Annotated in this window: 94 protein-coding genes, 21 pseudogenes and 1 other annotated feature (2 of these 116 cut by a window edge); of the genes and pseudogenes, 58 read left to right on the top strand and 57 right to left on the bottom strand. The window is 64.2% G+C overall.

Going from position 1 to position 115,343, the window contains the following annotated elements:
- A protein-coding gene (locus tag CBI38_RS36440; RefSeq protein ID WP_109336259.1) for a M56 family metallopeptidase crosses the window boundary here: on the top strand, window positions 1-648 show its 3' portion. The gene continues 300 nt to the left of window position 1, outside the view; the window shows 648 of its 948 coding nt (coding positions 301-948); its start codon lies off the left edge, out of view; the stop codon is at window positions 646-648.
- A 43-nt stretch (window positions 649-691) separates the two neighbouring features.
- Here the strand turns inward: CBI38_RS36440 and CBI38_RS38235 are convergent, their stop codons facing one another.
- On the bottom strand, window positions 692-835 hold the full coding sequence (locus CBI38_RS38235) for a hypothetical protein (protein WP_162603421.1): 144 nt from the start codon (window positions 833-835) through the stop codon (window positions 692-694).
- 378 nt (window positions 836-1,213) lie between these two features.
- Between CBI38_RS38235 and CBI38_RS36435 the strand changes: the two genes are divergently transcribed.
- Entirely contained in the window at window positions 1,214-1,603 is a 390-nt protein-coding gene (locus tag CBI38_RS36435; RefSeq protein ID WP_230990448.1) for a rhodanese-like domain-containing protein, read from the top strand.
- Between the two features lie 421 nt (window positions 1,604-2,024).
- Here the strand turns inward: CBI38_RS36435 and CBI38_RS36430 are convergent.
- Window positions 2,025-3,455: pseudogene (locus CBI38_RS36430) on the bottom strand (NADH-quinone oxidoreductase subunit N).
- Between the two features lie 164 nt (window positions 3,456-3,619).
- Here CBI38_RS36430 and CBI38_RS36425 point away from each other — a divergent pair.
- The 4 genes and pseudogenes from CBI38_RS36425 to CBI38_RS36410 form a co-directional block, all read left to right on the top strand.
- A pseudogene (locus tag CBI38_RS36425) lies at window positions 3,620-3,910 on the top strand (transposase); the annotation flags it as partial.
- 165 nt (window positions 3,911-4,075) lie between these two features.
- Window positions 4,076-5,278: a site-specific integrase gene (locus tag CBI38_RS36420; RefSeq protein WP_109336257.1), complete on the top strand. Its 1,203-nt coding sequence runs from the start codon at window positions 4,076-4,078 to the stop codon at window positions 5,276-5,278.
- Window positions 5,275-6,204, top strand: a complete 930-nt coding sequence (locus CBI38_RS36415) for a tyrosine-type recombinase/integrase (protein ID WP_109336256.1) — start codon at window positions 5,275-5,277, stop codon at window positions 6,202-6,204. Before CBI38_RS36420 ends, CBI38_RS36415 begins: the two co-directional genes overlap by 4 nt.
- Entirely contained in the window at window positions 6,201-6,965 is a 765-nt protein-coding gene (locus CBI38_RS36410; RefSeq protein ID WP_109336255.1) for a tyrosine-type recombinase/integrase, read from the top strand. The genes CBI38_RS36415 and CBI38_RS36410 overlap by 4 nt, the downstream gene beginning before the upstream one ends.
- Before the next feature lie 59 nt (window positions 6,966-7,024).
- Here the strand turns inward: CBI38_RS36410 and istB are convergent.
- Both istB and CBI38_RS36400 read right to left on the bottom strand, forming a co-directional pair.
- A pseudogene (istB, locus tag CBI38_RS36405) lies at window positions 7,025-7,866 on the bottom strand (IS21-like element helper ATPase IstB).
- Window positions 7,863-9,226: pseudogene (locus tag CBI38_RS36400) on the bottom strand (IS21/IS408/IS1162 family transposase). Before CBI38_RS36400 ends, istB begins: the two co-directional pseudogenes overlap by 4 nt.
- Window positions 9,227-9,368: 142 nt before the next feature.
- Between CBI38_RS36400 and CBI38_RS36395 the strand changes: the two are divergent.
- Window positions 9,369-9,599, top strand: a pseudogene (locus CBI38_RS36395) (tyrosine-type recombinase/integrase); the annotation flags it as partial.
- Window positions 9,600-9,699: 100 nt separating this feature from the next.
- On the opposite strand, the pseudogene CBI38_RS36390 reads toward CBI38_RS36395, so the two are convergent.
- The 5 genes and pseudogenes from CBI38_RS36390 to CBI38_RS36365 form a co-directional block, all read right to left on the bottom strand.
- Window positions 9,700-9,990, bottom strand: a pseudogene (locus CBI38_RS36390) (transposase); the annotation flags it as partial.
- A gap of 246 nt (window positions 9,991-10,236) precedes the next feature.
- The gene (locus CBI38_RS38230; protein ID WP_204165060.1) at window positions 10,237-10,401 is read right to left on the bottom strand and encodes a hypothetical protein; all 165 of its coding nucleotides are present in this window, start codon (window positions 10,399-10,401) and stop codon (window positions 10,237-10,239) included.
- Entirely contained in the window at window positions 10,394-11,617 is a 1,224-nt protein-coding gene (locus CBI38_RS36385; protein ID WP_162603419.1) for a hypothetical protein, read from the bottom strand. The genes CBI38_RS38230 and CBI38_RS36385 overlap by 8 nt, the downstream gene beginning before the upstream one ends.
- Window positions 11,608-11,955: an NADH-quinone oxidoreductase subunit A gene (locus tag CBI38_RS36380; RefSeq protein ID WP_109336253.1), complete on the bottom strand. Its 348-nt coding sequence runs from the start codon at window positions 11,953-11,955 to the stop codon at window positions 11,608-11,610. Before CBI38_RS36380 ends, CBI38_RS36385 begins: the two co-directional genes overlap by 10 nt.
- 902 nt (window positions 11,956-12,857) lie before the next feature.
- Window positions 12,858-13,136, bottom strand: coding sequence for a hypothetical protein (locus CBI38_RS36365; protein WP_109336368.1), 279 nt, complete (start codon window positions 13,134-13,136; stop codon window positions 12,858-12,860).
- A gap of 591 nt (window positions 13,137-13,727) precedes the next feature.
- On the opposite strand from CBI38_RS36365, the gene CBI38_RS36360 reads away from it, so the two are divergent.
- The 4 genes and pseudogenes from CBI38_RS36360 to CBI38_RS36345 all read left to right on the top strand — a co-directional run bounded on the left by CBI38_RS36360 (window position 13,728) and on the right by CBI38_RS36345 (window position 17,540).
- The gene (locus CBI38_RS36360; RefSeq protein WP_109336250.1) at window positions 13,728-14,108 is read left to right on the top strand and encodes a BlaI/MecI/CopY family transcriptional regulator; all 381 of its coding nucleotides are present in this window, start codon (window positions 13,728-13,730) and stop codon (window positions 14,106-14,108) included.
- Entirely contained in the window at window positions 14,105-15,064 is a 960-nt protein-coding gene (locus tag CBI38_RS36355) for a M56 family metallopeptidase (protein WP_109336249.1), read from the top strand. Before CBI38_RS36360 ends, CBI38_RS36355 begins: the two co-directional genes overlap by 4 nt.
- A gap of 396 nt (window positions 15,065-15,460) precedes the next feature.
- Window positions 15,461-16,288 (top strand): annotated as a pseudogene (locus CBI38_RS36350) (hypothetical protein); the annotation flags it as partial.
- Between the two features lie 605 nt (window positions 16,289-16,893).
- Window positions 16,894-17,540 (top strand): annotated as a pseudogene (locus CBI38_RS36345) (DUF3105 domain-containing protein).
- A gap of 288 nt (window positions 17,541-17,828) precedes the next feature.
- Here the strand turns inward: CBI38_RS36345 and ctaD (CBI38_RS36340) are convergent.
- Entirely contained in the window at window positions 17,829-19,595 is a 1,767-nt protein-coding gene (gene ctaD / locus CBI38_RS36340) for an aa3-type cytochrome oxidase subunit I (RefSeq protein WP_109336247.1), read from the bottom strand.
- Between the two features lie 1,008 nt (window positions 19,596-20,603).
- Here ctaD (CBI38_RS36340) and CBI38_RS36335 point away from each other — a divergent pair.
- The 9 genes from CBI38_RS36335 (at window position 20,604) to CBI38_RS36295 (ending at window position 32,555) form a co-directional block, all read left to right on the top strand.
- Window positions 20,604-22,322, top strand: coding sequence for a VanW family protein (locus tag CBI38_RS36335; protein WP_109336246.1), 1,719 nt, complete (start codon window positions 20,604-20,606; stop codon window positions 22,320-22,322).
- Between the two features lie 271 nt (window positions 22,323-22,593).
- Entirely contained in the window at window positions 22,594-23,391 is a 798-nt protein-coding gene (locus CBI38_RS36330; RefSeq protein WP_109336245.1) for a GNAT family N-acetyltransferase, read from the top strand.
- On the top strand, window positions 23,388-24,407 hold the full coding sequence (locus CBI38_RS36325) for a hypothetical protein (protein WP_230990480.1): 1,020 nt from the start codon (window positions 23,388-23,390) through the stop codon (window positions 24,405-24,407). The genes CBI38_RS36330 and CBI38_RS36325 overlap by 4 nt, the downstream gene beginning before the upstream one ends.
- 167 nt (window positions 24,408-24,574) lie before the next feature.
- Window positions 24,575-24,763 (top strand): hypothetical protein, encoded by a 189-nt coding sequence (locus tag CBI38_RS36320; RefSeq protein ID WP_109336243.1) that lies wholly within the window; start codon window positions 24,575-24,577, stop codon window positions 24,761-24,763.
- Between the two features lie 399 nt (window positions 24,764-25,162).
- Window positions 25,163-26,101, top strand: coding sequence for a HAMP domain-containing protein (locus tag CBI38_RS36315; protein WP_109336242.1), 939 nt, complete (start codon window positions 25,163-25,165; stop codon window positions 26,099-26,101).
- Window positions 26,102-26,912: 811 nt separating this feature from the next.
- On the top strand, window positions 26,913-27,284 hold the full coding sequence (locus CBI38_RS39930; RefSeq protein ID WP_230990479.1) for a BlaI/MecI/CopY family transcriptional regulator: 372 nt from the start codon (window positions 26,913-26,915) through the stop codon (window positions 27,282-27,284).
- Window positions 27,281-28,195: a M56 family metallopeptidase gene (locus tag CBI38_RS36305; protein WP_109336240.1), complete on the top strand. Its 915-nt coding sequence runs from the start codon at window positions 27,281-27,283 to the stop codon at window positions 28,193-28,195. Before CBI38_RS39930 ends, CBI38_RS36305 begins: the two co-directional genes overlap by 4 nt.
- A 166-nt stretch (window positions 28,196-28,361) precedes the next feature.
- Window positions 28,362-29,549, top strand: a complete 1,188-nt coding sequence (locus CBI38_RS36300) for a TerC family protein (protein ID WP_109336239.1) — start codon at window positions 28,362-28,364, stop codon at window positions 29,547-29,549.
- A gap of 693 nt (window positions 29,550-30,242) precedes the next feature.
- On the top strand, window positions 30,243-32,555 hold the full coding sequence (locus CBI38_RS36295) for a SulP family inorganic anion transporter (RefSeq protein ID WP_109336238.1): 2,313 nt from the start codon (window positions 30,243-30,245) through the stop codon (window positions 32,553-32,555).
- A 488-nt stretch (window positions 32,556-33,043) separates the two neighbouring features.
- Here CBI38_RS36295 and CBI38_RS36290 read toward each other — a convergent pair.
- From CBI38_RS36290 to serA, 4 genes and pseudogenes are all read right to left on the bottom strand, one after another.
- Window positions 33,044-34,074 (bottom strand): annotated as a pseudogene (locus tag CBI38_RS36290) (3-oxoacyl-ACP synthase III family protein).
- Window positions 34,071-34,712: an SRPBCC family protein gene (locus CBI38_RS36285; protein ID WP_109336237.1), complete on the bottom strand. Its 642-nt coding sequence runs from the start codon at window positions 34,710-34,712 to the stop codon at window positions 34,071-34,073. The pseudogene CBI38_RS36290 and the gene CBI38_RS36285 overlap by 4 nt, the downstream one beginning before the upstream one ends.
- Window positions 34,709-36,370: a thiamine pyrophosphate-binding protein gene (locus CBI38_RS36280; protein WP_204165068.1), complete on the bottom strand. Its 1,662-nt coding sequence runs from the start codon at window positions 36,368-36,370 to the stop codon at window positions 34,709-34,711. The genes CBI38_RS36285 and CBI38_RS36280 overlap by 4 nt, the downstream gene beginning before the upstream one ends.
- Before the next feature lie 404 nt (window positions 36,371-36,774).
- Window positions 36,775-38,370 (bottom strand): phosphoglycerate dehydrogenase, encoded by a 1,596-nt coding sequence (gene serA, locus CBI38_RS36275; RefSeq protein ID WP_109336235.1) that lies wholly within the window; start codon window positions 38,368-38,370, stop codon window positions 36,775-36,777.
- A 164-nt stretch (window positions 38,371-38,534) separates the two neighbouring features.
- On the opposite strand from serA, the gene CBI38_RS40900 reads away from it, so the two are divergent.
- Window positions 38,535-39,092, top strand: coding sequence for a class I SAM-dependent methyltransferase (locus tag CBI38_RS40900; protein WP_109336234.1), 558 nt, complete (start codon window positions 38,535-38,537; stop codon window positions 39,090-39,092).
- Window positions 39,093-39,351: 259 nt separating this feature from the next.
- Here CBI38_RS40900 and CBI38_RS36265 read toward each other — a convergent pair.
- Window positions 39,352-39,696, bottom strand: a pseudogene (locus CBI38_RS36265) (transposase); the annotation flags it as partial.
- A gap of 50 nt (window positions 39,697-39,746) precedes the next feature.
- Here CBI38_RS36265 and CBI38_RS36260 point away from each other — a divergent pair.
- Window positions 39,747-41,019, top strand: a pseudogene (locus CBI38_RS36260) (IS3 family transposase).
- Window positions 40,019-40,150 (top strand) — a sequence feature (AL1L pseudoknot). Its footprint overlaps the pseudogene before it by 132 nt.
- A 34-nt stretch (window positions 41,020-41,053) precedes the next feature.
- Here the strand turns inward: CBI38_RS36260 and CBI38_RS41015 are convergent.
- Window positions 41,054-41,739, bottom strand: a pseudogene (locus CBI38_RS41015) (IS110 family transposase); the annotation flags it as partial.
- Between the two features lie 1,084 nt (window positions 41,740-42,823).
- Between CBI38_RS41015 and ctaD (CBI38_RS36245) the strand changes: the two are divergent.
- Entirely contained in the window at window positions 42,824-44,584 is a 1,761-nt protein-coding gene (gene ctaD / locus CBI38_RS36245; RefSeq protein ID WP_230990477.1) for an aa3-type cytochrome oxidase subunit I, read from the top strand.
- Window positions 44,585-44,965: 381 nt separating this feature from the next.
- Window positions 44,966-45,193 (top strand): hypothetical protein, encoded by a 228-nt coding sequence (locus CBI38_RS38225; RefSeq protein ID WP_162603417.1) that lies wholly within the window; start codon window positions 44,966-44,968, stop codon window positions 45,191-45,193.
- 638 nt (window positions 45,194-45,831) lie between these two features.
- Here the strand turns inward: CBI38_RS38225 and CBI38_RS36235 are convergent.
- Both CBI38_RS36235 and CBI38_RS38220 read right to left on the bottom strand, forming a co-directional pair.
- Window positions 45,832-46,485, bottom strand: coding sequence for an adenylate/guanylate cyclase domain-containing protein (locus CBI38_RS36235; RefSeq protein WP_162603416.1), 654 nt, complete (start codon window positions 46,483-46,485; stop codon window positions 45,832-45,834).
- Between the two features lie 71 nt (window positions 46,486-46,556).
- Complete coding sequence (locus CBI38_RS38220; RefSeq protein ID WP_162603415.1) at window positions 46,557-47,708, bottom strand: hypothetical protein; 1,152 nt, start codon at window positions 47,706-47,708, stop codon at window positions 46,557-46,559.
- 227 nt (window positions 47,709-47,935) lie between these two features.
- Here CBI38_RS38220 and CBI38_RS36230 point away from each other — a divergent pair, with 227 nt between their 5' ends.
- The 5 genes from CBI38_RS36230 (at window position 47,936) to CBI38_RS36210 (ending at window position 52,981) form a co-directional block, all read left to right on the top strand.
- A complete protein-coding gene (locus CBI38_RS36230; protein ID WP_335743657.1) occupies window positions 47,936-48,193 on the top strand; it encodes an SHOCT domain-containing protein in 258 nt (85 codons plus the stop codon).
- A 33-nt stretch (window positions 48,194-48,226) separates the two neighbouring features.
- Window positions 48,227-48,934 (top strand): response regulator transcription factor, encoded by a 708-nt coding sequence (locus CBI38_RS36225; protein ID WP_109336230.1) that lies wholly within the window; start codon window positions 48,227-48,229, stop codon window positions 48,932-48,934.
- Window positions 48,931-50,031 (top strand): HAMP domain-containing sensor histidine kinase, encoded by a 1,101-nt coding sequence (locus CBI38_RS36220; protein WP_109336229.1) that lies wholly within the window; start codon window positions 48,931-48,933, stop codon window positions 50,029-50,031. The genes CBI38_RS36225 and CBI38_RS36220 overlap by 4 nt, the downstream gene beginning before the upstream one ends.
- A 125-nt stretch (window positions 50,032-50,156) precedes the next feature.
- Entirely contained in the window at window positions 50,157-51,749 is a 1,593-nt protein-coding gene (locus CBI38_RS36215; protein WP_109336228.1) for a multicopper oxidase family protein, read from the top strand.
- 1,013 nt (window positions 51,750-52,762) lie between these two features.
- Window positions 52,763-52,981 (top strand): cation transporter, encoded by a 219-nt coding sequence (locus CBI38_RS36210; RefSeq protein WP_109336227.1) that lies wholly within the window; start codon window positions 52,763-52,765, stop codon window positions 52,979-52,981.
- Window positions 52,982-53,279: 298 nt separating this feature from the next.
- On the opposite strand, the gene CBI38_RS36205 is transcribed toward CBI38_RS36210, so the two are convergent.
- The 5 genes from CBI38_RS36205 to CBI38_RS36190 all read right to left on the bottom strand — a co-directional run bounded on the left by CBI38_RS36205 (window position 53,280) and on the right by CBI38_RS36190 (window position 56,008).
- Window positions 53,280-53,660: a DUF1707 SHOCT-like domain-containing protein gene (locus CBI38_RS36205; RefSeq protein WP_162603414.1), complete on the bottom strand. Its 381-nt coding sequence runs from the start codon at window positions 53,658-53,660 to the stop codon at window positions 53,280-53,282.
- A 252-nt stretch (window positions 53,661-53,912) separates the two neighbouring features.
- The gene (locus tag CBI38_RS36200; RefSeq protein WP_109336225.1) at window positions 53,913-54,101 is read right to left on the bottom strand and encodes a hypothetical protein; all 189 of its coding nucleotides are present in this window, start codon (window positions 54,099-54,101) and stop codon (window positions 53,913-53,915) included.
- A 399-nt stretch (window positions 54,102-54,500) separates the two neighbouring features.
- The gene (locus CBI38_RS36195; protein WP_109336224.1) at window positions 54,501-54,833 is read right to left on the bottom strand and encodes a hypothetical protein; all 333 of its coding nucleotides are present in this window, start codon (window positions 54,831-54,833) and stop codon (window positions 54,501-54,503) included.
- The gene (locus CBI38_RS38215) at window positions 54,775-55,035 is read right to left on the bottom strand and encodes a hypothetical protein (RefSeq protein ID WP_162603413.1); all 261 of its coding nucleotides are present in this window, start codon (window positions 55,033-55,035) and stop codon (window positions 54,775-54,777) included. The genes CBI38_RS36195 and CBI38_RS38215 overlap by 59 nt, the downstream gene beginning before the upstream one ends.
- 52 nt (window positions 55,036-55,087) lie before the next feature.
- Window positions 55,088-56,008, bottom strand: a complete 921-nt coding sequence (locus CBI38_RS36190; RefSeq protein ID WP_162603412.1) for a WD40/YVTN/BNR-like repeat-containing protein — start codon at window positions 56,006-56,008, stop codon at window positions 55,088-55,090.
- 245 nt (window positions 56,009-56,253) lie between these two features.
- Here CBI38_RS36190 and CBI38_RS36185 point away from each other — a divergent pair, with 245 nt between their 5' ends.
- The 4 genes from CBI38_RS36185 to CBI38_RS36170 all read left to right on the top strand — a co-directional run bounded on the left by CBI38_RS36185 (window position 56,254) and on the right by CBI38_RS36170 (window position 59,621).
- Complete coding sequence (locus tag CBI38_RS36185; RefSeq protein ID WP_109336222.1) at window positions 56,254-56,544, top strand: metal-sensitive transcriptional regulator; 291 nt, start codon at window positions 56,254-56,256, stop codon at window positions 56,542-56,544.
- 150 nt (window positions 56,545-56,694) lie between these two features.
- Window positions 56,695-56,925, top strand: coding sequence for a heavy-metal-associated domain-containing protein (locus CBI38_RS36180; protein ID WP_109336366.1), 231 nt, complete (start codon window positions 56,695-56,697; stop codon window positions 56,923-56,925).
- A 50-nt stretch (window positions 56,926-56,975) separates the two neighbouring features.
- The gene (locus CBI38_RS36175) at window positions 56,976-59,282 is read left to right on the top strand and encodes a heavy metal translocating P-type ATPase (protein ID WP_109336221.1); all 2,307 of its coding nucleotides are present in this window, start codon (window positions 56,976-56,978) and stop codon (window positions 59,280-59,282) included.
- A gap of 123 nt (window positions 59,283-59,405) precedes the next feature.
- On the top strand, window positions 59,406-59,621 hold the full coding sequence (locus tag CBI38_RS36170) for a multicopper oxidase domain-containing protein (protein WP_109336220.1): 216 nt from the start codon (window positions 59,406-59,408) through the stop codon (window positions 59,619-59,621).
- A gap of 559 nt (window positions 59,622-60,180) precedes the next feature.
- Here the strand turns inward: CBI38_RS36170 and CBI38_RS36165 are convergent.
- Window positions 60,181-60,678 (bottom strand): hypothetical protein, encoded by a 498-nt coding sequence (locus CBI38_RS36165; protein ID WP_230990476.1) that lies wholly within the window; start codon window positions 60,676-60,678, stop codon window positions 60,181-60,183.
- Window positions 60,679-60,889: 211 nt separating this feature from the next.
- Between CBI38_RS36165 and CBI38_RS36160 the strand changes: the two genes are divergently transcribed.
- A complete protein-coding gene (locus CBI38_RS36160; protein ID WP_204165067.1) occupies window positions 60,890-61,258 on the top strand; it encodes a DUF2752 domain-containing protein in 369 nt (122 codons plus the stop codon).
- Window positions 61,259-61,309: 51 nt separating this feature from the next.
- Here the strand turns inward: CBI38_RS36160 and CBI38_RS36155 are convergent, their stop codons facing one another.
- Entirely contained in the window at window positions 61,310-63,301 is a 1,992-nt protein-coding gene (locus CBI38_RS36155; protein ID WP_109336219.1) for an N-acetylmuramoyl-L-alanine amidase, read from the bottom strand.
- A gap of 216 nt (window positions 63,302-63,517) precedes the next feature.
- Window positions 63,518-65,689, bottom strand: coding sequence for an MMPL family transporter (locus CBI38_RS36150; protein WP_109336218.1), 2,172 nt, complete (start codon window positions 65,687-65,689; stop codon window positions 63,518-63,520).
- Between the two features lie 431 nt (window positions 65,690-66,120).
- Here CBI38_RS36150 and lnt point away from each other — a divergent pair, with 431 nt between their 5' ends.
- The 7 genes from lnt (at window position 66,121) to ccsB (ending at window position 74,205) form a co-directional block, all read left to right on the top strand.
- Window positions 66,121-67,683, top strand: a complete 1,563-nt coding sequence (lnt, locus tag CBI38_RS36145) for an apolipoprotein N-acyltransferase (RefSeq protein WP_109336364.1) — start codon at window positions 66,121-66,123, stop codon at window positions 67,681-67,683.
- A gap of 252 nt (window positions 67,684-67,935) precedes the next feature.
- Window positions 67,936-68,625, top strand: a complete 690-nt coding sequence (locus CBI38_RS36140; protein WP_109336217.1) for a M23 family metallopeptidase — start codon at window positions 67,936-67,938, stop codon at window positions 68,623-68,625.
- Window positions 68,626-68,860: 235 nt separating this feature from the next.
- Window positions 68,861-69,499 carry a TlpA family protein disulfide reductase gene (locus CBI38_RS36135; protein ID WP_109336216.1) on the top strand — a complete coding sequence of 213 codons (639 nt, stop codon included), beginning with the start codon at window positions 68,861-68,863 and terminating at the stop codon, window positions 69,497-69,499.
- A gap of 639 nt (window positions 69,500-70,138) precedes the next feature.
- Entirely contained in the window at window positions 70,139-70,780 is a 642-nt protein-coding gene (locus CBI38_RS36125; RefSeq protein ID WP_109336215.1) for a TlpA disulfide reductase family protein, read from the top strand.
- Window positions 70,777-71,586, top strand: coding sequence for a cytochrome c biogenesis CcdA family protein (locus tag CBI38_RS36120; protein ID WP_109336214.1), 810 nt, complete (start codon window positions 70,777-70,779; stop codon window positions 71,584-71,586). The genes CBI38_RS36125 and CBI38_RS36120 overlap by 4 nt, the downstream gene beginning before the upstream one ends.
- Window positions 71,583-73,208: a cytochrome c biogenesis protein ResB gene (gene resB, locus CBI38_RS36115; RefSeq protein ID WP_204165070.1), complete on the top strand. Its 1,626-nt coding sequence runs from the start codon at window positions 71,583-71,585 to the stop codon at window positions 73,206-73,208. The genes CBI38_RS36120 and resB overlap by 4 nt, the downstream gene beginning before the upstream one ends.
- Before the next feature lie 10 nt (window positions 73,209-73,218).
- The gene (gene ccsB, locus CBI38_RS36110) at window positions 73,219-74,205 is read left to right on the top strand and encodes a c-type cytochrome biogenesis protein CcsB (protein WP_109336212.1); all 987 of its coding nucleotides are present in this window, start codon (window positions 73,219-73,221) and stop codon (window positions 74,203-74,205) included.
- A gap of 41 nt (window positions 74,206-74,246) precedes the next feature.
- On the opposite strand, the gene CBI38_RS36105 is transcribed toward ccsB, so the two are convergent.
- The 6 genes and pseudogenes from CBI38_RS36105 to CBI38_RS39910 all read right to left on the bottom strand — a co-directional run.
- The gene (locus CBI38_RS36105; protein ID WP_109336211.1) at window positions 74,247-74,999 is read right to left on the bottom strand and encodes a CbtA family protein; all 753 of its coding nucleotides are present in this window, start codon (window positions 74,997-74,999) and stop codon (window positions 74,247-74,249) included.
- A 14-nt stretch (window positions 75,000-75,013) separates the two neighbouring features.
- The gene (locus CBI38_RS36100; RefSeq protein WP_109336210.1) at window positions 75,014-75,229 is read right to left on the bottom strand and encodes a CbtB domain-containing protein; all 216 of its coding nucleotides are present in this window, start codon (window positions 75,227-75,229) and stop codon (window positions 75,014-75,016) included.
- A 481-nt stretch (window positions 75,230-75,710) separates the two neighbouring features.
- On the bottom strand, window positions 75,711-76,628 hold the full coding sequence (gene lgt, locus CBI38_RS36095; protein ID WP_109336209.1) for a prolipoprotein diacylglyceryl transferase: 918 nt from the start codon (window positions 76,626-76,628) through the stop codon (window positions 75,711-75,713).
- A gap of 265 nt (window positions 76,629-76,893) precedes the next feature.
- Window positions 76,894-77,739: a GNAT family N-acetyltransferase gene (locus CBI38_RS36090; protein ID WP_109336208.1), complete on the bottom strand. Its 846-nt coding sequence runs from the start codon at window positions 77,737-77,739 to the stop codon at window positions 76,894-76,896.
- Window positions 77,740-77,805: 66 nt separating this feature from the next.
- Window positions 77,806-78,567, bottom strand: a complete 762-nt coding sequence (locus CBI38_RS36085) for a prolipoprotein diacylglyceryl transferase family protein (RefSeq protein ID WP_109336207.1) — start codon at window positions 78,565-78,567, stop codon at window positions 77,806-77,808.
- Window positions 78,568-79,245: 678 nt separating this feature from the next.
- Window positions 79,246-79,717, bottom strand: a pseudogene (locus CBI38_RS39910) (MFS transporter); the annotation flags it as partial.
- Here CBI38_RS39910 and CBI38_RS40895 point away from each other — a divergent pair.
- Window positions 79,603-80,244 (top strand): DUF6153 family protein, encoded by a 642-nt coding sequence (locus CBI38_RS40895; RefSeq protein WP_418328378.1) that lies wholly within the window; start codon window positions 79,603-79,605, stop codon window positions 80,242-80,244. The pseudogene CBI38_RS39910 and the gene CBI38_RS40895 overlap by 115 nt on opposite strands.
- Before the next feature lie 87 nt (window positions 80,245-80,331).
- Window positions 80,332-80,943 carry a DUF305 domain-containing protein gene (locus CBI38_RS36070; protein ID WP_109336204.1) on the top strand — a complete coding sequence of 204 codons (612 nt, stop codon included), beginning with the start codon at window positions 80,332-80,334 and terminating at the stop codon, window positions 80,941-80,943.
- A gap of 189 nt (window positions 80,944-81,132) precedes the next feature.
- On the opposite strand, the gene CBI38_RS36065 is transcribed toward CBI38_RS36070, so the two are convergent.
- The 6 genes and pseudogenes from CBI38_RS36065 to CBI38_RS36045 form a co-directional block, all read right to left on the bottom strand.
- Complete coding sequence (locus CBI38_RS36065) at window positions 81,133-82,083, bottom strand: M56 family metallopeptidase (RefSeq protein WP_109336203.1); 951 nt, start codon at window positions 82,081-82,083, stop codon at window positions 81,133-81,135.
- Window positions 82,080-82,436, bottom strand: coding sequence for a BlaI/MecI/CopY family transcriptional regulator (locus CBI38_RS36060; protein ID WP_109336202.1), 357 nt, complete (start codon window positions 82,434-82,436; stop codon window positions 82,080-82,082). Before CBI38_RS36060 ends, CBI38_RS36065 begins: the two co-directional genes overlap by 4 nt.
- Before the next feature lie 730 nt (window positions 82,437-83,166).
- The gene (locus tag CBI38_RS40465) at window positions 83,167-83,544 is read right to left on the bottom strand and encodes a WD40/YVTN/BNR-like repeat-containing protein (protein WP_335743656.1); all 378 of its coding nucleotides are present in this window, start codon (window positions 83,542-83,544) and stop codon (window positions 83,167-83,169) included.
- Window positions 83,545-84,325: 781 nt separating this feature from the next.
- Window positions 84,326-84,982 carry a DUF305 domain-containing protein gene (locus CBI38_RS36050; RefSeq protein ID WP_109336201.1) on the bottom strand — a complete coding sequence of 219 codons (657 nt, stop codon included), beginning with the start codon at window positions 84,980-84,982 and terminating at the stop codon, window positions 84,326-84,328.
- A 15-nt stretch (window positions 84,983-84,997) separates the two neighbouring features.
- On the bottom strand, window positions 84,998-85,267 hold the full coding sequence (locus CBI38_RS41010) for a four-helix bundle copper-binding protein (protein ID WP_472515508.1): 270 nt from the start codon (window positions 85,265-85,267) through the stop codon (window positions 84,998-85,000).
- Window positions 85,204-85,509 (bottom strand): annotated as a pseudogene (locus CBI38_RS36045) (four-helix bundle copper-binding protein); the annotation flags it as partial. The pseudogene CBI38_RS36045 and the gene CBI38_RS41010, both read right to left, overlap by 64 nt.
- 128 nt (window positions 85,510-85,637) lie before the next feature.
- Here CBI38_RS36045 and CBI38_RS36040 point away from each other — a divergent pair.
- Entirely contained in the window at window positions 85,638-86,024 is a 387-nt protein-coding gene (locus tag CBI38_RS36040) for an ArsR/SmtB family transcription factor (RefSeq protein ID WP_230990472.1), read from the top strand.
- Window positions 86,025-86,052: 28 nt separating this feature from the next.
- Here the strand turns inward: CBI38_RS36040 and CBI38_RS36035 are convergent, their stop codons facing one another.
- Window positions 86,053-86,394, bottom strand: a complete 342-nt coding sequence (locus CBI38_RS36035) for a metal-sensitive transcriptional regulator (protein WP_109336362.1) — start codon at window positions 86,392-86,394, stop codon at window positions 86,053-86,055.
- Between the two features lie 240 nt (window positions 86,395-86,634).
- Here CBI38_RS36035 and CBI38_RS36030 point away from each other — a divergent pair.
- Window positions 86,635-87,102: pseudogene (locus CBI38_RS36030) on the top strand (HAD-IC family P-type ATPase); the annotation flags it as partial.
- Between the two features lie 43 nt (window positions 87,103-87,145).
- Here the strand turns inward: CBI38_RS36030 and CBI38_RS36025 are convergent.
- The 3 genes and pseudogenes from CBI38_RS36025 to CBI38_RS36015 all read right to left on the bottom strand — a co-directional run.
- Window positions 87,146-88,399: pseudogene (locus tag CBI38_RS36025) on the bottom strand (heavy metal translocating P-type ATPase); the annotation flags it as partial.
- Between the two features lie 28 nt (window positions 88,400-88,427).
- The gene (locus CBI38_RS36020; protein WP_109336200.1) at window positions 88,428-88,610 is read right to left on the bottom strand and encodes a hypothetical protein; all 183 of its coding nucleotides are present in this window, start codon (window positions 88,608-88,610) and stop codon (window positions 88,428-88,430) included.
- 31 nt (window positions 88,611-88,641) lie between these two features.
- Window positions 88,642-88,848: a heavy-metal-associated domain-containing protein gene (locus CBI38_RS36015; protein WP_109336199.1), complete on the bottom strand. Its 207-nt coding sequence runs from the start codon at window positions 88,846-88,848 to the stop codon at window positions 88,642-88,644.
- Window positions 88,849-89,941: 1,093 nt separating this feature from the next.
- Here CBI38_RS36015 and CBI38_RS36005 point away from each other — a divergent pair.
- Both CBI38_RS36005 and nicT read left to right on the top strand, forming a co-directional pair.
- Window positions 89,942-92,017 (top strand): transglycosylase domain-containing protein, encoded by a 2,076-nt coding sequence (locus tag CBI38_RS36005; RefSeq protein ID WP_109336197.1) that lies wholly within the window; start codon window positions 89,942-89,944, stop codon window positions 92,015-92,017.
- Window positions 92,018-92,218: 201 nt separating this feature from the next.
- Window positions 92,219-93,346: a Nickel transporter NicT gene (gene nicT / locus CBI38_RS36000; RefSeq protein WP_418328376.1), complete on the top strand. Its 1,128-nt coding sequence runs from the start codon at window positions 92,219-92,221 to the stop codon at window positions 93,344-93,346.
- A 103-nt stretch (window positions 93,347-93,449) separates the two neighbouring features.
- Here the strand turns inward: nicT and CBI38_RS35995 are convergent, their stop codons facing one another.
- Window positions 93,450-93,869, bottom strand: coding sequence for a helix-turn-helix domain-containing protein (locus tag CBI38_RS35995; RefSeq protein ID WP_109336196.1), 420 nt, complete (start codon window positions 93,867-93,869; stop codon window positions 93,450-93,452).
- A 28-nt stretch (window positions 93,870-93,897) separates the two neighbouring features.
- Here CBI38_RS35995 and CBI38_RS35990 point away from each other — a divergent pair, with 28 nt between their 5' ends.
- Entirely contained in the window at window positions 93,898-94,668 is a 771-nt protein-coding gene (locus CBI38_RS35990) for a methyltransferase domain-containing protein (RefSeq protein WP_109336195.1), read from the top strand.
- 175 nt (window positions 94,669-94,843) lie between these two features.
- Here CBI38_RS35990 and CBI38_RS35985 read toward each other — a convergent pair whose 3' ends face one another.
- The 4 genes from CBI38_RS35985 to CBI38_RS35965 all read right to left on the bottom strand — a co-directional run bounded on the left by CBI38_RS35985 (window position 94,844) and on the right by CBI38_RS35965 (window position 99,007).
- The gene (locus tag CBI38_RS35985; protein WP_109336194.1) at window positions 94,844-95,773 is read right to left on the bottom strand and encodes a metal ABC transporter solute-binding protein, Zn/Mn family; all 930 of its coding nucleotides are present in this window, start codon (window positions 95,771-95,773) and stop codon (window positions 94,844-94,846) included.
- 587 nt (window positions 95,774-96,360) lie between these two features.
- Entirely contained in the window at window positions 96,361-97,512 is a 1,152-nt protein-coding gene (locus CBI38_RS35975; RefSeq protein WP_109336360.1) for an MFS transporter, read from the bottom strand.
- A 14-nt stretch (window positions 97,513-97,526) separates the two neighbouring features.
- Entirely contained in the window at window positions 97,527-98,123 is a 597-nt protein-coding gene (locus CBI38_RS35970) for a Chromate resistance protein ChrB (RefSeq protein WP_109336193.1), read from the bottom strand.
- A 305-nt stretch (window positions 98,124-98,428) separates the two neighbouring features.
- Window positions 98,429-99,007, bottom strand: a complete 579-nt coding sequence (locus CBI38_RS35965; RefSeq protein WP_109336359.1) for a TetR/AcrR family transcriptional regulator — start codon at window positions 99,005-99,007, stop codon at window positions 98,429-98,431.
- A 102-nt stretch (window positions 99,008-99,109) separates the two neighbouring features.
- Between CBI38_RS35965 and CBI38_RS35960 the strand changes: the two genes are divergently transcribed.
- From CBI38_RS35960 to CBI38_RS35950, 3 genes are all read left to right on the top strand, one after another.
- Complete coding sequence (locus CBI38_RS35960; RefSeq protein ID WP_109336192.1) at window positions 99,110-99,565, top strand: DinB family protein; 456 nt, start codon at window positions 99,110-99,112, stop codon at window positions 99,563-99,565.
- 104 nt (window positions 99,566-99,669) lie between these two features.
- Entirely contained in the window at window positions 99,670-100,020 is a 351-nt protein-coding gene (locus tag CBI38_RS35955; protein ID WP_109336191.1) for a hypothetical protein, read from the top strand.
- Entirely contained in the window at window positions 100,017-100,907 is an 891-nt protein-coding gene (locus CBI38_RS35950) for an alpha/beta fold hydrolase (protein WP_109336190.1), read from the top strand. The genes CBI38_RS35955 and CBI38_RS35950 overlap by 4 nt, the downstream gene beginning before the upstream one ends.
- Before the next feature lie 52 nt (window positions 100,908-100,959).
- Here the strand turns inward: CBI38_RS35950 and CBI38_RS35945 are convergent.
- Window positions 100,960-101,265 (bottom strand): annotated as a pseudogene (locus CBI38_RS35945) (M23 family metallopeptidase); the annotation flags it as partial.
- A 211-nt stretch (window positions 101,266-101,476) separates the two neighbouring features.
- Here CBI38_RS35945 and CBI38_RS35940 point away from each other — a divergent pair.
- Entirely contained in the window at window positions 101,477-102,109 is a 633-nt protein-coding gene (locus tag CBI38_RS35940; protein ID WP_109336189.1) for a class I SAM-dependent methyltransferase, read from the top strand.
- Window positions 102,110-102,194: 85 nt separating this feature from the next.
- Here CBI38_RS35940 and CBI38_RS35935 read toward each other — a convergent pair.
- Window positions 102,195-102,815: pseudogene (locus CBI38_RS35935) on the bottom strand (radical SAM protein); the annotation flags it as partial.
- A gap of 2 nt (window positions 102,816-102,817) precedes the next feature.
- Window positions 102,818-103,465, bottom strand: a pseudogene (locus CBI38_RS35930) (transposase); the annotation flags it as partial.
- A gap of 237 nt (window positions 103,466-103,702) precedes the next feature.
- Here CBI38_RS35930 and CBI38_RS35925 point away from each other — a divergent pair.
- Window positions 103,703-103,945, top strand: a pseudogene (locus tag CBI38_RS35925) (IS110 family transposase); the annotation flags it as partial.
- Window positions 103,946-104,078: 133 nt separating this feature from the next.
- On the opposite strand, the gene CBI38_RS35920 reads toward CBI38_RS35925, so the two are convergent.
- Window positions 104,079-104,885, bottom strand: coding sequence for a VOC family protein (locus CBI38_RS35920; RefSeq protein ID WP_109336187.1), 807 nt, complete (start codon window positions 104,883-104,885; stop codon window positions 104,079-104,081).
- Window positions 104,886-105,335: 450 nt separating this feature from the next.
- On the opposite strand from CBI38_RS35920, the pseudogene CBI38_RS35915 reads away from it, so the two are divergent.
- The 3 genes and pseudogenes from CBI38_RS35915 to CBI38_RS38205 all read left to right on the top strand — a co-directional run.
- Window positions 105,336-105,611, top strand: a pseudogene (locus CBI38_RS35915) (MFS transporter); the annotation flags it as partial.
- A gap of 68 nt (window positions 105,612-105,679) precedes the next feature.
- Window positions 105,680-105,907: an ArsR/SmtB family transcription factor gene (locus CBI38_RS35910; RefSeq protein WP_109336186.1), complete on the top strand. Its 228-nt coding sequence runs from the start codon at window positions 105,680-105,682 to the stop codon at window positions 105,905-105,907.
- Between the two features lie 3 nt (window positions 105,908-105,910).
- Window positions 105,911-106,087, top strand: a complete 177-nt coding sequence (locus CBI38_RS38205) for a hypothetical protein (protein WP_162603408.1) — start codon at window positions 105,911-105,913, stop codon at window positions 106,085-106,087.
- Window positions 106,088-106,365: 278 nt separating this feature from the next.
- Here the strand turns inward: CBI38_RS38205 and CBI38_RS35905 are convergent, their stop codons facing one another.
- The 4 genes from CBI38_RS35905 to CBI38_RS35890 form a co-directional block, all read right to left on the bottom strand.
- Window positions 106,366-106,653, bottom strand: coding sequence for a hypothetical protein (locus CBI38_RS35905; protein ID WP_109336185.1), 288 nt, complete (start codon window positions 106,651-106,653; stop codon window positions 106,366-106,368).
- 791 nt (window positions 106,654-107,444) lie between these two features.
- Window positions 107,445-108,626, bottom strand: a complete 1,182-nt coding sequence (locus CBI38_RS35900) for a ZIP family metal transporter (protein ID WP_109336184.1) — start codon at window positions 108,624-108,626, stop codon at window positions 107,445-107,447.
- On the bottom strand, window positions 108,627-109,676 hold the full coding sequence (locus tag CBI38_RS35895) for a multicopper oxidase domain-containing protein (RefSeq protein WP_109336183.1): 1,050 nt from the start codon (window positions 109,674-109,676) through the stop codon (window positions 108,627-108,629).
- Window positions 109,676-110,374 carry a metal-dependent transcriptional regulator gene (locus tag CBI38_RS35890; protein ID WP_230990470.1) on the bottom strand — a complete coding sequence of 233 codons (699 nt, stop codon included), beginning with the start codon at window positions 110,372-110,374 and terminating at the stop codon, window positions 109,676-109,678. The genes CBI38_RS35895 and CBI38_RS35890 overlap by 1 nt, the downstream gene beginning before the upstream one ends.
- Before the next feature lie 835 nt (window positions 110,375-111,209).
- Between CBI38_RS35890 and CBI38_RS39900 the strand changes: the two genes are divergently transcribed.
- Window positions 111,210-111,419 carry a hypothetical protein gene (locus tag CBI38_RS39900; protein ID WP_230990469.1) on the top strand — a complete coding sequence of 70 codons (210 nt, stop codon included), beginning with the start codon at window positions 111,210-111,212 and terminating at the stop codon, window positions 111,417-111,419.
- Between the two features lie 242 nt (window positions 111,420-111,661).
- Here the strand turns inward: CBI38_RS39900 and ctaE are convergent, their stop codons facing one another.
- Both ctaE and CBI38_RS40890 read right to left on the bottom strand, forming a co-directional pair.
- Window positions 111,662-112,273, bottom strand: a complete 612-nt coding sequence (gene ctaE, locus CBI38_RS35875; protein WP_109336182.1) for an aa3-type cytochrome oxidase subunit III — start codon at window positions 112,271-112,273, stop codon at window positions 111,662-111,664.
- Between the two features lie 154 nt (window positions 112,274-112,427).
- A complete protein-coding gene (locus CBI38_RS40890; RefSeq protein WP_162603407.1) occupies window positions 112,428-112,769 on the bottom strand; it encodes a GNAT family N-acetyltransferase in 342 nt (113 codons plus the stop codon).
- Between the two features lie 1,439 nt (window positions 112,770-114,208).
- Between CBI38_RS40890 and CBI38_RS35865 the strand changes: the two genes are divergently transcribed.
- On the top strand, window positions 114,209-115,343 hold the start of the coding sequence (locus tag CBI38_RS35865) for an FtsW/RodA/SpoVE family cell cycle protein (protein ID WP_109336180.1). Its footprint extends 1,691 nt past the window's final position; only the first 1,135 of its 2,826 coding nucleotides appear in the window; it begins with the start codon at window positions 114,209-114,211; its stop codon lies off the right edge, out of view.

Raw genomic sequence — 115,343 nt, 5'->3', positions numbered from 1 at the left:
ACCGCAGCTGGGCGGTGGACAATTCATCTCACACGATCGTTACGTGAGCGTCGTGTACTCCATGAAACACATATCGCCCTTGTTCGTATCCTCGACGGCACGGCGGCGACGGCTTCGACGCTGTGGTTACCGTTTGACAAACCGCTTGCCTACAGCGTGGCAGGGCGGCCGCCGCTTGTGGTGGTGAGCACTGGATTGCGGTCGCATCTGGATCCCGCTGCTGTGGCCGCGGTACTGGCCCATGAGCATGCGCACATCCGTGGCCGGCACCATCTGCTTGTGGGTTTCGCCGAGTCCATGGCCTTTGCCTTGCCGTGGTTGCCGATCATGCGGACTTCGCCGGCGCTGGTTCGTCTACTCGTAGAGATCGAGGCGGATGCATCCGCGGCTAGTTCACATGGCCGGGATTCGGTGTGCCGAGCACTCAGAAACCTGCAGTCGCATTCGGTTCCGGCGCAAGCGTTGGGGATGGCCTGCGACGGGACGGAATTGCGTCTCGACCGACTCTCGTGCCACCCGTACCGTCACGGCGCCCCGGTCCGCCTGGTACGGGCTCTGCTGGCGAGCGGCACCGCGATCGCCCTGCCAGCTGTGCCCGTTGCCGGTCTTCTCGGAGCTATGGCCTGGATTTCGTGCTTGCTGCTGTAGCTGTGCGGGTATCGCTTCCGGAGGCTGGGGCGATGCTTCGTGTTCAGGTCGTGCGGGTCCTGATCATGGCGAAGCCGGCGAACGACACTGCAGCTGCCATGGGGTAGCCCAGCGCGACGTCTTCCCAGCCGGTAGTCGAAAGGAATTCCAGACGACCCCGGTGGGCGATGAGGTGGGCCGACCCCATCAGAATTCCGGCCCCTAGGGTCAGCCATCCCCAGGTTCGGAGGCGCCGCGCCCGACGATCAGCATCTGTGTATGGCGCTTCCCCGCGACTTCCTAGATGCGCGCTATCTGCCACAACATATCCTCCTCGTACCACGATACCCAACTACTATGTTGCATAGTATGTGGGGAGGATGTGCGAAAAGCTCAATCCGGTATGGCCGTATCCACAACAACACGGATGCGCCCCACCTGACGCGCCGAAGGAGGCGATTGGGACATGCGGTCGTCGGTGCCCTTACTGGGACTGCCACCACCCGGCTCTGCGCGCACGCCCTGTCGGTCCGGCAGGGGGATGCTCCCGATCGATGTGGGCGCTTCCTTTGTGACGCTGCTGATCATGGTATTGCTGGTTGTCGTCGGCTGCGGGTCCGAGCCCCCGACCGGCGCGACGGCTGACCAAGGGCCGGCCGTCCGACAAGTTGGAGTTTCCGAGTTCGCCGACGCAGTCGCAGCTGCCGACGTGTTCGTCATCAATGTCCACACCCCGGACGAGGGATCGATCGCTGGCACGGATGTGTGGATACCTTTTGACCAGCTCAGCCAGCGCGCCACCGAACTGCCCAATGATCGGAGTACACCGATCGCCATCTACTGCATGACCGGACGCATGAGCGCAGTCGCAGCCGGAACCCTCACGTCGACGGGGTACTCGAACCTTATCGAGTTGAGCGGCGGGATGAAGGCATGGACAGCCGCCGGACGTGCACTGCAACCTCCGGGTTCCTAGGAAACGGTGTCCGGCCATCCGTCCCCCCGCGCATCTTGTGTCTCCCGCGCCGCGACTGTGGAGCGGCGCGGGACTAAGCGGACTTCCCTGGCAAGACCGCGGACGGTGCACCCAACTACTAACGGTCTTAGTAGGCGCTGGTAGAGTGCCCGCGGAATGAGTGGAAACTCTTCCCAAGGATGGCCGATCGGAGGAGGCGGATCTGTTGACTCAGACACCTATCTACGACAAACTCATGCACACTCTGCGTGTGGGTCATCCAGTGTTCGATCTAGACCTGCGGGATTCTCTTATCGACGCGGACTCGGAGCCGGGTCGATCGACGAACCGACCGAGCGTCTTGCAGCAGAACCGTAGGACTAGTGCTTCGGTGCCGAGGCACGCCCGGAAGGACAGTCGAAGATAGGCGCCGTGTAGAGGGTCAGCGTGCGGCCAGCGGCCCACCGAATACGGCGAGAATTGGTCCCGAGAGAACTCCGAGTAACACCGATACCGCGGCAAGGGCGCAGACCGCCGTACGCTGCGGTCGGCCGGGTGTTTCGGAGATATCCGGGCCGCCTCCCAGCGCGGGCACGATCCACCTCAGGTAGTAGAACGAACTTGCCACTGTGTTTACCGCGGCCAGTACCACCAGCCAGCCGAGACCAGCGTCGAAGGCAGCAGTGAAGACCGTGAGCTTCCCTGCGAATAGCCCCGTGGGGGGAGTGCCGACAAGCCCCCGAGCAGGCACACCACCAGGCTGACGGCGAGCCAGGGGTATCGACGTAGTAGACCCCGGTAGTCGCTCAGTATCTTCAGTTGCGGCAGGGCGCAGACCACCGCGAACGCGCCGAGGTTCGTGACCGCATAGGCCGCAAGGTAGAGCAAGACGCTGGGCAAGGCGAGGTCGCTGCGCCCCTCGGCCGCCACCGCGATGAGAGTAGATAGCCGACCTGACTAATTGTCGAGTAAGCGAGCAGTCGCCTGACGTTCGTCTGGAAGAACGCCGCGAGATTGCCGAGAGTCATCGTGGCGGCCGCGATCACGGCGATCAGCAGAGGCTAATTCAACTCTGTCCCATCGAGGAGTGTGGCCGCTAGCCGGTAGGTCGCTACCACCGCACCGACCTTGGGCACTGTGGTGACGAACGCAGCGACGGCTGGGCGCGCACCCTCTGTCACGTCGAGCACCCAGAAATGGGTTGGTACCGCGCCGGCCTTGAACAGTAGACCGGCCAGTAGCGCGACTGCCCCGATCGCAAATGCGCCTCGCGGCGCAGCGGACGCAGTCTCCGCGAGGGCGTGGTACGCGGTGGCGCCGCCGATCCCGAACACGATGGTTGCGCCGAACAGCATCGTGGGCCGAACAGCATCGTGGGCCGAACAGTGCACCGAGGAGGTAATAATTCATGGCCGCTTCGGTCCCGGCGGGATCTTTTGCGAAGCCGGTGAGCGCGTACAACGGAACACTGGCAAGCAGATATGCGCCGACGAGGAGCATCAGGTCGCTGGTCCCGGAAAGCAGGACAGCGCCGAGACCCCCAAGTAGGAGTAGGACCACGAACTCGGATTCCCGTGTGTTGTTTCGGGTCTCGGGGGGCCGAGAGCGCGAGGACCACCAGCGCGGATACCGTGACGATGATGCGCGTCGCATTGGTCGCCGAGTCGATGGCGTAGCTGGCGTCGAACACCGTCGTCGGATCCTTGCCCCAGGCCGTCAAGGTGGCCACCAACGCGGAGAGGACACCAACGGCGGCGAACGTTCGGACAACCCATTGGAGGTTTCGAGGCAGGAATGAGCCGAGGAGTAAACCCGCGACTGCGAACGCCGCGAGAAGCGCTTCGGGCAGCAAGAGGAGGAGTTCTGTGCCCATCCCTCCGGTCATCTCGCCCATGTCAGCGATCCAGCAGAAGGAGAAGGGCGCGGGAGGACGGTTCAATCACATCGAGTAGGAAGCGCGGGAAGAGGCCGATGATTACCGACGCAACGATTAGTACTGCAACGGCACTTGCTTGACAGGTAGTCGATAATGGTTGGGTGGTTGTCGATCTGGTTGCTGCCGAGTTGGAAGCGTTGCACGAGCGGATTTCTGGTCGGTTCATCCGGTCGGAGCCACGGTCTCGGGTCCAGGAGTATGTCGCGGGTTTGGTTGCGGGTCTGGAACGCAAGAACGGGTGGACACTGGCCGAGCGGGCCGGCGAGATGAGCCCGGACGGGATGCAACGGTTGCTGCGGCGGGCGGACTGGGACGTCGACGGGGTCCGTGACGACGTCCGCGATTACGTGGTCGAACGCCTCGGTGATTCGGCCGGGGTGTTGATCGTCGACCTATGCCGAGTCGGTAACTATGCCGAGGTGCGGCTGGGGTGATGTGATCCGCCGTGCCGGGAGTGGCGGTCTGGATGATGAACGCTCGAACGGGTCGGCATAGTCTCGTCGGCGGGTTGACGCTTCTTTTGTCGGAGCACGGCGCTCCGGGAATGGAGGCGGGTCATGACCCGCACGAGCACGAGAAGGAAGCCTGGCCGGATGGGGCCCTTTATCGAGGGCTATCGGACGTGGCTGTTGGGGCTGGGATACACGCGGGGCTCGGTTGTGAACATGCTGGCCATCGCGGGCGATCTCGGCCGGTGGATGGATGTGCGAGATCTCGCTCCAGAGGGCCTCGACCGGGTCGTGGTGGCAGAGTTCCGCAGTGCGTGCCGCGACGCCGGAATGCATTGCGCGCCGGGGCCGCGTGGGTTGGATCCCCTACTGAATTATCTGGAACACGTGGGTGTGCTGGTCGGGGCCGCCGCGCCGGTCACACCGGTCGAGGAGCTGGTGGCGCACTATCGTAGTTGGCTCGTCGCCGATCGGAGATTGGCGGATGCGACGGTTGTGCGTTACGCGAAATTGGCGCGCTCGTTCTTGTCGCAGCGGGTAACCGAGGACAGTGGCTGGGTCGGAAGCCTCACCGGGGCAGACGTTGTGGCGTTTCTGTTGCGGGAAAGCGGCCGCCTCAGCGTCGGCTCGACCAAGGGGCGTGTGGCGGAGCTGCGGTCGCTGCTGAAGTTTCTGTATCTGGCCGGCCTGACGCCACAGCCGCTTGCCACGGCCTTGCCGCCGGTCGCCGGCTGGCACGACACGGGCGTTCCCAAGGCAATCGCTGCTGCGGACGTGCAGCGGCTACTCGACACCTGCGACCGGACCGACCCCACGGGCATCCGAGACTTCGCAATACTCACGCTGGTCGCCCGACTGGGCTTGCGGTCAGTGGAAGTGGCGCGACTGGAGCTGAGCGACATCGACTGGCGAACCGGGCAAATCGTACTGAGGGGAAAGGCATCTCGCGAGGACGGCATGCCTTTGCCACGCGACGTCGGCGAGGCGTTGGCCGCGTACTTGGCGCAGGCCCGTCCGGAGGTGAGACTCCACCAGATCTTCGTGACATGCAAGGCGCCGAGGCGTGCGATCACACCGGGCCTGGTCAGCGACGTCACCCATCGCGCCTGTGATCGCGCCGGCCTGCCCCGTGTGGGCGCGCACCGGCTACGGCATTCGCTGGCAACGGAGATGTTGCGGCGGGGAGCCACACTCGTCGAGGTGAGCCAGGTGTTGCGGCATCGCGACCTTGCCACGACGGCCATCTACGCGAAGGTCGACTTCGACACCTTGCGGACGATCGCTGCACCTTGGCCCGGAGGTGCGCGATGAGCGCCCTGGCCGACGCTGCCGAAGACTACCTACGGCTGCGTAACAGTCTGGGCCACGACCTGGCTGCATACCACCGCCAGCTGCCGCGGTTCGTCGCCTACCTCGATGCCACTGGCACCCCCACGATCACCGTCGCAGCGGCCCTCGCCTGGGCGCAGGGGCCCGACGTCGACCCGAACACCACTGTCGGGCCAAGGCGGATGACCGTCGCCCGCAGCTTCGCCCGCTACATGGCCGGAATCGACACCCGCACCGAGGTGCCGCCACCGGGGCTCCTTTCGAATCGGCGACGGTGGCGGCCGCCGTACATTTACAGCCCGACCGACATCGACACTTTGATGGCCGGGGCGCGGCGTTTGCACTGGCCGCTGCCCGCGGCCACCCACGAAACGTTGATCGGGCTGCTGGTGGCAACCGGAATGCGGGTAGGGGAAGCGATCCGGCTCGGTCGCGGCGATATCGACTGGGCCGATGCGGTATTGACGATCCGCCAGTCGAAGTTTGGAAAAACCAGACTGGTTCCCGTGCACGCGTCCACCCTCACCGCGCTCGACCGATACACCCGGACCCGCGATTGGATCTGCCCGCAGACCACCGCCCAGAGCTTCTTCGTCTCGATGGCAGGCACCAGAATGATCTACCAGCACGTCCAGCTGACCTTCCGGCGGCTCTGCGACGATGCCGGAATCGGCACCGGAGCCGAACATCCACCACGAATTCACGACCTACGTCACACATTCGCGGTGCGCACCCTACTCGAGTGGTATCGAGCGGGCGTGGACGTCGAAGCCCAATTGCAGACCCTGTCGACCTACCTGGGGCATCGAGATCCGCGGTCGACCTACTGGTATTTCTCCGCACAGCCTGAACTACTCGCATTGGCCGCCGCTCGGCTCGAGCTGTCGCGGGAGGTGATGGGCCGATGAGTCCAATCGCCCCCACCCTGCAGAGCTTCTTCACCGACCGCCTGGCCAGACAACGCCGGGTCAGCCCGCGCACGATCGCCTCCTATCGGGATTCGCTCAAGCTGCTGTTCGTGTTCGTGCAAGAGACATCCGGCACGAAGCCCAGCGACCTGTGTTGGGACGACCTCGACGCCGAGACGATCGGCGCGTTTCTCGATCACCTCGAAACCGACCGTAACAACAGCCCGAGAACGCGCAACCTGCGACTGACCGCGATCCGATCGCTGTTCACCTACGCGGCACTGCGACACCCTGAGCACGCCGAGCTGATCCAGCGAGTCCTTGCCATCCCCGCCAAGCGGTTCGACAAGCAGCTCGTATCGTTCCTCACCGCTGCAGAGATCGACGCCTTGGTCGCCGCACCCGACCGGACCCGATGGGAAGGTCGCCGCGATCGCGCGCTGCTGCTGGTGGCACTCCAGACTGGTCTTCGTCTCTCCGAGCTGACCGCCCTGGTCTGCGCAGATATCACTCTCGGTGCCGGCGCGAATGTCCGATGCGTCGGCAAAGGCCGCAAGCACCGGGCCGTTCCGTTGACCACCGCTACCCAATCCGTTGTTCGCGTGTGGATGGCCGAGCGCGCCGGCCAACCCGACCAGCCGCTATTTCCTACCCGCACGGGACGGCGCCTGAGCGCCGACGCCGTTCAACGCCTCGTCCACGAACACGCCGTCACCGCCGCCCAACAATGCCCATCGATCCGCGCGGACAAGCTGTGCTGATGACGCTCGGCGAAAGTGCTCAGACATGCTCGGTGAAAGTGCCCACCTGTGAGCGGTGATTACTGTAGCGGTTGGCGGGGTGTGGTGGTGGCTTTGCGAAGGTTTTCGGAGCGGGCGTGATGATCACGAAGGCGGTAGGAGTCCCCGTCCAGATTGAGCACCACGGACCGGTGCAGTAGCCGGTCGAGCATGGCCGCGGCGACCGTGGTGTCACCGAGGACCTGACCCCACTCGCCGACACTGCGGTTTGTCGTCATGATGATCGATGTCTTCAAATACCGTTGCGTGACAACCTGAAACAACGCCGACGCCGCCTCGCCTGGCAATGGGAGATAGCCCAGTTCATCGACGACCAGCAGGGTGGGCCGGCGAAGAACCGCATCGTCGTCGCCCACCGGCCCTCGATCGCGGCCCGATGACAGCGGGCGGCGAGGTCCGCGGCAGTGGTGAAGTAGGTGCGGTAGCCGGCGTGCACCGCGGCCCGCGCCAGCCCGACCGCCAGGTGTGTCTTGCCGACCCCAGGCGGGCCGATAAGCAGCAGGTTCGTCGCGGTTTCGAGATAGCGGCAGGTCTCGAGCTCGGCGATCAGCCTCCGGTCGAGGCCCGCGGCGGCGTCGAAGTCGAAGTCCTCGAGCGACGCCGGTGTCGGCAGGCACGCAAACCGCAATCGCCCGGCGAGTCGGCGGGCCTCGGTCGCCTCGACCTCGATCGAGAGCAACTCCTCCAGGGTGGCGGTCATCGACAGGTTGTTCTGTTGGGCGCGGTCGAGGACCGCGGGCAGGGCTTGGGCGGCGTCGTGGAGTTTGAGCACGGCCAGATGGCCGCGCAGGCGTTGGTAGAGGCTGGCCGCCTCGGCGGTGCTCGGCGCCGGCACCGCATCAGGTTTCGGGGTGGTGGTCATGCGAGGGTGTTCCTTCCGCGGGCGGCCCGCTCGTAGGTGGACAGGTCGATGACCGTCGAGGCCGTTGCAGCCGAGGGTTCGACCGCACTGGTGGTTCCGGTGGTGTTGCGGCGCAACATGTCCGCGGCCTCGAGCGCGGCGGTCCGGGTGGGATCCGTTCCTTCCGGCGGTGCGGGCGACCGGCGGAGCCGGCGGCCGCCATGGCCACTTGCTCGAGCGCGTAGACATGGCCGTGGTCGCGGACCGTGACTCCGGCGCCGTCCGGGGCGAGGCGGTGGCGGGCGATGGTGATCTGCGCAGTGGTGACGATGTCGATCACCTCCGATCCGAGGACTTGGGTGACGGTGACCTGCGCCGACGCCAGCTCCGGGGGCACCGAGTACCGGTTGCCGCGGTAGGACACCAGCGCCTGCCGCGATGCGGTCCGGGGTTCGGTGAGGATCGCCGGATACGGCGTAGCCGGCAGCGCGGTCAACGGTTCGGCGGCCGCCACCGTCGCCACCGACGCCTTGCCGTTGGCGGTGGCCCGCATCCGAGTGTCACCCCGCAGTCGGCAGAACTCGTCCACGCGTTGTTGGGCCTGCTCGACGGTGACGTCGTCCGGCAGGGTGCGCCACCATCGTTGCGCGGCGGTATGATTCGCCTTCTCGACCACACCTTTGCGGTTCCCGGCTTTAGGTGGGCAGATCGCCACCGAGACGCCGTAGTGCTTCGCGACGCCGGCGAAGCTCGCGGTCACCCGGCCCGACTCGGGATGGCAGACGGTGGCCATCCGATCGAACCGCCACACCCGCGTCACGCCGCCGAGCCGGCGGCTGACCCGGTCGAGGCCGTCGACCAGGTGCGGTTGGGTCATCGCCGGTGCCAGGATCCCGCGCCAGCGCCCCGAATGCGCCAGGGAGCCGACCAGCAGGTGCGCCATCCCGCCCCATCCCCAGGAGGCGGGTGGATTCGGCAGATCGACCCAGTCCCACTGAGTTTCCTCGCCGGGCGGATGGTCGATCATCGCGTTCACCCGGTCGGTGGCGTTCGCGCAGGCCCCGCACACCGGGCGGAGTTTGCGGTCGCGGATCTGCCGGGTCAGCGTCGGATACGACAGCCGGTACCCGAGCTCTTCGAGCTCGTCGCACAGGGTGCGGGCCCACAGGTGCGGGTCCTCGGCCAGACGGCAGGTGACGTACTCGATGAACGGCTCGAACGGGTCTTCACGTGCGGGTTTACGGACACCTGGCGTGGTGACGCCGTTGATGTAGTTGCGGATGGTGCGGCGGTTGCGTCCGGTGTGTCGGGCGATCGCCGAGATCGTCCAGCCCTGTTTGTGCAGTGCGTGTACTTCCACGTCTTCCTCCCATGTCAGCATGAGATTGCGGGTCTCCTTCGAATCGCTGGTGCGTGGTCAGAGACCACCAGCATCGAAGGAGACCCGCCCTCATCGGCGGAGCCACACGGGTGTGCACTTTCGGTAAGCAGAACTGAGCATTTTCAGCGAGCGCCATCAGTGCCCCCACGTTCTGCGCCACAGCTGCGCCATGTCGCTACTCCACGCCGGCGTGGATACTGCGGTCATCGCGCTCTGGCTGGGCCACAACGACATCCGCTCGACGAGCGTCTATCTCCACGCCGACATGACCATCAAACAGCGGGCGCTAGAACTCACCGCCCCAACAGCCACGCCCCCTGGGCGCTACCGCCCCAACGACGCCCTGCTGGCATTCCTGGAAGGCCTGCAATAATGCCGACCCGCAGACCTCGCACGTCAGCCAGAAGCCCACCACGGGACGGTAGTTCACATCACCCCAGCTGCACCTCGGCATAGTTACCGACTCGGCATAGGTCGACGATCAACACCCCGGCCGAATCACCGAGGCGTTCGACCACGTAATCGCGGACGTCGTCACGGACCCCGTCGACGTCCCAGTCCGCCCGCCGCAGCAACCGTTGCATCCCGTCCGGGCTCATCTCGCCGGCCCGCTCGGCCAGTGTCCACCCGTTCTTGCGTTCCAGACCCGCAACCAAACCCGCGACATACTCCCGGACCCGAGACCGTGGCTCCGACCGGATGAACCGACCAGAAATCCGCTCGTGCAACGCTTCCAACTCGGCAGCAACCAGATCGACAACCACCCAACCATTATCGACTACCTGTCAAGCAAGTGCCGTTGCAGTATTAGGCCCCCACCCGGTAAGCCAGACAGCGGCCCAAGCGAGGATTTCCATGGCGTTGAACCACACCACACCGACGGAGAAGTCGGCGACAACCCCGACCCAAGGGCGTGACGATCGATGCCAACACACCGGCGAGCAGCAACGTAATGCCACCTGCGCGCCACAAGATGAGATCAGCGGCAACGGTATGACGACGTTGCTGAATCAGTAGTCCCGCAACCGAACGAAGTGGGTATCCCAGTGCATACCCAACGGTGACCCGTCGACCCGGGCCCTCCCCACTGCGTCGACGGTGACGGCCACAACAACATAGATCCCGACGATAACCGGCAACAGCGCCGCGCCCCACCAGGGCACCACCTCAACCATGATGCCGACCGATGGCCAACGCCTCGACGTCAGGATCCAAGCTCGCCACAATCAATCTCGTTTCTGCTAACTCTGTTCCCAACAACAAGTTCGGGAGAGAGTCCAGGATCCACTCCACGTCGGATCTCTGCTCAGCCGCGAATCCGTATGAGATTAACGGCGCCGCGTCGTCCAGATGCGGGAGAGCATCCAATATCTCGGTGAGCATCGTGCGTAGCCGGTCTAATGCATCGCCCGCCAGTCTCGTCGGTGTCGTCGGGTCAGCGCGAATCGCACCCAGCCCGGAAAGAGACCAGCGAAGCACTCGCGAGTGCATCACGCGATTAGTCCAGCGGCGAAGCCGACTTATATCACCGCTCGCCAACGGGCCGGAAAGTATGTTGTCTCTGAGCCGGCTTGCGGTGATCGATGCGTAGTCCCACCCGACAACCGACAAGAGAGTCGCACACGAATCCAGACGGTACGCGATCAGTCGTCTGGTCGCGTACGAGATGCTAATCGGATCGCCAGCCAGGGCCTTCACCCAGGGCTGAAGCCAGAATGCATCGTCCGGACGGTCCGGCGCTAGGGCTGACACGTCCGCTTTCTGAATGACGTCGCCTTGCAGCTTCGTTTGAATCAGAAGGCCCGTAGGCCAGTGTGGCGTCGCCGGACCAAAGGGGACAGTCAGGACATCGAGTTTCAGCCCGTCGCGGTCCTCTGCACGATCGGCCATGGGAATGCCTCCCGGCATTTCCATGGACGCCATATTGTGGCCGTGATGCGTGTGGTCTGGGGCGTCTCTGTCCTCCATGTCCATATTGTGGCCGTGATGAGGATTGTGCGGATCGCGCTCCCCGTCCGGCTGCCCGGCGGGCGCGTCGACGCCGTTGTCGTTCGTGCCAGAGGGCGTATGGTTCGCCGTCTGGTGGACACCCGAGCGGAGCCGGGCCGCGGCATCCGCGAGATCGCTGATGGAAGAGGTGAGGTCCGATATGTCCACACGAATTCGTGGCTCCGGCATGGACTTCCACAGCACCCGTACATAAGATTCGACAGTGTCATGTTCCAGCCCTGCTACGACGAGAATGTTCGCCTCGGCGCCGCTGGCAGCCAAGCGCCAGCCGTATTCCCGGATGGAACGTTCTATCGACAAGCGGACGGCGGTGCCGCCGGGCGCGGTAACGAGCAGAGGGCATACTTCTAGCTTGGCCAGGATCCTGGCGTTCATATCCACCGCAAGGCACCCTCCCGCCACGCGTACGTAACGCCGGCAATGAGGATGGCAAGGAAAACGAACATCTCAACGACAGCGGATGCACCCATCCGTCCGACGACGAGTGCCCACGGGTACATGAACACCATCTCCATGTCGAACGCGAGGAAGATCATCGTGATCGCATACCAGCGGACGTGGTAGCGCGATACTGCGTGCACGGTTGGCACCGAACCGGAGAGAAATGGCGGAGCGTCGCGGAGTGTGTCGGGTGTGTGCAGTAGGAACGCGGTGGCGTACACCACCGCGGCTCCTGCGGCTACCACCGCGACGACGACTGCGAGATTCCAGACAATCACTGTGCAGCATCCCTCCTGCGGTCCGCTTCAACGGTCTGTCAACTATGCATCACCGTCGTACGACATCTCCGGAATATCGAGCACGCCCCGTGCACGAGCGGACTGTGCGACCTTTAACGGCCACGTCGTTGGAGCCCGGCCGTTCTTGGCCTCATTCAGACTCATGAAAGGTGTACCTGCCGCAGTCCTGGCCTGTCCGATCGGCACGGGCCTGATGATGTGGATGATGATGCGCGGACAGCGCAACGGAGCCGACGACTCAAGCGAACAACAACAGGTCAGACAACTGCGTGCGGAGATCGACCAACTCGAGGCCGAGTCGGCTATACGGCATGTCTCACGGTCGTTCTGATGTCCCACCTGGGTCGCCGTGGTCACTGCGGCCGCCGCGGTGAGCATCGCTTATTTCTCGTGTGTCCGGCCGATGCGCCGTGGCCGGTGCGCACGGGTCACGGATCCGGTATTGGTAAGCCGTCAGGTCACTGAACTCCGAGAGGAAGCACGAATTCTCCGGGCGCAGGATTCTTTGGGAAACGGTACGGCGGGCACCGCGACGTCGACACCACCCCGGGGCGATTTCGGTCCCACCTCCTGGAAGAGATGGGACCGACAGATGAGCCGTGGATGCGGGCTCCGATGCCGACCGTATGTGCATCGCGCTCCAGTTGCACCGTGAGGTCGGCACCGGGCGATTGACACTCGACGAATACTCCAAACCGGGACGCTGCGCACTCTCGGAGACCTTGCGGCCGACCAAGGTTCTCCCGCAGTGTGTTGTGCCGCCCAACCGCCGTCCCTCGCGAATCAGCATGTCGTGTCGCCGCTGCGCGTTGTACTGGCATTGCTTCTGGCCGCCGACCTGACCGCGCTGGCGGATCCCCGCCAGCAGCAGCGATGACGGCTCAGCCGTTATCGGAGTAAACGAATCGCCGGGTCACCAGATGTTTGGTGTCGGTCAGCGTTTCCTCTCTGATCCGCCCCTGATCGTCCAGGGTCAGTAGGACGTTCATTGACGTAGCCGGATGCCCGAGCGCCAGCCGAACCGGCCCGTCACCTTGTGAGATCCGGACTGCAACCGGAGCGGTACCGGCAGCATACGGCGGCTCCTGCGCCAGGAAGAATGCAGCGGAAAGATCCAACCGCTGAGGATCGGAGGTGCCGACGGACGTATCACTCGTCACCGCCTCATACTCGGTGATGTCGCCCGCTGCGCGCAGTAACTCCACCGCGCGAGCGAGATCATCCCCACCGGGTTTCGTCGGCCACGGAAGCAGCTCACTGACCGTTTCGCCGTCCCAGCCCGGCGCGTCAACTCGGAGGTGGGTACATTGTCACCATCGCCCGCGGCGCAGCACGCACACCGGCCGAGAGTTTCTCCGGTTCCGGGGCCGCCCAGGAGAGTGAGGCTTTCTCCGCTACCTTCGGCCCGCCCCCATCTGGGTAGCGAGGTGGCCCGACCGTCGCATTCGTCCTCACTTCCCGGGATATACGGGCGGTCCCGCTCGGAACGTTAGCCCGGCATCATCGTCGCGCACATCTCGCACATTTGTCCGATCATCATCATCTGACAATCTACCCAGGCCTGTATGTTCGCCAGCATGTCCATAATGTCCTCCTTCGAGCGTGCGTCTCCGACGCGTTCGCGTTCGGCTAATCTACTATTTACGTACGTAGATAGTAGAAGTCAAGTTGGACAGCGCCTCGTTGGCTCTGCCAGGGATTGTTGATCAGCAGAGAAGTAACCTGTGAGGCGAGTGCAGCGGGAGGCAGCGATGGGTGTGCGTGGATTCGGGGAGCTCGAGGCGGTTGTGATGGACCGGCTGTGGAGTCGTGAAGGAACAACGACGACGGTTCGCGAGATTTTCGATGAGCTCGCCGAACATCGTGAGATCGCCTATACCACTGTGATGTCGACGATGGACAACCTGCAACGCAAGGGTTGGTTAGCACGGGAGCGTACCGGAAAGGCGTTCCGCTATTGGCCCACACTCACGCGGGAAGAGCACAGCGCTCGGCTGATGCGTGATGCCTTCGCCGCCGGCGGCAAGTCCGACGTCGTGCTGGCCCGCTTCGTCGAGCAGATGAGCGACGAGGAGTCCGCCAGTCTGCGCTTGGTCCTGCGGCGATTGGCCGAAGCCGAGGATGCGGGATGAGCGTAGCGACGTGCCTGATGCTGTACAGCGTCGCCGTGGCGGTGTTCGGCTCGCCGTTACTGATGCGGACTACCCATGGGGGTATAGCCCCGCGACTGGGAGTTACGGCTTGGGTGGCGGCGATCGCCAGTGTGGTGCTCTCGTGGACTGCGGCTGCGGTGTTTCTCCTCTTCGAACTCGTGCGCACCTGGAACCAGCCGGGCTGGTCGGTGATCGGGTCGTGTTTCTCCGGTTTACGTGATCTCGTCACTGGCCAGGCCGGTATGGCAGTACAGGTCGGCCTGCTAGTGCTGTCGGTATTGGCCGTGCTCGCCGTATCGGTGGTGGTCTGGCGTCTTGGGCGCCGGGTGCTTCGCATGCGCAGCCGCACCCACGGTCATGCGCAGATGGCCCGGATCATTGGTCGCCGCGTCGCCGGACTGGATGCACTGATCGTCGAGGCCCCGGAACGGGCGGCGTACTGCGTTGCGGGCCGACCTCACGCCATCGTGGTGACCAGTGCAGCCATGGAGGCACTTGATGGACCACAACTCGAGGCGGTTCTCGCCCACGAACGCGCACATCTGACGGGCCGGCACCACCAGCTGCTCGCCGTCCTGCGTGCTCTCGCAGCAAGTCTCCCGCGGGTGGCGTTGTTCACGATCGGCGCCGCCGAAGTCGCTCGGCTGTTGGAGATGTGCGCGGACGACGATGCCGTGCGTGCGCATGGCTCTCGGTCCCTGCTCGAGGGGCTGATCGCCCTGTCGGGAGCAGGTCCGATTCCGGGCGGCGCTCTGGCGGCCACCAGCATCGCCGTGCTGGACCGAGCCGGACGACTCGCTTCGCCGCCTCGGCCCGGCGAGCTTGCGCGTATGCGGATATTTATCACAGCAGTAATCGTGCTCATCGCTGTAGGACCTGTGGTCACCGGGATGCTTGCCGCCACGGGGATGGTGATGTGCGGCCTGCCAGGGTGATCGTGCCCGGGTGTCACGGCTGAACCCGGCGGTCGCTGGATTCACCCACGGCGTTGATTTGCGCTACCCGACAGCCCGGATTCGTGAGGTGCAGCCGCAGTTGGTCAACCGCGTTATGAAACTCAATCCGCCCTTGGAAGTCACCTGCGCAAAGCTATATGCACGCATCGTGCAGATATGAGCAGATGACGAAGCCACGCCCGAGGTCGGAAGCTGCTGCTGGAAGCGCTGCATAACTGAGAACATCGTCACCAAGGGCGCACAGACGGTGAGTGAAACGGTGGCGGTTACTCGTGGGCCGCCGCACGGATGTGAGCTGTGCAGTTGTTACCGCTGCCCGCTGCTGTTCTTTGGGGCCGGGCGCTTGGAGCTGATTGACCAGACTCACTCCTATGCGTCATGCCGCCGTTCAACACCGCGATCGTGAAGGGATACAACGCGCTGACCGGTGGCAGAGTCAAGCTCGGCAAGTGGGACGAGTACATGTCCATGCGAGCCGGGGTGCTGGCCATCAACACCGCGTTCAGGGACCTGTTGTCCAACGACCTCGGCGCCGTGGCGGGGATGCTGTTCGATATCGGCACCGGCCGCTTTCCCGCCCCTCCATTACCAGGCGAGGACACGGCAGACGCCCGGTCGGTGTGGCACGCAGAACTCGCCCGGGCCCGCGACAACATCAAGGTGGACAAAGCCCAGGCCGCCGCCGATCAGCAGGACGTCACCCATACCCAGGTACAGGGGTGGCTGCGAGATCTCGGCCTGGCGCTCGGGTTCGACGTGTGGATCGCGAGCAACGATCGGGGTAGGCCCTACGGCGACGGCCGCCTCGCCGACGGGTGTCTGGCGGTACTCCCACCGCCGATCGCCGGCGGTCCGGCCAGTGACGCCATCAGACTGATCGACGTACTGTGGCTGGAGTCGAATGGGTGCGTAACGGCGGCGTTCGAGGTCGAGCACAGCACATCGATCTACTCCGGTATCGTTCGGATGCTCGACCTCGCCCTCTCCGGCGAGCCTGGCGCTATTCGCGGTCTATACCTGGTGGCGCCCGACTCTCGTGAGGAGGAGGTACGTGCGCAACTGCGCCGCCCCGCGTTCAGCCGGGTCTCCGACCTTCACGTGCGGTACCTCCCCTATGGCGAGCTCGACAGCAACCGGGAAGCCATCGCACGGTTCGGCCGCGGCCTCCACCCCATCGAACAGCTCGCCCGCAACTTGAACTGACGGCATCCCAAGTGCAGTAGTGCTGGCCGGTCTCGCCACGCTGGTGACCGGTGAACCGGCCCAGTGGCCTCGTCGGTGCTGGGGCAGTACCCGTGGTCCGCACGCGACCCTCCCAGCCGCGGTGTCGCGCGCCACACGGTCGCCAGCACCGATTGCTGGCAGGTGTTGATCGCCGTGGTGCCGGTGGAGTCACGAGCCGGGGTGCCACGGGCGGCCATACTTCGTCGGGCGTGAGCCCCAGCCAAGCCGGTGTGCGCATCTGCGAAACGCAGCGCCCAAACTCTTGCTGCACCGTGAAACTGAAACGTGAATGCCTCGTCCGCCGCACCCGATCACCCCACGATCGTCAAGGTGGCAGCATGGCGAGTGCGGTTCGGCAGCGGTGTATTACTCTCACGCCATTGTTGTTCCTTCGGTGGAAACTATCGGGGGGACAGCAGGTTCCGTTTCGCGTAGGACCTAACTCCTATTATGCATAGTAGTTAGGTGGGGTTCCGGGGAACCGGGGAGAAAGAAACAGGTCTGTAGGTGACGAGAAAACGAAGTAAAGGAACCCGACCTCGGTCGAATGCCGGGGCTCGGGGATCCGGAGCATCCCGGGGCTGATGATCGGCGCAGGGGTAGTCATTGTGGGGTCGGTCGGAGCCATCGCTTACAACGTGGTGCCCAAGGCGCTCGAGAAGAGGCGTAACAGTATTCACCGAGCGCGGACAACCCGGTCCCTTCCTCGGAAATCGGCGGGGTGACAAAAATCGAATACCCGGCTGGCAATCACATTCAGGCACCGCAACGGGTGGCCTATGACAAGAGTCCCCGGTTCGGCGGCGCACACGATCAGTACTGGGCCACCTGCACCGGGATCGTCTATCCCGAACCGATCCGCACCGCGAACGCTGTACCGTCCCTCGGGTACGGTGCCGTCTGGATGTCCTACAACCCGGACAGAATGAGGGGCGACGACATCGCCGTGCTTGCATCCAACCTCGATGGCGAACCGTACACCCTGATGTCGCCGTATCCCGGCCTCGATTCATCAGTGTCTCTCCAATCATGGGGGCACCAACTCAAACTCGACGATGTGAGAGATCAGCGGATATCGCAGTTTGTTGCGGCTTGAGCCAGAACACGAATGCGTACCCGGGGCCGGGGGCGGAATGCTCGACCGTGCCGGGAGGCTTCGACCCGGCCAACCCGCCACCATTCAATCCTTCCCGCGCCCGGCTCGGATGCGGTACCAGCTACCGACAAATAGTCGCAGTCGGGCCAACAGGACGAGGCTACTGGCCCGCTGCCGAGTACACCGGCCGCGCCCGGTGAAGTACCAATGGCTGGTGGCGTCACGGATTGAGATGTAACCCGAGACCGGCGCAGGACAACGCACGCTTACGGCTCTGCGGGCAGGACATTGGGATCGGTATGGGTTCTCGTCCTGCTTGTGTCGTCCCCGGTTGGGTGTGGTTGGGTTCGGTGCACCCTCCTCACTTGACGGCGAGCGGCTCGTAAAGTTCTTGTACGAGTGATGACGCTGGTGCCGCCGTACCTAACAGGTGGTGGGGCCACCGGGTTCGGCGGAGCGGGTTGCGGTGTCCTCGACTTCGGTCACCGTCTGTCGGTGGCCGCCCGGACCAATGTGGGCTTCCGCACGCATCCGATCCACCATGTGCGGGTAGTGCAGCTCGAACGCGGGGCGTTCGGAGCGGATGCGGGGCAGTTCGGTGAAGTTGTGCCGCGGTGGCGGGCAGCTGGTGGCCCACTCGAGGGAGTTGCCGTATCCCCACGGGTCGTCGACGGTCACGACTTCACCGTACCGGTAGCTCTTGAAGACGTTCCAGATGAACGGCAGCACCGAGGCGCCCAGTACGAAGGACCCGATCGTGGAGATTGAATTGAGGACCGTGAAGCCGTCCGAGGGGAGGTAGTCGGCGTAGCGACGCGGCATGCCTTCGGCCCCGAGCCAGTGCTGGACGAGGAAGGTGCCGTGGAAACCGGTGAACGTGGTCCAGAAGTGCCACTTGCCGAGGCGCTCGTCGAGCATGCGTCCGGTCATCTTCGGGAACCAGAAGTAGATGCCGGCGTAGGTGGCGAATACGACGGTGCCGAAGACCACGTAGTGGAAGTGGGCGACCACGAAGTAGCTGTCGGTGACCTGGAAGTCGAGCGGCGGGCTCGCGAGGATGACGCCGGACAGGCCACCGAAGAGGAAGGTGATGAGGAAGCCGATGGAGAACAGCATGGGGGTCTCGAACGTCAACTGTCCCTTCCACATGGTGCCGATCCAGTTGAAAATCTTCACCCCAGTCGGGACGGCGATCAGGAATGTCATGAAGGAGAAGAACGGCAGTAGGACCGCGCCGGTGGCGTACATGTGATGCGCCCACACCGCGATCGACAGGGCCGCGATGGCCATGGTTGCGAACACCAGCCCGTTGTAGCCGAAGATCGGTTTCCGGCTGAAGACGGGGAATATCTCGGTGACGATGCCGAAGAACGGTAGCGCGATGATGTATACCTCGGGGTGGCCGAAGAACCAGAACAGGTGTTGCCACAACAACACTCCGCCGGTGGCCGGGTCGAAGATGTGGGCACCGAGGTGGCGGTCGGCGAACAGACCCATCAGCGCGGCGGTCAGCAGCGGGAACGCCAGCAGAATCAGGATGCTGGTGATGAAGATGTTCCACGTGAAGATCGGCATGCGGAACATGGTCATGCCGGGGGCCCGCAGGCAGATGACGGTGGTGATCATGTTGACACCACCGAGGATGGTGCCGAGGCCGGCGACCGCGAGGCCCATGATCCACAGGTCGGCTCCGACGCCGGGTGAGTGCAGCGCACTCGTCAGGGGAGTGTAGGCGGTCCAGCCGAAGTCGGCGGCACCGCCGGGGGTGATGAAGCCGGCGGTGGTGATGATCGCGCCGAATAGGTACAGCCAGTAGCTGAACGCGTTGAGGCGGGGGAACGCGACGTCGGGGGCGCCGATCTGCAGCGGCAGGATGTAGTTGGCGAACCCGAATACGATCGGCGTCGCATACAGCAGCAGCATGATCGTGCCGTGCATCGTGAACAGCTGGTTGTACTGCTCGTTCGACAGGAACTGCATGCCCGGGACGGCGAGTTCGGCGCGGATGAGCATCGCCATCAGTCCACCGACCATGAAGAAACCGAACGAGGTCGTCAAGTACATGATCCCGAGCATCTTCGGGTCGGTGGTCGTCACCATTTTGAAGAGGAACGAGCCCTTCCGTCCCCGCCGCGACGGATAGGGGCGGGTGGCAGCTATTTCGGTCGGTTTGGGTACTGCAGTAGGCATCGCTCCTCCGGACCTCACGTTCAGACGAGTCTTCTTTACGGGCACGTGTATGAAAATGTGCGAGTTGCCGCTTCACCTCAAAAGCGGAACTACTAAGATGCATAGTAGTTTGGACGGTACGCCGTCGAACACCGAATTGCTACGGTTTCGAGGTTGCAACCGCCGTCAGCCGCGGCTGGGCGGTGCCGAGTGTTCGGTCCTAGTGGCCGGGCATTGAGTGATGGCTCCGGATTGAAAATGCTCCTACCGCTATCGAGTATCTCGCCGGACTCTGGGCGACTGGTGTGCTTGCATTACCTGACTGTCGGGCGAGTTCATCGCGCGATCTCGTCGGTGTGCGGGCCTTCATCGGGCCTACGCGTGTTTTTCGAGGAACACGTGCACGCCATCGACCAAAGGATACGACGGGGGCTTCGGGCGGCGATGCGAGATGATCACCGCTGCTGAATGACTCACCCGTCGTGTCACGACCCCCTCTGCAGGAGGGACGCTTTGGTGTGAATCTGTCACGCTGCTCTGTGTAGCAACCCATTCTCATGGGTGCCGATGCGGCTTGGCGTCGAGCTGATCGGCTGACGCTCTGAGTCGAGGCCCCGGCCGGGGAAGTGCCCCCCGGCCGGGGTTGGTTGTGCGGGGAAGAAACTTAGAGGGGAACTTCCTACTCGCTAGTAGGCGAGGGCACGCATGAACTGTAGGTGAACGTCCAGTGAAGGCGCAGTGACGCCGGTCACTTTCTCTGTATTTCTCAGGTTGCATTAAGGAACAGGGTGGTGGTTACGGGCGTGTGTCGATGTCATGGGGGATGTGGCCGGGCGTCACACGGCAAGTCGTCGGCCGAATCCTCCTCTCGCACTGCGAGCCCCGTCGGAGCCCTGCGCCCGGGGTGATTGCGGTGGATGGTCGAGGGGTACGAGCGCTGGGATTGAAGCTGACATTTCATTCGGGCGGCGGCATGCTTGGTGCGGGCCCTCTGTCTAAGACGGTGCACTGCAGAACGAAGGAAGTGGCATGCCGAGTGCGGCGATACCCGATGGAGAGATGCCTGGCGGACAGCAGGCAGCGGCCACTCGTCGACGGGTTCCCGGTTTCTGGTTGGCGGTTGCGGGTTTAGCGGCGGTGGGCGCAGCTGCGTACGGGATCGATGTTCTCACCTCGGTCGGTAAGCTGCCCCGCGGTGTAGTGGTTGCCGGTATAGACGTCGCTGGACTGCGCCGGGACGAGGCGTCGACGCGGCTCCGCATCGAACTCGCCGAACGCGCGGAGCGACCGATACGGATACACGCGGGTGATGTGAGTGCTGAGATCGTGCCAGAACGGGCTGGTTTGAGCATCGACTGGGAGGCCACATTGGATCGCGCCGCCGCGACGGCGCTGAACCCGTGGACCCGTCTGACGTCGTTCTGGTCCTTCCGCGACGTCGGGGTGACCACGCGTGTCGATGAGAGTCAGCTCACCGGTGCGGTCGAGGCGTTGCGACCCGGCGTCGACCGAGCGCCGATCGAGGGCGACATCGTGTTCGAGGGAGGGGATCCGGTCGCCGTATGGCCGGTATCGGGTCGCACCCTCGTAGTCGATGCGGCCAAGCAGATTCTGCGTGATTCGTGGGCCGAATCGGAGGTTCTCACGCTCCCCGTCGACACCACTGCGACTGCGGTGAGCGAGGATGGCGTCCGCCGGGCCCTGGCCGAAGTCGCTGTCCTGGCAGATGTGCGGGTGATCGGCAGGAATCGCGTGGTCGCGACGATAGGCAGCGAGCGGATCGGCCAGGTCTTGTCTTTCACCCCCGACGGCAGGGGCGGGCTTGTGAGGCAAGTCGACATCGAGGCCGCCATCGGCATTCTGGGACCGCAGCTGGCGTCTACTGAAGTCCGACCGCGGGACGCGACCGTGCGGTTGTCCGGTGGCCGGCCGGAGGTCGTACCCGCGAGCGAGGGAGAAGTTGTGGACTGGATCAAGACGCTCGAGTCCCTGTCCGTGGCCGACACGGTACCGGGTCCGCGCAGCGTCAACGCGATCTACGTGCCTGCCACCGCGGACTTCACCACTGAGCAGGCGGAGAGCCTCGGCATCGAGGAGGTGATCGGCGAATTCACCACCGCCGGCTTCAGCGCAGCGTCCGGGGAGAATATCCGCAGGATCGCGGAAGAAATCAACGGTGCGGTGATCAAACCCGGAGACACATTCTCCCTCAACAACTTCACCGGACCGCGGGGCGAGGACCAAGGGTACGTCGAATCCGGAATCATCAACAACGGGCGTCCGGACAGGGCGGTCGGCGGCGGAATCAGTCAGTTCGCCACCACGCTCTACAACGCGACCTATTTCGCCGGACTCGACGACGTCGAGCACACCGAGCACAGCTACTACATTTCCAGATATCCCCCTGCCCGCGAGGCGACGGTGTTCGAGGGCGCGATCGACCTGAAGTTCCGGAACCCTGCCGACACCGGGATTCTGATCGAGACCATCGGTACCGGATCAAACATCACGGTGCGTGTCTGGGGCACCCATACCGTCGATGTCGTATCGATCACCGGTGATCGATACGACTACACCCCTCCGCAGCAATTGACACTGTCCGGGGACTCCTGCACCCCGTCGACCGGCTCGCAGGGGTTCACCACCAGTGACACCCGGGTGATCGCCGATCACACCACCGGCAGAGAGATCTCACGGACGACGCGGACTGTCACATACGACCCATCGCCGATAGTGACTTGCGCGTAGCCACTCGATTCGTGCTGCGGACGGTGTTCGTCCGTGGACCGAGGAGCTCCGGAGTCACGTGGCGCGTCGGCGCTCGTAGCACCACCACAGAATGAGGATGACCGCCAAAACCTACAGGAGGGGACTCCGCTTCCCGGGACGCCGACAGTGGCAGAGGATCCGAATGACTACTATGCTTCTTAGTAGTTACGGATCCTGTCGCCGGTGGACCGATGATGGGCCACCCGGTGATCCCAGAGGCGAGCCCACGGGCATCTGAGCGGAGCAGTCAATGGCCGAGACCGTGCCCGATCCACCCGATCGAGGAAAGGAACCCGTCGGTTGGCACTTACCCGTTCGACTTCCGTTCAGTACTCCCGACCACGCTGAATCCGTTGTTCTGCTCATACGCCAATTGAGCCCGGAGGATCTGCCCGAATCCGCACGGGCACATCGTGAGTTGCTGCCGCAGGGCCTGTTTCCCGCATTGGGAGATCGGTTTCTCCGTCAGTGGCACGCATGCGTCCTCGGCGAATCCCACGCGATCGCGCTCGTCGTCGAGGACGTAAGCGGCCCCGACCATCGGATCGTCGGATTCCTGCTGGGAGCCACCGATCAATCCGCGCATATCAACGGGATCTTGATGCATCGCCGTGCGCTGGGCAAGCTGATCGGTGTCGGTGTCCTTGCCCTGATCCGGAGACCGAAGATCGCGATTCGCTTCGCGCGTACACGAGCAGGGCCCTGGACGCGTCGCCTGCTCCGGTCGGTCCCGACACCACGGGCAACCGCCCAGGAGCATGTTCCGGCGAACCGGACCGCCGTTCTGTCCGCCGTCGCCCTCTATCCGGAGGTGCGCGGAACGGGAACAGGCACTGCCCTCGTCGAACGATTCCTCGTGGAATCACGGGCGGCCGGAGCCGAGACCGCGACCCTGGTCACCAAGAGGACGGCCGAAGCAGCAGCACGATTCTACGAACGACTCGGATGGCACGCTGTACAGGAGGGCGCGACCCGCGACGGCGCTCCCCTCCGCGTATACCGCATTCCCCTCAACGAGACAGTCCACCACCGTAAGGAATCCACGTGAGTGATCTGCCCCGCCGGAGGGCCTTAGCGCTGATGGTCTCACTCCCGGCAGCGGCCCTCGCTTCCTGTGCACTGAATCGGACCAACCCGCGGGCAGACACGCATCCTCTCGATCCGAAAGCTCCCGCCGCTGCCGATGGCGCGCCAGCGCCCGGCGCTCAGCCCGCGCAGCTCTCCCCCCAGACAAGCGGATGGAAGGCCGGGCCAGGTGAGGTGTTGCCGGAAGTCAAACAGACCGCGACGGCGTTCATCGAGTCGGCTGGAACTTGGCGCACGGCTCGAGGTGTGCAGGCCTCTTCGGAGGGATCCGGCGCCGTACCGCAGGCGCCCCTGACCGCATCGATCCTCGAGGTCCCCGGAGCAGAATCGAGTTCTGTGCAGGTGGTTTACCCGCAGTACGGGGGCATAACCACCGATACCGCAGCGGTGATCGTGTTGTTCGATCAGCAGCTCCGCGGACCTGGCGGTATCACCAGCCGGCAGCTGGCTCTCGACGTGCGGCTACTTCGCCGTGCTGGAGGAATGTGGGAGGTTGATCGAATCAATCCACCGACCTCCCTCGGGTCGGCTGTGCCTTTGAGTGCCGCCGCCACCGAGGTGCTGACCGATCGTCGCATCAGGCTGTCCTCGCCGGCACAGACGGATGTCAACACCGGTCGGGTCGACGAACAGATATTGCAGATTCTGCTGGGTCTGGCCGAGGACTACGAGCTCGGGATCCAGGTGATCCACACCGGACACATCCAAACCGTCTTTCCCACTTCACGCGTGTCCAACCATGCGGTGGGGCGAGCGGTCGACATCCGGGAGATCGATGGGAAGACGGTAATCGATCCGACGATGTCGCCCAGCGTCCTCGCGCGTTTCATGCAACGCGCATCCGAACTCGGCGCCACCGAGGTGGGCGGCCCCTTCGACCTCAATGCGGAGCGCAAGGGTTTCTTCACCGATGATGTCCACCAGGATCACATACACATCGGCGTCACTCCCGGCGACCCCCTGGCGCATCTACGGTGAGCGCACCGGCTACGAGCGTGACCATCGCTGCTGCGAGGGCCTGTCTGCCGGCCGTCTCCATACTCTGGTGAGAGAAGGCGTCGACAATAGCCCATCTACTATCTTAGATAGTAGATCGCAGGCCTGGCCGGCGGAGGAAGATCCGACGGCACGACAAAGGAGAACTCATGGGATTGATGCCATTCGCTGTCGTCATTCTGGCCTGCCCAATTGGGATGGCCGCAATGATCTGGCTGATGTCGCGGGGCAAGAACAAGGATCACGGTACGAGCAGTGCAGAGCGACAAATGGCGCGGCTGCGTTCAGAGATCCACCGACTCAATGCCGAGCACGCCGCGCAGCCGAGAAACCGGTAAACTGCCGATCTTCGCGGCCGCCAACCGTCAGCCGCCCGATCGAAACCCGCAATTCTGTTCAACTGCGTTCGGGAACACGCGACAAGGCCGACATCAGCCCAGATGGCATCGAATCATGACGTATACCGCCGAAACCGTTTCACGCACATCTGTCGCATGGCCCCGCCAAGCGCAAACAGAACGCCAACGCACGTCGCACCTACCCAAGCCGCCGGATGAGTTATGCACTCGGCATCGACGCCACCAGAGCCTGAGGGAGGCGGCCGAGGGCGTCTGCTCTCAGAGGGCACGCACATCACTGCAAAGTTGTCCGACACCGATACGGCGCTCTCCCGCAGGCGTGATCGCAACCCTCGCCCGTCCCGTCGCTAACGCTCCTCATCAACCGCTGACCGACGCATGATCACACCGACGATGGGGACGAGAGTTCCACGTATTTCGCTGCGCAGCAGGGTCAACCTGCTGACCGCAGCCCTGGCCGCGGTCGCTGTCTTTGTCTCCGTCGTGGCGATCTATTTCGTCACCGAATATTCTCTGCGCGCACAGATCAACGATCGGCTCAATCGCGAAGCCGACGTCATAATCGCCAGCGCCCACTCGGGTGCACCCCTGGAGTTCTTCGGGCTCGGGACGACAAAGACCCTCGAAGTCGCGTTGATCACCCAATCTGGGGATGTGGTTGCCGCACCCAGCCCCCTCTTCCGCGACGAATCCGTCCTTCGCGACGGTCCCGAAATTGCGGTGGCGCAGGGGCTTGAGCCCGTCTCCATCCGTGAACTCGCAGGTTATCAGGTACTCGCGAAAAAGATGCCGACCGGCGAGACCCTGGTTGTCGCCGAATCGTTGAAACCAACCCGGGTAATACTGGGCAAGCTACTTCTCGCGCTGACTTCACTCGGCGGATTCTTGATCGTCTTGTCGATCTTCGCCGGATCCGCCGCGATCAACACCGGACTCCGGCCGGTCCGCCGACTCGTGCTCTCCACGCGGCGTGTCGCAGAAACGCAGGATCTTCAACCGATCCTCGTCCGCGGACACGACGAAGTTGCCCAATACGCAGCCAGTTTCAACATGATGCTCGAAGCCCTGAGCCGGTCTCGCGATCACCAGCGAGCACTGATCGTAGACGCCGGACGAGAACTACTCACTCCTCTGACCGCACTGCGCACCAACCTCGAGTTGCTCATCATGGCCAGCAACGACAACGTGCTACAACTGAGCGACGCCGAGCGAGACGCTTTGTCCTCAGACGTGATCGCGCAGATCGACGAACTCTCTCGCAGGGTGGGGGAGTTGGTCGACCGTGCTCGAGAGAGTCACACATCCGAGACAAGCTGACGCAGCTATTTCTCGTTGGGAACGGCCAACTCCGGGGTTGCGCCCTGCGTGGCCCTTCGACGCTGGGGCATTGCTATCCTGGACCAATTATCGATGCCGGTGGAGGGGTGCCGCGCGACCAGGCATCTTGCGGTGTCCTCGAGAATGTGTCCCGCAGGGATTCTCACGGGGAAACCGTCTCCGGACCGCTAACCGCGATTGACGTCAACCTCGATCCTCGACCGCGTGAACTGAACGGCTATGGATGCCCCTGGGATTCACAGCCGGAGCTCAGGGACTCACGCTACGGTAGCTTTCGCGGGCGCCGTCGAATCCGGGGCCGAGGTTTGCAGAAGACTGCAACCACAGAGCCTGGGTCTCCGGACGCGGCGCCCGTCCAACCGTGACCTCAAGAGTGCCGCTGTCGGAGTAACAGGCGGGATCGTTAGCCACCGCTCCCGAACCGGCCGCTCAATGTTCTTGGCACAGTCCGCCCCGAATTTGGAGGAGCCGGTGTCGGTGGTGGCATCGAAGACAGCGTGCAGATCCGGAAGCTATGTGTGATGTCACCGATCCCGACAGGGTTCAAATCCACCGGCACGGGTGCCTGCCGCGGCGGCGCAGTCGACATGCTCATCCTACGATTCCGCTGACCTCGGTAACCTTGGATAGCGGTACATGGGCGTGCCTGGTCTTTTTCCGCGCGGCTGGGTACGCGCTTCGGCGTTCTACAATCGGTGGTAGACAGTACTCGGTCACGGACGCTTTCGGCGTCCCCACCAGTGATCGCCACACCACATTTTCACACCGTCTTCGAAGGTCAGGAGGTGACGTGCGCCGATTCAGCGAATTGGAGGCGGCGGTGATGGAGTCGCTGTGGAGTCGGACAGACAGCGTTTCGGGTGCTCAAGTGTTCGATGAATTGGGTGCCGAGCGCCAGATTGCGTATACGACGGTGATGCGCACGCTCGATACCCTTCATCGTATGGGTTGGTTGACTCGGCAGCGCAGCGGCCGGGCCTTCGTGTACAGGCCTACCCTCACGCGCGCGCAATACAGCGCCCGTGTCATGCGGCATGCGCTAGGAAAGGGTGGTCAGCCGGAACTTGTCCTGACGCATTTCCTCGAGCAGATGACCGAGGACGATACGGCCGCCCTGCACGCCGCCCTACGACGTCTCGCATCCGGCAGGGAATCCGAATGACCGCGGCCGCGTGTCTGCTGCTCTACAGCTATGTAGTTGCGGTGGTAGCGCCTCGTGTGCTTCCCGCCGTGACCCGCACCGGTTCGGTTCCCCGACTCGCTGTCGCGGTGTGGTTGCTGACAATCAGTACCGTCGTTGCGTCGTGGGTGGCTTCCTCAACGATTCTTCTGTTCGAAGTGCTGTCTCAGCGCAGCCATTTCGGACGGGCTGTCGTAGACGCGCACGTGTCCGCTGTCCATGACCTGGTCACCGGACACGTGGGACTGTCCCTCGGACTCCTGATCTTCTCCACGGGAGCACTGCTCCTGTTGACCGCGCGGGTGTGCCGGAGCGTGGCACGCAGCAGGAAGCACACCCGCCGACACGCACATTTGGTCCGAGGTCTCGGACGCACCGTGGGTGAATGGGATGCAGTACTTGTCGACGCGCCGGAGCGGGTCGCCTACTGTGTCGCCGGTCGACGGTCGACGATCGTGATCAGCAGCGGCGCTGTTGCTGTTCTGGACGAGCGTCATCTGAACGCCGTGCTGGCGCATGAGCGCGCGCACTTGGCGGGTCGGCACCACGCGATCCTCGAGGTGACCCGGGCCATCAGTCAGGTGCTGCCACGGGTGCGGCTGTTCGCCACCGCGAATGCCGATCTCGCGCGCTTGTTGGAGATGTGCGCCGACGATGGCGCTGCGCGGGTTCACGGGTCCGGGTGCGTGCTCGGCGCTCTCGTCGCGTTGACCGGTCCTTCGCCGGCACCTGCGCATGCGCTCGGCGCGTCGTCGGTCGGCGTCCTTGCCCGCGCCCAACGGCTCGCTTCACCGGCGAGCGCCGCGCAACGAGTTCGCGACCGGGTGACGTTGGCTGTGGTGACGGGCGGGGTGATCGCCGCCCCACTGACTGTCGTGCATCTTCAGGCGTGACGAGATCGTCCGAACATCCACGCTCGCAGCGGCGCGCCGCGGCCTGACATCCGGTCTCGCGGACGGTGTTCGGAGGCACCGTGGCGAAATAGCGTGCATGAACGCAGACTGAAACTTGCGGACCTGATCCGGTCCCGGCCGATTCGACTCGCCGAAAGCAGGAACAATGCAAGTTTCTCCGCTCGTCTGGGGTGTGACGATCCTGGTGATTCTCGGTCTGCTCGCGTTCGACTTCTTCGTCCATGTTCGTAAGGCGCACACCCCGACATTGCGGGAAGCAGCTATCTGGTCTTCACTGTACGTCGGGGTCGCGGTCCTCTTCGGCGTTGTGGTTTGGGTCTTCGGCGGCACCGAGATGGGATCGGAGTACTTCGCCGGTTATGTGACGGAGAAGGCCCTCTCGGTGGACAACCTGTTCGTGTTTCTGATCATCATGTCCAGTTTCCGGGTCCCGCGCGAGGATCAGCAGAAGGTGTTGTTGTTCGGCATCGTCTTCTCGCTTGTTGCCCGGACCGGGTTCATATTTCTGGGTTCGGCACTGATCAACTCGTTCGCATGGGTGTTCTACCTGTTCGGCCTGATCTTGTTGATTACCGCGGGGAACCTGCTCAAACCCGAAGGGGAGGAGTCGCATTCCGCCGATAACTTCATCATCCGTCTGGCTAGAAAGTTGTTCCACACCACCGACTATTACGACGGCGACAAGCTGTTCACCCTTGACAAGGGCAAACGGGCCATGACCCCGATGCTGCTGGTCATGGTGGCGATCGGCGGCACAGACCTCCTCTTCGCACTGGACTCCATCCCGGCAATATTCGGGCTGACACAGAACGTCTACATTGTGTTCACCGCGACGGTCTTCTCGTTGTTGGGTCTGCGTCAGCTGTATTTCCTACTCGACGGACTCCTGGATCGTCTGGTCTACCTCTCCTACGGGTTGGCGGCCATTCTGGGATTCATCGGCGTCAAGCTGATCCTGCATGCGCTTCACGAGAACAACGTGCCGTTCGTCAACGATGGCAACCCGGTGCCCGTCGTGGTCATCAGCACGGGCCTGTCCCTGGGGGTGATTGTCGGGGTCCTGATTGTCACGGTCGTGGCATCGGTCCGCAGCCCCCGAGGAAAGGCGCAGTCCGCGATCTCGGGTGCGCGCCGTCACGCCACCGCCTATCTGGATCTCGGGTACACCGCCGATCTCGCCGAACGGGACAGGATCTACAACAAGCTACTTGCCGAGGAACAACAACTTCGGGAGCTGACACCGAAATACCGTCAATTGGTCAGGGAAGAGCAACAGTTGATGGACCTCGTCCAACGCGCCCACACTGAGCACGACGATTTTCTCTCGAGGTGAGGTGTCACCTGCCGCACCCCCGAGGAAGTTGTCGTCATTTTGCCTCCCGTGCCTTGGCGGACAGGTTCACGAGGTGGTGTGAAGTGCGTTCGTCGGTGTGGGCGTCGACGAACCCGATGCCCGTCGTGCTTTGCGTAAACCCCCCGAACAGGATTGCGGCGGTGACGAGCAGAGTCTTCCGCCGAGTGTGGTGCGTGATCCGTCCGGTGGGTCTTGGCGGCGGCCCCGTACAGCGATCTCGTTGCCCTCTTGGCTCGTCGTCTCGTCCGTTGAAGCAAGGCCTCGGGCGTGTCGCCGTCAGCATCTCTGAATCGGCGTAGACGAAGAACCGTCGGGGATTGGGAGTCCGGTGTCGTTTCCGGTTCTTACGTGGCCTTCCGTAGGTCGGGAAGCATGTCTCGTCGAACAGCATCAGGTAGACCACGCTTTCTCGCTGAACTCCCCCAAGCTCGGCGTCATCAATCCTTGACCCTGACGGCAGTGACCTAGGTCATGCACTCGGCGTTTCTCAGCTTTCTGTAAGTCTTGGCTCGTAGGTTGGTCGGGACACAGCGGCCCGAAGCCGAAACATGCTCATCCATCGCACAGCCAAGGCGACACGCCATTTACCTTGAGCACCAAACTGGTCCCTGTGACGGGCGTTCCTACGAGTTGCCTCTGTTCATGCATTCTGATCGTGGTCGAGGAGAAGAGATGACGACATCCATTGAGGCTCCGCCCGCAGGGAGCGCCGTTTCCGACAACCCTCAAGGTCGCTGGCTCGCCACCCTACTGCGATACGACGTTCCCGCCTCGTTGGTGGTCTTTCTCGTAGCGCTGCCGCTGTCGTTGGGAATCGCCATCGCATCAGGGGCGCCGATCATGGCCGGACTGATCGCCGCGGTTGTCGGTGGTGTGGTAGCAGGCCTGCTGGGCGGATCGCCGTTGCAGGTCAGTGGTCCGGCTGCGGGTCTGACTGTGGTTGTCGCTGAACTGGTCAATACGTTCGGGTGGAAGGTGACGTGCGCGATCACGGTGGGTGCGGGGGTCTTGCAGATTCTCTTCGGTCTCAGCCGGATCGCGCGTGCCGCTCTGGCGATCTCGCCGATGGTGGTGCACGCCATGCTCGCCGGAATCGGGATCACCATCGCCCTTCAGCAGGTGCATGTCCTGCTCGGTGGCAGCTCGCAAAGCTCCGCATGGAACAACCTGATTGCGCTGCCGAGTCAGATCGGAACTGCCCATCTCGACGACATCTATGTCGGCGCAGCAGTCATCGCAATCCTGGTGTCGTGGAAATTCGTGCCCGACAGGCTGCGAAGGGTGCCCGGCCCGCTGGTGGCGGTCGTCGCCGCGACCGTGTTGTCGCTGGTGTTGCCGATCAATGCCGATCGCATTGCCCTCGACGGAAGCCTTTTCGACGCCCTCGGCCTCCCGTCTCTGCCCGACGGACAGTGGCTCGGTATCGCCACGGGCGTGCTCACCGTTGCCTTGATCGCCAGCGTCGAAAGCCTGCTCTCGGCCGTCTCGGTGGACAAGATGCACACCGGCCCGCGTTCTGACCTCAACCGCGAGCTGATCGGCCAGGGCGCCGCGAACATCGCCTCCGGCATGCTCGGCGGCCTGCCCATCACCGGCGTCATCGTCCGCAGCTCCACCAACGTCACCGCTGGAGCGCGCACGCGGGCCTCCACCATCCTGCACGGGGTGTGGATTTTGGTGTTCTCCGCACTGCTCGCGAGCCTTGTCCAGCAAATCCCGAAATCCGTTCTCGCCGGCCTGCTGATTGTGATCGGTATCCAGCTCATCAAACTCGCACACCTGCGGATTGCCCACCGCACCGGTGATCTGTGGGTATACGGCGTCACCGCAGCCGCAGTCGTGTTCCTCAACCTGCTCGAGGGTGTGCTCATCGGACTGATCCTCGCGATCGCACTGGTTGTGTGGCGCGTGGTCCGCGCCTCCATCCACGCCGAACCCGTAGGCACACCGGAATCGCGCCAATGGCGGGTAGTGGTCGAAGGCTCGTGCAGTTTCCTGGCACTGCCACGGCTCACCAGCGTGCTTGCGTCCGTACCACCGGGAAGCCATGTCACAGTCGAGCTCACCGTCGACTTCCTCGACCACGCCGCCTATGAAGTGATCGAAGAATGGTCACGTCAACACGAAAGCACCGGCGGGACCGTCCTCGTCGACGAGAGAGGAACTGCGGACATGGCCGCCGCAGTGGCCGGCCCTCCGACACGCACCACCGATGGCACGGCGCAGCTCAGCAAACGAGGTGGCTTCGCCCCTTGGCGGGCATGGCAGAAGTACCTGCCCCATCACCATCACGACGGTAACGACGCCCACCTTCCCAGTCCCCGGGCCATGCGATCGGTGCTGGCCGGAATCTCCGACTACCACCGCACCCATGCGCCGCACCTTCGCCCCCACATGGACGACCTGCACGACGGACAAAACCCTGACTCGCTCTTCCTGACGTGCTCCGATTCTCGCATCGTCCCGAACATCATCACCAGCAGTGGCCCCGGGGACCTCTTTACCGTCCGCAACATCGGCAACCTCGTCCCCGCCGGTCAGCGCGATACCTCCATCGAGGCGGCATTGGCATTCGCCCTCGACGAACTCGGTGTCAGCTCGGTGATCGTGTGTGGCCACTCGGGCTGCGGTGCCATGAAAGCACTCCTCGCCGATCCTGACCGCCCGCACCCGCAGTCGTCCGGGAGCATCGCCGTCCAGGAATGGCTCGAACACGCCCAACCCAGCAAGAGGGCATACCAATCTGGACATCCTGTCGCTCGCTCCGCCGCCGACACCGGCTTCGACGCCGTTGATCAACTGGCCATGGTGAACGTCGCCCTCCAACTACAAACCCTGCAGCGGCACCCGATGATAGGGGCTGCGATGTCGGACGGATGTATTCACGTCGCCGGCCTCTTCTTCGATATCCGTACCGCACGTGTACTCGCGATTTCGACCACCACCGTCACCGAACTCGACCCCGACAGAGTGCCCGCAACTTGATCACGATTCTTGCCGGCTACCAAGACCCGACGCAGTCGCGGACTCCAACAGGAAGGACGGAGGCGTAGTTGAGCGACGATCACCAATGAGAACGACAGAGATCGATAACCGTACTCACTGCGGTGAGGATTTCGGACTCGATCGGTGCCGGACTACCCATCTCCCAACCAGGAGAACGAGACAAGAGCGCGTTCCGCGCATGCACAACATGCGGAAAGCGCATTGTGTTCCAGATCTTCCGATTGAAATATTCCGGCCCTGGGATCGTGGGTCGAATTCTTCGGAACTCTGCAGCAGCAATTCGACACGACATCGTTGATCCATAGGCGAAGCCAGAAGTCAAAATTGAACCGTTTCCCGCCCGTAAGGGCGGTCCCTACCGCGACTCGCTGGCGCTGCGGCTGCACACAACAACGTTGGCCGTCGCACCGACGCTATGGCCCGAAGGGGTTCTCGTTCAGCATGAGGGCGAACCGGCGGACCCTCGCTCAAGACTGGCCGCCGCACCAGTGCACCGCCGCGGCGCCGGCGAAGTCGCCCGCATGGGCGAACCCGGCGAACATCACCACCGATCCCGGCGTGACGTCTCCGGCTCGGACGGCGCGGTCGAACGTCACCGGGATGCCGGCGCCGAAAAGATTTCCGCACTCGTCGAAGGTATCCGGATGCCGCTCCTTCGGAAGCATCAGAGCATCACGCCAATTGCGGAGGAACAGCCGGTTCGGCTGATTGGTCACCAACAAGTCGAGTTCGTTGGGCGCGACTCCGATCCGTTGGCACACTTCGGCCGCAACCTCCGGAACGAGTTTGTTTCCGCGAGCAAACACCTTCGCGATCTTCGACTCTGTAAAGCCAAGGTGCATTTGCCCGGTGCCCGCCTCCCAGTACTTGCGGGGGGATCTGCCAAGACGGTCATCTGCCCGGCGTATCGAGGAGCATGCCGGCATTCGATGTCGAGAATCGGCGAATCGCCCGACTTGGTCAGCAGGCCCACTCCGGCGCCGTCGCCCGGGATCGCGGCCTGCGGCAACGCGCGCACCTGTTCCTGGGTGAAGATCTGTCCAGCACTGTTCTGGGTGGTGGCGATCAGCGCCGAGCGGGCATCCGTGCTCTGCAGGATCTGCCGCGCGATCTTCATCATGTAGACGAAGGAAGCGCATCCACCGTTGTGCAGATCGATCAACCACTCCGGCACGATTCCGAGCCGGTGGGCGATCTCACCGCCGCTGCCGACAATGCCGAGGTCAGGAAGCTGGGTGTGTGTAATCAGGACGTCGATCTCGCCGAGCATGTCGCTGCCCTGACGCTCGAGCAGCGGCCCGATGGCCTGCTCGATCATGTCCGGGGGTGACTCGTCGGGCGCGACGTGGTGTCGGAACGCCGGCGCCTTGAACATCACGTTGGATGCCAGATCGTCCGATTTCGCGTCCTGCCCAAAATAGTCCGCGCTCACCGTGTTCTTGGGAAGATAGCTGGATACGTCGGAGAGGCTGACCATGGTCCTGGCGTGTGTGCTCATCTCATCCACTCCGGTGTGATCGGCTGGCCGTGGGCATACCGGTGCTCGCAAATCGCTTTCAAGTTGCGCAGCTCCATCAGGTGCCCGGCGTAGAACAGCTCCCAGAAGTCGCCGACCCACGGCTCACGGTCCGACGGCGCAGTCTCGGGGTATGGGTTCTCGTCGTAGAACGGGTGGTGGCAGTTGGTCCAGAGCACCACCGAGCCGGGCTTGTTCAGCACCACCTGCGCGTCGATCACCCGCATCAGATAGATCATCCACAGGTGCTTGTCCTGGTCCCACGCACAGTGGTAGTCGACGGTGCGGGCGTCGGGGGACGAGACGGTGCGAGTGTAGATCTTGGTGTTGTCGCCGATTCGGTCGTCGGAGATCCACAGTCCTGCTTCCTCGGTCTCCTCGAATCCGCGCATGCTGTATGTCCACTCCTCCAGGCTGCGGGGGTCCGAGAGGTACTCGAACACCTCGTCCGGCGGCGCGTCGATGAAGTCCTGCACGGTGCAGTACTGCCCGTACACGTCATCGTGCGGGTAGACGGCCCGGGTCATGTCCAAGATCATCGGCATGCCCTCCTTGACGCTGATGTTCTCTATTCGGTACACGCCTGGAATGTTGAGGTCGGGGACGGCGGGGGTTGTCATGAGGTGAACTCCTCCAGAAATGGTGCAAATGGTGGGATTTCCTCGGGATCACATTCGAGCGAGATGAACACGGGTCCCGACGCTGCGGCGGTTTCCGCGAGTGCGAGTTCGACCTCCGCGATGGTGGATGCGGCACGCGCGGTGATGCCGGGAAATAGCGCAGCGATCGACTCGCCGATGTGCGCCCGGCTGAACGTGTTGAAGGTGTATTTCCCCGAGTAGTAGAGCTGCTCGCGGGTGAGGCACATGCCATGTGCGTTGTTGTTGAACACGATGAAGGTGACGGGGATCTGGTACTCGACCGCAGTGTGAACCTCGAGGCCGTGCATGAAGAACGACCCGTCGCCGGCGATCACGAAGGTCCGTCGACTTCGCCCGAGCGCGCTGCCGATGCCCGCACCGAACGAGTACCCCATTCCGCCCATGCCGAGGGCCACCACGAAGCGGCCGTCGTCCGGAACTAGTAAGTGGTGAACGACCGCGGCCCCGGTGTTCCCGGCGTCGGCGAACACGTCGGTACCCGGCGGCAGCTGCGCGGAGATCGCGGCGATGGCCTCGCTGTACCGAACGCCCGGACCGGTGGCCGGGGGCACTCTCAGCGGGAGAGGGCGACCGGGCCCATCCGGGTGAATCGGGCCACGCCGATCGACGACGCCGGCCAGAGCGACGAGGTTCTTGCCGATCGGGCCAGCGACGCTGATTTCGGCCTCGAGAAACGGCGGCTGGGAGCCGAGGTGCACAATGCGCGACGTCGCGAACGCCGCGTCGAGCCCGCCGCGGGCGGTTTGCGGCAGCGGGGTACCGACGACGACGATCAGCGACGCGTCGGCGATCAGTTCCGCCACACCCAAATGACCCATGATGCCGGTCACTCCAGCGAACAACGGATGGCTGTTGCGGAAGACGTCTTTCGCGTCCGGCGCCACAGCCACCCGGGCACCGAGTGCTACGGCGAAGGACTCGAGCTCGGCCCGGGCGTCGGCCCGGGCAACCTCCGGTCCAGCGATGACAACGACAGCGCCGTCGACCGATGCGATCAGGGCTTCAGCGCGGTCCAGGCCGACGGACGGCTCCGGCTCCGGTGCGGTGGCCGACGGCATCGATGTGGCTAGGTCGCAGATTCCGGATCGCTGAATATCCTTCGTCAGCAACAATACTGCCGGGCCACCCTGGGATGCCGACGTGAGCGCCCGTTCCAGCAGCTCGGGCACCTGCGCGCCGGAGGTGGGTTTTGCGCAGAATCTGGACACCTGCGCGAACAGGATCTCGGCATCGATCGTTCCTGCGCGACCGCTGGTGTCCTGAAATGCCCCGCGTCCCTCCGACACCTTCGTAGGCTGACCGACCAGAGCCAGTACAGGCACCCTCGAGTCGAAAGACTCGCCAAGGGCGGCAATCAAGTTCAGCGCACCACCGCCCGACGTCGCTGCCACGACGCCTAGCCGGTTCGTGTTGCGGGAGTATCCATCGGCCATGGCCGCGGCCGCGAACTCATGCTTGGCGACAATGCCGGTCATCTCCTCGCCGAACCGGTTGATGGCGTCGTACACATCCTCGATGTTCGCCCCACCCACGCCGAAGATATGACTGCTGCCGTGGTCGGCGATACGCGCGATGACGTAGTCGGCGACGGTCGACGCCGGAATGATTGGCGTCACAACGGCGATCCCTCTTCAGCCTGGCTACAGCGTGTGCGTTTCATCGCGCCACTGTAAGTGGGTGCTGTGTCGACCGCAATGGGTAGCGATGCGCCTAGCGCGTGAACTTCACCGAGCCGAGACCTGACGTGCACAGTGTCCAGCGCGACGTGATCCCGGACTGCACAAGGGGGATTTCGATAACCAAAGCGGTTGATCGACTGAAAGAAAACTAGCTGAAACTATCTGCACTGCAACAATAAGAATCCAGGACGGCCGCTTCGCTTCTGCCTGAAGCTTCTCGTCTCATAGGCCACCTCGACAGGTGTGCAGTGATGCGGCATATGATGCCGCTCGTGCTGTCCGTGGCGAACGGATTCCTATCCGCCATTAGCCGTTTGCCAACGGAGGCCACTGCAGGGCGACTATACCAGGTTGACGAGCTCGATCTTGGTGGCGCCGACGGCGGTGGAGATCGCGTCCCGCACCTCCGTCGGCACCTCCCGGTCGACGCGGAGGAGGATGGTCGCACCCTCGCCCTCGGCGTCCTGGCTGAGCTGAGCGGCCTGGATGTCGATGCCGGCGTTGCCCAGCTGGGTGCCGATCTTACCGAGCGCACCCGGCTGGTCGGTGTAGTTGATCACCAGGTTCAGGCCTTCGGCGCGCAGTTCGAAGTTGCGTCCGTTGATGTTGACGATCTTCTCGACCTGCTGAGGACCGGTCAGGGTACCCGATACGTTGATGACGCTGCCGTCACCGAAGACGCCGCGAAGGTCGACGACGCTACGGTGGTTGGGGCTCTCGGCGGCCTTGGTGACCTCGGCCGTCACGCCACGCTCTTCCGCGAGGGCAGGAGCGTTGACGAACGTCACGGCGTCCTCGATCACCGCCGAGAACACGCCACGCAGAGCCGACAGTGCCAGCACCTCGACGTCCTCGGAGGCGAGCTCGCCGCGCACATCGACGGACAGATTGACGGGGACCTCGCCCGACAGCGCCCCGAGGAGCGCACCCTGTTTGCGCACGATTTCGAGCCACGGGGCGACTTCCTCACCCACGGCGCCACCGGACACGTTGACGGCGTCGGGAACGAAATCGCCGGCAAGAGCGAGCAGTACGGACTTCGCGACATCGGTGCCGGCACGGTCCTGAGCCTCAGTCGTGGAGGCGCCGAGGTGCGGCGTCACGACGACTTCGGGAAGGTCGAACAACGGGCTGTCCGTGCAGGGCTCGGTTTCGAACACGTCGAGGCCCGCAGCACGCACGTGACCCGACTTGATGGCCTGGGCCAGCGCCGCCTCGTCGATCAGGCCACCGCGGGCGGCGTTGACGATGACGACACCCTTCTTGGTCTTGGCCAGGTTCTCCGTACCGAGCAGTCCCTTGGTCTCAGGAGTCTTCGGGAGGTGCACCGAGATCAGGTCGGCGCGCTCCAGCAACTCGTCGAGCGAAACCAGCTCGATGCCCAACTGGGCGGCACGGGCAGCCGACACATAGGGGTCGTAGGCGATGACGTGCGTCTCGAACGCTGCAAGACGCTGAGCGAAGAGCTGACCGATCCGGCCGAGCCCGACGACGCCGACGGTCTTGCCGAAGATCTCGACACCGTTGAACTTGCTGCGCTTCCACTCACGGTCACGCAGGGTGGAATCGGCGGCGGGAATCTGCCGGGTCGCGGCGAGCATCAGCGCGACAGCGTGCTCGGCTGCAGTATGAATATTGGACGTCGGGGCGTTGACCACCATGACACCGCGCTCGGTCGCAGCCGGGACGTCGACATTGTCGAGGCCGACGCCGGCGCGGGCGACGATCTTCAGCTTGGTACCGGCGGCGAGAACCTCGGCGTCGACGGTGGTGGCGGAACGGACGAGGATCGCATCGGCCTCGGGCACCGCCGCGAGCAGGGCCGGGCGATCAGGTCCATCGACCCAACGCACCTCCACACCGTCGCCCAATGCCTCGACGGTGGACGGCGCGAGCTTGTCGGCGATCAGAACAACAGGACGGCCTGGCTGGCTCACGTGCAAACTCCCTGAATAGTGGGTGGGTGGGGGTATGTGACCCCCAAACAAACTGACGGTTCAGTACCTCGTCGTGTACGGACCGACCGGGTGCGGCAGCCGAGTAACGGCGATGTACTACTATGTAGCATAGTAGATGTTCCGATACGGGTGATCCAAAACCGGTGATCGATGTCAGCGCTTCGCCGGTCCCGGACTGCGCTTCTGGGTGTGTTGGGAGGATCTCACGCCCCGCACCGCACCGCACCGCACTGGACGTCGGCTGCGGACACGGAACCGACGTCATCTGGCTCGCCTACGGCGGCTGGCGAGTGAGGGCGGTGGACATCGCCACCACTGGCTGCGCTACGCACGAGAGTACGCCGAAACCCCTCGACGCCGACATCACCAGCCGGATCGACTGGGTCCAAAGCTGCTTCGCCATAGAGACACTCGCCGAGGAGCACTCTGACCTGACCTCCATCCACTACGTGCATCCGGCAGGGTCGCGCGAGGTGCTGTTCCGTCGACTCGCGGCATCGGTCGCCCCGGGTGGCCCACTGCTCATCGTAGGCCACCACCCGTGTCCAACGGCTTCTGCACCCTCGGAACTTGTCATCCCTGAAGGGGCGGCCTGTCAAGGGTGCTGTTCAAGCCGTTCCGGCCTCCATGTGGACGGCGCCGGGCAAGGGCCATCGGTCAAGATGCAGCGCCCGCAGCGCAGCGAGGACGAACGATCTTGACGGTGGCCCGGAACGGCGCACACTGATGCGAGAGTCCGGGGGCGATGTGTAGTTGTTGTGCGGCAACGTCTCCAGTGTGATGCGTATGGGTTTGGGGCAGGGCCAAATTCCTCCGGCTGCCGGTCATCCCTTCGTCCGGCGATGGGGCGGACATGGAGCGGTGCGGTGGCAACACGCGGGGTCAATCAAGCGGCACGACCACGCCGCGATGCGGGGGTCAGACAAATTAGCGGCCGCGCGCGTGCTGCGTCCGGGGTGCTCACGCCGCCGTCCTCTTGTAGGCCAGTGCGCGGATGTGCTCGTCGCGCAGCCCGTAGTAGACGAGGGTGAGCAGCTTGCGGGCCGCGGCGATCTTCCCGATGTTCTTGCCGCGGCGGGCCTCGATGCGTGCACGATCGACGGAGATCTTCGTGGCGGCGGGTTGGTGCTGGATGGCCTCGACCGCCGCCCATCGGACCAGTTTGCTGCCCTGCTTGGTGATGTGCCCACGATGGACGACGGTGTCCGACTCGTGGTGACGCGGGGTCAGTCCCGCCCACGAACACAACCCGTCCGGTCCCGCAAACCGTTGAGCGTCTCCGATTTCGGCGACGAATACCGCACTGAATCGTCCCGAGTTTGATGCACACCTTCTTTCTTGGGAAGGTGATCCTTATGCCGAATGTCTATCCAGCCGAGGTGCGGGAGAAGGCCGTGCGCCTGGTCCTCGAACACCGTGACGAGTACGCCTCGGAGTACGAGGCGATCCGTACGATCGCCGAGCGGATGTCCCTGAAGACGGAGACGGTGCGGGTGTGGGTCCGCAAGGCCGAGGCGGCGGGTGGCGGCACCCCGGCTGCGTCGGCATCGGAGGCTGAGGCCGAACTGCGGGCTTTGCGGCGGAAGAACGCCGAGCTCGAGAAGACCATCGAAATATTGAAGGCTGCAACGTCTTTCTTCGCGCGGGAGTGCGACCCGCCACGCAAGTGATCTGCCGGTTCATCGCCGAACACCGCGATCAGTTCGGGGTCGTACCGATCTGCCGGGTGCTCACCGAGCACGGGTGCACGATCGCCCCGAGAACCTTCTACGCCTGGCGCAGCCGGCCGTTGTCGAAACGGGCATTGTGGGACGCCACCATCACCGCGGTGCTGGCCTCCTACTACGTCGAGCGGGACGAGCACGGTCGACGCAGGCCGGAGTCGCTGTACGGCTCGTTGAAGATGTGGCCCACCTGCGCCGTCAGGGCATCGAGGTGGCCCGCTGCACCGTCGAACGGCTCATGCGCGTCAACGGGTGGCGCGGTGCCAGCAGGGCGAAGAGGGTCCGCACCACCGTGCCGGAGCCGTCGGCGCCGCGGCCGCCGGATCTGGTCGACCGGAACTTCCGGGTCGATCGGCCCGACGCGCTCTATGTCGCGGACTTCACGTACGTCCGGATGGTGTCCGGCTTCGCGTACACGGCGTTCGTCATCGATGCGTTCGCCGGCACGATCGTCGGTTGGGAGGTGTCGACGTCGAAGGAGACCGCGTTCGTGCAGCGGGCGGTGAACCAGGCCTGCACCTTGCGGACGATGCAAGGTAACCCATTGCGCGGAAACACTATTCACCACAGCGACGCGGGGTCGCAATATACGGCTCTGCGCTTCGGGGAGACCTTGTTCCTGCAGGGACTGCTGCCGTCGATCGGGTCGGTGGCCGACGCCTTCGACAACGCCCTCGCCGAGACGACGGTCGGGCTCTACAAGGCCGAGTGCATCGCCGACGACTCCCCGTTCCGCATCGGGCCGCTACGCACCGTCAGCGACGTCGAGGAGGCCACCTCGGCGTGGGTGCACTGGTACAACACCGACCGGCTGATGCACCGCCTTGGGCGGATCCCACCCACCGAGTACGAGGCCAGGTACTACGCTGCAGAACGTGCCGATCAACCGGTCGCACACAAATAACAGTGTGTGCATCGGACCCGGGATGGTTCACACCGAGGACCGGGCCGACGCCGGGCAGCTGCTGAATGACGCGGTAGCCGGGATGGTTCCGCAGCTGGCCGGCGATCGCGGTGGTGAAGCGTGCCTCGTGGCTGTCGAGGACGTCGATCACCTCGAGCAGTGAGATAACCCGCTGCGCGTACGCCGCGCCGAGTGGGATCTTCGCCAGCCGTCGGCGGCCGTCGACGCCGAACAGGTCCGAAACGGGGATCAACTGGCCTTCCTTGGCGAGCACTGCGTGTACCTGAGCCTTGAGGCCTGAACGGATCGCGACCAGCTTTGCCCGGTAGCGCACCAACTCGCGCAGCTTCCGCACCGGAGGAGGCGCGATCCAGGCCTCGGGTAGACGGTTCATCCGCAGCAGATCCGCCAGATCAGACGCGTCGCGGACATCGTTCTTCACACGACGGTAGCGGAATCCTTTGACACCCAACGGTGTGCCAGATGTACGCGTGCACCGGCGGCCTGCAGTGCGTCGACCGCCCAGTACCAGCCGTAGGTGGCTTCGAGTACCACCTCCGGGTGTTCTCCGGCTTTCTCGAGCTGCATGACCAACGAGGCCGGGTCGTTGATGATCCGCACGGTGGAGAGTTGCTCTCCCGTGTCGGACTGTCGGACGATCACCGAGCGTTGCCGGTGCAGGTCGATCCGGACGAACTGTTTTCCGTCATACTCGCTCATAGGGGCCTCCTCCGTCGTGTGTAGATGTGACACCCCCAGCATTCGCCGGGAACCACGGGAGCGGGAGGCCCCGCCCCTTCATCGCATCAAGGTGCGTGAGTCCGATGGGTGTTATGCGGCGGGCTGATCCTCGCCGGTTTCGGCCTCCTCGAATGCTGTGGCGCTGTGCCGCTCGGTTCGCAGGCATCGTGTCGACTGACAGCGAAGTCGACACGAACCGCCGCGCTTCCCGGAAGCTGTCGAATGTCGGGTGGCGTCCTGGCGAGTAGGTTCATGCAGACGGGCTCTGGAACTTTCGCCTGTAAGACCGAATGCTGTGGGGATTGATCCTGCGCCAGTCGTCAACCTGACGTGGATGCAGGAGAGATTATCGGCTTGACGACCTGCCGGACAGGTTTGGATAGCGATCCGTGTAACCGAGACCAGTTCGGGTATTTGTCATGTGAATGAAAACGTCCAGCGCGTGATGCTCGGGGATGGTAGGCGCCAACCCGAGGCCACGCGCGGGCATCAGCAGGGTCCCACCCTTGGGGTCTCAGAGGGGTTTGATCGCAAAGATCGTTGCCCAGTGTGCGGCCGAATCGGGTCCAACGTACGGAAGAAGCGCATCAAAGAGACGAGAGGATATTGCGGGGTGCTCCGGTTTCATGATTGCCCACAGCGACCTGACAAAGGACAGGTTATCCGTTGCGCCACCCGTGCTCCCAGACGCTGCAAAATATGCACAGCGGGTGGTGGACCTCGTCTGATTGACCACCACGTCACCCGTGGTGGTAGCCCCTTGCGTGCCTCGTGGCAGTCGAAATGCTGCCCGGATATAGGAGGTCGTAGCGCGAAGGGCGATGTCAGCGATTCTGATCTACGCAACCGATTTTCTGTGGGAGAGAGGAGCCGTAGCGTGCCGCCGAATCCTACCGTCACGGAACGTAATTGGTAGTACGTCTGCCGGTCTGAGTGTGGTACCTCAGTGGGAACGGGTACTCGCTGCGAACCTCCCGAAGTCACCCAACTACTATGGTGCATAGTAGGTGATCTAAGCTGCAGAACGTCTCATCACTTGTGTCTCGACAGGAAGCGGGAACATATGACCGCCATCGCCCCTACACCGGTCCCCTCGCGACCGTATCCTCCGCGTAAGGCAGCTAAGGGGTCGTTCATCGTCAAGATGATCACTACGACGGACCCGAAGGTGCTGGGGATCATGTATTTGGTGACCTCATTTGTCTTCTTCCTGATCGGCGGCTTGATGGCGCTGATCATGCGTAGTGAGCTCGCGGTGCCGGGTATGCAGTTCTTGTCGAATGAGCAGTACAACCAGCTGTTCACGATGCACGGCACGATCATGCTGCTGCTGTACGCGACTCCTGTCGTGTTCGGATTTGCCAACTTCATCCTGCCGCTGCAGATCGGCGCCCCCGACGTGGCGTTCCCGCGACTCAACGCGTTCAGCTACTGGCTGTACCTGTTCGGCGCGATCATCACCACGGCCGGCTTCATCACCCCCGGTGGTGCCGCGGACTTCGGCTGGACTGCTTACACGCCACTCAGTTCTGCAGTCAGCTCGCCGGGAATGGGCGCTGACTTCTGGATTGTGGGGCTGATGCTCTCCGGATTGGGCACGATCCTCGGTGGCGTCAACATGATCACCACGATTGTGTGCCTGCGGGCCCCCGGTATGACGATGTTTCGGATGCCGATCTTCACCTGGAACATCTTCGTCACCTCCATCTTGATCCTTATCGCTTTCCCACTCCTGACCGCGGCGTTGGCGGCTCTGTTGGTTGATCGTAGGTTGGGCGGTCACATCTTCGACCCGGCCAATGGCGGAGTATTGTTGTGGCAGAATCTGTTCTGGTTCTTCGGTCACCCCGAGGTGTACATCATCGCACTGCCGTTCTTCGGTATCGTCTCGGAAATCTTCCCGGTTTTTTCCCGCAAACCGATCTTCGGCTACACCGGTCTGGTCTACGCGACCCTCGCCATCGCGGCCCTGTCGATCGCGGTGTGGGCGCATCACATGTACGCCACCGGCGCGGTCCTGCTGCCGTTTTTCTCGTTCATGACGTTCCTGATCGCCGTCCCGACCGGGGTGAAGATCTTCAACTGGATCGGTACCATGTGGAAGGGGCAGTTGACGTTCGAGTCGCCGATGCTGTTCTCCATCGGCTTCCTGATCACCTTCCTCTTCGGTGGCCTGTCCGGCGTGCTCCTGGCGAGCCCGCCGCTCGACTTTCAGTTGACAGACAGCTACTTCGTGGTTGCCCACTTCCACTACGTGGTCTTCGGCACCGTCGTGTTCGCCACCTACGCCGGCATCTACTTCTGGTTCCCGAAGATGACCGGGCGGATGATGGACGAGCGCCTCGGCAAGTGGCACTTCTGGACCACCTTCGTCGGCTTCCATATGACGTTCTTGGTCCAGCATTGGGTGGGGAACGAAGGTATGCCGCGCCGCTACGCCGACTACCTGCCCTCGGACGGCTTCACGGTCCTGAACTCAATCTCCACGATCGGTTCCTTCGTCCTGGGTGCTTCGACGGTGCCGTTCATCTGGAACGTCTTCAAGAGCTACCGGTACGGTGAAGTCGTGACCGTCGACGACCCGTGGGGGTTCGGCAACTCCCTCGAGTGGGCCACCAGCTGCCCGCCGCCGCGGCACAACTTCACCGAGCTGCCCCCGATCCGTTCCGAGCGTCCTGCGTTCGAGATGCACTACCCGCACATGGTCGCGCGGATGCGTGCGGAAGCCCATACCGGCAACCACCACACGGCTTCGAGCGCCCTCGCCGAAGACATGGCAGCCGACGAACTGGGCGATTCCCCCGCGGCGCCTGGACGTATCTAACTCCTCGGCTCTGGCGCCGAGCGTGGAGATTGGAACAGACTGATGGAATCGTCTGCCGTGCCGGTGATCACAGTACCGGCGACGAACGAGGCGACGGCTGCTCTCACCGATTGGTTGATTCGAGAACTGGTGCCCACCGTGTTGAAGGGTGCCAGTCTCGACCGGTCAGCTGATGGTTTACGTGAACTGCCCGCCATTACCGCCCGACACATCAGTAGACCCCGCAGGCTTCGGGTCCACGTGCGGTGTCTGCGAGGGGTGATCAGGACGGCGGAATCGCGCCTACGTCACTACAGCAAGGGGAGATCACAGTATCCGATCGCACATGGAACTGGGCATACCATTCTCGCTGACCAGGTACCGGTACTTCCCGACCAAGTGATGGATGCGGCCGCCCGCATTGGCGGGGATGTCGCGGAACTCGGCAGCGTGGCGGCAGCGCTCGCCAATCGGGTGCTCTTTCTTGCCGGGGCGATCATCGGTTCCGGTCAGGGGGCGGTGCCGCCGGCGACCACCTGCGCGGCGGCGATCGAATCCTATTGCTCTGTCCTGACATCTCTTTGGGATGCAGACCCCCAGGCACGGGTCGAATTGAGGGTCGGCGGGTGAACGAAGCGTTTACACGGCACGCGGACTGACCGCCATCTGCGATGTTGCATTCGCATCCAGCACGGTCCGTCGGTGCGCAGCAATTGGCGTGAACTACATCTTGTCGCAGTATCCCTGGTTTCTCCACCGGAAATTTGACGGGATCTGTCGGCTTGGATCCGTGTGCAGAGTCGGCGCGAGCGGTCGAGAATAGGGGATGCGGTCCGCCCGGCACCCACGTTACAAAGAGACCTACCTAATTTCGGTTGGCCGTGTCCCTAACAGCGGTCCGTCGACACCACCACACCCGGCGACACCACCCCCCCGGATCATGCGAGAGACAGGGGCAAGGAGTCATATCGGGTCTGGCGACCGTAGCCGTTCTGTGAAGAACCGTGAACAAGGTAACGGGGAGGAGGTCTGCGACGTCGGAATGGAGCAGCCGGCGTCAGCACAACACTGGCGACAATGCCCGCGACGAGCCCGATTGTCCGGCGACCGTGAAAGGGCATGACATCCTCCTTCGATTGTGTTGGCTGTGCCGCGTCACGGATTGACGACGGATCGTCACTACTATCGGACATAGTAGTCGGTCGAATCGGCTCCGTTGACGATCCTGCGGTGCGCTGCTTCCTCTGGCGGGTTCGCCTCTTATCCGGTTACGGTTCAGAGAACCGTTCGGGGTCTTCGGCGAACGCGGCAGCGCAGGCCAAGGAACAGAACTGGTAATCGGTGCCGCGGTGGTGCAGTCGGCCCGCAGCAGTTGATGTGCGAATGCGCATTCGGCATACCGGGTCCACGCCGCCCGACGCAGTGGTCGCACCGAAGTCGAGGTCGAACAGCGCCACGGGTGTCATCAGATTCCTGAAGGACATCAGGCCGATGTCAAGGACGCCGATCCCCGCGGCGTGGGCTGCCTCTGCGATCGGGCGGCTGGTGAGGATCTGTCCGCCTGCGGCTGCAGCGGTAATGCGCGCAGCAAGGTTGACCGTCGTACCGAAGATGTCGTCGTGACGTTCGACGATCGGTCCGACGTGTGCGCCGACGCGGAGGGCCGGAAAGTGGTCGGCCTCGCTGCAGGTTTCGAGAATCCGACGGATCAGTTCGAGTCCCGAGGTGGGGGTCGTCGAGGTCAACAAGACCGCATCGCCGATTGTCTTGACGAGTCGGTCGGGCGAAGTGAGCACTGCGCGAGTGAGCTCCGCGAAGTGCTCGGCTACGTCGGCGGCTTCGGTGTCGCCGTGAACTTCCGTGAGCGCCGTGAATCCGGATAGATCGACGAACAACACTGCGACAGCGTTCGACCCGTTCATTCCGCACCCTCCATGGCGCCACACGTGTCGGCCGCGGTCTTCCCACCACCCTGGACTTGGACTGTAGGAGTCTACCGGCTCGACCGCACCGCATCGCTGCCGTGGATGGGATCGGTATGGTTGCGGCGATTTCGGTGTCCGTTCCTGTACGACGCGTTGGTCCGGTACCCGGCATCGCCGGTGTAGGCGAGCACCAGTACTACCCCTGTCGAAACCATGGCTGATACGAGCACGGCGCCGACGGCAAGTTCCGGCGACCATCTAATTCTTTCGCTGAGTTGCAGCTCGACCAATTGTGCCGACCAGATGGCGAGAGGAACAGTGAAGGCAATGCCGAGCGTTCGCAGGTGTGAGGACACGCTGCGTCCTGCGACCGCGAGTACAACGTCGATGATGAGCCCGGCAACGAGCACGGCGAGAACCACCGACAAGTCGGTGAAGTCCTGCACCATCACAGCGAGCAACGCGAGAGCCGTCACGAACACGGTGATTGCACCGAACGGGAGGCGTCGCGATCGAAGCAGATACGCCAGGGGCACCACCAACACCAACGACGTGATCAGATAGCTTGCAAGGCCGGCGACCGCCGGCGTTTCGGTGGCGGCATGCTCGGCGGTGCCCTCCGGAAAGTTCTCCACGGTGCGTAGCGGGGCGTCGGTGGTGAACGCGGATAGATAGCTCAGAGCAAATCCCGCCATTGCTGCGATCGAGGCAGCTGCAAGCATGGGGGGAGCTTTCCACGTCGTCGCATCGGGGGTCTTCGCGCGGGCGGCTAGGACAGGCCCGCTGAAGAGGAGTGCGGCACCACCGAATAGCAGCAGGTGTGTCGGACTCAGTAGTGCATCGATGCCCGTCTCAATACCGAAAATCGAGTGCCACAACATATCTCCAATCCCGGCGGCGCCGAAGATCAACGCGCCGATCAGCGCCCAGCCGTATCCGCGGGGAGGTGCCGCCGCCGCGCTCACCCACGACTCGCGCGGAGCGTGACGGCGAATACCCATCATCACCAGCAGTGCGATCGACAGGCCAAGGCCGCCGTACAACAGCGCATGCCACCAGGTGAAGAATGAGTCTGGCAGCTCCAGCCAGTGTGCTCGCCCGTCGAGGTGGACTGCGACGACGATCCACACGCTCACCGCCGCCATGCTGATGTCCTCGATGTTGGTGCTGTCAGCCCCGGGTTCAGGATGCATCGTCCGCTCGCCTTTCGCGGTAGTCATCACCGTCTCCTCTCTCGCGGCGCACAGTTCCGATCGGTCACGTAGGTTTAGATTGAACCTATACCCTGTATGGGTATAGGTCAATCGGCATCTGCATCCGTAATGCGTCCGTTCACCGTCTCGGCGATCCGAGATCGTCGCGCTTCTAATCCCACGCAGTGTTGTGGGCTTCCTTTACGAAATCTTCATGGGTTGCGTGGCCTTTCTGACAGGTCAAGCCAGGCACAGTGAAGGAAGAACAGTTGGAGGTCGATGTGATGATGGATTTGTACGGCGGAGCCGGCTGGATGATGATCGGAATGGCGGGTTTCTGGCTTCTGGTGATTGGTGTCCTGGCCTGGGCGATTGTGTGGGTCTTCCCCCGACAACCTCGCGTCGGAGAGGACCCTCGACAAATCCTGGATCGTAGGTTTGCCTCCGGCGAGATCGACGAGGCTACTTATCGGGCCTCGGTCGATGTCCTGAACGTCCCACACCGCAGATAGTTGCACTGTGGCTGTTGCCGATAACCTGGCACGGTGAGCGGCGGTACGCAGCGGATTCTGGTGGTCGACGACGAGGTGGCGTTGGCCGGTGTGATCGCCAGCTATCTGAGAAGGGAGGGATTCGAGGTCGTACTCGCTCACGACGGGCCGTCGGCGATCGAGACCGCTCGGGAGGCCGATCCGGTCCTGGTGGTCCTCGATCTGATGCTGCCGGGGTTTGACGGGGTCGAAGTGTGTCGACGGCTGCGCACGTTCTCGGATGCCTACGTGCTGATGTTGACAGCTCGCGGCGACGAGCTGGACAAGGTCGTGGGCCTGTCGGTGGGTGCCGATGACTATGTAGTGAAGCCGTTCGGGCCGCGCGAGCTGGTGGCTCGGATCAAGGCGATGCTGCGCCGGCCCCGATCGGCAAGCACGCCATCGGGGGGAAGCGAGGAGCCGGTGCGTCGGTTCGGGCCACTGGAGCTCGATCCGGTGGCCAGAACAGTGACGGTCGACGGAAAACCGATAGACCTCACGCGCACCGAGTTCGATGTGCTGAAGGCACTATCGGCGCGGCCACGCGCAGCGCTGGGTCGACGTCAGATCATCGAGGCGGCGTGGGGTCCGGGGTGGTTCGGCGATGAACACGTCGTCGATGTCCACATCAGAGCATTGCGCTACAAACTAGGCGACGATGCGGGAGCCCCGCGATTCATTCGCACCGTGCGCGGCGTCGGCTACGGGATGGTGGCGGGGTGAGGTCCCTGGGTTTGCGCGGTCGGCTGCTGGTAGCCCAGTTGCTGGTTTTGCTCGTCGGCGCTGTCATTTTGACCGCGGTGGCCTCAATGGTGGCCACCCCGTTGTTCCGTATCCACCTCTCTGCTGCCGGTGTTGACAACCCGACGGTGCGATCACACGTCGAGCAGGCGTTCGCGCTCACCGTCGCGACGGCGCTCTCTGCCGGTGCCGCGTTCGCCCTGACCGCCGCGACAGTCGCGTCGTGGCTCCTGGTCCGCCGGATCACAGCCCCGGTAAGCCGGCTCGTTGCGGCCGCCGACGATGTCGCCCATGGCCGATACACATTCAGCGCCACGACATCCGGATCGGACGAGGATTTCGCGCGACTTGAGCGGGCGTTCGCCGACATGGCCGGGCGATTGGATCGCACGGAACGCATCCGCGCGCAGATGCTGGCCGATCTAGCACATGAGTTACGGACCCCCGTTGCCACACTCGACGCATACCTGGAGGGATTGGAAGACGCCGTACTGCCGGCGGACGGCTCGTCCTGGGACGTCATGCGAAACCAACTCGACCGGCTCCGGCGGCTGGCGTCGGACATGGCCGACCTATCCGCGGTGGACGAGAACGCGCTCGTACTGAACCTGCAGGAAGTCGATCTATCGCAGGTTGTGTCCGCGGCTGCTGCGGCCGCGGCCCCGCGGTTCGCAGACGAGGACATCGCGCTGTCGGTTCGCCTCTCGCGCCTTCCGGTGTTGCCGCTCGATCGACAACGTATCGAGCAGGTACTGGCGAACCTGCTCGAGAATGCCCTGCGGCATACCCCGGCCGGCGGCGCAGTCGCCATCACTACCTCGCTGGCCGACCCAGAGCACGTGCAGATCAGCGTGCAGGACACGGGCGACGGAATCCCGGCGGATCAGCTCGAGGCGGTGTTCGGCCGTTTCCACCGCCTCGACCCCGCCCGCCGCCCGGACGGCAGCGGCCTCGGGCTGACGATCGCACGCAGTCTCGTGCACGCCCACGGGGGTGCGCTGACCGCGTTCAGTGAGGGCCGCGGACACGGGGCCCGGCTCGACCTCGTGCTCCCCGTGGCGCCAGCCGAATTCCCCTAAACAGAGGACCAACGTCAAGGGACGGCAACCTTCATCAAATCCTCATCCAAGCAACACCGGTTCCGGTCACGACGCACTGAGGCTGAGGACGCACCACCCCCACGCCCGAGAACTGAAGGAAGCACATGAGCGACAGCACCCAGTCCCCACTCGGCCTCAGTCGGCGGGCATTTCTCACTGCCGCGGGGGTCGGCCTCGGTGGCATCGTGCTGTCGGCCTGCTCCCGTACCCCGACAAATCCCAATGGGACAGTGATCGATGAAAGTGCGATAACCGCAGCCGAGGCCACACGGCCACACACCGGACGTACGGTGAACTACAGCCTTACCCCACAGAACACCGAGATCGACCTGGGCGGACCGAGGGTGCGCACGCTGGTGTACGGCGACACCGTGCCCGGAACCCCGATCCGCGCCAGCATCGGAGACGAGTTGGCCGTGAAAGTGACGAACCGGCTGGACCGCCCCACTTCGGTGCACTGGCACGGCATCGCCCTCCGCAACGACATGGATGGGGCAATGCCTGCCAGCCCCGACATCGCGCCGGGCCAGAGCTTCACCTACCAATTCTCGGTCCCGCACTCCGGCACCTACTGGGCGCACCCGCATGTCGGGATGGACACGGACTACGGGCTCTACCTACCGGTCATCGTCGATGATCCTGGCGAGACCGGAACCTACGACACCGAGTGGATCGTGGTCCTCGACGACTGGACCGACGGCGTCGGCAAGAGCCCACAGGACATCCTTTCCGACCTTCGCAAAGGCGGGATGGGATCCATGGGCACAGAGTCGGGCGGCATGTCGGGAATGCCCGGGATGAGCGGCATGCCCGGAATGGATCAGGGAACCCAACCCAGTAGCCCACCAGCACCCGGCGCAACGATGTCCGACGGCGTGGGCGCCAGCGCCCTGCTGGGCGGGGATGTCGGCGATGTCAGCTACCCCTACTATCTGATCAACGGCCGCATACCAGAAGCCCCGACAACCTTCTCGGCCAAACCCGGTCAGCGCGTACGGATCCGCATCATCAACGCCGGAGCGGACACCGCGTTTCGGGTCGCACTCGCCGAACACAAAATGACCGTCACCCACACCGACGGCTTCCCGGTCCAGCCAGTCGAGGTAGACGCCCTGCTGCTGGGAATGGGAGAACGGTACGACGTCATTGTGACCGCCAAGGACGGCATCTTCCCTCTGGTAGCGATGGCTGAGGGCAAGAACGCGCAGGCGCAAGCCCTACTGACCACCGGAGCCGGCTCCGCACCGGCACCGACATATCAGCCCGCCGAGCTCAACGGCCGAGTCGGGACCGTCGACAACTTTGTGGCGACCGAGAACGTGATGCTGCCGCAGGGGCAGCCCGATGTGAACCTGAAGGCCGATCTCGGCGGGGACATGACGAGCTATACCTGGAAGATCAACGGGCGCACCTTCGCCGACACCGAACCATTGACCATCCGGCAAGGCCAGCGCGCCCGTCTGACGTTCACCAACATGACCATGATGTGGCATCCGATGCACCTGCACGGGCACACCTTCCAGGTCGTCAAACCGGACGGGTCTGCCGGGCCACGCAAGGACACCGTCGTGGTCCTACCCATGCAATCGGTCGCCGTCGATCTCGTCGCCGACAACCCCGGCGACTGGATGATCCACTGCCACAACGGGTACCACATGGACGCCGGTATGATGACCCGACTCGACTACACCACCTGAATATGGTTAACGGTGATGCCGGAAACGTCGCCTGGTTCACCGCGACACTCGGCCTGCCGGGCGGACGATGCCTTCAGGCCATCGCCCGGCCGCCATCTGGCCAAAGGAGAAGATGAACCACGACCGCCACACGTGTCGGTGTCGTCCCCAGACTGATCGCATGAAGACGCGACTGGTGCGTTGCCGCAGGACTGATCCGGCTCAGCGCTCTCGGCGTCTACCCGGTGACCCCACCGGTACCTTCGGCTTGGCAGACAGGTAGGTTGACACTTGGGGCCCGGCATGTAAAGGAGCAGTCGTCGCGGTCGGACTCGTTGCCACGCAGGAGGTTCATCGGCGTCGGCAATCGCGACGCCGGAACCGCGCTCTCGGCCTAGGCATCAAGAGGTATCGCGAAGGGAGACTATTCCTGCTCGCGTTCCTCTTTGACCCCATCGGTCTTGTTGGCACAACCCTGCTACGTGCCAGCCATTCCCCGGCCGCCGAGGGGATGGGTACACGATGATCGGCGGCCAGATGTCCGAAATGTGCGCAGCGATGATGCCCGGCTAACCACTCCTCAGCGGCGACCACCCGCGCCCGCCCGGAATGGGAGGCATCACAGCGTCCGCGGCATCGTCCGGTCGGCCCAGCGCCCCAACCCGGGCGGGAGCGGTGTCGAGCTCAGTGACGGAGGTTCTGGTCGGCGCGCCGCTGCCGACCGACCAGTCCACCGCTTTGCACCGCAGCAGTGCACTGCCGGACACCCGGCGTTGGTGCGGAATGGTCCAGATCGTGCGCCGATCTCGTCGAGACGTCTGATCGGTGCCTTCTCTACTCGGCGACGGTGGGCGTCCTCGTTGTCACCGAACACTTGTGCAGCCTCTCCATTGGAGCGACTCGACCTGCGAAGCGGGAAAGATTCTCGCGACCAGTGCGGGTGTGACGCAGGCGACGGGCGTCCGCGTTCGACCGACTCTCTGCTGCAAACTCCGCGGCACCCTCGTTCAACACTTGTGCAAGGAGTATCAACCATGTCCACAACACACACCTTCCGAGTCGAGGGCATGCACTGCGGCAGCTGCGCATTGCTGATCGACGACGCCCTCGACGACCTTCCCGGCGTCCGTCACACGTGGACCACCAAGGGGTGCACCGTCGTCGCCCTCGACCTGCACCACCACAGCCCCACAGACGTTGTCGACACCATCGACAGCACTCGGCTATCACGCCTGTCTAATGACGTGACTTGAGCGCCTCGACGCCGTACTCCGACCCCCAGGGTGGTCCTCGCCGGGCCGCCGCCGGCCGAAAACGGGACCTCGAGCGTGACCCCCGGCCGCGAGCGCGTGGTGCTGGCATCGAAGTCTTGTGTCCCTCTGGGGCGAAGTGCTCGCATCCCAGTGTCCGCCCCGACCAGATGCGACGACGCACTGTCTGCGCGTGCCTCACCGTGCGCGTCGAGGCGAAGGGCTGGTAGGGAGGAAACGGGCGGGCCGCTCGCTCCGTCGGCCCGGCCGGGGAGCCGCTGCCTCAGCCGGGAGTCACCGTCTACGAGTCGATACCATCCGCTACCCGCCAGTGAGCGCACACGCTCATCCACACCCCATGCCCGGTGTCATCATCGCCGTCATTGCGGCAGCTGTCGGAGAACCGGCGAATGTGACCAACAGTCCGGCCAGCAGTACGGACAGGCCAATGACCATCGGCCCAAATGTCTTGTGGCCGGGATGAGCCGGGGCCGGTGCCGGAGCCGATGGCGGCAGATCGCTCGTCAAAGCCGCCAGTTCCCCGAGCGTGCGCGCGGTATGCCGCCGTAATACGGTCGGAGTATTCGTCCAGCGTCAACCGCCCGGTGCCGACCTCGCGCTCCAGCGTGATGGCGATCTGATTACGGTCGGTGTCGGCCGCTCGAAGGAAGAGCTCAGTCATCGACATCACCACCTGCCGTCAGCGGACTCGACCCACCGCGGGCAGACGGCGCCGGCGCTGCGTTCTTCGCCGCCGAGTCCTGCCTCTGGAGTGTTTGAAGTTCCTTTCGCAATTCCGCCACCTGCCGGCTCACCGACCCAGACCCCGCAGGCCTCGCGCATCTACTGTGGCCGCGGCGCATCGGCCGGATGCAGAAGAAATAGGTGGAGGTCAGCGCGGCGGCCGCAATGACGGCGGCAATCCACGTGGACATCAGGACCCCTGCCGCTCAACGCGGTCGGCCTTGAGCGCGTTGATCTCCTCGCGCAACTGCCTGAGTTGCTGTTGCTCGCTCGCGTCATCGGCTCCCTTGTTCTGCCCGCCGCGCATCATCATCCACATCATCAGACCCATCCCGATCGGGCAGGCCAGGACTGCTACCCCTAGAAGTAACTGCTGCATGACTTCCTCCGAACCGGACCGGGATTTTCATCCACGAACCCTCATCTACTATCTACGTACCTAGATAGTAGATGAGTTCTCGGGCTGATATCCAGGAAGGTCGTGTCCCCGAACCGGAGCTTTGCGGCGAAGCCCCGATTGTGATTGGTGCTCGCACGCTGGCGGGGATGACGCCCTCCCCGTCCCCCGGCTATGGTCCGTCGTGATCTGCGACGGAGCTACCCTGCGGAAGGAGAGAACCGCCCAATTGTCTGAGCACGTGGAGATTGGGCGAGAGTGCCCAATCGACCGGACCGGTCGCACCGCGCCGTAAGCTGCGGGCGCTTCCTGCCCTGTTCGGTGTGGGCCCGATCGGCTTCGGGTGCGGCTGCTCCTGACCGCGGTCGTGTCGGACCCGTTTCACAGCAAGATTCGCCAACTTTGCCGACGTACTTCGCACGGGCCTACGGAGTGCTCGGTGTTGTTGCCTCTGCGGCTGGCGGCACGTCGGCGCCGGTGGCGGGGTCGTCCCGGAATTGCGGTGGGAGTGCGGCGCGGGCGGCCGCGGTCGGGGGCGCAGACCTGCATTTCCTTGCGGGCGATGAGGAGGAGACCCAGTGACCGTCCGGTCTCGTCGTCGATAGGGAAGCTGGCGTCGGGATAGGCCCGGGCGAAGGCCACCAGTAGGTCGACGTCACTTTCGATGCGACGTTGCGCCGCCTCGTCGGTGTCGGGCGCGCAGAGTGCGGCCATATCGTGCAGCGCGGCGTGGGCGCTCCACCTCCGCGGGCGGCGCGGCGCTGACCGCGTCGGTCGGGCTGGCGTCGATGGATGCATCGTCGCTGTTCAGGCGCATGAGAGTGGCGACGAGCAGCCCGGCCACGGTGATCGCGAGGAGTGCGAGGATGACCACCGTCGGTGCGAGGCACCGGCGGGCGGGGGTTAAGTCGCTCATGGGCGGACCGTGGGTTGGCGGCCGGTGGCCGGGGTTGGGGGATGAGCCGCGTTCATGCGGTCGGTGTCCATGTCGCGCCGTTGTCGGTGCTGCGGTAGACGCGGGCCTGCTGGCCGTCCAGCGCACCGGCGAACAGGGTGCGCCCGCTCTGGTCGTAGCTGACGGCAGTGGCGCCCATCGGTAGGGTGACCGGCCGCCAGGTGGCCCCGCCGTCTTCGGAGACGCCGGCGCCGCCCATGCCGACGCCGAGAATCTGCCGGGTGTCGGTGGGGTTCCATGCGGCCGCCATCGCCCCGGTGGGGCCGCCGAGCGGCGTCCAGGTCCGGCCGCCGTCGTTGCTGGCGGTGAGCCCGGCGGACATGTCGGGGGCGATCAGTCGGTCCGGGTTGTTCGGGTCGACGAGGATCGTCCCCATGAATGACCGGCCGGTTTGGGCGCTCCGCACCTGCCAGCTGGCCCCACCGTCGGTCGAGGCCAGCAACCCGGCCCGCGGCGAGCCGGCATACACCGTTGCCCCGGCACCGCCGAGCGCGTGCACATCGGGTATCGCGGCTGCACCGGTTACCGGGGTGAAGGTGGTGCCGCCATCGGAGGAACGGTAGAGGCCCGGGTGGCCGCCTACCAGGACCTGGTCGTCGGTGGTGGCCCAGCCCATCGCGTCTGCCCCCTGTAGGGACGGCACCGGCTGCCACTGGCGGCCGCCGTCTCGGGAAACCGCGACCGCGGCGTGCCCGCCGACATAGAGCGCATCACCCACGACCGTGACGGTGTGCAGGTCCCCGCCCACCGCGGGTGGCGCTGACGACACCAACTCGGTTGTGCTGTCGCGGGTGGCGAGGAAGACCCCGCCCGCAATCAGCACCAGTACGAGCACCGCGGCCGCGGCCCAGCATATTCGCGACTTGCGTCGACCAGCGGGAATCGATGCGCCGCGAGGACCCATTTGCGGCGTGGGGGAGGTTCGGCTCGGCATGAGTGGGTGTCCTCGTGTAGGCGGATCACATCTACTATCTACGTACATAGATAGTAGATGTGAGCGTAGATAGTAGTTGAAGTTTCGAAACGCTGACGAGCCTGGACTCGGCGGGCTTGCGCGACACCGGCGGCCGCCAGCGGATCGGTCTTCCGTCCACGCGGCGGGAGCGTATCCCGGTTGCACCAGTGGTACCCATCAGGGGTATGGTATAGTCCCGAGTAGGACTCAGGGAAGGGTCGGCGATGAACACCGCGACGCCGCTTGAGATGGCCTCCAAAGCTGGCCATCTCAAGCGGCTGCGCCGGATCGAGGGTCAGGTGCGCGGCCTACAGCGGATGGTCGACCAGGACAAGTACTGCATCGACGTCCTCACCCAGATCGCCGCCGCGACGAGGGCGCTGGAGGCGGTGGCGTTGATGCTGCTCGAGGAGCATCTGCGTCACTGTGTCAGCAACGCCGTCCGCGCAGACGGGAGCACGGACGAGACGATCAAGGAAGCCTCCGCGGCGATCGCACGTCTCGTGCGCTCCTGAGCATCCCCTAGGAAAAGGAATGAAGCACCCGTGAAACCGACCCGCCCAGTCGCCCTGTCCCTGGCTCAGCCCGAGGCGGCCGGATGCGCCTGTTGCGCCCCGCAACAGAGTGCCCCCTCCATCCCGACTTCGACCGTGAAGGACAACACCATGACCGCCACCACCAGCACCAGCTACCCAGTGACCGGGATGACTTGCGGCCATTGCGTCGGCGCTGTCACCGAGGAGCTGCGCACACTCGCCGGCGTCGTTGAAGTGAGGGTCGACCTGGTCGCCGACGGTACCTCGACGGTCACCGTCACCAGCACCACACCGCTCACCGGTGACCAGGTCGCCGCCGCCCTGGACGAGGCCGGCGACTACCACCTGGCCACCGCCTAACCGCTCCTGCGCTCCACCGCCGGGTAGGCATCCACGGGAGAGGACAGCTCATGAGCACCACCGACCACGCCGCAGGACTCGATCACCCCAACAGCATCGAGCTGTTCATCGGCGGCATGACCTGCGCCTCCTGTGCGGCCCGGATCGAGAAGAAGCTCAACAAACTCGACGGGGTCAGCGCGAGCGTCAACTACGCCACCGAGAAGGCCAAAGTCATCTATAGCGGATCCATCGAACCCGCAGAGCTGGTCGCCACCGTGAAGGCCACTGGCTACACCGCCACGCTTCCCGCACCCCCGACGGCCGGAGGCGGGGTGCAAGTCGAGAAAACCGGAGCCGCCGCCGAGGAAGCGGACGAGGCAGCCTCGTTACGGATCCGGCTGCTCATCTCGCTCAGCCTGGCCGTCCCCGTCGCAGCCCTGTCCATGATCCCCGCGCTGCAATTCACCAACTGGCAATGGCTCGCCCTGACACTGGCGTCGCCGGTCGTGGTGTGGGGCGCGTTGCCGTTCCACCGGGCGGCGTGGGCCAACGCCCGCCACGGCGCAGCCACGATGGACACCCTCATCTCCGTCGGTGTCATCGCCGCCTACTTGTGGTCGCTGTGGGCGTTGTTCCTCGGCCACGCCGGCATGCCCGGCATGCGGATGACCTTCAGCCTGCTCCCCGACGTGAGCGCGAGTGCCGATCACATCTACCTCGAGGTGGCCGCCGCGCTTACCGTGTTCATCCTCGCCGGCCGTTACTTCGAGGCACGGGCGAAGAAGCGCTCCGGCGCGGCCTTGAGGGCACTGTTGGACATGGGGGCCAAGGACGTTGCCGTGCTGCGTGACGGTGACGAGACCCGGATCCCGATCGCACAACTTGCCGTCGGGGACGTGTTCATTGTCCGCCCGGGCGAGAAGGTCGCGACCGATGGAGTCGTCACCGAGGGCGCCTCGGCGGTGGACGCCTCGATGCTCACCGGAGAATCCGTCCCGGTCGAGGTGCGGCCCGGTGACGAGGTGATCGGTGCGACAGTCAACGCCGGCGGCCGACTGCTCGTGCAGGCCAGGCGGGTTGGGGCAGACACCCAGCTGGCCCAGATGGCACGGCTGGTCGAGGACGCACAGAACGGCAAGGCCCAGGTTCAACGCCTGGCGGACCGGGTCTCGGCTATCTTCGTCCCGATCGTCATCGCTTTGGCTCTGGCCACCTTCGGTACATGGCTGGTGACCGGTCATACGGTGACCGCGGCATTCACCGCCGCCGTCGCGGTGCTGATCATCGCCTGCCCCTGCGCTCTCGGGCTCGCCACCCCCACCGCCCTCATGGTCGGCACCGGACGCGGCGCCCAGCTCGGCATCCTGATCAAGGGCCCGCAGGTGCTCGAGTCCACCCGACGGGTCGATACGATCGTGCTCGACAAGACCGGCACCATTACTACCGGACGGATGAGCCTGGCGGCGGTTCACCCGGGTGCAGGCGAGGACCGCACAGAGTTGCTGACACTGGCCGGAGCGCTCGAAGCCGCCTCCGAACACCCGATCGCCCAGGCCATCGCGGCCGCCGCCAAGAACATCGACAACCGACGACTGCCGTCTGTCGACGTGTTCACCAACCACGACGGACGAGGCGTCACCGGCGTCGTCGACGGCCACGCCGTGCTGGTCGGCCGCCGCAACTGGCTCGCCGACGAGTGGTCCCTGACCGCACCGAACGCGCTCACCGCCGCCGCAGAGGAGGCGGAGTCTCAGGGCACAACCCCGGTATGGGTGGCCTGGGACGGTGCGGTACGCGGGGTGATCGTCGTCGCCGACACCATCAAAGACACCTCGGCCGAGGCGATCGCCCAGTTCCGGCAGCTCGGCCTGCGGCCGGTTCTGCTGACCGGGGACAATCGCCGGGCCGCGCGTGCGGTCGCCGCGCAGGTCGGCATCGATCCGGATGATGTGATCGCCGAGGTCCTGCCCGCCGGCAAGGTCATCGCGATCAAGGAGCTGCAGGCGCACGGTAAAACGGTGGCGATGGTGGGAGACGGTGTCAACGACGCCGCGGCGCTCGCCCAAGCCGATCTGGGCCTGGCCATGGGCACCGGCAGCGACGTCGCGATCGAGGCCTCCGACCTGACGCTGGTCCGCGGCGATCTGCGCGCGGCCGCGGACGCCATACGCCTGTCCCGCTCGACGCTCACGACGATCAAAGGCAACCTGTTCTGGGCGTTCGCCTACAACGTGGCGGCGCTACCCCTGGCAGCGTTCGGTCTGCTCAACCCGCTCATCGCCGGTGCCGCGATGGCGTTCAGCTCCGTTTTCGTCGTCAGCAACAGCCTGCGGCTGCGCCGGTTCGCCACCCATGCAACGGAAGGATCCGCCTGACCGGGTTACGTTCGGGGCAACCAAGGGCCGGGTCGGGACCGTCGACGCCTCTGTGGCGACCGGGAAGGTGATGCTGTCTCAGGGCCAGCCCGATGTGAATCTGGAGCCGATCTCGGCGGGGACATGACGAGCTATACCTGGAAGATCAACGGGCGCACCTTCGACAACACCGAACCATTGACCATCCGGCAAGGCCAGCGCGCCCGTCTGACGTTCACCAACATGACAATGATGTGGCATCCGATGCACCTGCACGGTCACACCTTCCAGGTCGTCAAACCGGACGGGTCTCCCGGGCCGCGTAAGGACACCGTCGTGGTCCTACCGGCGGCTGGATGATCCACTGCCACAATGGGTACCACATGGGCGCCGCACTCGACTGCACCAGCTGAGCACCTCAATTGGGCGCCGTCACCCACGTCGACGGCGGTGCCCAGGAGTTCTGGGTCATGCGGGCGCCGTCGATCTCCGGAATCGCGGACAGATCAGCCCGGAGTGGTTGGGTGCGAAGACCACGGAGCCTGATCAACGCCGGCCCGTGACCCGCACAGATTCTCGCCGTGGGTTGCACACCTCCGGCACGTGCGCTGATGATAGATGACCACACATGTGCGCTGCGGCCAGCAGGCAGGTCTCGCACCGTTGAAATCGAGCGGCTAACCCCGATGGAGGACTCGCCGGATCCACCGAGGCAAGAAGATCCTCTCTGCAGTCGCGCGAGGATGGCAGGACGAGGGCCTGGTGACCTGTTTCGATCGAGCACTCCGATGCGTCAGTTGATTTCCTGGCCGGCCATCGGGCGGGTCGAGAATCGGAAAGCGCAGTGTCCTCGTGGATTCGGCGATTGCCAAAATGATCCAGATAGAAGCGGGATATTGGGAATCAATGAAGTGCGGTGCTACGGCGACGGTGCCGTGTCGGGATGACCGGCGGGCGACAGTGCCGGGACAGCACTGGGCGAAGATGAAACTCGGCAGACCCGTTCGCCCCGCAGTCGTCTCCATAACGCCCAACTGAGCAGCCCGAGCGAGACGACACCGAGTACTGGTTGTAGGGGAGCCCACAGAGTCAATGCGCCCGTGGTACCGAGTGCCATCACGACCAGTTTGTTGCAGATGGGGCAACCGACAGCTAGAAGCGAGAGCACGTTGCCGCCGACCCCTGCTCGCGATGAGGCGGCTGACGGGGCATCGGTGCGAACGTACGTCGCAACGATCAGGCCGCTCAAGACCGCGGTTACCGCCCAAATTGGGTAGTTCCACCACAACACCGGTGTCATCCGCTGATACAACGACGTGGGTACGACGTCGGTGGGGATGCCGACCGCAAGCAGCGCCGCCACCATGCCGAACAGTGCGACAAGCCACCGTCGTCTCGGCCAGTGGGCAATCGTCATGGAATCCTCCCGCATACGGCAAACTACTAACTGGCATAGTAGCTGCGAGGCTGTGCTCCTGCACCAGCCGCCGGCAAGGACGCCATGGATGTGTTCCCGGGAGCGTTGCGGTTTATGTGACACTGATCGAATGCGCCATCAACCTGAACGAACTCAGCGGATGCTGTGTCTCGAGCGCGATGACGTGCACCCGGTCTGGACGTGGCTTGCAGTGACCGGCCTTGTGATAGCAGTGGCGCTCGCCCTATTCGGGTTGCCGCCGGTCGATCTGCACGGTCCTCTGCACCGACTGGGGATCATGGATCCACTCTGCGGCGCCACCCGATCCTGGTATCTGATCACGCAAGGCCAACTACGCGAGGCGATCCGATACAACCCAGCGGCTCCGATCCTTCTTGTGGCTACGGTCGTCGCGTGCGCCCGCGCAGCCGTCGGCTGGGCTACCGGTCGGTGGGTCACCGTCCGAGTATCGCGGCGAATTTCGCTTCCACACATGGTCGTGCTGGTGATCGCAGTAGCCGCACTCGAGATCAATCAGCAGTTGCATGCCGAGTTGCTCATGGCGCCCTGGCAAAGGTGACGCAGTGCAGACGACTGGGACCACGTGTGCCCAGGGAACGCGGTTGCCGTTCTACGGCGCCGGAGGGGCCTCTGGGGCTGCCTCCGAGACGAGCGAGGATGCGCTCACGGCGAGGATCTTGGTGACAATCCCGGTGATCTCGTTGAAGACCAGAGAACCATTTTCGAAGTCGGTACGTAGGCCTTCCGGAATGCGGTACTCGTCGCTGGTGGGGAGCCCCAGTTCTCCGGCGGCGGCGCTGAGCGATTCCCACGCGTTGTAGATTGCGCCCAACACGGCCCACGCCTCGCCGTTTGAGGAGGTGTAGATGGCGCCGTTGGCGAAGTCGGCGTATCTGTTGCCATTCTGCGTAGTGAGCTCCCCGCTTCGAGCTCTTCCGAGTCGCCCGGTCTCCCCGCCTTCCGATTGCCACTTTCGTGCCAGCGGAGACTGATCGGTCAGCCTGACCAATTCCGACGCGAGGGCCGGTAGCCGCGAGTCTGTCGGGCTGGTTGCCGAGTGCGGGTCTGTATTGGGGTGTGGGCTCGATTCGGTTTGAGCTGGTTGTGTCCCCGTCGGTGCGGCCGCCTGGAACGCGGACTCGTTTCCAGCTGCGTCGTAGGCCGCAGCGATGTCTCTGATTTCGTCCATGTGGGCATACCCCATATCTCCGGGATCAGTAGTGTTCCCGAGATCGCGGTGCGCGGAGATGACAGGGATGTCGACAGCGGCTCCTTCCGGGAAGGAGGTGTAGTCAGTGCCTTCCGAGTACATGGTGGTCGTACCCTGCGGATCGAGCCCGGCCTTTTCCAGGCGCCAGCCGAGGAACTGCCCGACAGAGTTGATTTCCTCCGGGGTCGGCTCGACGTTGGTGTAGTCACCCATCATGGCGATGCCCATCGTGTTTTCGTTGAAGCCGCCGGTATGGGCGCCCTGCACTGGCTTGTCGAGTCCTCCGGCGCGGCCCTCGAAGATTTGGCCATACTTGTCGACCAGGACGTGGTAACCGATGTCGCACCATCCGAGTGTTTGTGCGTGATAGGCGTAGATCCCTCGGATGATGTCGGCGGACTCCTCCTTGGAGTAGTCGTTGCTTCCTGCGGTGTGGTGAACGACAGCTCCTGCCAGGAAGTCGTCGTATGCGGGTTCTTCGCAGCGGAGGGATTCATCGGCGCCCCACTGTGCACGGCTGATTACTTTCGGCCCGGACGGCCCAGTGAGGTTTGTGGCGTCGCCGGATTCGTTGTCGACCGGAGTCTCTCCTGGTTCGATCAGGACGGCGGTGACATCGCTTGACTGATGCGCCTGGGCCAGCGGCTTGACGACGGAGGCGGGGGCGTAGCCGAGTGGCGGTGGCGTGATGGGGGCTTCCGCACCAGGAGTGGGAGCGCCCGTCCCGCCGTTGGAGGGAGGGGCCGGTGACACCGATGTTTGGTCTGACGGAACGAGCACTTGAACAGTGGTCGTTTTGCCGACGTATACGGGTTCGGTCCCTTGCTTGCCCGGGGCGGTGGAGCCGTCCTTGCGAGGCGTGTCGATCTGGGTGGTGGAGAACCACGGCCCCCATGAGCCGTCTGGCTGTTTGGCGCGAACCTCGGCGGCTGGTGTCGGCCGTCCGTTCGAGGTCAGAGCGACCATGCGAAATGGAGTGTCCCGGCTCAGTTCTTTGACTGTCACCCCCGCCTGGTCTTGTGGGGGAGCGCTGCCGGGGGTCGGCAGCGCGCCCCCGGTTGCGCCGGCAGCAATGTCGCTCGGGGTAGTACTTGGACCTGACGGCTGTGGGGGCAGAGGCTTCTCCGCGGGGATGGGGAGGTTCTGTAGTCCGAAGCGCAGCAATTCGGTCAGGTCCAACCCTGTCAACTCTTCGAATGGAAGGAGGATGTCGGGGCTTGCTGCCAGCACGACCTCGGCGATTTGAAGGGAGGTGTCTGCCGGGGACGGCGAGTGAGCGGAGCGGACATCAACCGGTGTGCTGGAGATGGAGTACACCGCGAAGGGGCTTGCCACCGCCGCGGCGGCGACGGCACCCAGGACGATCGAGAACTTCGGTCGACGTTGAGGCATTGGGTATCTCCCTTTCGATGTCGAAGCACGCTGCCACGGGTAAAAGCCTTGCCGCAGTGTTGGCTGCTTGCCGGTTCAGCTCCGCACGCGGTGATCGAGAGGTGACGTCCACCGGCCCTTGTTGGTGCTCAGCAGTTTCGATCTGTCATGGTTGTTGACGGGTCCACGTCACTGTCGTCAATGGAGCCACCGGCGCGGCCGTACTCAGTCTAACCCTTAACTGGAGATTGATGTTTTGACCCGGTGATGCGATGTCTCGATCTCGCGTCCGTGCCCGATTCCGAACCGAGCGTGTATCCGTGTCATCCACGCCGGAGCCCACCAATTGGCCTCGCCCATCAATTTGACGAGCGAGGGCACCAGCAACATCCGGACCACCGTCGCGTCGATGATCAGGGCGAGAATCATTCCGACACCGAGGAACCGCATGATCGACAAACCGGACGCAGTGAACGCGCCGGTGACGACGATGAGTAGCAGGGCGGCCGCGGTGACCACGCGGCCGGTGTGTTCGGCCCCGAACCGCACAGCCTCCTCTGTGGTGGCCCCTTCGGCGCGTGCCTCCACCATGCGGGACATGAGAAATACTTCGTAGTCCGTCGACAGACCGAACACCACGGCAAGGATCAGCACCACGAACGTGGCCTCGAGCGGGGACGGGCTGACGCCGAGGAGTGCGGCGCCGTTGCCCTGTTCGAATACCCAGGTCAGTACCCCGAATGTCGCGGCGAGACTCAACCCAGCCATCGCGACTGCCTTGATCGGCAGGACCACCGAACCGAAAGCGAGGAACAACAGCACCAGCGTGGAACCGACCATGATGGCGACCATGATGGGAAGCCAGCGCACGATTGCGGCGTTTCCGTCATCGACCATGGCCTGGCCGCCGCCCACCAACAGTTGCGTGCCTTCGGGCGCTGCGATGGCACGCAACTCGTCCACTGCGGCGCTCGCCCGGTCGCTTCCGACGTCGCCGGCGTACAACGCTTGCATTGCCACGACGTCGTCTCGCGTCGCCACAACCAGGGCCTGCGTGATGCCGTCCACACGGCTCGCTGCGGAAATGACAGTAGTGGTATCCGCAGGGGTGGGCGGTGCACCGTCAGTTCCGCGAAGGATCACGGTGGCGCCTTCGCCGGTCGCCGGGAACTCGGTTGCCAAGGTTTCCATGGCCGTGCGGGCGGGATCGCCTGCTGGCAGTGCGGTGTAGGTGACCTCGCCGAGCGTCGCCCCTCCCAACGGTGCGGCCAAGACCAGCAACCCGCTGATGATGATGACTGCGAAGGCGATGGGACGGCGCATGACTCGGGTGACTACGCCACCCCAGAATCGGCGGGCCCGCACTTCGCCGCGCTGGGCGGCATTCGTGCGCCACGTGAGCGAGTTGATTCGGTGTCCGAGGATGGCCAGCAGCGCGGGGACGGCAGTCAGCGTTAGCACCGCGGCACTCGTGACCGCAGCGATGGCACCGAACCCGAGCGAGCGGATCACCGCCTGGGGGTAGACGAGCATGCCCGCGAAGGCGCAAATGAGCAGCAAACCGGAGAACATGACCGTGCGACCTGCGGTGAGAATGGTCCGGCGTGCGGCTTCATGGGGGGTGCTGCCGGATTCGAGTTCCTCCCGAAAGCGGCTGACGACGAACAGCCCGTAATCGATAGCGAGGCCCAGTCCGATCAGCGAGGCGACGTTGATCGCGAACGAACTCACCTCAGTGAACATGGTGAGAACCCGCAGGGTGGCGAGGGCGCCCAAGACCGCGAGAATGCCGACGAGCACCGGGACCGCCGCGGCTGTGAGGCCACCGAATATGAACACTAGAAGGACCAGCGTGATGGGCAGTGCGATTGCCTCAGCTCGGATGAGGTCTTTCTGCAGTTGGTGATTGAATGCCTGGCCGACGACGGAGCCTCCAGCGAACTCCACGTCGACACCGTCGACCTCGAGCTGGGGCAGCAGCTGATTGAAGTCCGCCATCGCGCTCCGCGGATCGGGGGCGAGGATGATCGCCGCTGCCGCCTTGGTGCCGTCTTCGGACAGGAGGAGTCCTTTGCCGGGCGGAGTGGCCGTCCAGTATGACGACACCGACCGCGTCAGATTTTCGGCGGCGAATCGGTCCAGTACTGAAGTGACCTTCTGCTCGATGTCGGCGACGGTCTTTCCTTCTGGTGGCGTGTAGATCGCCACGATGTCCGGGTGCTGCTGCCCGAAGTTACGATCGATGATCTCAGCGACCTGCGCCGAGTCGCTCGCCGGATCGATGTAGCCTCCAGTGCTGAGCTTGCTGAAAACCCCTGTGCCCCAAACGCCGCAGACTGTCACTATCAGTACTGCGAAGGCGAACACCCGCCATTTGCGTGCGATGACTATCGAGGCCCAGCGTGTCATGGAGGTTGTCCCGATCGAGGTAGTGGTGACAAGGTCGTGTCGTAACGTGGGTTCATTCGGCCACTGTGGCTGACTGCCCGCATCCCGTGCAGCCACGTGCACCAAGAACGCGCAACCCAAATCCGTGTTGCCGCCCATCGTGTGCCAGTGTGAGGTCGACAAGCGGGCAAATTGATCACGCTACATGTGAAACAAACGATTTGAAGGCTGCACGGTTCACGGTCGGGCGTATCGGTGAATCACTATCTCGCCATCTTCGTACCTCCAGGACTTCGTTGCGGGCGAGCGACCGGCATGAACTACTATCGCCGATAGTAGTTCACTGCCATGGCAGACACGCCGCACCATCGTGGCGACCCCGAAAACGACGAGTGCGGCCGCGATCGACGCTGCCTGGAAAGGTAGAGCCCCTGATGGTCGACCTCTTGCGAATGACGGATCACGCGGACGTCCAGAGCCATCGGGCAGTCACCAGACGAATCGCTGATGCCCTCTTCCGCTGTGCCGCGGCTCTGGGGGCGGGCGCCCTGCTGTTTCTCAGCTTTCCCCCGCGCACGACCTGGTTTTTCGCTCCTTTGGGGATCGCGGTCCTGACTCTCATGCTCCGAGGGCGTTCCGTCCGCGCGGGCTTCGGATACGGCTACCTCGCCGGACTGGCGTTCTTCGTGCCGCTCCTGCCATGGGTAGGGGCGTATGTCGGGGCGGTGCCGTGGTTGGCGCTCGCGGCGATCGAAGCGGTTGCAGTAGGGCTCTTCGGTGCAATCGCAGCACTGGTCAGCCGACTACCACTGTCGACGGTATGGGTGGCGTGTGCCTGGGTGGCCACCGAAGCAGTGCGTGCCCGCGCCCCTTTCGGGGGCTTCCCGTGGGGGCGACTGGCCTTCGGTCAGGTGGACGGAATCCTTCTGCCGCTCGCAGAGATCGCCGGTGCCCCCGGCCTGAGTTTCGCACTCGCGGTGATGGGCACGGGACTTGCCGCATGTGTAATCCAAGCCCGGACGCGCCGCTGGCGGAGTTCGATGGGCAACGCCGTACTGATCTCGATCCCCGTACTACTCGCACTGTCCCTCTCGCCGACCACTGTCCCGAATCGGGATATGACAACCGTGGCGGTTATCCAAGGAAACGTCCCGCGACTCGGCCTCGACTTCAACGCGCAACGGCGCGCTGTACTCGACAACCACCTCGCCAGGACCGAACAACTGGCAGCGGATGTCGCCGCAGGCCGGGCGCGCCGACCTCAACTCGTCATTTGGCCGGAAAACGCCTCTGACATCGATCCTCTACTCAACAAAGATGCAGCTGACCGGATCGACGCCGCCGCCCAGACAATGGGAGTCCCAGTCCTGGTCGGCGCCGTCCTCATCGGGGAGGGCAACACAACCCTCAACAGTGCAATCGTGTGGGATCCGGTCAGCGGACCAGGACAGCAACACGTCAAGCGCCAACTAGTCCCCTTCGGGGAATACCTTCCCTTACGCACGGTGATGACCGCCGTGTCACCCTACGCGAACCAGGCAGGAAAGTTCGTGGCCGGCAATGGCAACGGCGTCGTAGAACTCAACGGCGTTCCACTGGCCGTTGCAACCTGCTACGAGGTGGCCTTCGACGATCTCGTGTCGGAGTCCGTTCGCGCCGGAGCTCAGCTGATCACCGTGCCCACCAACAACGCCACCTTCGGGCGTACGGATATGACCTATCAACAACTGGCGATGTCCCGAGTCCGCGCAGTCGAGCACGGACGCAGCGTGCTTGTTGCCGCCACCAGTGGGGTCAGCGCGATCATCGAACCGGACGGTACCGTTCAACAACAGAGCCGGATCTTCACCGCCGACGCGCTCGTCGGCGCCATCCCCTTGCGCACCGACCTGACCCTGGCCACCCGCCTCGGATCAGTTCCCGAGCTCGTTCTTGCACTGCTCGTGGTGCCCGCAATCCTCATCGCCGTACGACGCCGCCTCCGCCACACAGCTACTAAGCCGGGTAGTAATTAGACGAAAGTTCGTATATCGTTTCGTTACATTCGGTGGAGGACTTCCTCAGACGAGCGCGGTTCGCCACAGAAAACCGCACGTCAGAGACCCCATTTTAGGAGCACAGTTTTGTCACGGCACCGTAAACGCACAAGCTCCGGCCTTCGCTGGCACCACGAAATCTTCGAGGTGACGCCACCGGAACTGATTGCGGCGAATACGGCAGGAGGACGCCACAGGACACCGGCCCGATCAGGCGACCACACAGCGCTCATGGCCACCATGGCTGTGGCCGCAGGCGCTCTGCTGGCGGGGACCGCCAGTACGGGCGTCGCACAAGCTCATACCGTGCAGGCCGACGTCGAAGAGGTCCGCGCTCCCGAGGCCCCAGCGCCTGGAAATGCTGCCGTGCCACCTACGGCCCCACAGGTCCTCGCCCTTCCCTCCCTCCCGGATGCGAACGCCATGGTCGAGCAACTCGCCAAGGGCGAGTGGTTCGCGGATCAAAGGGCGGCGCTCGAGGCTCAGAGAGCGGCACTCGAGGCCCAGACGCGCAAGCCCCTTGCGGTCAAACCCGTATCCGGCACGCTTACCTCAGATTTTGGCCCCCGTTGGGGAACGACACATACCGGTCTCGATATCGCCAACGACATCGGCACCCCGATATACGCGGCAGCTGACGGAACCGTGATCGACTCCGGTCCGGCATCCGGATTCGGGCTCTGGGTACGAATCCAGCATGACGACGGATCCATGAGCACCTACGGACACATCAATGAGACCCTGGTGAGCACAGGCCAGCGCGTTAACGCCGGCGACCAGATCGCTACCGTCGGCAACCGCGGCCAATCCACGGGTCCGCATCTGCACTTCGAAGTGGCGGACCCCACCGGTCTGAAGGTGGATCCGAAGCAGTGGCTGGAAGCCAAAGGCGTTGATATCACAGAGTTCTCCAAGGCATAAAAGGGATTCCCACGCGCACACCTCGGCAGGGGGCGCGCCGCGAACGGCTAGAAGCGGAGAACGCCGCCACTTGTCTTCGGATCGCTGCGCAGCCCAACACCACTCGCCTGTGTGCCCTGGGACCGGGCGGCTGCCGCACCCGCGAGCTCATCTACTATGAACGATAGTAGGTGATGATGATGATGGTGGTGCGTCGTTCCTGGCGGCGTGCGCCTCATAAGGAGATGGAACGCAGATGCGCGCCGAAATGCGTTGGCTACTAGTTGCCCTTGCGGCGGCTATCCTACTCATCGCGGCAATCTGGCCGCGGGGGGACGACTCAGAACTAGCGTCCTCACTTCCTACGGGCGCGTCCCACGGAACCTCGACGAGCGAGGTCGATGAAGCCGAATTGGCGCAGCTGGCTGCCGCGGCTGCACTGCGCCCCTGCCCCGAAGCCCCGCCGGACGGTGCACTCCCCGGAGACCTCACCGGCGTCACCGCGCCCTGCCTCGGCTCCACCACGAAAATCGACATCGGCTCCGCCCTTTCTGGAGAGCCCACGTTGATCAACCTCTGGGCCTCCTGGTGCGCTCCATGCCGACAGGAAATCCCCGTACTTGAGGCCTACGCCAACGAACCCGGTGCGGTGCGGGTGGTGGGTGTCAACGTCCAGGACAAACAAACCAACGCCCTCGCGCTGCTGACCGAGTTGAATGCCCACTACCCGTCATTCGGAGACGCTGATGCGGTACAAAAGGCGTTACCGGCGCCTCCGGTACTGCCGCTGAGCTTCCTCGTTCAGCGCGACGGGACCGTCGAACGGATCACCAGCACCCCGGTCTTCCACGACCCCGCGCAGGTTCGAGAGGCAATAGGCAGTCTGGTCCGATGAGCGCACGGTGACCACGAGTGCTCACCAATTCGGTCCAAGGTGATGTCCCCGAACTCGGAGCATCTGCGTCCCTTGCGATCTTGCGTGAGATCCGCAGAGGGTGTGTCGAAATCTGAGCGCCGGGCCGGTCATCTTCTGAAGCTCACGTTGTCGCAGTCCCGAACAGCCCGGCGCTTCGGAGCCCCTTGCGGCAGTCTTCGACGCTATCAGGCGCGTGAACGCGCTGCGATACAGAGAAACCCGACAAAGGCGATCGCCATGGCCATCGGATAGCCGAGGAGTAAATCCTGCCAGCCTGCAGAGGGTAAGAAATGTAATTGCCCGAGGTGCGTGACCACGTGCGCAAGTCCCATCACCACCCCTACGGCCACCAACAGCCATCCGACGACTCGTCGCCGGCGTTCCCGACGGTATGCGCGGGTATGCATCGATTTCTCTGTCACGCGATTGACCGTCTCCGTCGCTAGTCCTGGCCCTCCTGCTCACCGCCAGGACGCCAACTACTATCCTACTTAGTATTACGGTTGGTAGTTCGTGAAAGGTGGCAGAGGTGTCCCATGTGTTCTCGGTGACAAGGCGGACGCCCGCGCCATCGGCGGTCACCCGACTGACCGCCGGACATGCCCGGATGGTGTGGCCATGACGCGCGCGTCGTCCCCGGGCACTCGTTGTCGCGGAGCCAACCCGGGCCGGCGCATAGTCAAGCTGGTGGCCCTTATCCTCGTGGCACTGATAGGCGCCACCGCGTGCGCGTCGGGATCGGACGCAGTCGCGCAAGGCGGAACTTTCGACTTCGTCTCCCCAGGTGGAAAGACCGAAATCTTCTACGACCCTCCCGACACACGCGGATCGATCGGTCCGCTGTCCGGTCCCGACCTGATGACCGAGGGCCAGACCCGGGCGGTGTCGGACTACACCGGTCAGGTCGTGGTCATCAACCTCTGGGGCCAATGGTGTGCACCGTGCCGCGCAGAAGCCGATGACCTTGAGCGCGCCTACGAGTCCACCAAGAATCTCGGGGTGCAATTTCTCGGTATCGACGTCCGCGACCCCCAACGCGACAAAGCGCAGGACTTCGTGGTCGACAACAAGGTGTCGTATCCATCCATCTACGACCCGCCCATGCGAACCCTGACGGCTCTGGGCGGCAATTACCCCACCAGCGTGATCCCCTCGACTCTGGTTCTCGATCGCGAGCACCGGGTAGCCGCGGTGTTCCTGCGCGCCCTGCTGACCGAGGACCTACAACCGGTCATCGAACGAGTGGCGGCCGAGAAATGACAGTGCTGGCTCAAGAGTGGGGAAACACCTTTCAGACGGCGGTCGCCACGGGGCCCTTGCTGTTCGCGCTGGGTGCCGCAGCGCTGGCGGGACTCATCTCATTCGCCTCTCCCTGTTGCATCCCGCTCGTGCCGGGTTACCTGTCCTACCTTGCTGGGGTCTCCGGGGCCGAGACGCCGGTTGTCGCAGCGGGGGTCGGCACTCGTGTCAAGACCGTCGGACGCTGGCGCGTCACCGGCGCGGCTGTGTTGTTCGTGGCGGGATTCACAGTGGTGTTCGTCCTGGCCACCGCGTCGGTATTCGGCGTGATCGGTGTCCTGCAACTCAACCGAGAACTCCTTCAGCGCATCGGTGGTGCGATCACCGTGCTGATGGGAATGACGTTCATCGGTCTGATTCCTGCTCTGCAGAAAGACACCCGGCCCACTCCGAGGCACCTCTCCACACTTGCTGGGGCCCCGCTGCTGGGAGCAGTGTTCGGGCTCGGGTGGACTCCCTGCCTCGGGCCCACTCTGGCTGGTGTCTTGTCCGTGACAGCCGGAACCGAAGGGGCTACGGCCGCACGGGGGGTGGTCCTGATCATTGCGTACTGCCTCGGCCTCGGACTGCCGTTCATCGCGCTCGCATTCGGGTCGTCGAAGGCGCTCCGTGGTGTCGGCTGGTTACGTCGCCACTCCCGCACCATCCAGATATTCGGTGGTGTCATGCTCGTCATCGTGGGACTTGCACTGCTGACGGGGTACTGGGAGTTGTTCGTCGCATGGATCCGGGACGAATTCGTCAGCAACGTGGTGTTGCCAATATGACCGTGACCCACAGCAACGCACCAACACCGACACGACAGAAACCCCCTCGACAATCACTGATCCGCAGCCTGGTCGGGGAGGCCCGGATTATATGGCGCCGATTGACGTCGATGCGCACCGCACTCGTACTGCTGTTCCTCCTAGCCCTTGCCGCCATCCCCGGCGCGCTGCTGCCCCAGCGTAATCTCAACGCTGGCAAGGTGGCCACGTACATTGCCGCCCGTCCCACCCTGGGCCCGTGGATGGACAAGCTCGAACTGTTCGACGTATTCGGAAGCTTCTGGTTTACCGCTATCTATGTGCTGCTGTTCGTCTCGCTCATCGGCTGTCTGATCCCGCGGCTCATCGATCACCTCCGCGCACTCAGAAGTAAGCCAGTTCCGGTGCCACGCAACCTTTCCCGCCTTCCACACCACCATCATGGTGTCATCAACGCCACCACGAACGAGGTAACTGAGCAGGCGCGCGCGGCCCTGCGTGGATGGCGTGTGGCAATTTACACCGAAAGTGATGGAGGACGGGCCGTCTCTGCCGAGCGAGGGTACCTCCGCGAAGCCGGGAACCTCGTCTTTCACTTCTCGCTCATCGGACTGCTCGCCGCTGTCGCGATCGGCAAGCTGTTCGGCTACGAAGGATCTGTCATCGTCATCGCCAACGGCGGACCGGGATTCTGTAACACCTCACCCGCGGTGTACGACTCGTTCCGCACTGGAAACGCCACCGATGGAACCGGACTCGAACCATTCTGCATCCAGGTCAAGGACTTCAAGGCGGACTACCTCGACAGCGGCCAGGCGGAGATGTTCACATCCAACATCTCCTATCAGACGGGAGCCAGCGTGGGGGATGACGCCTGGCAGGACTACCAGCTGAGGGTCAACGATCCACTGCGCATCGGGGGTGAACGCATCTACCTCACCGGGCACGGCTACGCGCCCCAATTCACGGTCACCTTCCCCGACGGGCAGACCCGCACCGAATCGCTCCAGTTCCGCCCGGACGACGCGACCACCTTCCTCAGCAGCGGAGCATTACGTTTCGATCCGCCCGGCGGGACCTATTCGACGCCGGAGGAACGCCGCAAGAACCAAATCGCGATCGAGGGCCTGTTCGCCCCGACCGCCTACTTCAACGGCACACTGTTGACTTCAGTCTTTCCCGGCATGCGCGACCCCGCGGTAGCCGTGGACATCTACAAGGGTGACACAGGCTTGGACACTGGTATCCCTCAGTCGATCTTTAGTCTCAACTCCGAGATGATCAACCAGGGTCGTCTGGTGAAACAGGACCGGGTCAACCTGAGGCCCGGAGAATCGACGACGCTGCCCGACGGATCTCAGGTCCGGTTCGATGGGGCACAGGAATTCGCCAACCTTCAGGTTTCGCACGACCCCGCCCAGAAGTGGGTACTGGTTTTCGCGATCAGCATGATGGCCGGCTTGCTTGTCTCGCTCGTGATCAAGCGCCGGCGAATCTGGGTGCGAATCCGTCCAGGTACCTCGGACACGGAGACAAACGTCGAGCTCGGTGGTCTCGCACGGACTGATCACGCCGGATGGGGCCCTGAATTTACCACCATGTGCGAACGCCTCTGGCCCGACGCGACTCGACAGGATGAATGAGGATCCACCTATGCCGATTGACGACAACCTGGCCCGTTACAGCGATTTCAGTTTCGCCACCGCCGTCGTGATCTATGCGTTCGCGCTGATCCTCCTGAGCGCTGAGTTCGCGTCCCTACGAACACGAGCACTCGACGCACTCGAGCGCACTCCCACCCTTGTCCGCGCCGGGACACCTGTCGTGACAACAACTGCGGACAGACCCGGTCGGCTAGTCGAGCCGCCCCGTCGCTCACGCTCGGATCGGCTCGGCCGTATGGGTATGAGCATGGTCGTGGTGGGGCTTTCGGCTCATCTCGCATCGATTGTCCTGCGAGGCCTCGCCACCGCCCGGGTGCCGTGGGGCAATATGTACGAATTCGTCACTCTCACCTGCGCTGCTGCCGTCCTCGCGGGATTGATCGTGCTGCGTCGGGCAAGTCTGCGCACCCTGTGGGTATTCGCCCTCATCCCGATACTGATTCTATTGTTCGTCGCGGGCACCGTGCTCTATGCCGATGCCGCACCAGTCGTACCGGCGCTGCAGTCGTACTGGCTGCCGATCCACGTGTCGATCGTCTCGATTGGCAGCGGCGTCTTCCTGATTTCCGGAGTGGCGAGCATTCTGTTTCTATTGAGAGTCAGTTACTCCGACAGCTCAGAGGAATCGGGCGCCTTGATACGGTTTGTCCGACAGCTACCCGATTCCCGAGTCCTCGATCAGCTCGCCTACCGGACAACGATCTTCGCTTTTCCACTGTTCGGTTCTGGCGTCATCCTCGGAGCCATCTGGGCGGAAGCAGCGTGGGGCAGGTTCTGGGGCTGGGATCCCAAAGAAACTGTGTCGTTCATCGCCTGGGTGGTATATGCCGCCTACCTGCATGCTCGCGCCACATCGGGTTGGCGCGATACCCGAGCGGCATGGATCAACATCACGGGGTTTGTCGCCATGCTGTTCAACCTCTTCATCATCAATATGGTCGTCTCCGGTCTGCACTCATACGCCGGACTCAATTGAGGTGGGACGTCAGCCCGCACGCGTCGAGACCATGCGTCCATTCAGCTACACGGGGGCTGTTCCATCGTCCGCTGAGATACCAGAGTCTGTGCCTGGAGCACCGATTCGGCGAGGTAGCCGAAGATGACGGCGAAGGCTGCCCACAATACGGTCTGCATCCCCGCGGCGGAGAGGCGGAATTGCCACACCACGCCAGCGGGGAAGGATTCGGGCATCTCGTTGACTGCGGGGACGAACGCTAACGCCAGAGCCGCTGCCGCAACGAAGGTGATCGAGGCGAGCACCGTGGCATTCCAGTTACCCAGTCGTGGGCCAATGGATCGCCCGATCAGCACCGCGACGATTCCTAGCAGCACGCTGAGCGCGACCATCAGAACATACAGGATAGTGCGCTGGTCGAGTGTGTCCGGATCGCTGACGGCAGGGGGGTTCGCGGGGTACTTGAGGAACGGCACCAGGAATACCGTGACGAATCCGCCCAGCGCGATCAGCGCCGCCGTGGCGCGCGGCCCGAAGCGGCCGATGCGACCCAGCGCGAAACAAAATGCCAGGGCAGCGATCCCACCCAGAGCGGCACCGAAGACAAGCACGCCGGTGGCGAGCCCCGCGGTCTCCTGCATCGAACGGCTCACCACTTCCGTCGCGGGCTCGGCGGAATGGGTTGCCTCGAAGGCGAGGGCGGCCCGCAACGGCTTCTCGCCGACGAGATAGCCCAGACCGAAGGCGAGCATCCCTGAGAGGGCACCCGCCAGCATTCCGCGGACGAGCAGTAATCTGACAGTGCTGGAGTTCATCTGCGCGGCCCGGCTCAGTGGCAGGGAAAGCCGAGGAGATGCCTGCCGTCGTGCACCCATTCGTGCACGGACTCTCCCGAGAACACAGTCAACGCGCCCTGCTCGGTGCCGACGAAGTGCAGAAGCACGAGCATGAGGACGCCAAAGAACACTGCCCACGGCAGGAGTTCCCGGATCGGGATGGGCGCTCGCGTCGACGGAGACAATGGGGTAGCTACCGGATAAGTCATTGGTGGTGAGACCTCCTCGGGAACACGCGTCCCGCTGGGTTGGAGCACAAGACGACAGCGCAGGGTCTGACTCGCCGGCAACAAAAGAGTTGCACGACACACAGTGGCGCGACCGTGCCGGGATTGCACCGGACTTCCGAGACACCGTCGTCCTAACGGATCGAACGATAGACCACGGCAGCCTCCGCTGCCAAGGTCTATGCTCTGGGATCTTGTAACTGGCTCTTGGAAAGTCGGCTACTCGATCGCTTCGCGACCCTGCGGCACATTGGCAAACATTTCAGAGGAGGATCTCCCCGTCGCCAACGCATTGTGGCCCGACTCAAATCCGCTGTCACGGATTGCGGTCAGTGTGTTGCGGTTGGGGTGGCTTGGGTCGCATCCGCCGCATGCACGGGACGGGATCGGCGCGATGTAGTCTTGTAGCCACTTCTTGCGCACGAGTGTGTTCGGGCCCTAGCTGATGACGGTTGGAGACGGCTCAGGTGGGCGTCCCCTTGTCGGCCGCCCCGTCGTCCGTCTCATCGCGTTGATTCCTGGGCTGCAGCTCTTCTGGTGTCTCGCACCCTCTCTTGGCGGCGAGGAAGTAGATCACCGCGCCGGTGAAGACGATCGCGGAAGTGTATGAGTTGATCCGGATGCCCGCGATGTGGGTGGCGTAGTCGTCGCGTAGGAGTTCCACGAAGAACCGGCCCGCGCTGTATCCGGCGACGTAGAGGGCGAACAGTCGGCCGTGGCCGATTCGGTGTCGTCGGTCCACCCAGACCAGCAGGACGACGATGATCAGATTCCAGGTCAGCTCGTACAAGAAGGTGGGGTGTACGATTCGCTCCACCACACCGGTGGAGGTTCCGGTCAGCGTGTCGAGCTTGCCGGACGCGTCGATCCGCTGGAAGATCTTCAGCCCCCAGGGGAGAGTAGTTTCCCGGCCGTAGAGCTCCTGGTTGAAGTAGTTGCCGATTCGGCCGATGGCTTGGGCAAGCAGGATGGCTGGAGCGACCGCGTCCCCGAGCGCGGGCAGCGGTATTCCACGTACCCGGCAGCCGATCCAGGCGCCGACACCGCCGAGCAGCACGGCGCCCCAGATGCCGAGGCCACCCTGCCAGATCTTCAAAGCGTCGACGGGGTCCCCGTCCTCGCGGAAGTAGGTGCTCCAATCGGTGGCCACGTGGTAGAGCCGGCCACCGATCAGACCGAAGGGAACTGCCCAGACCGCAATATCGAGGACGGTGCCCTTCTCGCCGCCGCGGTCGGTCCACCGCCGGTCGCCCCAGACCACGGCGACGACGATGCCGATGATGATGAACAGTGCATAGGCCCGCACCGGCACCGGGCCGACTGTCCACACCCCCTGGGGTGGGCTCGGAATGTAGGCCAAGACGTCGACGGTGGAAGTCACGACGCCACGGTAGCCGAAATGAACAAACAGCCGAGTGTGCTCGCTGGGCGACGGAACTCGCCCAGCGCTCACGGCACAACCCTTGGATAGCCTCCGGTGCGATTGACGGCACAGGTAGAGCCCTTCTGCGATGTGTCACACGCGAATCCCTTGTTTCGACGTAATGGGGGCGGGCTGGGTGGCCTCGATTCGGGAGACTGCGATGTGCCGGCCGACTGCTCATTTCCGGTGCGGCCGGCACCCCTCTTCCCTTCTCGCGCGTCGATCACGGGGGGTAGGTCTCAGAACCCAGTCCCTCCTGCCGGCCGGAACTCGGACCGGTCTCCTTGCGGTGGTGGACTGTCTCGTTGAGGGGAATGCGGTATACGCGGAGGGGAGCGCCGTCGCGGGTCGCGCCCTCCTGTACAGCGTGCCATCCGAGTCGTTCGTAGAATCGTGCTGCTGCTTCGGCCGTCCTCTTGGTGACCAGGGTCGCGGTCTCGGCTCCGGCCGCCCGTGATTCCACGAGGAATCGTTCGACGAGGGCAGTGCCTGTTCCCGTTCCGCGCACCTCCGGATAGAGGGCGACGGCGGACAGAACGGCGGTCCGGTTCGCCGGAACATGCTCCTGGGCGGTTGCCCGTGGTGTCGGGACCGACCGGAGCAGGCGACGCGTCCAGGGCCCTGCTCGTGTACGCGCGAAGCGGATCGCGATCTTCGGTCTCCGGATCAGGGCAAGGACACCGACACCGATCAGCTTGCCCAGCGCACGGCGATGCATCAAGATCCCGTTGATATGCGCGGATTGATCGGTGGCTCCGAGCAGGAATCCGACGATCCGATGGTCGGGGCCGCTTACGTCCTCGACGACGAGCGCGATCGCGTGGGATTCGTTGAGGACGCATGCGTGCCACTGACGGAGAAACCGATCTCCCAGTGCGGGAAATAGGCCCTGCGGCAGCAACTCACGATGTGCCCGTGCGGATTCGGGCAGATCCTCCGGGCTCAGTCGGCGTATGAGCAGAACAGCGGATTCAGACTGGTCGGGAGTGCCGAACCGGTGCGCGGGAGGGGGGCCGCAAAGAGGGGCGTTCATCTGGGGGTTCGGCCGATCGGGCACGCTCGCGGGCATTGGTCTGCTCCTTCTGCGGCCCGCCGACTGTGCGGACCGATTCCCCCTCGGGTCTGGGACTCCTCTCTAGGTTGTCAGGGTGAGAACACCTGCGTCTACTACGAGGATCGCGAGGGAGATCGCGATAGTCAGGCGACGCCCGAGGCGGGTATGGGGATCGGCTCGAAGGGGGAACAGCAGCTGCCGAACAAATGTGTAAGCGGCCGCGGCCGCTACGAAGATGGCTCCTGCGACGGCGTCGACTGTCAGTACCAGCGTCAGCGTGATCACACCGATGAGAAGTGCTGCGGCAGCTTCGAGCAATTGGACGGGTGCGCGGCGAATTCCGACGGTTCGGTTGGACGACCACAGGCCCCATTTGGAGGTGGTGGGACTTCCGGCGCAGCAGCCTCCGAGGAAGCAACCGGGTCGGCCGACCGCCATCGCGAGAAACAGGCCGGGGGTGGTCACGTCGAGCAACGTGCCGACGTTCATACCCAATACGAAACCACCGAGTACGAGGACGCCGAGAGTGACTACCAGAAATCCTTGGATGCAGGCCCCGGCGGTTGCGAATTTTCGCGGGTGTTGTCGGTGGAGAATCAGATACCAGGCTTTGGCCCCGAGGTAACCCAAGGCGCACGCGAGTAGGGACACCCCTGTTGCCGCCACAGCGTTGGCGTGTACCCGCGAGAGCAAAACTGACTGCAGGACGAGGGCAAGGACAACACCCACACTGATCAGGGTCGGCCACGTCCACAGCCGGACTCCGGGCCCTTGAGCCAAGGCAGCCAGGCGTGTATTGGTGACGATCGTCTGTGGATCGCCTGTGGCCTTCGACGGGAGCATAGGATCGAAGGGAACGGCCTTGATTCGCCATGCGCCGGAGTTGATCCCTTTGACTTTCGTAGTGACAGAAAGCCTTCCGCTATCATGGGTGAGGTTCTCCACCCGTGCGACGCGTTCGAACCGATCGCCGTCCCCTAGTGGGCCGGCAACGTCGGTGCGGATACCTGAAAACCGGACATGCAGATCACCAGGTGGCCGTGTGGTTGCCCCGTCGGACCAGTACGTGGCGGCCAAACCAGGCTCAATGTCCGCGGTCGCCTCCGAACAGCTACCCGGGCCGGGGGATGGGGGAGGAGAGTCGGGATCTTCTCGGAGCGCCCGTTGTTTTGCGGGATTGATATCTGTGGCCTGAGCAGTTGGACGAGCGCGTGTCGAAGACGGTGCCGTCTGCGTATGTCCCGGTTGCGTGCGGATCAGTGGGTTCGGTGCAAAGGCCGGCTGAACAGGGCTTGTCGAGAACCTCTGACCGATTGCGAGGGTCGGCTGGAGTTCGAATGAGGGAGTCGATGGCTCCTTTGTGGCATGGGTCGCGGGGTTGCGCCGTTGCTTGACGTGAGCCGCCCGTGCGTTCCGCTTGGATCGGTTCTTGTGTGGCTTCTTACCCAACGTGCTCCACCCAATTTCTGGCAATGGCGTCAGTGACGGACGCCGATCCCTAACTACTAAGCAACATAGTAGTTAGGGATCGAGGTCCACGCCAGGCCGGCCTAACGGGAGGTCGTGGCCGCCTCGAGGTCCATCGGGATACCTCGAAGAGGGATCGAGTTGCCCCGATCGCTGGAGGGGATGGAGCGCCGCGACGCATCCCGCACCCAACGCTGTGAGGGGCACCCATGCAAGGATCGGCAACCCGCATCGCGCATGATCCCGAAGACCACACCAGTCCCCAGATTGCCGAGGAGAATCCCGACGCCGACGACCGTGCTGTAGAACCCATAGTGGGTCGCGACCAGCCCGCCGCCGGCGAGCGCGACGACGGTGTCCATCTCAAAGGGGGGAAGATCGCCGCGGTGCCCAAGGCCAATAATGCAGCAGATGCCAGTAGCGCACTCTCGGCAATTGCGGTGCCCATCTTCTGGGAGGTCCGTACCAACATCAACGGTAGGAAGGCTGCGGCGAGTACGGCCACGCCGATCACCACGCTTCGGCTCGATCCCCTCGTTGGACAAACCAGGAGTGTGGCAAGCGCACTACGGCTCAGGTGACGACGGTTCGAGTTCGTCGCTCGAGCCACGCTATTGTTGCCGTCGTGCACGCCCAGGACACGTCGACGGTCGCGCAGCGCGCACGACAAGTGCGACCGCTGTGGCTCTCCTCTTCGGCGTCCTCTTGATGCACGCATTGCTGCTGTCGCCGCCCGCCGAGACTCACGCGCAGACCGCGGTCGCAGGAACCGGCGACGCCCCAGACCACCATGTCAACAGCATGCGTACTGTCACGGCGATGCCGTCGATTGCCGCGACATGTGATCACCCGTGCGGCGGCGAGCATAACGGAATGCATATCTGTCTGGCCGTGATCGCAGTGATCGCAGCAATACTGCTCTTCAGGCCCCAGTGGAGCACGGCATACCCCTCGACGTCGCCACAGTCGCTGTTTTCGCTCGGCGGCGCGAGTTGCCGGGCGCCTCCGTGGACTACTCTGACGCTCTCCGAATTGTCGGTACTACGGGTGTGACAGGTGACTCACCACGGTGAGATCCCTGCCGAGGCATGCCATGTCTCTCACAACACGTACACCCGTCAATTCAAGGAGCAAATCAATATGTGGTCAAACACTGTTAAGATCATCGCCTCTGTCGCCGCGACTGCTGGTGCACTCGGTCTTGCGGGCTGCGGCGGGGGCGGCCACGACATGAGTCAGATGTCTGGCGGTGATATGTCGATGTCCGCGTCCGCTGATACTGCGGCGGAGTTCAACGACGCGGACGTTATGTTCATGCAATCGATGTATTCCCATCATGCCCAAGCAGTGGAAATGGCCAAGCTGGTCCAAGGACGCACCGAGAACGTCCAGATCGCTGAGCTGGCGAGGGCGATCGACACCGCACAAGCTCCCGAGATGGAACAGATCAGCTCTCTCCTTCAGGACTGGGGAAAGCCGGACCCCGCATCCAACGTCAACGGGATGGATCACGGCACCATGAATGGGATGATGTCGCAAGAAGATATGGACTCATTGGCCACCAAGAACGGCGCCGACTTCGACGCCGCTTGGTTGAAGATGATGATTGAACATCACACCGGCGCGGTCGACATGGCGCAGACCGAACTGTCGGACGGATCCAACCCTGAGGCCAAGCAGCTGGCAAAGTCTATTGTCACAACACAGCAGGAAGAGATTCAGACGATGCAATCGCTGCTGCCGCGAAACTGACCAACGGTGCTGGGTGGGACCTGGTCGGTCCTACCCCAGCGCATCAGGCACCGACGGGCAGCCTTGGGTGTCGGCGGTTTGAAGGGGTGATTAGACGGTCGAATATGTACGAGTCCAGTATTCCCGGATGGTGAGGCTTGCAGGCTAACACCGTCGATGTGTCCGGGGTGCGCAGCACGTAGGGAACGACTACGCGACGGCAAGACAAGAAGTCAGTGTCATTACGCAGAGGAAGAGCACTCCTGGCAGAACTGGCAGTGCCATTGCGGTGACGTACGCGGCGAAGGATCGCCTTACCCCCGGCTGGTGATTGCGGTCGGTGGCCAACGCATGCAATCTGACTGCAGTGCAATCGGTGTCGGTCGCCATCGCCAGTGCGGGACTTGGAACCGCATGGGGCCGCAGGGTCCGCAACGCGTCGTGGACAGCACTCCTGCCATGGGTGCGTGCGGCACTTGCGTCGGCGGCGAGTTCAACCAGGGTACGGACCAATACAGGGGACGCTCGCATAATCGCCAACCACGGCAGTACCAGGGCCACGGATTCAGCCAATCTGACGAACAGGTGGTGCCGACCGCGTAGATGTGCACGTTCGTGCGCCAACACTGCAGCGACGGACTCGCTGCGAAGGTGTGAGCGCAAACCCGTACTCGCCACGATGAGAGAGGGCCGTCCCGCGATGCTGTAGGCCAGAGGCTGTTCGAGGGGCACCCACAGCGTGTGGTCATGAACCTGGAGCGTGCCCTCGAGGATATGCACGATTCCCAGATGCTTGTCATGGGTATGGCGACGCTCGCGGGCCATCCTTAGCCAGGAAATGAGGATTCCGGCTGTCATCGCTGTGATCGCAATTGCAGCAACGGCCCCGACAAGCGTTTCGACGCCATTCGAGGCGCCATCGTGGAGGGCGAGCCAGCATTGTTGAGCCAGGTGGAACAGCGCGGATACCCCCCCATGATTCGGTAGCAGCAGTACCACAGCGGGGACGGTCAGGTTGACGAAGGTGCCGACTACGATCGCGGTCCAAGTCGCCAAAATAACGGTGGGGTTGACGAATCGACAGATCATCGTTGTGAGGATGCGAGGTGAAAGCATCGCGAGCAGGAGGCCGCCGAGCATCCACAGCGTCGCCACGATCATCGCGCGGTTCGCTCTCGCAGCCCTCTGGCCAGGATTTCTGATTCTTGCTCGGAACTGCCTTTGGCGAAGTGCATCAGTACGCCGGCGGGGTCGCCGCTGGTGGCCAACAACTCACGCACTGCAGCTGCTGTGGCCTGCTCGCGGCTGCGAGTAGCACGGTACGAAAATGCTCGGCCTTGCCGTTCGCGCTCGACCCATCCCTTGCGGTGCAGATTGTCCATCACCGTCTGGATCGTCGTGTATGCGGGTTCACGGCCAGTGAGGCCCTCGAGAACGTCGCGTACCCGTAGGGGCTCGTCGGAGCGCCAGAGCGCGTCCATGACGACCCCTTCGAGTTCACCCAGTCCATGCATCATTCCTCCCACTCATAGAAGATGGCCGCTGAGCTCAACTCTCCCGACCTGCACACGCCCAGATTCGACGGTGGTCGCCTGCGCCCGCAGTCACGTGGACGGCGCCGGGCCGACTCTGTCTATCCAATGGCGGCGCCGTGGGGCCGATGGGCCGCTGCCCAAACGAGTAGCCGCCACCGCTCGTACTGGACAGGCCGCGGCGTCGAGCTTGTTCAGTGTAGGTTCCCTTCTTGGTGCGCGTGTGTGCTTACTACTAATTCCCATAGTAGTGAAGATTCCGTTCGTGTCCGCCAGCCAGGGTGTCGAATGAGGATCAATCCACGACTCGGACTGCCGCGCTGCCCGCTCGCAGTCATCATTCAATGTGATCGTGGTCAGCAGAATGGCGGAATCTTCCATTACCTCGAGTCGACGTGGCTCAGACGGCGGGACTATCAACCAGTCTCCGGTGACACCCACTCCAGTGAGACCTGCAGAAATCAGTCGTACCCGTCCGTGCAGCAACGTAGAGAGTGAGTTCCTTCCCCGAGGGCCTTGGTGCGCGGCCATCACATGGCCGTGTGTCGGGCGATGACGGTTTCCCGTAATACGCGCTCGTGGCTCCCATAGACCGTCTCTGCACTGCGACCGCCGGTTACCTTCTTGGCGTGTTCGAGTCGACGTCGGACGATCGCAATCAGCGAATATCTACGCAGCGTGTACCCGACTTTCGTCATCCTTCACGGAACGTTCAGCGCAGTGCGTAGAGAGATTGGTCAGTGGCAGCGTAGGCGTTGTCGTAGTTCGAGGCTGTCAACGCGTCGACGGGGCCGATGGAGGAATGCATTTGCCAAGTACGACCTCCTCGGCTGCGCCAGGGGTTGCCGTCCACGTCTACGCCCCACAGGGCTCCGTCCGTGCCCGCGGACACCACAGAGAGCGGGGGAGCGGCGGGAACGACCGAGAACGTGCGGGCTGCGTCGGTGCTGAGTTGTAAACCGCTTGTTGTCACTGCCCATACTCCGGCATCGGTGATGGCCAGTGAGGCCGTGGGCAAAGACGCTCCTGCTGTCCAGCTGTTTCCACTATCGGTGGACGCCAGCAAACCGGTGGTGCCGTCGAAGCCCACGATGATCCCGCGCCCTTAGAGGTCAAGACATGAAAGTCCACCTCTCCGATCAACGATTTCGTTGTCCAATTCTGCCCTCCGTCGGTGCTTTCCATCAACCCCAACGGATTCGGAGCGTCACTCGAGCGCCCAGGATGCCCGGAAGGCAGGACAGTGTTCGTTCCCGGAACCCCCGTCATCCCCATCAGGTCGTCATCGGTGTTACCGACACGCGACGTACTGCCCGAGGGTTCGATGGCGAAGAGTCCGGTATGTGCACCGGCCAGCACTGTCCCATCGGCATTGATGTGAAGCCCATGCAGATGGTTGATCTCGGGATTCAATTTCACGCTTGGGCCGTTCGAGTTGGCTGCTTGGGGATGCTCCTCGGATGGCGACGAGCATCCGGCAAGGACCAGGGATACAAGGGTGAGTACGGGGACCATAGTCCGACGGAGTCCTATATTGCTCATCGAGCAAAGTTCCCGTTTTCTCCAGAGATGCAGAAGCCCCAGTGCGTTTCAAGGACATATACAAGTTGTAGGCCACCGAAGGTCCTGTCGGCAGAAGGTGCGCGTGGAATGCGGTTTCGACGTGATGAGGGATGGATTCAGGCCGTCGGTTCGACAAGTGGGTGAGGCCAGCGTGGTCGACAGCCTAGGGACCTGACGCTGTGTCCAATGAGGTGTCAGGCCCATGCACATCGGATCGCAAGTGATGGAGCCGGTGGACTCCCACCGCCCTCCCGATCCACGGATGCGGGGAAGGCGCTGAGAGTTGATCCGGTGAGTAGCGCTCGGTGTTACAGCGAGGACAGCAGCTCCTCCATGGTGGTGATCTCCTTCTGCTGGGTGTCAATGATGTTCTGCGCCATTTGAACTGCGGCTGGGTACTGGCCGGTGTCAACCTCGGTCTGCGCCATCGCGATCGCTCCGCGGTGATGTTCGATCATCTGCGTCAGGAACAGTCGGGCTGCGTCGACGCCCTGAGCATTGGCGAGTGCCTGCATATCTTCCGGCGACATCATCCCTTCCATGTCGGGCATACTCATGCCGGTGCTCATCGGGGTCGACATGCCGGGCATGTCCATGCCGCTGCTCATCGGCGTGGAGGAAGCTGATTGGCCCCATTCGGCGAGCCAAGCGTTGAGTTGCTCGATCTCCGGAGTCTGTGCCGACTTTATTTGTTCGGCCAGAGCAGTGACGCGTGGATCGATGCCTTCCTTCGCAAGGAGTGTGTCGCTCATCTCGATAGCCTGCGTGTGGTGCGGAATCATTCCCTGAGCAAAGGCCACATCCGCATCATTGTGCTCACCGGTGCCCGCCTCGGCGGAAGCCGATGTCATGGTGGCGCTTGCTGCAGTGGTGTCGGTTGCTTGATCTGTGTCCGAGCTTCCACAGGCGGTCAAGGCGAGCAGCACGGCAGCAGATGCGGCACTGATAGCGAGAGATTTCTTCATCGAGAGGTTCCTGTTCTACGTCGGTGAGCGGTCAACGGTCCATACAAAAGAGCCCTGGCCATGATCGCCAACTGCCACGGCTGCGGGGCGAGCGGAAAGACCTTGCCGGTGCGTTGTCGCGTTTCGGTGCGGCGATGGGGCTAATCGAGCGCTGCGAACAGCTCGCGGCATCTCGCATCGCTGACACGCACCGGCACAGACCTTGCAGTGTTCGTGCATCGATGCATGCGCTGCGCACTCATCTCCGCACGACTTGCACGCTGCGGCACATGCTTCGAGGACAATGCAGGACAGATTCGCGTCGTAGCCGGTGTGTGGCGCGAGAGCACCTGGCCGGTGGTCTCGCAGATGTCGGCGCAGTTGAGGTCGGTGTGAATGCAGGTGGTCAGGTCCGTCACGGACTGCTCACTCAGGCACGCGTCGGCGCACGCCGTGCAGGCCTGCGCGCACTCGACGCACGATTCGATGCAGATCACCAGCTTTGCTTTGTCGATCTGGCCGAGATCCTCGGGATAGGTGTCGAGCATGGATGCGGTCGTGCTCATGGTTCTTCCCTTTCCGTGGAAGGACACGCCTACGGCGGCTGCCTCCAAACGACGACTCAGGGCGAGCCTATACCCGTAAAATCGTACGGGTAAACCGTCAGCGAGGATGGGTGCATGGGCCAAGTCGTAGCGCACCCGGTCGATCCGGAGCGGGTGCGCATGCCCGTGAGCGGTTGCTCAGCCGTGACGACGCCGCCCGGTTGAGCAGCATTTTGAGTCTGCTCGCCGACCCCACCCGGACTCGGGTGATCTACGCCCTCGACCTGGCCGAGGAACTGTGTGTGGGCGATATCGCCCTGACTCTCGACCTTGGGGAGGACGCCGTCGGGTACGCCCTGCGGATCCTGCGCACCGCCGGTATGGTCACCCGCCGCAAGGCGGGCCGCACCGTCTATTACCTCCTCGCGGAAGGGTTTCCGGAACCGTTGCGGATGCATTGCCTACGCCGCCTCGTCGAGATCTCCGACGAGAACGCCGGGGTGGACGACGACTACTGATCCTCGAGCCGGGCTGTGTAGCGGGTTTTCAGGAGCGGACGAGCCGGGCGATCGCGTCGGTGGCCTCTTTGATCTTCGCGTCGGCTTCGGGACCGCCGGCAACGGCGGCGTCGACGACGCAATGACTGATGTGGTCTTCGAGCAGTCCCATGGCCACGGCCTGCAAGGCCTTGGTCATCGCGGAGACCTGGGTGAGGATGTCGATGCAGTACTTGTCTTCCTCGACCATCCGCTGCAGTCCGCGGGCCTGGCCTTCGATGCGCTTGAGGCGCTTGAGGTAGGCGTCTTTTTCGGTGATGTAGCCGTGCGCGGCATGGTCATGGCGGTCGGTCTCGGCAGGTGCCTGGGTGGCCGCGGGAGTGGTGGCCATGGTGTCCTCCTGGAATCCGAGTGTCATGCCGAGCACCCCCGATTATGCCCGCCCGGGGTATCCGGGGCGGGGTGTGGGCCCTCGGACCGGCGGCCGATCGCCGATGCGGCGCACATCACCGCGCACCGGACCGCCGCCCGGGTCCCGGGATGCCGGGCTATGCGCACCAAGGTCGTTGTCACCGTTGCCATGGTCTTGTCCTTTCGGGACCGGATTCGGGTTGATCGGCGCGGGGTGGGAGGCGACAACACCGCCGCCGCCCGCGCGATCGCCGACCAGGTCGGTATCGACGAGGTGATCGCCGAAGTGCTGCCCGCCGACAAGGTGGACGTCGTCAAACGGCTGCAGGATCAGGGCAAGGTCGTCGCGATGGTCGGCGACGGTGTCAACGACGCAGCCGCCCTGGCGCAGGCCGACCTCGGTCTGGCGATGGGCACCGGCACCGACGTCGCGATCGAGGCCAGTGACCTGACGCTGGTGCGCGGGGACCTCCGCGCCGCCGCGGATGCGATCCGGTTGGCCCGCAGGACGTTGGGCACCATCAAGGGCAACCTGTTCTGGGCCTTCGCCTACAACGTCGCCGCGCTCCCCCTGGCCGCGGCCGGGCTGCTCAACCCGATGCTCGCCGGTGCGGTGATGGCGTTCTCGTCGGTGTTCGTGGTCAGCAACAGCCTGCGACTGCGCCGATTCCGGTCCCTCACCGGATAACCGCAGGCAACGCATCCAGGAGGCGCGGGGTGGGGCGTGCACGCCCCTTGATCAGGATGCCGAGCTGGGCGCCGCGGCCGGTGCCGACCATCAGTGCGGTCGGGGTGGCCAGGCCGAGGGCGCAGGGGCAGGCGATGATCAGCACGGCGACGGCGGCGGTGAACGCGGCCGCGAGGCCGCCGCCGGTGCCGATCCAGAAACCCAGCGTGGCGACGGACAGGGCGATGACGATCGGGACGAAGATCCCGGAGATCTTGTCGGCCAACCGTTGCGCCTGCGCCTTACCGGTCTGGGCGTCTTCGACGAGTTTCGCCATCTGCGCGAGCTGGGTGTCGGACCCGATGCGGGTGGCGCGCACGGTGATCCGGCCGCCGACGTTGACGGTGGCGCCCACGACTTGGTCGTCGGGTCCGACCTCGACGGGCACGGATTCGCCGGTCAGCATCGACGCATCCACCGCGGAAGAGCCGTCGGTGACGACACCGTCGGTGGCGATCTTCTCCCCGGGGCGGACGACGAACTCGTCACCGACGGCCAGTTGATCGACCGGGATGCGCTGCTCGACACCGCCGCGCAGCACCGAGACCTCTTTGGCGCCGAGTTCGAGCAGGGCCCGCAGGGCGGCACCGGCGCGCCGCTTGGAGCGGGCCTCGAAGTAGCGGCCGGCGAGGATGAATGTGGTGACCCCGGCGGCGGCCTCGAGGTAGATGTTGCCGGCCCCGTCGGAGCGGGAGATGGTCAGCTCGAACGGGTGGGTCATGCCGGGCATTCCGGCGGTGCCCCAGAACAGTGCATACAGCGACCAGCCGAGGGCGGCGAGGGTGCCCATCGAGATGAGGGTGTCCATCGTGGAGGTGCCGTGCCGCAGGTTGGTGAAGGCGGCCTTGTGGAACGGCCACGCCCCCCACACCACCACCGGGGCGGCGAGGGTGAGCGAGAGCCACTGCCAGTGGGTGAACTGCAGCGCCGGAACCATGGCCATCGCGATCACCGGCACGCTGAGCACCAAGGACACGAGCAGGCGTTGACGCAGTGCGGCCGCGGTATCGGCGGCGGGCGGCGCCGGGACCTTGGCGGTGTAACCGGCCTGCTCGACGGTGGCCACGAGATCCTCGGTCGACACAGCACCGACGTAGTTGACGCGGGCCTTCTCGGTGGCGTAGTTCACCGTGGCGGTGACGCCGTCGAGTTTGTTGAGCTTCTTCTCGATCCGGTTCGCGCACGAGGCGCAGGTCATGCCACCAATTTCGAGCTCGACCTGGCCGTCGGCGGTCGGGTGCTGGGTGACGGGATTCATCGTTCCTCCTCTCCGGTGGTGGTGTTCGTCAGTGTCCGTGCCCGGTGGGCATCGGCTGGGGCGCGGTGCCAGATTCGGATCCGACGTTGTTGGTTTGGGTGGCTGTCGGTGCACTGCCCGTGGGGCCGACGAGCGCTCCGCCACCGAGCGTGACGGCGAAGACTGCGACGAGGCCGACGATGAATCCGAGGAACTTGTGGGATGCCTTCATGGGGGATGAACTCCCTGTAGGAGGTGGCCGACTACTCGGCCAGCTGGTAGCCGGCTTCTTCGACGGCATTCTGGATGGCGCTTCGCTCGAGGGGTTCGTGGCTGTTGATGGTGACCCGCCCGCTGGTGAGGTCGACGTCTACGGCTGTGACGCCGTCGATATTGCCGATCTGTTCGCGGACCGAGGAGACGCAGTGGCCGCAGGTCATCCCGGTGACGGTGACGGTGGAGGTGCTCATGGAATTCCTTCTTCGCTTTGGCGATGTGAGGTCTCTGTGACCCGCGTAAAGATTTACCATACCCCCCTATGGTAATCAAACCAAGTGGATCGGCGCACGTGTCCCTCATAGACAACCACCTTGATGAGTCTGAGTTGATGAAAGTGACCACTCGCTACGACTACACCCCCGAGGCCACCTGCTGTTCATGACTGCTTACGCAGGCCGTATCGGCTTTCGTCCTGCCGTGTCGCAGTGCGGCACAGGCGTGAAGTACGGGGGAGAGGTTCGATGATATGGGCCGGAAGACCCGGCAGCCACCCGATGGGCGGTGTTACCTTGGGGAAGTGAGTGGTGTTCGCGCGTCCTTGCCGTGGCGTCATCTGATGCTCGGCATCACGGTTCTGGCTGCAATTGCAGGAATGCTGCTGACCCAGCAGGTGGGACATTCCGCCGCCCCGTCGGCCGCGGATGCGCATATCGCGATCCCGGTCCTCATTCACGACACGGCAACCGCTGACATAAGTGAAGTCGCCGACCGGTCGTCAACCTCCGACGAGAAACACCAGCACCTGCCGGCGGGTGCCCTCCCTCTCCAGGTGTGCCTAGCGGTGCTCGCCGGGACGCTGGGTTTGTTGCTGAACTGCGGTGCAAAGAGGTCGTCGTCGCGCCGTGACGGCAATAGTCGGCCGCGGTTCCGAACCCGGACTGGGACCGGGATATCGACATCGCTGAGGCCTCTGATGCCCGTATTGTGCAGCACGTGTGTGTTGAGGATGTGACAGGCCGACACTGACCCGGTCGCAACGTCGCCCTCGGCGTGAATCCAGGTCCTCCAGGGTGTGAGCTCACATCAGGAGAACTTGCGTGCTTCTGCCTCGATCCTGATCCAGCTGTACCCAAGAAAGAGAACGCACTGCACCCGAGCAGCAGCGCGGGCCATGTGCGGCGATGTCCGGGTACGAGCGTTACCACTCGAGTCTGCTGCCCTATCTCGGGCAAGTAGGCACATCGCCCATCCGAACAGGCGCTTGAACCGTCCAACTGCCCACCTGCACTTGGTATCTGCCAGGGCCACTTCAAGTGAGGTTGTAACGTGTCGATTTCCAACACTGTGCTGAAACTTGCAGGATGCTCACTCTTCGGGGGTATTCTACTCGCCGGGGTGATGTTCCCCCTGGCTGGCGGATTCGGCTACCTATCCAACCGTGCGACGGACACTGTCGACAACACGGCTGCCGAACTTGTCGAGGGCGTCGTGCCTGCCGTGACGACGATGACCGATGTTGCGGGCAACCCGATTGCATGGTTGTACGAACAGCGACGGTTCGAGGTCCCCAGCGACCAGATTTCGAACGAGATGAAGCTGGCAATCGTCTCGATCGAAGACAAACGGTTCGCCGAGCACCAGGGCGTGGACTGGCAGGGCACGATGCGAGCATTCCTCACGAACACCACCAGCGGGCAAGTCGAACAAGGCGCCTCAACGATCAACCAGCAGTACGTGAAGAACTATTTGCTGCACGTAGTAGCCAAGACGGATGCCGAACGCCGCGCCGCGATTGAAACCACACCGGGCCGTAAGGTCCGTGAGATCCGGATGGCACTGTCGCTCGACAAGCAGCTGACGAAGGACGAGATTCTCACCCGCTATCTGAACCTGGTGCCATTCGGCAACGGCGCCTTCGGCATTCAGGACGCAGCACGTACCTACTTCGACATCGACGCGAAGGACCTGAACTTGGCTCAATCGGCGATGCTCGCCGGAATGGTGCAATCCAGCTCGGCGCTCAACCCATACACCAACCCTGAGGGAGTCCTCGCACGCAGAAACGTCGTGCTCGACACGTTGATCACGAACATCCCGGAGCGCGCCGACGAGATCCGAGCAACGAAGCAGACCCCGCTCACAATTCTCCCGGAGCCAAACGCTTTGCCCCGCGGATGTATCGCTGCCGGTGACCGCGGATTCTTCTGCGACTACGCCCTCCGATACCTCGAGAACGCCGGCCTACCCAAAGAACAGCTCGACAAGGGCGGCTACCTGATCAAGACAACCTTGGACCCGACAGTGCAGAACTCGGTGAAGTCGTCGGTCGTTTCCTACGCCGACCCCAAACTGAAGGACGTTGCGAGCGTAATGAATGTCGTCCAGCCAGGACAGGATCAGCACCGCATTCTCGCAATGGCAAGCAGCCGCAACTACGGCCTCGACGTCGATGCCGCTGAGACCGTACAGCCTCAGCCTTACTCCCTCGCCGGTCACGGCGCCGGATCGATCTTCAAGATCTTCACCACCGCCGCCGCCATGGAAAAGGGACTCGGCATCAACACCATTCTCGACGTACCCGCCCGGTACAACGCCAGAGGAATGGGCGACGGCGGGGCCCCCGGCTGCCCTCCCGCCACGTACTGCGTACAGAACGCGGCCCCCTACCCGGCATCCCTATCGGTGACAGATGCGCTTGCACAATCACCGAACACCGCCTTCGTCAAACTCATCGAGGCAACCGGCGTCACCCCAACCGTCGACATGGCGGTGCGTCTGGGGATGCGCTCGTACACCCAGCCGAGCACCTCAGGATTCGGCGACCCGAGCATGGCCGACATGCAAAAAGACCAGAACCTGGGTTCCTTTACGCTGGGACCGAACTGGATCAACCCGCTCGAGCTATCCAACGTGGCCGCCACGCTGGCATCGCACGGCAGGTGGTGCCCACCGACTCCGATCGACTCGATCGTCGACCGGCAGGGAAATCCTGTGCCCATCACGCAACAGGCATGCGAACAGGTCGTGGAGCCGGGCCTCGCGGACACCCTTGCCAATGCGCTGAGCAAGGACGACAAACCTGGCGGAACCGCGGCTGCCGCCGCGAACAGCGCGGGCTGGACGTTGCCCGTGTCGGGGAAGACGGGAACCACCGAGTCGAATATGTCTTCCGGCTTCGTCGGCTTCACCAACAACCTAGCAGGCAGCGTCTACGTCTTCGGCGACTCACCGACTCCCCGCGAGATCTGCACCAGTCCACTGCGCTCGTGCGCAGACGGCAACCTGTTCGGCGGCACCGAACCAGCGCGAACCTGGTTCAAGGCAATGATGCCGATCGCGAACAACTTCGGGCCCACGCGACTACCACCGATCGACCCGAAATACGTCAGCGGATTCCCGGCGATTCCCGCACCGCGGTAGGTGGTCGAGCCATGACGTCGAAGGTGGGCAGCTGTGCGCTGACAAATGTTCGATTCTTGGTTCGATTTGTTCGCGTCGGGGTCACCTGCGCAGGTTCTGTTCGCGAGGTGTTTTTGTGCCAATACCTGTATATCTGAACAGGTGAGCAGGTATACGATCGATTCGGCGTGATTTCCGGTGTTCGAGCATTGCGAGGCCACCATGTCGGAGACAGCCCGGCCGGCCCGGATGATACCGATCAGGATGTGGCGTCAGCTCGATCACGGACAGCGCCGCAGCACCCTCGGGATGGCGCTCACCGTTGCCGTGCTCAACCTGATCGGCTGGGGAGTGCTGATGGTGTTCGTGGTCCCCGGCCACTACACGGTCCAGGGCAGCGTCTTCGGAATCGGGTTGGGCGTCACCGCCTACACACTCGGGATGCGCCACGCATTCGACGCGGATCACATTGCGGCCATCGACAACACCACCCGAAAACTCCTCGCCGACGGCAAAAAGCCGCTGTCCGTCGGCTTTTGGTTCTCTCTCGGGCACTCGAGCGTCGTGTTCGTCCTGGTTGCCCTGCTGTCACTGGGTATCCGGCAACTCGCCACCAGCCTGTCGAATGACCACTCCGATCTGCAACGGTGGACGGGCCTGTTCGGCACCACCGTTTCAGGAATGTTCTTGCTGCTCATCGGCCTGCTCAATCTGGTTTCCCTGATAGGCATCTACCGCGTCCTCCAACAATGCAAACGCGGCTCCTTCAACGAGGCACAGCTCGAAAGCAAACTCGACAACCGCGGCGGTCTGAACAAAGTCTTGGGGCCGGTCGTGAAGATGGTGCGCAAGCCCTGGCACATGTATCCCGTGGGCGCGCTGTTCGGGTTGGGTTTCGACACCGTCACCGAGGTCGGACTGCTGGTTATTGCCGGCGGAGCCGCAGCCACCTCGCTGCCCTGGTACGCGGTCCTCGTTTTGCCCGTCCTTTTCTGTGCGGGCATGTCACTGTTCGACTCCGTCGACGGCTGGTTCATGAATTTCGCCTATGGCTGGGCCTTCGCCCGACCCGCCCGCAAGATCTACTACAACCTCGTGGTCACAGGATTATCGGTGGCCATCGCGTTGCTGATCGGGGCGCAGGAAATCCTCTCGATTTTCACCGACAAACTCGACATCACTGATGGGATCCTGGGAACGATCGGCAACCTCGACCTGGGCGCGATGGGCTTCATCATCGTGGCACTGTTCGTCCTCACCTGGCTCGTCTCCATCCTGGTGTGGACGTTCGGCGGCGTCCGGGACCGCTGGGAATCTGAGTTGATCGCATCGACTCCGCCCGTCGAATAGCGTCACGGTCGCCTGCCCCGCCTGACTCACGCCCCACCACAGCGGGCTCGACGATGCACGAATCACGTCGCCGGTCGGCCAGCGAACCGGCACGCTCACGCCGTTACCACGGCGCGAGCGCGCCGATCCGGGCTTCGATCGCGGCGTGAAAGTGCGGACAGGACGCGATGTCGTCGTGATCGCAGTCGAGCCCACAGTCGATCAGGGCGAGCGAGGCCTGCGCCTGGGCGATCCGCACCGCCAGCGCATTGCGGTGTCGCCCGAGAATGGCTGTGCGCCGGACCGGGTCGTCGGTGTCGAACATCTCCCGGATGTCGTCGAGACCGAAACCGGCCTCCTTCGCGCGCAGGATCATCGCCACCGCGTACACATCCGGCTTCTCGTATCGGCGGCGCGAGCCACCTTCTCTCGATGGATGCAGCAATCCCACCGATTCCCAGTGGCGCAGTACGTGCGTGGCGATCCCGAACCGCTCGGCGACCTCACCGATGCTCCAGGAGCGGCTGCCCTCGCTTGACTTCATGTCAACATGAAGTCGCATCCTGGCTGTCATGTCAACCACCAACACTGCCACCGATACCGAGGCCCTCGTCGCCCTGCTCGACGTCATCGACAATTACCCCGGTGCCGCGGCATTACGGGCACGATCGATCGAACTACTGGCCGCCCCACCTGGAGCGGTGATTGTCGACGTGGGCTGCGGCGCCGGCCGCGCCGTCGCCGAGCTGGCCGAGCAGGGATGGGATGCGTTGGGGATCGATCTGGATGAGCAGATGATCACCATCGCCGGCCGGCGGTGGCCACGGGGCCGGTTCGAGCAAGCCGACGCGGCCTCACTTCCGCTCGCGGACCACTCGGTGCACGGATACCGGGCCGAGAAGGTCTTTCACGACATCGCCGATCCCACCGCGGCGCTGACCGAGGCGCACCGGGTGCTGGCCCCGGGAGGACGGATCGTCCTGATCGGCCAGGACTGGGACGGGTTCTTCATCGACTCCGACCATCCCGCACTCACGCGAACTATCGTCCATGCACGCGCCGACACCGTCGCGGCGCCGCGGGCGGCTCGCCGCTACCGCAACCTCCTGCTCGACACCGGCTTCGGAGATCCCCGGGTCGAAGTCCACACCGGTGTGTTCACCGACCAGACGCTGCTGCCGATGCTCACCGACATCGCCCACGCTGCGGCTGCCGCCGGGGCGATCACGGCTACGCAAGCCGAGGACTGGATCAGTGACCAGACTCGCCGAGCCCGCCGTGATCGCGGCTTCGTGGCGATCCCCCTCTTCGTGGCCCACGCCGACCGACGCGGACAGTGTTGAGGTGCTGGAGCGCTTCCTGCTGAACCCTGACACGGCTTCACGTTCGCCGCCCGCCAGGACCACTTCGAGTTCGACGGCCCGAAACGCATTGGTGGGGGCGATGAAGAGAACCCTGCGCGACATCATGGCCGCAGAGCTGGCCTTGGCGGCTCGAACAAACTGGGCTGCATCAGATTTATTGCAGCGCCGCGGCCAACGCTTTCGCGGTGTTGGTCTGCCACTGAATGTAGTCGAGTCCCTCGGGCAGCGTTTCGTTCACCTCTACGACAGGGATCCCGGCCGCCTCGGCCGTCGCCCGCACGTCCCGCGTGACGTCATCGTCGGTCTGCACGTTGTAGACCAGTGCCCGAACCTGTTTGTCGGTGAAAAGTTGGCGGGTGGCTGCGATGTCGGCGGCTGCAGGGTCGTTGCCGTTCTCGACGGCGCTGGTGAACCCTTCCGGAGTGACGTCCCTCACGGAGGACTCTTCCAGAAGGTAGTGGGCGATCGGTTCGGTTTGCGCGACGGGCGCACCCCCTTGCGTGGCGGCAATGCCGTCCGTCACGGCCGTGATCTGCTTGAGCCGACCGGAGAAGGTGTCGGCGTTCGCCTGGTACGTGGCGGCGTTGCCTGGATCGAGTTCGCCCAACTCGTCTGCGATGGCCTGCGCCGTGGCATCGACGGTGCCGACGTCGTACCAGACGTGCTCGTTTGCCTCACCCTGATCACGCACCTGCGACTGGCTTTCGAGGAGGCCGAAGGCGTTGACGGTACGTTGATCGCTGTTTCCGCCATTGCTGCTGAGGACATCCTCGACGAACGGGTCGTAGCCCCCGCCGTTGTAGACGACGAGGGATGCATCGGAGACCTTCGCCGCGTCGGACGGGGTGGTCTCGAACGAGTGCGGGTCCGATGACGGCTCCGTGATGATCGAGGTGACCTCGACCTTGTCACCGGCGACCGACTGAGCAACGCTGCCCCACACATTGGTGGATGCGACAACTGTCAACGGGCCAGCAGCCGTGTCGGTCGCATTATCGGAACCACATGCGGTGAGGGTCAGCACCGCCGTGAGGGATAAACCCACGGCCGCGGCGGGGAGTCGGAATGTTCGGGACACACGCAAGGAAACTCCTTATATCAGGCGTCAACATGAAACACGCATTGAGAATCATTACCATTAGAACCTCCCCGTGAGTAGGGTCTGGACGTGGGACTTTGTAGGCGTACACCGTCGCGGGCAGCGATCCCCCTCCATTTGCCGCTCGACGGCCGGTCTGCGTCCCGGTCCACAAGACCTCCTGGCCGGACTTACCGGTGACGAACTTCAGGAACTGCTGGGCCGCGTTCTGCTTCGTGCTCGACTTCAGGACCGCTACCCGAGGCCCTGGCGAACGCTCCCGGATCCTCGTTTTGAAATAGTGCAGGGCGACGTGGGCTGATCGCCGAACCAGTAGTAGTGGTGTAGATCACGCCGGGATCTCACCGGCATTCATGACCTTCATGACCGTGCTGTTGCCCTGCCGCTGCCGGTGCGCACTTCGACCTCGATCTCCGTCTCGGCCCCGCGAAGGCGTCGGCCCACTCCTGAGTGAGCGACTCGTGCTGGGCGTTGTACACCGTGATCTGGTTGGCGTCGGTTGAGCCGTCGCGGCCCGCACACCACTGATCCTTGCCTGAAGTGCGGGCGCGAAGAGGGGACGGTCGGAAGACTCAGTCGAGGACGGGGTCGACTTTTCGGCCTCCGCTGCGGCGCGTCAACACCACCGGGGATGCTGCGATCAGCACGGCTAGGACCGCATAGCCGACGGCGAGAGTGGCGGCCGCGGCTGCGCCGGCGACCAGCAAGGGCCCGCCCGCGTCGCCGAGTTCGCGGCCGAGTTCGGCAGCGCCCATCGTCTGCCCCATGCGCTCCTCGGGTGTCGATGTGGCCAGGGCCGCGAAGGCCAGCGGTGTGATCAGCCCAGTGCCAATCCCGATTCCGATTCCGGCCAGCAGCACCCCGGCCGGGCCCGGGAGCATCGCGCAACCCAGACCGGCGCCGGTGATGAAAAGGCCGGCGGTGATACCCGTGCCTGTCGAGACGCGGCCCGCATCCAACGCCCGTCCGGCGCGCGGCTGCACCAAGGCCGCGCACGCCGCGAGAACCGAAACCGCGGCTCCGGTCACGACCGGGCCGAGACCGGCGTCCGCCCCGGAAACCGGAAGGAAACCCACACCCACAGATAGGGCGGCAGTTGCCGCGGCCAGAGCTGCGGTCGGCCGCAGGAACGCCCCCTCCGACAGGCGTCGGGCCAAATCCACGACGGTCTGCCGGGCCCGCGGCAGTGGCGGAACCGACGGGACCACACACCCCACCCATACAGCGACCGCGCACGCCAGGACCGCCATGAGCGCGAACAACAGTGGCAGCCCTCCCAGCCAGACGACGGCACCACCGAGTAGTGGGCCCAGCGTGTAACCGATGCTCTTATAGAACCCGTAACTTCCGAACGCCTTGCCCTGCTTCGATTTCGGGTTCATCCGTGCGACCAGCGCGCTAGCGGCAGGCGAAAACGCGGACGCCCCCGCGCCCTGCCCGAGACGGGCCAGCCACAGCCAGCCCAGATCATCGACCACCACGAATGCGGCGGAAGCGAGCGCGAACGCTACCAGCCCACCGATCAACACCGGACGAGCGCCCACCCGGTCCGCGATGGAACCGAAGACCGGTTTGAGCACCACCTCCGCGCCGTCATACAGGGCCAGCAACAATCCCAGATACAGAAGAGAACTGCGCAGATCTCCGGTTTCAGCCCCCAGATTCGCGGCAATACCGTGCGCACCGAACGCCGTAGTGAAACCCGCCGCATATAGCGGCCACATCCGCCACGGCGACATCACTGTGGGAACACCGGCGGGGACAGTAGGCCGTCCGCCGACTCTTCGGGTGTGTGCAGCGCGGCGAAGACCCGCTCGGTGTAGTCCTCGAAACGCTCTGTGCAGTACAGCAATCGCTGCGTGGCCTCGGTAGCATTCGGCGTGCCGAACACGTCGCGGGCCTTCAGATCCCGATGCCACCGGCGCAGGCGCTCAAGGCTCTGCTCTTCCTCCTCGAGCTCGGCCAGCGTGAACTTGGCGGTGCGGATCTCCTTGTCCAGCTCCGCCTCGTACTTGCCGCAGTCGGCTATGAGCTCGGACCAGTCGTCCTGCCGGGCGGCGGTGAACATTGCCTGGAAGCGGGCGGCGTCGGCGGGGCTGGAGCCCACGGCCTGCAAGGAAATCGCCTCTCCGTCTGACTTTTCGGTTAGCTCCAGCGCTCGATGGACGCCAGTCGCAAAAACCGGCAGGTCCGGCACGGCCCACACGCCCTGCCCCAGTGACAGCGCTCCGATTCGGCGTAACTCCCGCCATACCGCCACTCGGTGCCGGGATGGCTCCGATGGCAGCTTCAGTAGCAACACGATCCAGCGCGCCAGCGACGCATCATCAGTCACACGTAGAAATGTAGCAGGCGTTACACATCAGGAAACGGCTGCGTCAGACAACGATGTACGCCTCTGAAGACTCGAACGAATCGGGGATTGGCAAAGACAGGCGCCCCGGCAACTGCCACGGCAGCAGACCGAGGGCTGGATAGCGATCAGATTCGTTGGCCAGCACACAATTGGCGGCTTTGTGGCTATACCCGATTGCCTAAAGTCGACCGCCGATGACGGCGAAGCAGTCCACATAACCCCTGCCGGGCGGTCATCATCAGCAGGTGGGCCGGACATTTCCGGCCCTTGCGGTTGTGCTCGTGTCAGCGCCCGAGGCGCAACCCATCCAAGGTGACCTGAACGAGCCGCTGGACAGCGGCTAGGGAAGGGAGACCGGCGGCTGCGGTGAGCGCGTGAAGACAGTACCTCGCAAGCTCATCGGAGGCGATATCGTCTCTGATCTCGCCGTGCCGCGCTCCCTCGGTGAGCAAGTCGCTGATGAATTCGGTGAGCTGCTGCTGCGCCCGCACCACGTGCTCGCCTCGATGCAGGAGCGCCGCGAGTTCGGTGTCGCGGTGTCCGTGGGATTCGTGGGTGATGAGGGCGAACGCCTCGAGGACAGCTTCGAGCCGCTGGTCGGCGGCCCAGGCCCGGTCTCGGGCTTCGACGAGATAGCCGAGGTGGGCCGTGATCTGGCGCTCGTGCCAGGCGAAGAGCAGCGTCTCGACGTCGGGGAAGTACTTGTACAGCGTCGCCCGGCCGATACCGGTCTTTTCGGCGATCTGCGACATCGTGACCGACAGCAGCCCGCGCTCGGTGACCAGCGCCGCGGTGGCATCTAGGATCGCATCGCGCACCTCACGGCGGTGCGACTCGATCGTCTCGTTCCACAGCCTCGGCATCAGCCGATGATACATTTCGCCCGATATAGAGACAGCATGGCTACTGTCATAGACACAATGTCTTATAAACTCCGTGTTATGAGCGAACGAGGCATTGAACTGATGACGACGGCGAGCCGGCAGCTCGACGAGATGGCCGACGTGGTCGCCAGTCTGAGCGGGCCGGATCTGCGCAAGCCGTGTCCCGACGACAGTGCCGGAGACACCATCGGCGCGCTCGCTGTACACATGGCCGAGGGCTATCACTTCCTCGGCCGGTTCCTGCAGGGCGCCGGGTATGGCCCGGGCAGACGGCCGCCGGGAAATGGTCATGGGCACGCCCATGGCCACGAGCGTGCCCAGCCGCCCGCCGCTGCGTCGGAGGTTCTGGATCGGGTGAGCGCAGGCAAGGCCCCGATCGGCCTGCTGGCCGACCTGACCGATGAGCAGCTCGCCAGTGTGCCGGGGACAGGGAGTAGCCGGTTCTCGGACGGCCGCCGGACATTGGAGCAGGTGATCGAGGCAGTCATCGCCCACCAGGCGACCCACCTGAACATGCTGAGACGGGCAGTCTCATGACGAATCCGCCGTTCGTCGCGTCATCTGCGGGGCAGGACGGCGAATCGAGTTCACCGCGTCGACCACGACCCGTCGATGATCACGCCGCGACGAAGGACACGCCCATGACCGACCCGCACCCCGACCCCGACTCACATGATGACCCCGGCGTCGGGGACGGGCACGGATCCACGACGCGCGGCCGCCCGCGGGTGATCGTGTTCGGGATCATCCTCGTCAAACTCGGCATCATCGCCCTCATCCTGCTCCTGCCCGGCTGGCTGGGAATCTCACTCGCTGTCGGCCACGGCGCCGTCCTGGTGGTAATACTCGTGGCCGCGGCGGTGACCCTGTCGGTGCCCGGGCTGCGCGGCCGGTTACTGGGCCCGACCCGGTCGCGGCGGCCGCCTCACGCGCACGGAATCGGCCCCGCGTTGCGGTCGGCCATAGTGCCCCGGAACAAGCGCCACAAATGAGTACCCTCGACGTTCCCGGCGCCCGGCTCTACTACGAGACCCACGGCAGCGGGCCCCTCCTTCTGATGATCCCTGGAGCGGGCGGCAACGCCGACGGATTCAGAATAGTGACCGACCACCTGACAGCGCAGTACACCGTGCTCATCTACGACCGCCGCGGCTTCTCCCGGAGTCGGCTCGACGGGCCACAGGACTACGGTCGACGCCTCGCGACCGACGCCGATGATGTCCGGCGCTTGATCGAGTGGGTCAGCGTCGAACCCGCGATCGTCCTCGGCGCCAGCTCAGGAGCGATTGTGGCCCTCGAACTCCTCACCCGCCACCCGACTGTGGTGGACGCGCTCGTTCCCTTCGAACCGCCGGCCGTGCGGCAACTGCCCGAGGGACAGAAGTGGGTGGACTTCTTCTCCCGCCTGTACGACCTCTACCGCACATCCGACATCGAGCCGGCACTCGTGGAATTTCGCGAACAGACCTTCGCGGAGTCCGACCGGCTGGCGATGGCCCGCGCCCCCAAGAACCCGGCCAACGCGACCTACTGGTTCGATCACGAGCTGCGCCAGTATCCCGCCGTCGACCTCGACCTGGACGTGCTTGCGGCGCACGCCGATCGGATCGTCCCGGCGGTCGGGCGGGAATCGCGTGGATATCCGTGCTACGAGGTGAACATGGAACTGGGAAGGAAAGTCGGTCGGGACGTGATCGAACTACCCGGTGGGCACATCGGTTTCGTCACCCACCCCGAAGAATTCGCACACGAGCTGGTGCGGGCTCTCACACGGCAAGGGGCACCCATCACCTTGACGCCCCGCGGCGACACGCCGCTCCCCGTCAGCCCTTCGTCGGACCCATGCAGCAGGAAGCCACGCGCGGCGGCGAACGGGTAGCGGACGGAGTGCGGCCCGTGCCTCGCGCCGGGACGGAGCAGTAAGCCTTCCGTCAGTCGATCCCGATGATCGACGCTCCTCGTTTGGTGAGCCATTTGAGGGGGTCAGTCTTGTCCCCGTCGGGGGTTTCCACTTCGAAGTGCAGGTGCGCCCCGGTCGAGTTGCCCCTGTTCCCGATGGTTGCGATCTTCTGACCGGCTTTCACACGCTGGCCGACCTCGACGAGGTTGTCGTTGTTGTGGCCGTAGGTGATGATGGTCCCGTCGTCGTGCCGAATCCGCACCCACAGCCCGTACCCCTGGTCTGGTCCGGCATTGATAACCTCCCCGTCGGCGACGGCGACGATCGGCGCGCCCAACGCCGGCGGCGGTGCGACCGGTGTCGCCGACAAGGTGTAGCCGAACCGGAAAGCGCGTCGCTGTGCACCAGGTTTCACCTGACGGTACAGAAATTTCTTTATTCAGGTCTCGAAGAAATCGACCGCCGCGAAGCTCTCGTCCAGCCGGCGGGTGTCGTCCTATGTAGTGTTGAGGGGGTCAGACCACACGGAGGTCCGGTTGGAGGTTGGGATGCGTCAACCCGGGAACGCCAAGGTGGAGAAGGTCTTCGACGCGATGGCGCGGCACTACGACACGCAGATGGGATTCTTCGAACGGTTCGTGCTCGGACCGGCGCGGGGCTGGGCGGTCGCGCAGGCCCGCGGCCGGGTACTCGAGATCGCGGTCGGGACCGGACTCAACCTGCCCTTGTACGGGCCGCAGGTCGAGAGTGTGATCGGTGTCGATTTGTCCGAGGGGATGCTCGACGTCGCACGCCGGCGGATCGCCGACTACCGACTCGACCGGGTCGAGGTTCGCCGCGGTGATGCTCAGGCACTGGACGTGCCGGACGCGTCCGTCGATACGGTGATCTCGACCTTCACGTATTGCGCGATCCCCGACCCGCTGAAGGCGAGCGAGGAAGCGCTACGGGTGTTGGTCCCGGGCGGGCAGATGGTGTTGGCCGAGCACGGGCCGGCGACCAACCGGCTCGGTCTCACCCTGATGCGTGCGGTCGAACCGCTGTCCGTGCGCTTCGGCACCGACCACCTCACCCGCGATCCGAGACCCTACCTCGACCGTGCCGGGTTCGTCATCGACACGGTCCACCGAAGTGGTATGGGAAGCATCGGATTTCGCATCCTCGCGCACAAGCCGGCCTGAGCTGTAACCGGGCGCTGGCCCGAGGCCGGGGCGCTCCGGATGCATGAATCCATGCGACAGCGGGTAGGTGTGTGCCAGGTTGGTGCTAGGCGCAGGGGAAGAGTGCAGCGGCGGTGGCGGCGACCGCCCATTGCCGGGTGAACCGTTCGTAGATCTCGTCGAGTGCGGGGCGGAGCGGCTCGATCCGGCGGGTGACGAGCGCGCGGTCGTTGGTGGCGGCAACGGGATGCCAGTAGACGCCGTCGGCGGTGACGGTGACCTCGGGGACGAGTGATTCGGGGGTGAGGACCAGCCCTTTGACCGCGGCGCCCTGGCGGGCGATCGGCCTGATCAGCTGGTCGCGGCGTTCGATGCCGAGCTGGTCGCGGAAGTCGTGCAGCGCGGTGATCGTTCCCGGACCCGGCGAGGCGATGGTGGCTGCGATCCGCACCCGGAAACCCCGCTGCCGGGCCAGCCGGATGCCGGCGACCGCTTTTGCCCAGCTGCCTGCGCCGCGGTGCGAATCGTGCAGGCCGGGTGTGGCGGAGTCGAGACAGATCTGCAAGGCCAGACCCTCCCGGGGCAGCGATTCCAGTGCCCGCAGCCCTCGGCCCTTGAACACCATCGCGTTGGTCAGCACCGTCGTCGGCAACACGTCCATGCAGGTGCGCACGATCGTGTCGATGTCGGGGAGCGGAATGGGTTCACCCCCGGTCAGGTAGATCTCGCCGCCTGGCGACGCGGCCGGCGCATGGTGCGACCGGTCCGCAGCAGGGGTTTCTTCCCGCGGATCAAGCCGCCGTGGGCGGGCCGGTAGACCGCCTGGTAGATGGTTTCGGGTGCGAGATGCATGTCGGTGAGGTGCGGAAAGCGGCGCAGTCTGCACACGATCTGCTCGGGACTCCACCCCTTGTCGAGATGCCGTTGAATGCGTCGCCGCAGCGTGGGGTACTTGATCAGCTTGGCAGTCTTGGGTCGTGGGCGGCGTGCGCCGGCACGTTGCTGGGCCGCATAGGGCCGGTACTGCCCGTCCGTGGGATCACTGTTGCGGCGGATCTCCCGGCTGATCGTCGAGGGGCTCCGATTCAACTCGCTGGCGATCGATCGGATCGAGGCGCCTTCCCGGAACCGGTCGGCGATACGGATGCGTTCGGTAGTGCCCAGGTACCGGCCCGACTCGGTGTTCAGGGCGGATGTTGTCACCGGCGGAGCTCCCGGGTGGCCGCCGGACGGTTGGTGTCCGTTGCGCCACCGCTTGCCGGTGCGGTAGTTGATCCCGACGATTCGGCAGGCCTCTTGACTAAAATAGGCGCGCCGTTCCCGATGCAGGGTCTCGCCACGCGAGGGACCCCGTTGCTTGCGTATCTCGAATTCCATCGCCACCCTGAACTGTCGGGTGTTGCGACGACCGATAGAACCCAAGCACCATTGCACGGGGCACGAGAGCGCGAGCGTCGAACGACCACATCAGCCAGGGTGCAGCTCAGACGCGTCCGTTCGGATGTCATTAGGGACACGGCCAACCGAGATTGGGTAGGTCTCGTTGTAACGGGGTGCCGGGCGTCGATGCCGGATCGGCGACCGGTCGACCGAGACACAAGGGACGACCCCTGAATGGACTCGAACTACTGCGGCATCGACGTCGGCAAAGGCGAGCACCACGCCGTCGGACTGACCGCCGCCGGAAAGAAGATCTACGACAAGGCCCTGCCGAACGACGAAGCGAAGCTGCGGGCGGTGTTCGACCGCCTGGCCAGCCACGGATCGGTGCTGGTGGTCGTCGACCAACCCAATACGATCGGCGCCCTACCGGTCACCGTGGCCCGCGTAGGCGGCCACGACGTCGGCTACCTCCCCGCCGCGATCGGCCACCAGTTCGGTCGGGTGAGCAACCTCTGAAGACGAGCGAATGAGGCTCCCGGGCACCGGCCAGGACGGTGCCTGGGTCCCGGTGTCGCCGCCGCGGGACACCGGTCGACGAAGTCCCGCCTCACCCTTGTTGGCCGGGAAACTGGCCGACGGTGCGGGTGGGGTCGATGACACCGAAGGCCTCGCCCTGCGGTCCCTGGACGATCCCCATCCGGCCCGCGGGGCTGTCGTCCGGTCCGGCGACGACGGTGGCGCCGAGTTCGGTGGCCCTGGTCAGGACCGCGTCGGTGTCGTCGGCCTGGAACCACGTCAGCCAGTGCGGCGGATTCTCGCCCGGCATCTTCGTGTCGTCGTTGATGCCGCCGATGCCCTTGCCGCCGGGCAATGCGAATGTCGAATAGGAGAAGTTCTCGCCGTCGCCGATCTCGGTGTAGGACCAGCCGAAGACCTTCGCGTAGAAGTCCTTGCCGCGCTCGTACTCACGGGTGTGCAGCTCGTTCCAGCAGTACGCGCCGTGCTCGTTGAAGATGCCGGCACCGGTGTGGGCTTTCGCCTCCCAGACCCCGAACGCGGCCCCGGTGGGATCGGCGGCGACGACCATGCGGCCGACGTCCATGACGTCGAACGGCGGCATGAACGTTTGCCCGCCGGCCTCGGTCACCGTGCCGGCGATGTCGTCCGCGCTGTCCGCGGCGAAATACGTTGTCCACGCCGAGGGAACGGCCATCCCTTCCGGCTTGGGGCCGATCCCGGCGGCCGGTTTGCCGCTCTTCATCGCCATCAGATAGCCGCCGGCCTCCTCCGGACTGTCCTGGATGTCCCAGCCGAAGAGTTCGGAATAGAACTCGCGGGCCTTGGCGGTGTCGTCGACCTGACAGTCGACCCAGCAGGGGGTTCCCTGCGGCCAGGCGTCGTCACGTGTGGGCATGTCCGATCCTCCCGTGATCGTGTGTGGGTGTGCGGCCGGCCGCTGACACGGCCCGCACCACCAGCCAACCATCTCGGAGCCGCACCGAGACCGAATCGCACGAATTCGGGCTGAACTCCGCGACGCACACCATCCTGAATTCACCGATCGGTCGGTGAGGTGGCATGCCCGGGGGATCGGCTGGGAACGGATGACGTGTCCGTGGGTCGCGGCGGTGGATCGTCTCTCTGTGAGTGTTGTTCTCGTGTAGGGATATAGCGCCCTGGCCAATGGTGGAGGAAGCACGAGCAAGTTCCGCGATCGGTCCGGTCGTAACCTGATATCACCAGCTCGTTTCATTGTCGGTCGGACCGGAGAACAGTTCCCCAATCCATGGCCGACTCACCGGGTGGCCCGCGGGAGCCGGAAGCGTCCCTGGTGTCACCGGGGGATAGTAACCCTACCGAGACCATGGTCTACCCCACCCTGCTCGCCACCATCGGCGACGTCGCCCACCCCGCCTGGCGGGCCCGCGCGGTCGGCGTCTACCGGCTCTGGCGCGACGGCGGCTTCGCCGTCGGCGCCCTCCTCGCCGGCATCACCGCCGACCTCTGGGGGCTACGCGCGGCCATCGGGATCGTCGCCGCCATCACCGCGATCTCCGGCATCATCGTCGCGGTACGCATGTACGAAACCCACACCCACGCGCCTCGGACCGACCAGTCCGACGCAGGAATTCAAAGGTAGCGACCACCCACATCGGAAAGTATCGACACACAGTTGACTGCCGCTTTCGTTCGGGCAGACTTACCGATATGTCCGCTACTGCTGCCGTCGTCCTCGACGCGTTGGGTGATGCAACCCGGCGGGCGATCTTGGAGAAGCTTGCCGGCAGGCTGTTGGAGGTAGGGGTATTGGCGGATCAGTTACCGATCTCCCCGCCGGCAGTTTCGCAGCAGTTGCGGGTGCTTGAGGACACCGAGTTGGTCGTTGAGTCGGTCTCCGGCACCCGGCGGTGTATTGCCTCGATCGTGCGGGGTTGATGGTTGTGCGGAGATCGTTTCGGGGAGAAGGCGAGGGCGGAGGCGAGGGCGGAGGAAACCGCCGAGATCTGCTGCCGCGAGCACTCGGTCGCCGACATCGAGTGGCTCGCCCGCACCGGCGCCGTGCCCACTGCTCGTGATCGGATCATCGCCTTCGCCCGCACCACGTACATCTACTGAATGAAAGCCGAACACTGCAGGAAGCACTGTTTGACACCTGATGCCCCGACTCTGTTTGGTCGGGGCATCACGATCTTGGAGTCGTTGCGCAACGCGGCGGGATCGGAGCCGCGCTGGTTCCCGTACGTTCTGGGAATGCCTGCGGGCGGCTGTGTGTGGCGTTACCGGACGTGGATTACGTCAGGCAGATGCGGCGAGGGAATCGCTCGTTGAGCTGCGTTCGACTCGGCGGAAACCGCGCCGGTCTGTCGCAGACAGGCGCAGCGGTGGTGGTCAGCTTATTGGCCCGCCGTCAGGTAGTTGTGTACGTCGAAGAACGTGACTTGCGGCTCCGGTAGTCCGAACTCCGCAGTGAACGGGCGGATCTGTTCTTCGGAGAACTTCTCGAATTCGTCTCTGCCGAGCCACAAGTCGCTGACGCGGATGCCGTCGTCGGTCTCGGCGACCCAGTGACTCAACGCGCCGGGCGGGCCTTGGCCTTCTGGAGTGAGGCCCATCTTGGCAATCACATTGTCGTACTGCTCGAGGGTTCCCCCGGGAAAATCGAGAACGACCGCAACGGCCATTGTGCACCTCCGAGTTGGGATGTGATTGCCCGGCCCAACCGGAACGGACCGGCGCGGATAAAACGCTAGTCCCGTGCATCGCGGACAACAAGGGTGCGATCGGCCTCTTGCGGACGCGCGCAAAGTATCTCCACCCCGGAAGAGTCGGCGGCGCTGGTGGGGTGGAGAATGTCGTGCTGCGCCAACTGGGACGGATCGGTCGAGCGCCCTGGAGTGCCGGCTGGTGCTGGTCGCCGGAACCGCCCGTTCCATCCTCCTCAAGTTCGAATTCTCGACGCGCCTGTCGAAGACGGCACTCGCTGTGATGGCATGAACCAGGCAGGCGCCGAGGTCCATTTCGTCGGACCAGGACCGGTGACGCACTGACGTTGATTGCTGCGGGGGGCGATCCGGCCGGGGCGCCGGGTCACCGTGTCCGGGAGGCGGCGACAATGGCAACGGTAAGGCACCCGGCCGGGACGCACGCGGAACCGCACGCGTACTGGCGGTCTCGACCAGCACGATCTCCGAACTCGACCCCAACAGCGCCCCGGCGGCGTTGCTGTCGGCCACGCTGGGATAACCAGGGCCCCAAGCCGCCGGCGGGTGGGGAGCGAAACCGGGGGATGCCGAAGCGCGAGCCGCGGCCCTCCCCATCGACGACAGCAGGACGGGGCGGTTGACAGCGCCACCGATCACGCCGACGGCAACTGACACTCACCGGCAGCGCGGGCCGTTTCGCGCCGTTGCTCGGTGGCCCGAACTGCCGGACCAGCCTCACTGCGGCCGGGGCGGGTCGGCTCCACGGGTCGTCAGGCGACCACGAGGAGTCCGGTGACATACATCGTGAGCAGGCCAGCGGTGATCCCGCCGATGGTGGCGGGACTGAGCACTCGCCCTGCGCTGTCGCGCAGGGCAGGGGCGATCTGGATGATGACCTGCGCGATCGCACCGACACCGATACCGAGGAGCAACGCCGAAAGCTCGGCGTTGTTCACGCTGGCACCGATGAGCGCACCGAGAATGGCCGGCGTCCCGGCGAGCAGACCCAGACCGAGGAGTTGCAGCAGTGGTGGGCGCCGTCGGGTCAGCGGCGCCACGACCGCCAGCCCCTCGGTGGTGTTCTGGATGGTGAATCCTACGACCAGGGTCGCCCCCAGGGCGAGCTCGCCGACGGCGTAGGCGGCGCCGATCGCCAATCCCTCGCCGAGATTGTGCAGTCCGATCCCGAGGGCGATCATGAACGCCAAACGGATCCCGCTCGACGCCTGCGTTTCGCTGACGGCGCGGCGGGACCCGAGATAGCGGTCCAGCGCGGTCAACGCGAGGAACGCCAGCACCGCGCCGAGGACGAGCAGGGCCGGGCCGCCGAAGGCGCCGCCACCGCGTTCGGAGAGTTCGACGCCCTCGATGGTCGCGTCGACGGCCAGGAAGGCCAGCAACCCGACCGTGAGCCCCAGCAGGACACGTATCCCACCGGGGCCGATCCTGCGGAGTACCGGCAGGAACAGCATTCCCAGCACGACGGGGATGATGCCGACGTAGGTCCCGATCAACGCCATCAGCCCGAAGAACCCGGCATCGGCCTGCGGGGTGGTCACCGCGGCCGGGATTTCGTGTTCGATCACCAGGCCGGTCGAGGTCAGGAACGAGAGCAGGTACGGTTGCCCGTCCTGCCACGGGTAGTCGAGCCGCAGAACCTCCGAGTCCAGATGGCTGATCGGCTGCTCCCCACCGGTCAGATCGACGTAGGAGTCGTTGACGAACACCTGCGCGACCTGGACCGGATCGGGGCCGGTGTTGCGGACGGTGACCTCGATGTAGCCCGGGACCAGTTCGGTGTGTTCGACCGCGAGCTGCTCGATCGGCGGACCGGCCCGCTCGGGCAGGGTCCGGCCCCCCACCATCGCGAGCACGACCAGGGCCACACCGATGAGGAGGGCCGCACCGACCGCGGACATCCAGGTCCGTTTTGTGTCCACTGAGGTGTCCATCTACTCGGTCACCTCGAAGAACCCCATCCAGCCGAGTTCGGCGAATTCGGTCTTGTGGGCGTGGAACATGAATCGGCCGGTGTACGGGAATCGCAGTTCGCAGATGCCGCGCTGACCTTGGGCTTGCATGATGGTGTCGGTGTACTCGGACGGCTGCAGGCGGGTGCCGGTGGGGTAGTAGTCGAAGAAGTTCCCGTGAACATGGAACGTGTTGATCGGGTCGTATTCGAGGGCGTTGACCAGGTAAATCCGCACCAACTCGTTCCGCCGCACCCGGATCGGTTCGTGCATGTAGTGGAACGGGATGCCGTTCACGGCATAGAGCTGATTGCCTTCCCCGTCGAAGGTGGTGTTGTAGCCGTGCATGACCATGACCATTTCGTCGGCCGGCGGACGAGGCTGGGGTGGATCGACGATGAAGGTTCCGTACAGGCCGCGGGCGATGTGCTCGGCCAGCGGGCCGACATGGCAGTGATACAGGTGCACCCCGAACGGTTGCGCGTCGAACTCGTAGGTGAAGCTACCGCCGGAGGGAATGACACCCGGACCGATGTCGGGGACCCCGTCCATTTCGGCGCGGTGGATGCTGTGAAAGTGCATCGTGTGTGGGTGCATGGAGGCGTTGATGAACGTCACGCGCAGCAGGTCCCCTTCCTGGCAGCGCAACGTCGGGCCCGGGATGCGGCCGTTGAACGTCCACGCCGGATACCGGACACCCGGCGCGATTTCCACGTCCACGTCGGCGGCGGCGATGTCCCACTCGCGCAGTACCCGCCCGTCCGGTAGACGGGAGACGCGGCCGTAGTCGAAGTCGCGCAGAATCTCGGTGGGATCGAAGCCGTTCGCCTCGTGGTCGACGACCGCACCCTTGCGGAACGTCGGGCCGCTGACCCCACCGCCGTGGCCGCCGGCATGCGCGCCGCCGGAGTGCGCCTCCTCGGGACCTGCCGGAAGGGGCGCGGCCGACACGCCCCGGACCCCGAGCGCTGCCGCGCCGGCGGTGCCGAGCAGGGCCGAGCCCAGCAGGAACTGTCGCCGCGATTCGCCCATCACGCGGCCCTGCCGTAGATGAGGCCGCCGACTGCGGCCGCCAGCTCGTATGGGTGGCCGTCGATGTCGACGCACACCGGCCCGCCGTGCGGGGAGGCTTCGGCGCGGGCGATGACGCGGCCCGGGTAGATGCCCAGGCCCGCGAGCAGGCGCAGCCCGTCGGTGTCCCGGTCCACGACCCGTTCGACCGTGAAATCTCGGCAGGGGACCGCAGCCCGGAGGCTCTCCGGCCACGTTTCGACGTACTCGCCGGTCGCCGACGGAATCGGGTTGCCGTACGGATCATGCGTTGGGTTGCCGAGTGCGGCTCTGAGCCGGGATTCGAGACGCGGGCTGATGGCGTGCTCAAGCACATCCGCCTCGCCGCCGATCTCGTCCCAGGACAGGTCCAGGAATTCGGCGAGGAACACCTTCGCCAACCGATTTCGGCGAACGACGTCCACCGCGTGGTGCTGGCCGTGCGCCGTCAGCGTGACCCGATGGGGTGCGGGTCGCCGGATCAGGCCGGCCCCGGCCAGCCGCCGGTGCATCCCGGACACGGTCGGGGCCGCCAGATCGAGGCGCCGCGCCAGTGCCGACGCCGAGGTCGTCTCGTCCCGCGCCGAGAGGCAGAAGAGGGTGCGGAGATAGTCCTCGACCGCCTCGGTGAGCAGGGATCCGCAACACTGCGAGGGGGCACGCATCGAATAGTTAGACATGGCCACACCTAAAGTTAGCCAACCCGAACATTCAGAACAAGAGCTCGAATCCCGGCGCAAGGGTGTGCCCGGTGCGCAGCCGCGCGAGCGGTCGACCGGGAGCGCTCCGGGAAGATCAGACGAGCGTGCGCCAGTACACCCAGGAACGCCTCGGCGGTCAGCGCCGGATGATCCGTTGTCGGCGGAGCAGGTGCGGTACCTGGTGGACGAGTGCGGGGGAGCTGCCCTCGCAGAGATCATGGGGGCAAATCGGTCGCAGACATCGAGGTGGGTGTCGGGCAAGGAGCGGCCCGGGCCTGCGGCTGCCCGCGGTTGATCGATCTCGAGCACGTCCTCGCCCGGGCACGCCTGGGGTGGGGGAAACTGCACAGCCTGGAGAGCCCGAATGCGTATCTCGACGGGGCACGCCTGGTCGACGTGATTAAGTTGTCCGGACCCTGCGTCGGTCCTGGAGGTGCTCGATGCAGAAACATGGGGCGGGGCAGCTTGAGTCCTGGTATATCGGGTCTTTCCCTATCTGCCTTCCGCCAAGCCCGGCCAGCCGGGGGACACCCCCTCTACGAACACCGACCCCCACGTGGTGGCCACATCGACCATCCGGACTTTTACGCCTGGGTATCTCTCACGGTTGGCCGAAGAGGCGTGCGGCGAGACGTTCGGCAACCTAGCGCACCGGGAGCAGTCGATGTTCGGGTTCCCGCAGCTACCTGGTTCTCACCGGGCGCTGGGGACCTTCCGACTGCCGGACGACTGGGGGTTCTCGACCTCGACGACCCGGCCCAACTGGTGCGCCTGTCATTGCGGGCCACGCACATCGGTGATCCGCAATCTTGCGGTGACACAGGGATCGGGTTACCCGAACTGGTCCGAGACCGACCGCAAGGAGCGTGGCAGGCAGTGCAGTGGTGGTCCTACCACCGTCCCCAGCTGGACCGTGCTGGCCAGTTGGCATCGCCCCGAGGTGGTCAGCATCGAACTCCTGGAACTCGAACACCCCGCGATCGTCGATGCCGCGGCATCCCAGCACCGTGTCTTGGACCGCTGAGGACCGTACGAAATCCGCTCGGGGCCAATGGCACTCAACCGCAACGCTTGGAAGTGGTGCCGTGCCCTCGCTACTGCATGTCGGTTCCGGCGGCCTTCGCGCGAGAGTCGACCACCCAGCCTTCGTAGTCCGGATCCGTCCGGTGCGCGTCCGGGTGAAGGTAGCGCACGACGGCGAGAGCGTCGGTGACCTATCCGTCCCGCTGGCCCGCATCCGCCGTGGCTCCCGGGGCGTTCAGCTGATCAACGGATGAAATAGATCGTGGCGAACAGGGCGATCCACACGATGTCGACGAAGTGCCAGTAGTACGAGACGACGATGGCGGCGGTGGCCTGTGCAGGTGTGAACTTGCTGACCTTGGTGCGGGCGATCAGGAAGACGAACGCGATGAGGCCGCCGATGACATGGAGACCGTGGAAACCGGTGGTCATGTAGAACACCGAGCCGTACACGCTGCTCGAGATGGTGGTGCCCTCCTCGATGAGGCTGAGGTACTCGTAGCCCTGGCCGAGGACGAAGAAGGTGCCCATCGCCAAGGTCAGCAGGTACCACCGGCGGAGGCCGAAGACGTCGCCGCGCTCGGCTGCGAACACGCCCATCTGGCAGGTGAACGACGAGGCGATCAGCACGAGTGTCACCGGTACGGCGAGGAACAGGTTCAGCTCGGTCGGCTCCGGCGGCCAGTTCCCGTTCGCCTGCGCTCGCGCCACGAAGTACATGGCGAAGAGCCCTGCGAAGAACATGAGCTCACTTGACAACCACACGATGGTGCCAACGCTGACCATGTTGGGCCGGTTCAGCGAGTGCACGCGTTGGGTGATTGCAGATGCTGAAGTCCCTACTGCGCTCGTCACAGAGTGAAGTATGACGCCTTGTCGTACGAGTCGGCTACCCGCGAGTTCCAGCCTGGGTCTTCCGGTGACTCGGACGCGGGCGCTCTGCGGTGTTCGCGCCGTGGGACACACCCTTCTACCACCCGTCCGACAAGGGCCATTGACGTGCAATCCGTCACTTGATTTCGGGTGCGGTCGACGTCGAGTGACATGCCGGCATGCGGTGTCGATATTGCTGTATCCAGGGGCGGCAGGCTGGTGGCGGCAGCGGCAGTATTCGCACCTTCCACGTCGAGACCGATGTGCACCGCTCCCCGGCGACCGGTTTGATCGCTCGCGTTATCGCGGTCCCATATCCCTTCCGTCTGGCTTCCGGATGCACGTACAGGTCGTACGGCCATGCCGAGTTCGAGGTGTGCTGGGATGTGGGTCGGGTCCGATCCAGCGCCGCGCCGACCTGATTGTCCTCAGCGCCCTCGGCGATGGCGTGCCGCTCGGTGTCGACACCGGTGGGCAAGAAAATGTGTGGTCTCGCGAGCTGTTCCTGCTCGTGCCTCTTCGTGAGGCATCATTTGTCGGAATGGTCTCGGTCTCACGTGTGCCGCGGCGTACTCGACGATGCCCATGTTCGCCGCGCCCGGCGAGTCGGGGAACCCGCCATGACCGAGGACGCGATCATGACCATCATCGTGTACGGATGATGGACGAAAATCGGCAGCTCCGACCCGACGATTCTTTCGCAGCGCGGCGGTGTACTCCAGACGCGGCGCAGCAAAGAGAGCCCGCCGAACATCCAGCGTGGACAAAAAGTTTGCACCACACCAAGCCCCGCGGGATCTCCTCGTACCACTGTGCAGCGAGATCCCAATAAACATACCGTTCATACTTTTCGCAGGGGAGGCCCCTATGAAAGGCAGGATGCTTGTATCCGCAGGTGCGTTGGTACTCGGTTTGAGCGCAGTGGTCGCTCCCACGGCCATGGCGTGGCTAACGCACTGACCCTACAACGCTGATGACCGCCGGGCGGTGGCCTTGCACCCCTCGCCGGATTCATGCTGACGCGCTACCCCGCTCGAGCGGACTGGTGTACGCGCGTGCTCTACCAATTCCTGCGGGGCGACCCAACCGAACCGATCATTTCTTGTGGTGAGGCCTTTCACCTTCTCCGACGTCCCTTCACGCCCAATTGTGTGCAGTTTCTCGGCGGGTGTGGGACTCATCGCGCTGATAGTCTGCGCCGCTGCTGCCCTCGTGTTGCTCATGACAACGAGTACCGCATCTGCCGGAGATGCGGCATCTGCAAGAACATGTGTCCGGCGGCGGGTGACGACGCATTCCGGGGTGACGCTCGTGGCCGTGACGAGAAAGTAGGTGAGACCCGCGCGAACCTGCAATGCGTTTCGTGCGTGGCTCCGTGGGTAACCGGCCGATGTGTCGGCCACCGGACATCTTGGGATGAGTTGTGGAATGGTTATTCCCGGAAAACTGATCGTTGTTGAATGGAATGCATTCAGGGATAGTTCGTTTCGAACGCGAGGCAGCCCGACTCCGGGTCCGTCGCTGCCGTTCCGGTAGGCGCAACTCGTGTGGCTGGCAAAGGTGCGGTGCTCGAAACAGTGGCAGGGCGCCACCTGAGGAGAAACGAGCAGGTGGAGCCGAGATTCGAATCGCTCGAACGAATCTGTGATGACTCGCGTGGCGGCGATTTCGTGGTTCCCGGATGCATTGCCGTTGGTTGTGATGCGGACACCCGCTGCGCTGTCCGGCACGAATGAGATCCATCAGCACGAACTGAGGCACCGCCTGGTCCGCCATCGGGGACGATGCCGCGCCGGCGCGACACGGCAGCACGCTTGCTGTCGGCGCCGTTATGCCGGCTCCGGTGACAACTCTGTGGAAACCGTTGTCGGTGCCCGCCGAGACGCAACTTGCTGAGGTGTCAGGGACGGGGGACACATGCTCAGAGGAAAGCGCGACTCCGACCCGTGGATCGTGACGGCGGCGGTGGCCCTCGTCGTTCTCGGGTTGCTCAATCTGATGTCGATCGGCATGACCGCGTCTGCCGTTCGTCAGGTTCTCTTCGCCGCCGCCGGCGTGGGGTCGATGTGGGTGGTATCTCGCGTGCGGCTCGGTGACCTCCGACGTTTCGGCTTGGCGATACTCGTGGTCGCTACGGTGCTGCTGGCGGCGGTGCCGCTCGTCGGGGTCGAGACCAAAGGCGCTCAACGTTGGCTGGACTTCGGGTTGTTCACCGTTCAGCCGTCCGAATTCGTCAAGCTCGGTGTGGTGGTGGTCCCTGCCACCATGCTGGCTGGTGGGTACACCCTGGGCCGGTTCGTGGCGACCCTGTCGGTTGTGAGCGTGCCGGTTGCGCTCGTGGCCCTGCAACCGGACCTGTCGACGGCCGTGGTGCTCCTTGCGACCGCCGGGTTGATGCTGATCCTTGCCCGGGTCCCGTTGCTCCCGTTGCTCCCGTTGTTCGCGCTGGGGATCGCCGCCCTGCCCCTTGCGGTTCTTTTTCTCCGCCCCTATCAGCTCGAACGGGTCCACGTGTTCCTGTCCAGCAGTGCCGACCCCGCCGGGGCGGGGTGGGGGAAGTTGCAAGCGGACATTGCGATCGGCAGCGGTGGGTTCTGGGGACTGGCGCGCGACCCGCTGTACGGCCTGCGGGCCGAGTACCTTCCCGAATCGGAGCACGACCTCGCGTTCGCGAGTGTGGTGTACGGGTGGGGTCTCTTCGCGGGCCTGGCAGTCGTGGTGGCCTCGTTGGTCATCGTGTGGCGCGCCGCACTGGCCGCCCGCGTTGCGAGGACCCGGGAGGCTGCCCTGATGGCGGTAGGTGTCGGCGGGTTGTTCGGAATTCAGGCTGTGGTTGCGATCGGTGCGAGCCTGTCGCTGCTGCCGCAGACCGGGATGCCGATCCCACTGTTCAGTTACGGGGGCACGGCGGCCATCGTCGGATTCGTCGGTATCGGGTTGGTGCTCGCGGTGCGCCGAGATGGTGTCGAGCGCCCGCTGTGGGCTCCACCGCCCAGGCGCCGCCGCAAACCGAGGGGGGTGACGGCGGGCTCGGTCACCGTGACGGCGTCCC

This window comes from Rhodococcus oxybenzonivorans, from assembly GCF_003130705.1.
GTDB lineage: Bacteria > Actinomycetota > Actinomycetes > Mycobacteriales > Mycobacteriaceae > Rhodococcus_F > Rhodococcus_F oxybenzonivorans.
Note: the sequence above shows the minus strand (reverse complement) of the source record. Positions and strands in the feature narration are given on the sequence as shown.

Excerpts from the sequence above, each read along its gene's own strand:
- ctaD (WP_109336247.1), bottom strand. The coding sequence starts at position 19,595 with ATGCCTACTGCAGTACCCAAACCGACCGAAATAGCTGCCACCCGCCCC.
- CBI38_RS36305 (WP_109336240.1), top strand. The coding sequence starts at position 27,281 with ATGACCGCGGCCGCGTGTCTGCTGCTCTACAGCTATGTAGTTGCGGTG.
- CBI38_RS36135 (WP_109336216.1), top strand. The coding sequence starts at position 68,861 with ATGCGCGCCGAAATGCGTTGGCTACTAGTTGCCCTTGCGGCGGCTATC.
- CBI38_RS36205 (WP_162603414.1), bottom strand. The coding sequence starts at position 53,660 with ATGACTGAGCTCTTCCTTCGAGCGGCCGACACCGACCGTAATCAGATC.
- CBI38_RS36090 (WP_109336208.1), bottom strand. The coding sequence starts at position 77,739 with ATGCCCGCGAGCGTGCCCGATCGGCCGAACCCCCAGATGAACGCCCCT.
- CBI38_RS36175 (WP_109336221.1), top strand. The coding sequence starts at position 56,976 with ATGAGCACCACCGACCACGCCGCAGGACTCGATCACCCCAACAGCATC.
- CBI38_RS36360 (WP_109336250.1), top strand. The coding sequence starts at position 13,728 with ATGGGTGTGCGTGGATTCGGGGAGCTCGAGGCGGTTGTGATGGACCGG.
- CBI38_RS35965 (WP_109336359.1), bottom strand. The coding sequence starts at position 99,007 with ATGCCGAGGCTGTGGAACGAGACGATCGAGTCGCACCGCCGTGAGGTG.
- CBI38_RS36415 (WP_109336256.1), top strand. The coding sequence starts at position 5,275 with ATGAGCGCCCTGGCCGACGCTGCCGAAGACTACCTACGGCTGCGTAAC.
- CBI38_RS40895 (WP_418328378.1), top strand. The coding sequence starts at position 79,603 with ATGCCAGTAGCGCACTCTCGGCAATTGCGGTGCCCATCTTCTGGGAGG.
- ctaD (WP_230990477.1), top strand. The coding sequence starts at position 42,824 with ATGACCGCCATCGCCCCTACACCGGTCCCCTCGCGACCGTATCCTCCG.
- CBI38_RS38230 (WP_204165060.1), bottom strand. The coding sequence starts at position 10,401 with ATGGTTGAGGTGGTGCCCTGGTGGGGCGCGGCGCTGTTGCCGGTTATC.
- CBI38_RS35975 (WP_109336360.1), bottom strand. The coding sequence starts at position 97,512 with ATGTGGCCGCTATATGCGGCGGGTTTCACTACGGCGTTCGGTGCGCAC.
- CBI38_RS38225 (WP_162603417.1), top strand. The coding sequence starts at position 44,966 with ATGGATGCGGCCGCCCGCATTGGCGGGGATGTCGCGGAACTCGGCAGC.
- nicT (WP_418328376.1), top strand. The coding sequence starts at position 92,219 with ATGTCGGAGACAGCCCGGCCGGCCCGGATGATACCGATCAGGATGTGG.
- CBI38_RS36185 (WP_109336222.1), top strand. The coding sequence starts at position 56,254 with ATGAACACCGCGACGCCGCTTGAGATGGCCTCCAAAGCTGGCCATCTC.
- CBI38_RS36085 (WP_109336207.1), bottom strand. The coding sequence starts at position 78,567 with ATGCTCCCGTCGAAGGCCACAGGCGATCCACAGACGATCGTCACCAAT.
- CBI38_RS36150 (WP_109336218.1), bottom strand. The coding sequence starts at position 65,689 with ATGACACGCTGGGCCTCGATAGTCATCGCACGCAAATGGCGGGTGTTC.
- CBI38_RS36335 (WP_109336246.1), top strand. The coding sequence starts at position 20,604 with ATGCCGAGTGCGGCGATACCCGATGGAGAGATGCCTGGCGGACAGCAG.
- CBI38_RS36235 (WP_162603416.1), bottom strand. The coding sequence starts at position 46,485 with ATGAACGGGTCGAACGCTGTCGCAGTGTTGTTCGTCGATCTATCCGGA.
- CBI38_RS36120 (WP_109336214.1), top strand. The coding sequence starts at position 70,777 with ATGACAGTGCTGGCTCAAGAGTGGGGAAACACCTTTCAGACGGCGGTC.
- CBI38_RS36060 (WP_109336202.1), bottom strand. The coding sequence starts at position 82,436 with ATGCATGGACTGGGTGAACTCGAAGGGGTCGTCATGGACGCGCTCTGG.
- CBI38_RS35940 (WP_109336189.1), top strand. The coding sequence starts at position 101,477 with ATGCGTCAACCCGGGAACGCCAAGGTGGAGAAGGTCTTCGACGCGATG.
- CBI38_RS35905 (WP_109336185.1), bottom strand. The coding sequence starts at position 106,653 with ATGGCCGTTGCGGTCGTTCTCGATTTTCCCGGGGGAACCCTCGAGCAG.
- CBI38_RS35950 (WP_109336190.1), top strand. The coding sequence starts at position 100,017 with ATGAGTACCCTCGACGTTCCCGGCGCCCGGCTCTACTACGAGACCCAC.
- CBI38_RS35960 (WP_109336192.1), top strand. The coding sequence starts at position 99,110 with ATGACGACGGCGAGCCGGCAGCTCGACGAGATGGCCGACGTGGTCGCC.
- CBI38_RS36285 (WP_109336237.1), bottom strand. The coding sequence starts at position 34,712 with ATGACAACCCCCGCCGTCCCCGACCTCAACATTCCAGGCGTGTACCGA.
- CBI38_RS36355 (WP_109336249.1), top strand. The coding sequence starts at position 14,105 with ATGAGCGTAGCGACGTGCCTGATGCTGTACAGCGTCGCCGTGGCGGTG.
- CBI38_RS36300 (WP_109336239.1), top strand. The coding sequence starts at position 28,362 with ATGCAAGTTTCTCCGCTCGTCTGGGGTGTGACGATCCTGGTGATTCTC.
- CBI38_RS36170 (WP_109336220.1), top strand. The coding sequence starts at position 59,406 with ATGACGAGCTATACCTGGAAGATCAACGGGCGCACCTTCGACAACACC.
- resB (WP_204165070.1), top strand. The coding sequence starts at position 71,583 with ATGACCGTGACCCACAGCAACGCACCAACACCGACACGACAGAAACCC.
- CBI38_RS36215 (WP_109336228.1), top strand. The coding sequence starts at position 50,157 with ATGAGCGACAGCACCCAGTCCCCACTCGGCCTCAGTCGGCGGGCATTT.
- CBI38_RS35910 (WP_109336186.1), top strand. The coding sequence starts at position 105,680 with ATGTCCGCTACTGCTGCCGTCGTCCTCGACGCGTTGGGTGATGCAACC.
- CBI38_RS36050 (WP_109336201.1), bottom strand. The coding sequence starts at position 84,982 with ATGAAGAAATCTCTCGCTATCAGTGCCGCATCTGCTGCCGTGCTGCTC.
- CBI38_RS38235 (WP_162603421.1), bottom strand. The coding sequence starts at position 835 with ATGGGGTCGGCCCACCTCATCGCCCACCGGGGTCGTCTGGAATTCCTT.
- CBI38_RS38220 (WP_162603415.1), bottom strand. The coding sequence starts at position 47,708 with ATGACTACCGCGAAAGGCGAGCGGACGATGCATCCTGAACCCGGGGCT.
- CBI38_RS36435 (WP_230990448.1), top strand. The coding sequence starts at position 1,214 with ATGGTATTGCTGGTTGTCGTCGGCTGCGGGTCCGAGCCCCCGACCGGC.
- CBI38_RS36020 (WP_109336200.1), bottom strand. The coding sequence starts at position 88,610 with ATGAAGGCATCCCACAAGTTCCTCGGATTCATCGTCGGCCTCGTCGCA.
- CBI38_RS36015 (WP_109336199.1), bottom strand. The coding sequence starts at position 88,848 with ATGAGCACCTCCACCGTCACCGTCACCGGGATGACCTGCGGCCACTGC.
- CBI38_RS38215 (WP_162603413.1), bottom strand. The coding sequence starts at position 55,035 with ATGAGCGACTTAACCCCCGCCCGCCGGTGCCTCGCACCGACGGTGGTC.
- CBI38_RS36165 (WP_230990476.1), bottom strand. The coding sequence starts at position 60,678 with ATGACGATTGCCCACTGGCCGAGACGACGGTGGCTTGTCGCACTGTTC.
- CBI38_RS35890 (WP_230990470.1), bottom strand. The coding sequence starts at position 110,374 with ATGTCTAACTATTCGATGCGTGCCCCCTCGCAGTGTTGCGGATCCCTG.
- CBI38_RS36315 (WP_109336242.1), top strand. The coding sequence starts at position 25,163 with ATGATCACACCGACGATGGGGACGAGAGTTCCACGTATTTCGCTGCGC.
- CBI38_RS36420 (WP_109336257.1), top strand. The coding sequence starts at position 4,076 with ATGACCCGCACGAGCACGAGAAGGAAGCCTGGCCGGATGGGGCCCTTT.
- CBI38_RS36330 (WP_109336245.1), top strand. The coding sequence starts at position 22,594 with ATGGCCGAGACCGTGCCCGATCCACCCGATCGAGGAAAGGAACCCGTC.
- CBI38_RS35895 (WP_109336183.1), bottom strand. The coding sequence starts at position 109,676 with ATGGGCGAATCGCGGCGACAGTTCCTGCTGGGCTCGGCCCTGCTCGGC.
- CBI38_RS36105 (WP_109336211.1), bottom strand. The coding sequence starts at position 74,999 with ATGAACTCCAGCACTGTCAGATTACTGCTCGTCCGCGGAATGCTGGCG.
- CBI38_RS36190 (WP_162603412.1), bottom strand. The coding sequence starts at position 56,008 with ATGCCGAGCCGAACCTCCCCCACGCCGCAAATGGGTCCTCGCGGCGCA.
- CBI38_RS35920 (WP_109336187.1), bottom strand. The coding sequence starts at position 104,885 with ATGCCCACACGTGACGACGCCTGGCCGCAGGGAACCCCCTGCTGGGTC.
- CBI38_RS35900 (WP_109336184.1), bottom strand. The coding sequence starts at position 108,626 with ATGGACACCTCAGTGGACACAAAACGGACCTGGATGTCCGCGGTCGGT.
- CBI38_RS35990 (WP_109336195.1), top strand. The coding sequence starts at position 93,898 with ATGTCAACCACCAACACTGCCACCGATACCGAGGCCCTCGTCGCCCTG.
- CBI38_RS36100 (WP_109336210.1), bottom strand. The coding sequence starts at position 75,229 with ATGACTTATCCGGTAGCTACCCCATTGTCTCCGTCGACGCGAGCGCCC.
- CBI38_RS35995 (WP_109336196.1), bottom strand. The coding sequence starts at position 93,869 with ATGAAGTCAAGCGAGGGCAGCCGCTCCTGGAGCATCGGTGAGGTCGCC.
- CBI38_RS36180 (WP_109336366.1), top strand. The coding sequence starts at position 56,695 with ATGACCGCCACCACCAGCACCAGCTACCCAGTGACCGGGATGACTTGC.
- ccsB (WP_109336212.1), top strand. The coding sequence starts at position 73,219 with ATGCCGATTGACGACAACCTGGCCCGTTACAGCGATTTCAGTTTCGCC.
- CBI38_RS36035 (WP_109336362.1), bottom strand. The coding sequence starts at position 86,394 with ATGGCCACCACTCCCGCGGCCACCCAGGCACCTGCCGAGACCGACCGC.
- lnt (WP_109336364.1), top strand. The coding sequence starts at position 66,121 with ATGACGGATCACGCGGACGTCCAGAGCCATCGGGCAGTCACCAGACGA.
- CBI38_RS36210 (WP_109336227.1), top strand. The coding sequence starts at position 52,763 with ATGTCCACAACACACACCTTCCGAGTCGAGGGCATGCACTGCGGCAGC.
- CBI38_RS35955 (WP_109336191.1), top strand. The coding sequence starts at position 99,670 with ATGACCGACCCGCACCCCGACCCCGACTCACATGATGACCCCGGCGTC.
- CBI38_RS36320 (WP_109336243.1), top strand. The coding sequence starts at position 24,575 with ATGGGATTGATGCCATTCGCTGTCGTCATTCTGGCCTGCCCAATTGGG.
- CBI38_RS36200 (WP_109336225.1), bottom strand. The coding sequence starts at position 54,101 with ATGCAGCAGTTACTTCTAGGGGTAGCAGTCCTGGCCTGCCCGATCGGG.
- CBI38_RS36155 (WP_109336219.1), bottom strand. The coding sequence starts at position 63,301 with ATGCCTCAACGTCGACCGAAGTTCTCGATCGTCCTGGGTGCCGTCGCC.
- CBI38_RS36195 (WP_109336224.1), bottom strand. The coding sequence starts at position 54,833 with ATGGCCGCACTCTGCGCGCCCGACACCGACGAGGCGGCGCAACGTCGC.
- CBI38_RS36295 (WP_109336238.1), top strand. The coding sequence starts at position 30,243 with ATGACGACATCCATTGAGGCTCCGCCCGCAGGGAGCGCCGTTTCCGAC.
- CBI38_RS36140 (WP_109336217.1), top strand. The coding sequence starts at position 67,936 with ATGGCCACCATGGCTGTGGCCGCAGGCGCTCTGCTGGCGGGGACCGCC.
- CBI38_RS36065 (WP_109336203.1), bottom strand. The coding sequence starts at position 82,083 with ATGATCGTGGCGACGCTGTGGATGCTCGGCGGCCTCCTGCTCGCGATG.
- CBI38_RS36410 (WP_109336255.1), top strand. The coding sequence starts at position 6,201 with ATGAGTCCAATCGCCCCCACCCTGCAGAGCTTCTTCACCGACCGCCTG.
- CBI38_RS36125 (WP_109336215.1), top strand. The coding sequence starts at position 70,139 with ATGACGCGCGCGTCGTCCCCGGGCACTCGTTGTCGCGGAGCCAACCCG.
- CBI38_RS36070 (WP_109336204.1), top strand. The coding sequence starts at position 80,332 with ATGTGGTCAAACACTGTTAAGATCATCGCCTCTGTCGCCGCGACTGCT.